The sequence below is a fragment of the Amycolatopsis sp. NPDC039088 genome (assembly GCF_055598845.1).
On record NZ_JBVKAE010000029.1, the window covers coordinates 1 to 113,013 of the forward strand.

General features: G+C 69.3%; 110 protein-coding genes and 2 pseudogenes (1 of these 112 only partly in view). 34 read left to right on the forward strand and 78 right to left on the reverse strand.

From position 1 onward, the window contains the following. Positions 1 to 158 precede the first annotated feature (158 nt). Positions 159 to 992 (reverse strand): NAD(P)H-binding protein, encoded by an 834-nt coding sequence (locus tag ACZ7KI_RS31035; protein ID WP_470276598.1) that lies wholly within the window; start codon positions 990 to 992, stop codon positions 159 to 161. Positions 993 to 1,088: 96 nt separating this feature from the next. On the opposite strand from ACZ7KI_RS31035, the gene ACZ7KI_RS31040 reads away from it, so the two are divergent. Then, positions 1,089 to 1,832: a TetR/AcrR family transcriptional regulator gene (locus ACZ7KI_RS31040; RefSeq protein WP_470276599.1), complete on the forward strand. Its 744-nt coding sequence runs from the start codon at positions 1,089 to 1,091 to the stop codon at positions 1,830 to 1,832. A 56-nt stretch (positions 1,833 to 1,888) separates the two neighbouring features. Here the strand turns inward: ACZ7KI_RS31040 and ACZ7KI_RS31045 are convergent, their stop codons facing one another. The 20 genes from ACZ7KI_RS31045 to ACZ7KI_RS31140 all read right to left on the reverse strand — a co-directional run bounded on the left by ACZ7KI_RS31045 (position 1,889) and on the right by ACZ7KI_RS31140 (position 22,582). Then, the gene (locus ACZ7KI_RS31045; protein WP_470276600.1) at positions 1,889 to 2,716 is read right to left on the reverse strand and encodes a cell division protein FtsQ/DivIB; all 828 of its coding nucleotides are present in this window, start codon (positions 2,714 to 2,716) and stop codon (positions 1,889 to 1,891) included. A gap of 2 nt (positions 2,717 to 2,718) precedes the next feature. Next, complete coding sequence (murC, locus tag ACZ7KI_RS31050) at positions 2,719 to 4,128, reverse strand: UDP-N-acetylmuramate--L-alanine ligase (RefSeq protein ID WP_470276601.1); 1,410 nt, start codon at positions 4,126 to 4,128, stop codon at positions 2,719 to 2,721. Next, positions 4,121 to 5,245: an undecaprenyldiphospho-muramoylpentapeptide beta-N-acetylglucosaminyltransferase gene (murG, locus tag ACZ7KI_RS31055; protein WP_470276602.1), complete on the reverse strand. Its 1,125-nt coding sequence runs from the start codon at positions 5,243 to 5,245 to the stop codon at positions 4,121 to 4,123. The genes murC and murG overlap by 8 nt, the downstream gene beginning before the upstream one ends. Further along, a complete protein-coding gene (gene ftsW / locus ACZ7KI_RS31060; protein ID WP_470276603.1) occupies positions 5,242 to 6,723 on the reverse strand; it encodes a putative lipid II flippase FtsW in 1,482 nt (493 codons plus the stop codon). The genes murG and ftsW overlap by 4 nt, the downstream gene beginning before the upstream one ends. After that, a complete protein-coding gene (gene murD, locus ACZ7KI_RS31065; RefSeq protein ID WP_470276604.1) occupies positions 6,710 to 8,113 on the reverse strand; it encodes a UDP-N-acetylmuramoyl-L-alanine--D-glutamate ligase in 1,404 nt (467 codons plus the stop codon). The genes ftsW and murD overlap by 14 nt, the downstream gene beginning before the upstream one ends. 3 nt (positions 8,114 to 8,116) lie before the next feature. Continuing rightward, positions 8,117 to 9,202, reverse strand: coding sequence for a phospho-N-acetylmuramoyl-pentapeptide-transferase (mraY, locus tag ACZ7KI_RS31070; RefSeq protein WP_037304276.1), 1,086 nt, complete (start codon positions 9,200 to 9,202; stop codon positions 8,117 to 8,119). Then, entirely contained in the window at positions 9,199 to 10,731 is a 1,533-nt protein-coding gene (locus tag ACZ7KI_RS31075; RefSeq protein ID WP_470276605.1) for a UDP-N-acetylmuramoyl-tripeptide--D-alanyl-D-alanine ligase, read from the reverse strand. The genes mraY and ACZ7KI_RS31075 overlap by 4 nt, the downstream gene beginning before the upstream one ends. Then, positions 10,728 to 12,233, reverse strand: coding sequence for a UDP-N-acetylmuramoyl-L-alanyl-D-glutamate--2,6-diaminopimelate ligase (locus tag ACZ7KI_RS31080; RefSeq protein ID WP_470276694.1), 1,506 nt, complete (start codon positions 12,231 to 12,233; stop codon positions 10,728 to 10,730). Before ACZ7KI_RS31080 ends, ACZ7KI_RS31075 begins: the two co-directional genes overlap by 4 nt. Positions 12,234 to 12,717: 484 nt before the next feature. Further along, the gene (locus tag ACZ7KI_RS31085; RefSeq protein WP_470276606.1) at positions 12,718 to 14,646 is read right to left on the reverse strand and encodes a peptidoglycan D,D-transpeptidase FtsI family protein; all 1,929 of its coding nucleotides are present in this window, start codon (positions 14,644 to 14,646) and stop codon (positions 12,718 to 12,720) included. Next, positions 14,646 to 15,359, reverse strand: coding sequence for a cell division protein FtsL (ftsL, locus tag ACZ7KI_RS31090; protein ID WP_470276607.1), 714 nt, complete (start codon positions 15,357 to 15,359; stop codon positions 14,646 to 14,648). The genes ACZ7KI_RS31085 and ftsL overlap by 1 nt, the downstream gene beginning before the upstream one ends. Continuing rightward, positions 15,356 to 16,315 (reverse strand): 16S rRNA (cytosine(1402)-N(4))-methyltransferase RsmH, encoded by a 960-nt coding sequence (gene rsmH, locus ACZ7KI_RS31095; RefSeq protein ID WP_470276608.1) that lies wholly within the window; start codon positions 16,313 to 16,315, stop codon positions 15,356 to 15,358. Before rsmH ends, ftsL begins: the two co-directional genes overlap by 4 nt. Positions 16,316 to 16,519: 204 nt before the next feature. Then, a complete protein-coding gene (mraZ, locus tag ACZ7KI_RS31100; protein ID WP_005156436.1) occupies positions 16,520 to 16,951 on the reverse strand; it encodes a division/cell wall cluster transcriptional repressor MraZ in 432 nt (143 codons plus the stop codon). A 786-nt stretch (positions 16,952 to 17,737) separates the two neighbouring features. Next, positions 17,738 to 18,331, reverse strand: coding sequence for a hypothetical protein (locus ACZ7KI_RS31105; protein WP_470276609.1), 594 nt, complete (start codon positions 18,329 to 18,331; stop codon positions 17,738 to 17,740). Further along, entirely contained in the window at positions 18,324 to 19,463 is a 1,140-nt protein-coding gene (locus tag ACZ7KI_RS31110) for a WXG100 family type VII secretion target (RefSeq protein ID WP_470276610.1), read from the reverse strand. Before ACZ7KI_RS31110 ends, ACZ7KI_RS31105 begins: the two co-directional genes overlap by 8 nt. Continuing rightward, positions 19,460 to 19,783, reverse strand: coding sequence for a type VII secretion target (locus ACZ7KI_RS31115; protein WP_470276611.1), 324 nt, complete (start codon positions 19,781 to 19,783; stop codon positions 19,460 to 19,462). The genes ACZ7KI_RS31110 and ACZ7KI_RS31115 overlap by 4 nt, the downstream gene beginning before the upstream one ends. Beyond that, positions 19,780 to 20,307 carry a YbaB/EbfC family nucleoid-associated protein gene (locus ACZ7KI_RS31120; protein ID WP_470276612.1) on the reverse strand — a complete coding sequence of 176 codons (528 nt, stop codon included), beginning with the start codon at positions 20,305 to 20,307 and terminating at the stop codon, positions 19,780 to 19,782. Before ACZ7KI_RS31120 ends, ACZ7KI_RS31115 begins: the two co-directional genes overlap by 4 nt. Positions 20,308 to 20,343: 36 nt before the next feature. Continuing rightward, on the reverse strand, positions 20,344 to 21,096 hold the full coding sequence (locus ACZ7KI_RS31125; protein WP_470276613.1) for an ESX secretion-associated protein EspG: 753 nt from the start codon (positions 21,094 to 21,096) through the stop codon (positions 20,344 to 20,346). Further along, positions 21,093 to 21,671, reverse strand: a complete 579-nt coding sequence (locus ACZ7KI_RS31130) for a PPE domain-containing protein (protein WP_470276614.1) — start codon at positions 21,669 to 21,671, stop codon at positions 21,093 to 21,095. Before ACZ7KI_RS31130 ends, ACZ7KI_RS31125 begins: the two co-directional genes overlap by 4 nt. 10 nt (positions 21,672 to 21,681) lie before the next feature. Further along, the gene (locus ACZ7KI_RS31135) at positions 21,682 to 22,251 is read right to left on the reverse strand and encodes a DUF3558 family protein (protein WP_470276695.1); all 570 of its coding nucleotides are present in this window, start codon (positions 22,249 to 22,251) and stop codon (positions 21,682 to 21,684) included. Continuing rightward, a complete protein-coding gene (locus ACZ7KI_RS31140; RefSeq protein WP_037304290.1) occupies positions 22,229 to 22,582 on the reverse strand; it encodes a hypothetical protein in 354 nt (117 codons plus the stop codon). Before ACZ7KI_RS31140 ends, ACZ7KI_RS31135 begins: the two co-directional genes overlap by 23 nt. Before the next feature lie 284 nt (positions 22,583 to 22,866). On the opposite strand from ACZ7KI_RS31140, the gene ACZ7KI_RS31145 reads away from it, so the two are divergent. Genes ACZ7KI_RS31145 through ACZ7KI_RS31155 form a run of 3 tightly spaced genes read left to right on the forward strand, consistent with a single transcriptional unit; the run spans position 22,867 to position 27,767 of the window. Further along, positions 22,867 to 23,961: an AAA family ATPase gene (locus tag ACZ7KI_RS31145; RefSeq protein WP_465504262.1), complete on the forward strand. Its 1,095-nt coding sequence runs from the start codon at positions 22,867 to 22,869 to the stop codon at positions 23,959 to 23,961. Between the two features lie 18 nt (positions 23,962 to 23,979). Then, positions 23,980 to 25,254, forward strand: coding sequence for a DUF58 domain-containing protein (locus tag ACZ7KI_RS31150; RefSeq protein WP_470276615.1), 1,275 nt, complete (start codon positions 23,980 to 23,982; stop codon positions 25,252 to 25,254). Next, complete coding sequence (locus ACZ7KI_RS31155; RefSeq protein WP_470276616.1) at positions 25,251 to 27,767, forward strand: transglutaminase TgpA family protein; 2,517 nt, start codon at positions 25,251 to 25,253, stop codon at positions 27,765 to 27,767. Before ACZ7KI_RS31150 ends, ACZ7KI_RS31155 begins: the two co-directional genes overlap by 4 nt. A gap of 615 nt (positions 27,768 to 28,382) precedes the next feature. On the opposite strand, the gene ACZ7KI_RS31160 is transcribed toward ACZ7KI_RS31155, so the two are convergent. The 3 genes from ACZ7KI_RS31160 to ACZ7KI_RS31170 form a co-directional block, all read right to left on the reverse strand. Next, a complete protein-coding gene (locus ACZ7KI_RS31160; RefSeq protein ID WP_470276617.1) occupies positions 28,383 to 28,799 on the reverse strand; it encodes a DUF3040 domain-containing protein in 417 nt (138 codons plus the stop codon). 197 nt (positions 28,800 to 28,996) lie between these two features. Further along, entirely contained in the window at positions 28,997 to 30,214 is a 1,218-nt protein-coding gene (gene dinB / locus ACZ7KI_RS31165) for a DNA polymerase IV (protein ID WP_470276696.1), read from the reverse strand. Between the two features lie 540 nt (positions 30,215 to 30,754). Then, positions 30,755 to 31,486 (reverse strand): methyltransferase domain-containing protein, encoded by a 732-nt coding sequence (locus tag ACZ7KI_RS31170; protein WP_470276618.1) that lies wholly within the window; start codon positions 31,484 to 31,486, stop codon positions 30,755 to 30,757. Between the two features lie 111 nt (positions 31,487 to 31,597). Here ACZ7KI_RS31170 and ACZ7KI_RS31175 point away from each other — a divergent pair, with 111 nt between their 5' ends. From ACZ7KI_RS31175 to ACZ7KI_RS31195, 5 genes are all read left to right on the forward strand, one after another. Further along, a complete protein-coding gene (locus ACZ7KI_RS31175) occupies positions 31,598 to 32,461 on the forward strand; it encodes a ParA family protein (RefSeq protein WP_465504257.1) in 864 nt (287 codons plus the stop codon). 5 nt (positions 32,462 to 32,466) lie between these two features. Further along, positions 32,467 to 33,270: a DNA-formamidopyrimidine glycosylase family protein gene (locus tag ACZ7KI_RS31180; RefSeq protein WP_470276619.1), complete on the forward strand. Its 804-nt coding sequence runs from the start codon at positions 32,467 to 32,469 to the stop codon at positions 33,268 to 33,270. A 127-nt stretch (positions 33,271 to 33,397) separates the two neighbouring features. Further along, positions 33,398 to 34,447 carry an adenosine deaminase gene (add, locus tag ACZ7KI_RS31185; protein ID WP_470276620.1) on the forward strand — a complete coding sequence of 350 codons (1,050 nt, stop codon included), beginning with the start codon at positions 33,398 to 33,400 and terminating at the stop codon, positions 34,445 to 34,447. 387 nt (positions 34,448 to 34,834) lie between these two features. Beyond that, on the forward strand, positions 34,835 to 35,395 hold the full coding sequence (locus tag ACZ7KI_RS31190) for a GNAT family N-acetyltransferase (RefSeq protein ID WP_470276621.1): 561 nt from the start codon (positions 34,835 to 34,837) through the stop codon (positions 35,393 to 35,395). 23 nt (positions 35,396 to 35,418) lie between these two features. Continuing rightward, positions 35,419 to 36,468 carry a quinone-dependent dihydroorotate dehydrogenase gene (locus ACZ7KI_RS31195; protein ID WP_470276622.1) on the forward strand — a complete coding sequence of 350 codons (1,050 nt, stop codon included), beginning with the start codon at positions 35,419 to 35,421 and terminating at the stop codon, positions 36,466 to 36,468. On the opposite strand, the gene ACZ7KI_RS31200 is transcribed toward ACZ7KI_RS31195, so the two are convergent. The 4 genes from ACZ7KI_RS31200 to ACZ7KI_RS31215 all read right to left on the reverse strand — a co-directional run bounded on the left by ACZ7KI_RS31200 (position 36,428) and on the right by ACZ7KI_RS31215 (position 41,332). Further along, positions 36,428 to 38,065, reverse strand: coding sequence for an amidase family protein (locus ACZ7KI_RS31200; protein WP_470276623.1), 1,638 nt, complete (start codon positions 38,063 to 38,065; stop codon positions 36,428 to 36,430). The genes ACZ7KI_RS31195 and ACZ7KI_RS31200 overlap by 41 nt on opposite strands. Before the next feature lie 374 nt (positions 38,066 to 38,439). After that, complete coding sequence (gene pspM / locus ACZ7KI_RS31205) at positions 38,440 to 39,447, reverse strand: phage shock envelope stress response protein PspM (protein ID WP_470276624.1); 1,008 nt, start codon at positions 39,445 to 39,447, stop codon at positions 38,440 to 38,442. 75 nt (positions 39,448 to 39,522) lie between these two features. Next, positions 39,523 to 40,368, reverse strand: coding sequence for a PspA/IM30 family protein (locus tag ACZ7KI_RS31210; protein ID WP_044854161.1), 846 nt, complete (start codon positions 40,366 to 40,368; stop codon positions 39,523 to 39,525). A 220-nt stretch (positions 40,369 to 40,588) separates the two neighbouring features. After that, on the reverse strand, positions 40,589 to 41,332 hold the full coding sequence (locus ACZ7KI_RS31215; protein WP_470276625.1) for a sigma-70 family RNA polymerase sigma factor: 744 nt from the start codon (positions 41,330 to 41,332) through the stop codon (positions 40,589 to 40,591). Positions 41,333 to 41,503: 171 nt separating this feature from the next. On the opposite strand from ACZ7KI_RS31215, the gene ACZ7KI_RS31220 reads away from it, so the two are divergent. Beyond that, on the forward strand, positions 41,504 to 41,989 hold the full coding sequence (locus tag ACZ7KI_RS31220; protein WP_470276626.1) for a carboxymuconolactone decarboxylase family protein: 486 nt from the start codon (positions 41,504 to 41,506) through the stop codon (positions 41,987 to 41,989). A gap of 52 nt (positions 41,990 to 42,041) precedes the next feature. Here the strand turns inward: ACZ7KI_RS31220 and ACZ7KI_RS31225 are convergent, their stop codons facing one another. The 4 genes from ACZ7KI_RS31225 to rimO all read right to left on the reverse strand — a co-directional run bounded on the left by ACZ7KI_RS31225 (position 42,042) and on the right by rimO (position 45,152). Continuing rightward, the gene (locus ACZ7KI_RS31225) at positions 42,042 to 42,497 is read right to left on the reverse strand and encodes a helix-turn-helix domain-containing protein (protein ID WP_470276627.1); all 456 of its coding nucleotides are present in this window, start codon (positions 42,495 to 42,497) and stop codon (positions 42,042 to 42,044) included. A gap of 101 nt (positions 42,498 to 42,598) precedes the next feature. Continuing rightward, positions 42,599 to 43,048: a CinA family protein gene (locus ACZ7KI_RS31230; protein WP_470276628.1), complete on the reverse strand. Its 450-nt coding sequence runs from the start codon at positions 43,046 to 43,048 to the stop codon at positions 42,599 to 42,601. 11 nt (positions 43,049 to 43,059) lie between these two features. Next, entirely contained in the window at positions 43,060 to 43,707 is a 648-nt protein-coding gene (gene pgsA, locus ACZ7KI_RS31235; RefSeq protein ID WP_470276629.1) for a CDP-diacylglycerol--glycerol-3-phosphate 3-phosphatidyltransferase, read from the reverse strand. Continuing rightward, on the reverse strand, positions 43,704 to 45,152 hold the full coding sequence (gene rimO, locus ACZ7KI_RS31240; RefSeq protein ID WP_470276630.1) for a 30S ribosomal protein S12 methylthiotransferase RimO: 1,449 nt from the start codon (positions 45,150 to 45,152) through the stop codon (positions 43,704 to 43,706). Before rimO ends, pgsA begins: the two co-directional genes overlap by 4 nt. 88 nt (positions 45,153 to 45,240) lie before the next feature. Between rimO and ACZ7KI_RS31245 the strand changes: the two genes are divergently transcribed. Next, complete coding sequence (locus ACZ7KI_RS31245) at positions 45,241 to 45,768, forward strand: amino-acid N-acetyltransferase (protein ID WP_470276631.1); 528 nt, start codon at positions 45,241 to 45,243, stop codon at positions 45,766 to 45,768. Between the two features lie 44 nt (positions 45,769 to 45,812). Then, the gene (locus tag ACZ7KI_RS31250; protein ID WP_470276632.1) at positions 45,813 to 46,454 is read left to right on the forward strand and encodes a nitroreductase family protein; all 642 of its coding nucleotides are present in this window, start codon (positions 45,813 to 45,815) and stop codon (positions 46,452 to 46,454) included. Positions 46,455 to 46,484: 30 nt separating this feature from the next. Here ACZ7KI_RS31250 and ACZ7KI_RS31255 read toward each other — a convergent pair whose 3' ends face one another. The 4 genes from ACZ7KI_RS31255 to ACZ7KI_RS31270 form a co-directional block, all read right to left on the reverse strand. Beyond that, complete coding sequence (locus ACZ7KI_RS31255) at positions 46,485 to 46,955, reverse strand: hypothetical protein (RefSeq protein WP_470276633.1); 471 nt, start codon at positions 46,953 to 46,955, stop codon at positions 46,485 to 46,487. Between the two features lie 43 nt (positions 46,956 to 46,998). Next, complete coding sequence (locus ACZ7KI_RS31260; protein WP_470276634.1) at positions 46,999 to 47,574, reverse strand: RloB family protein; 576 nt, start codon at positions 47,572 to 47,574, stop codon at positions 46,999 to 47,001. Further along, on the reverse strand, positions 47,571 to 48,749 hold the full coding sequence (locus tag ACZ7KI_RS31265) for an AAA family ATPase (protein WP_470276635.1): 1,179 nt from the start codon (positions 48,747 to 48,749) through the stop codon (positions 47,571 to 47,573). The genes ACZ7KI_RS31260 and ACZ7KI_RS31265 overlap by 4 nt, the downstream gene beginning before the upstream one ends. Before the next feature lie 85 nt (positions 48,750 to 48,834). Further along, complete coding sequence (locus tag ACZ7KI_RS31270) at positions 48,835 to 51,342, reverse strand: FtsK/SpoIIIE family DNA translocase (RefSeq protein ID WP_470276636.1); 2,508 nt, start codon at positions 51,340 to 51,342, stop codon at positions 48,835 to 48,837. 127 nt (positions 51,343 to 51,469) lie between these two features. Between ACZ7KI_RS31270 and ACZ7KI_RS31275 the strand changes: the two genes are divergently transcribed. The 6 genes from ACZ7KI_RS31275 to ACZ7KI_RS31300 all read left to right on the forward strand — a co-directional run bounded on the left by ACZ7KI_RS31275 (position 51,470) and on the right by ACZ7KI_RS31300 (position 56,416). Then, a complete protein-coding gene (locus ACZ7KI_RS31275; RefSeq protein WP_465504239.1) occupies positions 51,470 to 52,279 on the forward strand; it encodes a lysophospholipid acyltransferase family protein in 810 nt (269 codons plus the stop codon). A 48-nt stretch (positions 52,280 to 52,327) separates the two neighbouring features. Continuing rightward, on the forward strand, positions 52,328 to 52,942 hold the full coding sequence (gene wrbA, locus ACZ7KI_RS31280; protein WP_470276637.1) for an NAD(P)H:quinone oxidoreductase: 615 nt from the start codon (positions 52,328 to 52,330) through the stop codon (positions 52,940 to 52,942). 69 nt (positions 52,943 to 53,011) lie between these two features. Then, entirely contained in the window at positions 53,012 to 53,317 is a 306-nt protein-coding gene (locus ACZ7KI_RS31285) for a hypothetical protein (protein WP_470276638.1), read from the forward strand. Next, positions 53,317 to 54,855, forward strand: a complete 1,539-nt coding sequence (locus ACZ7KI_RS31290) for an alpha/beta hydrolase (RefSeq protein WP_470276639.1) — start codon at positions 53,317 to 53,319, stop codon at positions 54,853 to 54,855. Before ACZ7KI_RS31285 ends, ACZ7KI_RS31290 begins: the two co-directional genes overlap by 1 nt. Next, positions 54,852 to 55,385, forward strand: a complete 534-nt coding sequence (locus tag ACZ7KI_RS31295; protein WP_470276640.1) for a hypothetical protein — start codon at positions 54,852 to 54,854, stop codon at positions 55,383 to 55,385. Before ACZ7KI_RS31290 ends, ACZ7KI_RS31295 begins: the two co-directional genes overlap by 4 nt. Positions 55,386 to 55,447: 62 nt before the next feature. Then, complete coding sequence (locus ACZ7KI_RS31300; protein WP_470276641.1) at positions 55,448 to 56,416, forward strand: EamA family transporter; 969 nt, start codon at positions 55,448 to 55,450, stop codon at positions 56,414 to 56,416. Here the strand turns inward: ACZ7KI_RS31300 and ACZ7KI_RS31305 are convergent. Further along, positions 56,393 to 56,980 carry a DUF305 domain-containing protein gene (locus ACZ7KI_RS31305; protein WP_470276642.1) on the reverse strand — a complete coding sequence of 196 codons (588 nt, stop codon included), beginning with the start codon at positions 56,978 to 56,980 and terminating at the stop codon, positions 56,393 to 56,395. The two genes, ACZ7KI_RS31300 and ACZ7KI_RS31305, sit on opposite strands and share 24 nt — an antisense overlap. Positions 56,981 to 57,132: 152 nt before the next feature. Here ACZ7KI_RS31305 and ACZ7KI_RS31310 point away from each other — a divergent pair, with 152 nt between their 5' ends. Beyond that, positions 57,133 to 58,518 carry an amino acid permease gene (locus tag ACZ7KI_RS31310; RefSeq protein WP_470276643.1) on the forward strand — a complete coding sequence of 462 codons (1,386 nt, stop codon included), beginning with the start codon at positions 57,133 to 57,135 and terminating at the stop codon, positions 58,516 to 58,518. 979 nt (positions 58,519 to 59,497) lie between these two features. On the opposite strand, the gene ACZ7KI_RS31315 is transcribed toward ACZ7KI_RS31310, so the two are convergent. The 6 genes from ACZ7KI_RS31315 to thyX form a co-directional block, all read right to left on the reverse strand. Then, the gene (locus tag ACZ7KI_RS31315; protein ID WP_470276644.1) at positions 59,498 to 60,325 is read right to left on the reverse strand and encodes a pentapeptide repeat-containing protein; all 828 of its coding nucleotides are present in this window, start codon (positions 60,323 to 60,325) and stop codon (positions 59,498 to 59,500) included. Between the two features lie 66 nt (positions 60,326 to 60,391). Next, positions 60,392 to 62,080, reverse strand: coding sequence for a ribonuclease J (locus ACZ7KI_RS31320; protein WP_470276697.1), 1,689 nt, complete (start codon positions 62,078 to 62,080; stop codon positions 60,392 to 60,394). Positions 62,081 to 62,085: 5 nt separating this feature from the next. Continuing rightward, entirely contained in the window at positions 62,086 to 63,099 is a 1,014-nt protein-coding gene (gene dapA / locus ACZ7KI_RS31325) for a 4-hydroxy-tetrahydrodipicolinate synthase (RefSeq protein ID WP_470276645.1), read from the reverse strand. Between the two features lie 99 nt (positions 63,100 to 63,198). Beyond that, complete coding sequence (locus ACZ7KI_RS31330) at positions 63,199 to 64,704, reverse strand: serine/threonine-protein kinase (protein ID WP_470276646.1); 1,506 nt, start codon at positions 64,702 to 64,704, stop codon at positions 63,199 to 63,201. An 82-nt stretch (positions 64,705 to 64,786) separates the two neighbouring features. Beyond that, positions 64,787 to 65,179, reverse strand: a complete 393-nt coding sequence (locus tag ACZ7KI_RS31335; protein ID WP_465504228.1) for an ACT domain-containing protein — start codon at positions 65,177 to 65,179, stop codon at positions 64,787 to 64,789. Beyond that, complete coding sequence (thyX, locus tag ACZ7KI_RS31340) at positions 65,179 to 65,931, reverse strand: FAD-dependent thymidylate synthase (protein WP_005156312.1); 753 nt, start codon at positions 65,929 to 65,931, stop codon at positions 65,179 to 65,181. The genes ACZ7KI_RS31335 and thyX overlap by 1 nt, the downstream gene beginning before the upstream one ends. 133 nt (positions 65,932 to 66,064) lie before the next feature. Here thyX and ACZ7KI_RS31345 point away from each other — a divergent pair, with 133 nt between their 5' ends. Then, positions 66,065 to 66,589, forward strand: coding sequence for a toxin-antitoxin system HicB family antitoxin (locus ACZ7KI_RS31345; RefSeq protein ID WP_470276647.1), 525 nt, complete (start codon positions 66,065 to 66,067; stop codon positions 66,587 to 66,589). Between the two features lie 11 nt (positions 66,590 to 66,600). Beyond that, entirely contained in the window at positions 66,601 to 67,524 is a 924-nt protein-coding gene (locus ACZ7KI_RS31350; protein WP_470276648.1) for a DUF4097 family beta strand repeat-containing protein, read from the forward strand. Between the two features lie 79 nt (positions 67,525 to 67,603). Here ACZ7KI_RS31350 and ACZ7KI_RS31355 read toward each other — a convergent pair whose 3' ends face one another. Then, positions 67,604 to 67,960, reverse strand: a complete 357-nt coding sequence (locus ACZ7KI_RS31355; RefSeq protein WP_470276649.1) for an HAD domain-containing protein — start codon at positions 67,958 to 67,960, stop codon at positions 67,604 to 67,606. A 115-nt stretch (positions 67,961 to 68,075) separates the two neighbouring features. Beyond that, the gene (locus ACZ7KI_RS31360) at positions 68,076 to 69,296 is read right to left on the reverse strand and encodes a winged helix-turn-helix domain-containing protein (protein ID WP_470276650.1); all 1,221 of its coding nucleotides are present in this window, start codon (positions 69,294 to 69,296) and stop codon (positions 68,076 to 68,078) included. 59 nt (positions 69,297 to 69,355) lie between these two features. On the opposite strand from ACZ7KI_RS31360, the gene ACZ7KI_RS31365 reads away from it, so the two are divergent. Further along, complete coding sequence (locus ACZ7KI_RS31365) at positions 69,356 to 69,916, forward strand: GNAT family N-acetyltransferase (protein WP_465504223.1); 561 nt, start codon at positions 69,356 to 69,358, stop codon at positions 69,914 to 69,916. Positions 69,917 to 69,982: 66 nt separating this feature from the next. Here ACZ7KI_RS31365 and ACZ7KI_RS31370 read toward each other — a convergent pair. After that, positions 69,983 to 70,390 (reverse strand): annotated as a pseudogene (locus ACZ7KI_RS31370) (GtrA family protein); the annotation flags it as partial. A gap of 149 nt (positions 70,391 to 70,539) precedes the next feature. Here ACZ7KI_RS31370 and ACZ7KI_RS31375 point away from each other — a divergent pair. After that, a complete protein-coding gene (locus ACZ7KI_RS31375) occupies positions 70,540 to 71,061 on the forward strand; it encodes a YqaA family protein (protein ID WP_470276651.1) in 522 nt (173 codons plus the stop codon). Between the two features lie 768 nt (positions 71,062 to 71,829). Here the strand turns inward: ACZ7KI_RS31375 and ACZ7KI_RS31380 are convergent. From ACZ7KI_RS31380 to ACZ7KI_RS31440, 13 genes are all read right to left on the reverse strand, one after another. Then, entirely contained in the window at positions 71,830 to 72,279 is a 450-nt protein-coding gene (locus tag ACZ7KI_RS31380) for a tetratricopeptide repeat protein (RefSeq protein WP_470276652.1), read from the reverse strand. Continuing rightward, positions 72,276 to 73,022, reverse strand: coding sequence for a 4-hydroxy-tetrahydrodipicolinate reductase (dapB, locus tag ACZ7KI_RS31385; protein ID WP_470276653.1), 747 nt, complete (start codon positions 73,020 to 73,022; stop codon positions 72,276 to 72,278). Before dapB ends, ACZ7KI_RS31380 begins: the two co-directional genes overlap by 4 nt. Beyond that, positions 73,019 to 74,386, reverse strand: a complete 1,368-nt coding sequence (locus ACZ7KI_RS31390; protein WP_044854134.1) for a M16 family metallopeptidase — start codon at positions 74,384 to 74,386, stop codon at positions 73,019 to 73,021. Before ACZ7KI_RS31390 ends, dapB begins: the two co-directional genes overlap by 4 nt. 94 nt (positions 74,387 to 74,480) lie before the next feature. Continuing rightward, positions 74,481 to 76,736: a polyribonucleotide nucleotidyltransferase gene (locus ACZ7KI_RS31395; RefSeq protein WP_470276654.1), complete on the reverse strand. Its 2,256-nt coding sequence runs from the start codon at positions 76,734 to 76,736 to the stop codon at positions 74,481 to 74,483. A gap of 252 nt (positions 76,737 to 76,988) precedes the next feature. Continuing rightward, positions 76,989 to 77,258 (reverse strand): 30S ribosomal protein S15, encoded by a 270-nt coding sequence (rpsO, locus tag ACZ7KI_RS31400; RefSeq protein WP_003084034.1) that lies wholly within the window; start codon positions 77,256 to 77,258, stop codon positions 76,989 to 76,991. A gap of 128 nt (positions 77,259 to 77,386) precedes the next feature. After that, positions 77,387 to 77,896, reverse strand: coding sequence for an RNA 2',3'-cyclic phosphodiesterase (gene thpR, locus ACZ7KI_RS31405; RefSeq protein ID WP_470276655.1), 510 nt, complete (start codon positions 77,894 to 77,896; stop codon positions 77,387 to 77,389). Beyond that, positions 77,896 to 78,375 carry an XRE family transcriptional regulator gene (locus tag ACZ7KI_RS31410; RefSeq protein WP_470276656.1) on the reverse strand — a complete coding sequence of 160 codons (480 nt, stop codon included), beginning with the start codon at positions 78,373 to 78,375 and terminating at the stop codon, positions 77,896 to 77,898. Before ACZ7KI_RS31410 ends, thpR begins: the two co-directional genes overlap by 1 nt. Positions 78,376 to 78,489: 114 nt before the next feature. Further along, positions 78,490 to 79,452 (reverse strand): bifunctional riboflavin kinase/FAD synthetase, encoded by a 963-nt coding sequence (locus tag ACZ7KI_RS31415; RefSeq protein WP_470276657.1) that lies wholly within the window; start codon positions 79,450 to 79,452, stop codon positions 78,490 to 78,492. A 37-nt stretch (positions 79,453 to 79,489) separates the two neighbouring features. Then, the gene (truB, locus tag ACZ7KI_RS31420) at positions 79,490 to 80,413 is read right to left on the reverse strand and encodes a tRNA pseudouridine(55) synthase TruB (RefSeq protein ID WP_470276658.1); all 924 of its coding nucleotides are present in this window, start codon (positions 80,411 to 80,413) and stop codon (positions 79,490 to 79,492) included. Positions 80,414 to 80,442: 29 nt separating this feature from the next. Beyond that, positions 80,443 to 81,753 (reverse strand): MFS transporter, encoded by a 1,311-nt coding sequence (locus ACZ7KI_RS31425; RefSeq protein WP_470276659.1) that lies wholly within the window; start codon positions 81,751 to 81,753, stop codon positions 80,443 to 80,445. Between the two features lie 203 nt (positions 81,754 to 81,956). Further along, the gene (locus ACZ7KI_RS31430) at positions 81,957 to 83,279 is read right to left on the reverse strand and encodes an MATE family efflux transporter (protein WP_470276660.1); all 1,323 of its coding nucleotides are present in this window, start codon (positions 83,277 to 83,279) and stop codon (positions 81,957 to 81,959) included. Positions 83,280 to 83,328: 49 nt separating this feature from the next. Next, on the reverse strand, positions 83,329 to 84,525 hold the full coding sequence (locus tag ACZ7KI_RS31435) for a preprotein translocase subunit SecY (protein WP_470276661.1): 1,197 nt from the start codon (positions 84,523 to 84,525) through the stop codon (positions 83,329 to 83,331). 70 nt (positions 84,526 to 84,595) lie between these two features. Beyond that, positions 84,596 to 85,594, reverse strand: coding sequence for a DHH family phosphoesterase (locus ACZ7KI_RS31440; protein ID WP_470276698.1), 999 nt, complete (start codon positions 85,592 to 85,594; stop codon positions 84,596 to 84,598). A gap of 40 nt (positions 85,595 to 85,634) precedes the next feature. On the opposite strand from ACZ7KI_RS31440, the gene ACZ7KI_RS31445 reads away from it, so the two are divergent. Beyond that, positions 85,635 to 86,678, forward strand: a complete 1,044-nt coding sequence (locus ACZ7KI_RS31445; RefSeq protein ID WP_470276662.1) for a TRM11 family SAM-dependent methyltransferase — start codon at positions 85,635 to 85,637, stop codon at positions 86,676 to 86,678. 87 nt (positions 86,679 to 86,765) lie between these two features. Here ACZ7KI_RS31445 and ACZ7KI_RS31450 read toward each other — a convergent pair whose 3' ends face one another. The 8 genes from ACZ7KI_RS31450 to rimP all read right to left on the reverse strand — a co-directional run bounded on the left by ACZ7KI_RS31450 (position 86,766) and on the right by rimP (position 93,837). Continuing rightward, on the reverse strand, positions 86,766 to 87,020 hold the full coding sequence (locus ACZ7KI_RS31450; protein WP_465465625.1) for a hypothetical protein: 255 nt from the start codon (positions 87,018 to 87,020) through the stop codon (positions 86,766 to 86,768). Between the two features lie 19 nt (positions 87,021 to 87,039). Beyond that, a complete protein-coding gene (locus ACZ7KI_RS31455) occupies positions 87,040 to 87,906 on the reverse strand; it encodes an alpha/beta hydrolase (protein WP_470276663.1) in 867 nt (288 codons plus the stop codon). Then, positions 87,887 to 88,363 carry a 30S ribosome-binding factor RbfA gene (gene rbfA, locus ACZ7KI_RS31460; RefSeq protein ID WP_465465623.1) on the reverse strand — a complete coding sequence of 159 codons (477 nt, stop codon included), beginning with the start codon at positions 88,361 to 88,363 and terminating at the stop codon, positions 87,887 to 87,889. The genes ACZ7KI_RS31455 and rbfA overlap by 20 nt, the downstream gene beginning before the upstream one ends. 28 nt (positions 88,364 to 88,391) lie before the next feature. Then, positions 88,392 to 88,685 carry a DUF503 domain-containing protein gene (locus tag ACZ7KI_RS31465; RefSeq protein WP_465497744.1) on the reverse strand — a complete coding sequence of 98 codons (294 nt, stop codon included), beginning with the start codon at positions 88,683 to 88,685 and terminating at the stop codon, positions 88,392 to 88,394. 73 nt (positions 88,686 to 88,758) lie between these two features. After that, the gene (infB, locus tag ACZ7KI_RS31470; RefSeq protein ID WP_470276664.1) at positions 88,759 to 91,791 is read right to left on the reverse strand and encodes a translation initiation factor IF-2; all 3,033 of its coding nucleotides are present in this window, start codon (positions 91,789 to 91,791) and stop codon (positions 88,759 to 88,761) included. 86 nt (positions 91,792 to 91,877) lie between these two features. After that, on the reverse strand, positions 91,878 to 92,264 hold the full coding sequence (locus tag ACZ7KI_RS31475; protein WP_470276665.1) for a YlxR family protein: 387 nt from the start codon (positions 92,262 to 92,264) through the stop codon (positions 91,878 to 91,880). After that, entirely contained in the window at positions 92,261 to 93,301 is a 1,041-nt protein-coding gene (gene nusA, locus ACZ7KI_RS31480; protein ID WP_470276666.1) for a transcription termination factor NusA, read from the reverse strand. The genes ACZ7KI_RS31475 and nusA overlap by 4 nt, the downstream gene beginning before the upstream one ends. After that, a complete protein-coding gene (gene rimP, locus ACZ7KI_RS31485) occupies positions 93,298 to 93,837 on the reverse strand; it encodes a ribosome maturation factor RimP (protein ID WP_470276667.1) in 540 nt (179 codons plus the stop codon). The genes nusA and rimP overlap by 4 nt, the downstream gene beginning before the upstream one ends. A 135-nt stretch (positions 93,838 to 93,972) precedes the next feature. Here rimP and ACZ7KI_RS31490 point away from each other — a divergent pair, with 135 nt between their 5' ends. Continuing rightward, the gene (locus tag ACZ7KI_RS31490) at positions 93,973 to 94,911 is read left to right on the forward strand and encodes a ferritin-like domain-containing protein (RefSeq protein ID WP_470276668.1); all 939 of its coding nucleotides are present in this window, start codon (positions 93,973 to 93,975) and stop codon (positions 94,909 to 94,911) included. 6 nt (positions 94,912 to 94,917) lie between these two features. Here ACZ7KI_RS31490 and ACZ7KI_RS31495 read toward each other — a convergent pair whose 3' ends face one another. From ACZ7KI_RS31495 to ACZ7KI_RS31515, 5 genes are all read right to left on the reverse strand, one after another. Further along, a complete protein-coding gene (locus tag ACZ7KI_RS31495; protein ID WP_470276669.1) occupies positions 94,918 to 95,538 on the reverse strand; it encodes a hypothetical protein in 621 nt (206 codons plus the stop codon). A gap of 88 nt (positions 95,539 to 95,626) precedes the next feature. Further along, complete coding sequence (locus ACZ7KI_RS31500; protein WP_470276670.1) at positions 95,627 to 96,646, reverse strand: aminotransferase class V-fold PLP-dependent enzyme; 1,020 nt, start codon at positions 96,644 to 96,646, stop codon at positions 95,627 to 95,629. An 11-nt stretch (positions 96,647 to 96,657) separates the two neighbouring features. Further along, the gene (locus ACZ7KI_RS31505; protein ID WP_470276671.1) at positions 96,658 to 97,419 is read right to left on the reverse strand and encodes an isocitrate lyase/PEP mutase family protein; all 762 of its coding nucleotides are present in this window, start codon (positions 97,417 to 97,419) and stop codon (positions 96,658 to 96,660) included. Positions 97,420 to 98,214: 795 nt separating this feature from the next. Beyond that, positions 98,215 to 99,720, reverse strand: a complete 1,506-nt coding sequence (locus tag ACZ7KI_RS31510; RefSeq protein WP_470276672.1) for a PH domain-containing protein — start codon at positions 99,718 to 99,720, stop codon at positions 98,215 to 98,217. After that, positions 99,717 to 100,220, reverse strand: a complete 504-nt coding sequence (locus ACZ7KI_RS31515; protein WP_470276673.1) for a PH domain-containing protein — start codon at positions 100,218 to 100,220, stop codon at positions 99,717 to 99,719. Before ACZ7KI_RS31515 ends, ACZ7KI_RS31510 begins: the two co-directional genes overlap by 4 nt. A 110-nt stretch (positions 100,221 to 100,330) precedes the next feature. On the opposite strand from ACZ7KI_RS31515, the gene ACZ7KI_RS31520 reads away from it, so the two are divergent. Beyond that, positions 100,331 to 100,948 (forward strand): TetR/AcrR family transcriptional regulator, encoded by a 618-nt coding sequence (locus ACZ7KI_RS31520; RefSeq protein WP_470276674.1) that lies wholly within the window; start codon positions 100,331 to 100,333, stop codon positions 100,946 to 100,948. On the opposite strand, the gene ACZ7KI_RS31525 is transcribed toward ACZ7KI_RS31520, so the two are convergent. Further along, positions 100,931 to 101,575: a GOLPH3/VPS74 family protein gene (locus ACZ7KI_RS31525; protein WP_470276675.1), complete on the reverse strand. Its 645-nt coding sequence runs from the start codon at positions 101,573 to 101,575 to the stop codon at positions 100,931 to 100,933. The two genes, ACZ7KI_RS31520 and ACZ7KI_RS31525, sit on opposite strands and share 18 nt — an antisense overlap. Next, on the reverse strand, positions 101,575 to 103,038 hold the full coding sequence (locus ACZ7KI_RS31530) for an ArnT family glycosyltransferase (protein WP_470276676.1): 1,464 nt from the start codon (positions 103,036 to 103,038) through the stop codon (positions 101,575 to 101,577). The genes ACZ7KI_RS31525 and ACZ7KI_RS31530 overlap by 1 nt, the downstream gene beginning before the upstream one ends. Positions 103,039 to 103,173: 135 nt before the next feature. Here ACZ7KI_RS31530 and ACZ7KI_RS31535 point away from each other — a divergent pair. Both ACZ7KI_RS31535 and ACZ7KI_RS31540 read left to right on the forward strand, forming a co-directional pair. Further along, positions 103,174 to 104,404, forward strand: a pseudogene (locus ACZ7KI_RS31535) (sensor histidine kinase). 7 nt (positions 104,405 to 104,411) lie between these two features. Further along, complete coding sequence (locus ACZ7KI_RS31540; protein WP_470276699.1) at positions 104,412 to 105,029, forward strand: response regulator; 618 nt, start codon at positions 104,412 to 104,414, stop codon at positions 105,027 to 105,029. A 93-nt stretch (positions 105,030 to 105,122) separates the two neighbouring features. Here the strand turns inward: ACZ7KI_RS31540 and ACZ7KI_RS31545 are convergent, their stop codons facing one another. From ACZ7KI_RS31545 to ACZ7KI_RS31560, 4 genes are all read right to left on the reverse strand, one after another. Then, positions 105,123 to 105,542, reverse strand: a complete 420-nt coding sequence (locus ACZ7KI_RS31545) for a winged helix-turn-helix transcriptional regulator (protein WP_470276677.1) — start codon at positions 105,540 to 105,542, stop codon at positions 105,123 to 105,125. A 35-nt stretch (positions 105,543 to 105,577) separates the two neighbouring features. Beyond that, positions 105,578 to 106,159, reverse strand: coding sequence for a TetR/AcrR family transcriptional regulator (locus ACZ7KI_RS31550; RefSeq protein WP_470276700.1), 582 nt, complete (start codon positions 106,157 to 106,159; stop codon positions 105,578 to 105,580). Between the two features lie 51 nt (positions 106,160 to 106,210). Then, entirely contained in the window at positions 106,211 to 106,648 is a 438-nt protein-coding gene (locus tag ACZ7KI_RS31555; protein WP_470276678.1) for an SRPBCC family protein, read from the reverse strand. A gap of 378 nt (positions 106,649 to 107,026) precedes the next feature. Further along, complete coding sequence (locus ACZ7KI_RS31560) at positions 107,027 to 108,814, reverse strand: CocE/NonD family hydrolase (RefSeq protein WP_470276679.1); 1,788 nt, start codon at positions 108,812 to 108,814, stop codon at positions 107,027 to 107,029. Between the two features lie 73 nt (positions 108,815 to 108,887). Between ACZ7KI_RS31560 and ACZ7KI_RS31565 the strand changes: the two genes are divergently transcribed. The 6 genes from ACZ7KI_RS31565 to ACZ7KI_RS31590 form a co-directional block, all read left to right on the forward strand. Continuing rightward, positions 108,888 to 109,259 carry a hypothetical protein gene (locus ACZ7KI_RS31565; RefSeq protein ID WP_470276680.1) on the forward strand — a complete coding sequence of 124 codons (372 nt, stop codon included), beginning with the start codon at positions 108,888 to 108,890 and terminating at the stop codon, positions 109,257 to 109,259. Continuing rightward, positions 109,256 to 109,420 (forward strand): hypothetical protein, encoded by a 165-nt coding sequence (locus tag ACZ7KI_RS31570; RefSeq protein WP_470276681.1) that lies wholly within the window; start codon positions 109,256 to 109,258, stop codon positions 109,418 to 109,420. Before ACZ7KI_RS31565 ends, ACZ7KI_RS31570 begins: the two co-directional genes overlap by 4 nt. A 12-nt stretch (positions 109,421 to 109,432) precedes the next feature. Further along, the gene (locus ACZ7KI_RS31575) at positions 109,433 to 110,122 is read left to right on the forward strand and encodes a response regulator (protein ID WP_470276682.1); all 690 of its coding nucleotides are present in this window, start codon (positions 109,433 to 109,435) and stop codon (positions 110,120 to 110,122) included. Further along, entirely contained in the window at positions 110,119 to 111,474 is a 1,356-nt protein-coding gene (locus ACZ7KI_RS31580; protein ID WP_470276683.1) for a sensor histidine kinase, read from the forward strand. The genes ACZ7KI_RS31575 and ACZ7KI_RS31580 overlap by 4 nt, the downstream gene beginning before the upstream one ends. Before the next feature lie 4 nt (positions 111,475 to 111,478). Next, a complete protein-coding gene (locus tag ACZ7KI_RS31585) occupies positions 111,479 to 112,387 on the forward strand; it encodes a LysR family transcriptional regulator (RefSeq protein WP_470276684.1) in 909 nt (302 codons plus the stop codon). Positions 112,388 to 112,515: 128 nt separating this feature from the next. Continuing rightward, on the forward strand, positions 112,516 to 113,013 hold the beginning of the coding sequence (locus ACZ7KI_RS31590) for a CaiB/BaiF CoA transferase family protein (RefSeq protein WP_470276685.1). The gene runs 660 nt beyond the window's last position; the window shows 498 of its 1,158 coding nt (coding positions 1-498); its start codon is at positions 112,516 to 112,518; its stop codon lies off the right edge, out of view.

The following is a 113,013-nucleotide window of genomic DNA, read 5'->3' on the forward strand; positions in this document are numbered from 1 at the left end:
CGCTCACGCACCTCACGCGGATGCCTCGAAGACCGGCCCATAACTCCATCCTCACTCACACGATGGAGCCTCCATCAAACCCGGGGCGGTTCACTGAGGCCCGACACGACACTTATGCCTTACCCCTCAAATAGAACCCGAATCGCCACTCACGACCCTCAGCGGAACGCTTCGACGTTCGCCAAGGCCCACTGCTCGTAGGTGACACCAGGCCGTCCGGTGAGTTCCCCGACCACGCCCGTCGGTGTGTCGGGGTGCTCGGTGAAGTACGCGAAGCCGTCGAGCAGCCACTTCGCGACCGACGCCGGGATCCCGGCGGAGGTCCACTGCTTGTCCGCCTCCTCCCGGGTGAGCTCCTGGAAGGTGACCTCCTCGCCGAGGGCGGCCGAGATGGCGGCGACCTGTTCGCGCTGGCTGATCGCCTCCGGTCCGCTCAGGGTGTACTTCTTGCCGACGTGCCCCTCGGTCAGGATGACGTGCGCCGCGACGGCCGCGATGTCCCCGAGGTCGATCGGTGTCATCCGGGCTTCGGGGTAGGCCTCGCGGACGACCCGTTCGGCCTTGATCGTCGCCGCCCAGCCGAAGGTGTTGTTCATGAACGCGCCCGGCCGCAGGAACGTCCAGTCGAAACCGGCCTCCCGGACCGCCTTTTCGACGATGGCGAAAGCGACACCGCTCGAGTTCTCGGGCGGGTCGTCGGCGTTGCTGCCCGACAGCGCCACCACCCGGCGGACTCCGGCCTCCTTCGCCAGCTTCACGAAGTCGTCCACCGTGTCCGCCAGCGGCGCCAGGTACACGGTCTCGACGCCCTTCAGCGCCTCCGGCAGGGTCTCGGGCTTCCCCAGATAGCCCTTGGCGACCTCCACCTGCTCCGGCAGTGCCGCCTTCGTCGGATTCACGGTCAACGCCCGCACCGGCGCTCCGGCCTCCACCAGTTCGTCGACCACCAGCCTGCCGACGTTTCCGGTCGCACCGGTCACCAGGATCGTCACGATGCCCCACTCCTTATTCGTACGTCCTACGGGAATTGTTCAACCGTACCGCATACGAGAATGTAGAATCCAGCTTCACGGCCGAGTGGAGTGCGGATGGACTTCGAGCGCAGTCTCGAACTGTTGTGGCGTGACCGCGGCGATGCCCGGCAGCCGACCAGGGGTCGGAAACCGAAACTGACCCTCGACCAGGTGATCGCCACCGCCGTCGCCCTCGCCGACAGCGCGGGCGAGGCGACCGTGTCGATGAGCCAGATCGCCAAGGAACTCGGCGCCGGCACGATGACGCTCTACACCTACGTCCCCGGCAAGACGGAACTGCTCGACCTCATGGTGGACGCGGTCCTCGCCGAACGGGACCTTCCCGGCCCCGGCGCCCCCCGGCCGGACGGCTGGCGCGAGCAGATCCGGCTCTACGCCGAACGCACCGTGGCCGTGTTCCGGAAGCATCCGTGGCTGCGGTCGGCGTCGTCGGTGCGGCCGGTGCTCGGTCCGGGACTGATGGCCGGGCAGGAATACCTGATCGCGGCCGTCGCGGACATCGGGCTGCCGCCGCGCGAGGTGACCGCGGCGGCGCAGAGCATCGAGGTGTACGTCCAGGCGAACGCGGCACTCTCGGCCGAGAGTGCCCAGATCGAACAGCGGACCGGGGAATCGACCGACGCCTGGTGGGGGCGGCGGTCGGTGTTCTGGGAGAAGTACTTCGACGTCGAACGGCATCCGGCGATGACGCGGATGTGGGAGAGCGGCGGTTACGACGTGGACTCCTGCGAAGCCGCCGACGAGACCTTCACGTTCGGTCTGGAACGCCTGCTGGACGGCATCGAAGCCCGCGTTTAGTCCTCTAAACGCGGTAGTTCGTGCTGCCAACTACCGCATTTAGAGGACGAAACGCGTCAGGAGACGGTGGGCAGGTCCGGCGCCGAGACGTCGAAGACCTTGCCCTCGCGGGTGAGCAGCGCGGCGAGCACCTTCGCCTTGCGTTCGGTGTCGGCCGAGGTCCCCCAGCGGACGGTCTTCCCGTCGGCCAGCGCGAACTCGACGCTGCCGGGCGTCTTCGCCGTCGCGGTCGTGACCTGCTTCAGCAGCTGCTGCGGGATCACGCCGAGGACGCCGGTCACCGCACGGGTCACCGGGTCGTCGGCCGACACCGACGGCAGCTTCAATTCGGGCAGCCCGGCCGGCCGTTCCTTGAGCGTCTTGAACACCACTCCCCCGCCGTCGACGAGGTGCACCCCGTCGCCGCCGGGACCGCTGTCGAAGAACGCGATGGCCGCCCGTTCGGTCACGGTGATCTCGAGCGTGCTCGGCCAGGACCGCGAGACGTCGACCGTGGCGATGCCGGGCATCCGCGCCACCCGGTCGCGGATCTCTTCGGTGTCCAGGCGCAGCATCGGCTTCTGGTCCGGTACCGCCGCCGTGGCTCGGATCTGGTCCGCGGGGACGGAGTTCGCGCCGACGACGTCCACCTGCTGCACGCCCAGCATCGAGCTGAACCACAGCAGGTAGACGACCGCGACGACGGTCAGCACCGAGAGCAGCGCGACCCAGCGCCGCCGCAGCTCCTTGCGCCGGATCGGCCGGGTGGTCCGGCGACGATCCTGGACGGACCGCCTGCCGCGCCGGGCCTTCGCCCCCTGAACCCGCTTGACCCGCTTGTCTCGTTCGGTACGCGGACGCCGACCGGGTTCGGCCGGGCGGCGGCGTTCCCCGGTCTGCGTCATCGCTAGCCTGCCCGCCGGTCCAGTTCGGCCAGGATCTCCGGGCCGATCTGGGTGACGTCACCGGCGCCCATGGTCACCAGCAGGTCCCCGGGTTTGACCAGATCCGCGGCGAGCTTCGCCGCGACGTCGAACGCCGGCTGGTAGTGCACGGTGGCGCCGGAGATCTGGTCGGCGATGAGCGCACCGCTCACACCGGGCTCCGGTTCCTCGCGGGCACCGAACACGTCCAGCACGATGACCTCGTCGGCCAGCGACAAGGCCGCCGCGAACTCCTTCGAGAACGTCTTCGTGCGCGAGTACAGATGCGGCTGGAAGACCACGACGACCCGGCCCGAACCGGCCGCCGTCCGCACCGCGCGCAGCTGCGCGTCGACCTCGGTCGGGTGGTGCGCGTAGTCGTCGTACACCCGGACGTCGCCGGAGCGGCCCTTGAACTCGAACCGGCGCCGGACGCCGCCGAACGCGGCGAGCCCCTCGGCGAGGCCTTCGACCGGCGCGCCCAGCTCGATCCCGGCCAGCAGCGCGGCGATCGCGTTCAGCGCCATATGCTCGCCCGGCACCGCGACGCGGAGGTCGATTTCTTTGCCCTGCAAGGAAATACGAACGACACCGCCTTCCGGGGCAGGCGTGTAGTCCAGCACCTTCGCGTCGTCCGCGCCGGTGACCGAACGGCCGTAGCGGCGGACGCGGATGCCACGTTTCTCCGCCTGCGTGCCCAGCTTGTCCGCTCCCTCGTCGTCACCGCAGACGATGAGCAGCCCGCCCGGTTCGATGCGGCCGAGGAAATCGGTGAACACCGAGACGTACGCCTCGGCCGTCCCGTGGTGGTCCAGATGGTCCGGCTCGACGTTGGTCACCACGGCGACCGTCGGCGAGTAGGCCAGGAACGACCCGTCGCTCTCGTCGGCTTCGGCGACGAAGACACCACCCTCGCCGTGGTGGGCGTTCGCGCCCGACTCGTTGAGGTCGCCGCCGATGGCGAACGACGGGTCGAGGCGGCAGTGCTGCAGGGCCACGGTCAGCATCGACGTCGTCGACGTCTTGCCGTGCGTCCCGGCGATGCACGCGACACGGTGGCCCTCCATCAGCCCGGCCAGTGCCTGCGCGCGGTGCAGGACGGTGATCCCGCGTTCCCGCGCGGCCATCAGTTCCGGGTTACTCTCCTTGATGGCGGTCGACACGACCACCGAAGACGGGCCTTCGGCGAACGCGTCGAGGTTCTCGGCACGCTGGCCGATGGCGATTTCGGCGCCCTGTGCCCGCAGCGACAGGAACGCGCGCGACTCCTTGGCGTCGGATCCGGACACCTGGGCCCCGCGGGCCAGCAGGATGCGGGCGATGCCGCTCATCCCGGCGCCGCCGATCCCGATCAGGTGGGCACGCGTGAGCGTGTCCGGGAGGTTGTCAGGCACCGGCTACCTCCAGCACGATCTTGGCAAGGGTCTCGTCGGCCTGGCGGTGGCCGAGACCGACCGCGGCCGCACTCATCTTCGCGACCCGGTCGGCGTCGGCGACCAGCGGGATCACCAGTTCCGCGACCTTGGCGGCGCTGAGGTCGGCGTCGGCCAGCATCAACGCGGCCCCCGCGTCGACCGCGGGCTGGGCGTTGCTCGCCTGTTCGCCGTTGCCGTAGGGCAGCGGGACGAACACCGCGGGCAGGCCGACCGAGGTGACCTCGGCGACGGTCATGGCGCCGGAGCGGCACAGGACCGCGTCGGCGGCGGCGTAGGCCAGGTCCATCCGCTCCAGGTACGGCACCGGGACGTACGCGGGCCTGCCGGGGAATTCCTGGACGACCAGGGTGTTCTTCGGCCCGTGGGCGTGCAGCACGCCGACTCCGGCGTCCGCGAACTCCTTGGCCGCGGCGGAGACCGCGCCGTTGATCGACACCGCGCCCTGCGAGCCGCCGAAGACCAGCAGCGTCGGGGCGTCCGGGTCGAGCCCGAAGAACTCACGGGCTTCGGCACGCAGCGCGGCCCGGTCGAGCGAGGTGATGGAGCGCCGCAGCGGGATGCCGACGACCTCGGCCTTCGGCAGCGGCGTCCCCGGGACGGCGACGGCGACGCGGGCGGCGAACCGCGCGCCGACCCGGTTCGCCAGGCCTGCCGCCTTGTTCGCCTCGTGCACCACGATCGGCGTGCGGCCGCGCGCGGCGAGGTACGCCGGGAGCGCGACATAGCCGCCGAAGCCGACGACGACGTCCGCGCCGACCCGGTCCAGAACGGCACGGGTGCGCTTGACCGCGTCGCGGACCTTCAGCGGCATCTTCAGCAGTTCCGGTGTCGGTTTGCGCGGCATCGGCACCGGTGGGATCAGCTCCAGCGGGTAGCCGCGCGCGGGGACGAGTTTGGTCTCCAGTCCGCGCTCGGTCCCCAGCGCGATCACCGTCGCGTCGGGACGCAGGCGCATCACCGCGTCGGCGAGCGCGAGTGCTGGTTCGATATGTCCTGCGGTGCCGCCCCCGGCGACCACGACCACCGGCGCCTTGCCGGCGGCGGATCTCTCGGCTCCCTTAACGGGGTTACTCACCTATGACCTCTCCGATTTGCGGTACCCCGTTTCGCGGTACCGCGGTTCACCGCCGTACGTGCGGCCGTCCTCCTGCCGGGCTCCCGTACCGAGCGGCGCCGCTCCTGTGCGGGCGATGGCCTCGCCGTCCTCGGCGCGGGCCTCGCCGCCTTGGTGGCGCCTCCCCTGGCCGCGGCGCCCTTGCGCTTGGCTGGCGGGCGGTACGGATCGGGCGCGGGAAGCCTCAGCAGGCGTCCGAATTTACCCGGCCCCTGCGAACGCAGTGCGGCCACCGCCTCCGGTTCGTGCCGGGCGGCGTTGGCGAGGACCCCCATGATGAGCATGGTGATCACCAGCGACGTCCCGCCGTAGGAGATCAACGGCAGGGTGACCCCGGTGACCGGCAGCAGGCCGACGACGTAGCCGATGTTGATCCCCGCCTGCGCGACCAGGAAGACGGTCAGCGTGCCGGACACGATCCGGATCCACGGGTCGAGATTGCGGGCCGCGATGCGCAGGCCCACGATGGCGACCCCGGCGAACAGCGCCAGCACCACCACGCAGCCGATGAAGCCGAGTTCCTCGCCGATCAGGGCGAAGATGAAGTCGTTCTGCACGTTCGGCAGGTAGCCCCAGTTGGACTGGCCCTGTCCGAGCCCCTTGCCGAAGAGCCCGCCGTCGGCGAGCGCGAGTTTCGCCTGGTTGGCCTGGAAACCGTCCGCGCTGGTGTCCGGGTCACCGGAGACGAACGACATGACCCGCCGCAGCCGGTACGGGGCGATGATGGCGAGCACCAGCACCCCGACGAGCCCGCCGGCGAGGATCACGCCGAACAGCCGTTTCGGGGCCCCCGCGAACCACAGCAGGGCCAGCAGCACCACCGCGAGCGTGATCGTGCCGCCGAGGTCGGGCTGCATCATGACCAGCGCGAACATCAGCAGCGCGATCGGCACCACCGGGACGAGCAGATGGCGCCACTGGTTGATGATGTTGTACTTGATCACCAGGATGTGGGCGCCCCAGAAGGCGAGCGCGAGCTTGGCCGCCTCGACCGGCTGGAAGGCGAACCCGCCGAACATGAACCAGCCCTGCGAGCCGTTGACGGTGGACCCCAGCGGGGTCAGCACCAGCGTGAGCAGGCCGAGGCAGACGACGGTCATCGTCGCCGAAAGGCGCCGGACGCGTTCCAGCGGGAACCGCAGCCCCACCCAGAACACCACCGAGCCGATGGCGACGAACAGGATGTGCTTGCTGAACTGCGCGTAGACCCCGCTGCCGGTCTTCGGGTTGTACGAAGCGACGGACGACGCCGAAAGCACCATCACGATGCCGATCACGGTCAGCACGCCGGTGAGCGCCAGTACCAGGTGGAACGAGGCGAGTGGCCGCGAAAGCCACGCCGTCAGCGCGGTGCGGAACGTGACGAACGCGCTTTCCTTGCGTTCCCGTGGCTTACGTGGCTGGCCGGGCTGGCGCTTTCTTTCCTCAACCGCCGTCACTGGTCTCCCCCGCACCGTCGCGCAGGACACGGACCGCTCGCGCGAACGCGTCGCCGCGCGCGCCGTAGCTGGAGAACATGTCCAACGACGCCGCGGCGGGGGCCAGCAGCACCACATCTCCGGGCCGCGCCAGGGCGCGGGCCGCCTTCACCGCCGCAGTCATGGGGTCATCGTCACCCGGAAGGAGGCTGTGGACCGGGACATCCGGCGCGTGTCGCGCAACAGCGGCGGCGATCGCGGGTGAATCCACGCCGAGTAGCACGACTCCGCGGAGCCTGCCGGCGATCGAACCGACCAGTTCGTCCACCGACGCGCCCTTGAGCTGGCCACCGGCGATCCAGACGACGGACAGGTGCGCGCGCAGCGAACCGCTCGCGGCGTGCGGGTTGGTCGCCTTGGAGTCGTCGATGTACCGGACACCGTCGACCTCGGCGACCTCCTCGGCCCGGTGCGGGGCGGGGCGGTACTCGCGCAGGCCCTTGGCGACGTCCTCGCCGCTGACGCCGTAGGCGCGGGCCAGCGCCGCCGCGGCGAGCGCGTTCGACACGTTGTGCGGACCGGCGGGGCGGACATCGGCCAGCGTGCCGAGTTCGTCGGCGCTGGTCGCCGGGTCGGCGACGAAGGCACGGTCGACCAGCAGGTCTTCCACGATGCCGAGTTCGCCCGGACGCGGGGTGTCCATGCCGAAGGCGACGCGGCGGGCGTCGGCGGGCGCGTGCTCGTCGGCGAGCCGGATGGACCACTCTTCGTGCAGGTTGTGCACCACGTTCCGCGAGTGGGCGTGGATACGGCCCTTAGCGGCCGCGTACTCCTCCATCGAACCGTGCCAGTCGAGGTGATCCTCGGCCAGGTTCAGCACCACGGAGGCGTGCGGGGCCAGCGTGGACGACCAGTGCAGCTGGTAGCTCGACAGCTCCACGGCGAGCACCTCGTGCCCGGCCCGGACCGCGTCGAGTACCGCGAAACCGACGTTTCCGCAGGCCACGGCGTCGACACCGGCGACGCGCAGGATCGACTCCAGCATCCCGACCGTGGTGGTCTTGCCGTTGGTACCCGTGATCGCGAGCCACACCGGCGGCTTGTCGCGCAGCTGCCCGACGCGCCACGCCAGTTCGACGTCGCCGATCACCTCGATGCCCGCTTCGGCCGCCGCCACCAGCAACGGCGACGTCGGTTTCCAGCCGGGACTGGTCACGACCAGCTCGACGCCTTCGGGCGGCTCCGTCAGGCCCGGCAAGAGTTCCGCACCGAGCCCTTCGAGTTCCGCCAGCCGTTCGGCGTTGCCGTCGGTGACGGTGACCCGCGCCCCCTGCTCCCGCAGGACGGGGACGATGGATTTGCCGGTGACCCCGGCTCCGGCCACGAGGACGTGACGACCGGCCAGTTCCACCGCTTAACCCCCGAGACCGAGTTGCTCGCTGTAGAACAGCCCGAGACCGAACATGCAGCAGATGGCCGAAAGCAGCCAGAACCGGATGATGACCGTGGTCTCCGCCCAGCCCGCGAGTTCGAAGTGGTGATGGAACGGGGCCATCCGGAACAGCCGTCGCCTGGTCGTGCGGAACACCGCGATCTGCGCGACCACCGAGATCATCTCGACCATGAACAGACCGCCGATGACGATGGCGAGCAGTTCGGTGCGGGTGGTCATCGACAGCCCGGCGACGAGACCACCGAGCGCGAGCGAACCGGTGTCACCCATGAAGATCTTCGCCGGTGCCGCGTTCCACCAGAGGAAACCGACGCAGGCGCCGGTCGCCGCGGCGGCCACCACGGCCAGATCCAGCGGATCGCGGACGTCGTAGCAGGCGGCCTGCGGGGTGACCGCGCACGAGAGGCGGGTCTGCCAGAAGGCGATGACGACGTAGGTCGCCAGCACCATCGCCGCGGTGCCGCCGGCGAGCCCGTCGAGTCCGTCGGTGAAGTTCACCGCGTTCGACCAGCCCGAGATGACGACGTAGCAGAAGATCACGAAGAACACCGACGGGAAGGTGATCAGCGCGAGGTCACGCACGTAGGAAAGGCTCTCCGACGCCGGGGTCAGCCCGCGTTCGTCGGCGAACTGCAGCGCCAAGATCGCGAAGCCGATCGTGACCACCAGCTGGCCGACCAGTTTCGCGGTCTTGTTCAGCCCGAGGTTGCGCTGCTTGCGGATCTTGATGAAGTCGTCGAGGAAACCGACGATCCCGAGGCCGACGGCCAGCCCGAGGACCAGCAGGCCCGAAGCGGACGGGCCGCCGGTGCCGTTGCCGCCGCTGAGCGAGCTGATCAGATGGGCCACGAAATATCCGACGACCATCGCGACGATGATCGCGACACCACCCATCGTCGGGGTACCGCGCTTGGATTTGTGTCCCTGCGGTCCTTCCTCCCTGATCTCCTGGCCGAAGCCCTGCCGGGAGAAGACCCGGATCAGATAGGGAGTGAGGAGGATGGAGACCAGCAGGCCCGCCGCGGCCGCGATCAGGATGCTGATCACGCGTCACCACCGTTCGAGCGTTCTTGAGAGGGGGAAGGGGGTACTACAGGGGATTCAGCGTTCGTTTCGGGGGAGGCGAGCAGGGCATCGGCCACCCGCCACAGCGCGGCGGACTTGGACGCCTTCACCAGCACGATGTCGCCCGCGCGGAGCTGATCATGCAGCAGGGCGATGGCGGCCTCGACGTCGGGTACCAGTACCGACTCCTCGCCCCAGGAACCCTCCTGGTGCGCACCCTGGTGCATGGCCGCGGCGGCCTCTCCGACGACCACGAGCTTGTCGATGTTGAGCCGGACGACGAGCCTGCCGATGCCGTCGTGCGCCTCGACCGCGTCGTCGCCGAGGTCGGCCATCACGCCGAGCACGGCCCAGGAACGGCGCTCCGTGCTCATCGACGCGAGTGCCTTGAGCGCGGCACGCACCGACTCGGGGTTGGCGTTGAACGAGTCGTTGAGCACCGTGACGCCGTCGGGCCGGGTGGTGACCTCCATCCGGCGTCCCGAGCGCTGCTCGAGGCTCGACAGGCGGGCCGCGATCTCCTCGGTCGTCGAGCCCAGTTCCAGCGCCACAGCGGCCGCGCTGAGCACGTTGCCGACGTGATGCTCGCCGTACAGCGGGAGCTTCACCGGCGCTTCGCCGGACGGCGTGATCAGGCGGAACGACGCACGCGCTTCCGCGTCGAGGGTGACGTCCACGGCGCGGACGTGCGCGGAGGCGCTCTCGCCGATGTACACCACGCGCGCGTTCGTGCGGCTCGCCATGGCGGCGACCAGCGGGTCGTCGATGTTCAGGATCGCGACGCCGCCGTCTTCCGCGCTCGGCAGCGCCTCGACGAGCTCACCCTTGGCCTTGGCGATGCCTTCGCGGGAACCGAACTCGCCGACGTGCGCGGTGCCGACGTTGAGCACGGCCCCGATCCGCGGCGGCGCGATGGCCGCCAGCTCGGCGATGTGGCCAGGCCCGCGGGTGGACAGCTCCAGCACCAGGTGCCGGGTCGAGGCGTCGGCCCGCAGCGCCGTCCAGGGGTGGCCCAGCTCGTTGTTGAACGATCCCGGCGGCGCGACCGTCGGGCCGAGCGGCTCCAGCAGCTGGGCGATGACGTCCTTGGTGGAGGTCTTACCCGACGAACCGGTGACCCCGACGACGGTCAGCTGCTCGCCGGACAGCTTCTCGACCACGTGCCTGGCGAGTTTGGCCAGTGCGGCCAGTACCGCGGCACCGGCCCCGTCCTTGTCCGCGGCCAGCGCGAACGCGCGATCGTGCGCGGTACCGGCCGGCAGCGGCGGCACGATCACGGCCGGGGCGTCGACCTCACGCCCCGCGAGCACCGCGACAGCGCCGGCCTCGACGGCCTTCGCGGCGAGGTCATGACCGTCGACCCTCGCGCCGGGCAGCGCGACGAACAGTCCACCGGGGGTCAGCTCGCGGGTGTCGAATTCGACGCTTCCGGTGATCTCGGCGGTGCCGTCGGTCCGGTGCAGCCTGCCGCCGACGATGGCGGCGATTTCGGCCAGGCTGAGCACGATCACGGTGTCTCCAGACGTCTGCGGATGGCGGAGGCGAGCTCGTCCCGGTCGGAGAACGGGTGCACGACACCCTGGACCTCCTGGCCGGTCTCGTGGCCCTTGCCCGCGATGAGCACGATGTCGCCGGGCTTGGCGAGCTCGACGGCGTGGATGATCGCCTCGCGGCGGTCGGCGATCTCGAGGATCTCGCCGCCCAGCGCCGGTCCGGCGTTGCGGGCACCGGCCAGCATCGCCGCCCGGATCGCGGCCGGATCCTCCGAACGCGGGTTGTCGTCGGTCACGATCAGCACCTCACTGCGCCGGACCGCCGCCTCGCCCATCACCGGGCGTTTCGCGGTGTCACGGTCGCCGCCGCAGCCGAGGACGGTGATGATCCGGCCCTCGGTACGGGCACGCAGCGCGTCGAGCCCCTGCGCGACCGCGGCGGGCTTGTGCGCGTAGTCGACCACCGCGGTGAACGGCTGGCCGAGGTAGACCCGCTCCATCCGGCCCGGCACCTCGACCGAGGCGAGCCCGGCGACGATGGCCTCGAGCGGGACACCGGCGGTGTTGAGGATCGCGGCCGCGAGCACCGCGTTCGCCACGTTGAACTCACCCGGCAGCGGGATCTTCGCCGAAGCGGCGAGGCCGTCGGGGCCGTGGAGGGTGAACGTCTGCTCCCCCGCCGGGGTCGGCGTGAGGTCGGTGGCGCGCCAGTGCGCGTCCGTGCCCGGCTCGGTGGAGACGGTCACCGTGTGCGGGGTCAGGAGTGCGTGCCCCCACGCGCTGTCGACGACGACCACCTCGGCGGTGGAGCGGCCGTCGAACAGCAGCGACTTGGCGGCGAAGTACTCCTCCATGTCCTTGTGGAAGTCCAGGTGGTCCTGGGAGAGGTTCGTGAAGGCCCCGACCGCGAAGCGCGTGCCGTTGACCCGGCCCAGCGCCAGCGCGTGGCTGGAGACCTCCATCGGCACGTGCGTGACGCCGCGTTCCACCATGACGGCGAGGAGAGCCTGCAGATCCGGCGCCTCGGGGGTGGTGAACCCGCTGGCCAGCCGCTCGCCCGCGATCCGGGTCTCGACCGTGCCGATCAGCCCCGTGGTGAGCCCGGCCGCCTTGAGTCCGGCGTCGACCAGGTACGACGTCGTGGTCTTGCCGGACGTCCCGGTGATACCGAGTACCGACAGCTCCAGCGAGGGCTCGCCGTAGATCCAGGCCGCGATCTCGCCGAGGGCGGCCCGCGGATCCGGGTGCACGAGGATCGGCACGCCGGCGTCGCGGAGCACCGGGCGCTCGGCACCGGCCTCGTCGGTGAGCACGGCGGCCGCTCCGGCGGCGATGGCCTGGTCGCTGAAGTCCGCGCCGTGGGCGCGGGCGCCGGGAAGCGCGGCGAAGAGGTCACCGGGGAGGACGTGCTGGGCGCGCAGCGTGCTGCCCGTGACCGTCAGCTCGGCCGCGGCCGGGTAGTCGTCACCGCCCACCACGAGCCGCGCGCCCGCCCTGGCGAGCAGCGTGCCCAGCGGCATCGGCTCGATCCTGGCCGGACGAGGGGGTGCGGCGACGGCCTTGACCGGGCTGTCCGGGACCTGGGCAGCCGTCGCGCCGGACCCGCTTTCGACGGCGGGACCGCTGCGGGGATCTGAAGTAGGCACCGACACAGCAAAGGAGGTTACCGGCGTGGCATTCGGGTGACCGAAGCGGTGCGGGGTGTGAGCGCGGTGATCATGCTCGTGGTAATGGGTTTGACGAGCTCTCCTTGGCACGCAAGGGCTTCCGACTGTCGCTTGAGGACTTCGGAAAGGCGGCGGCCGGGTTTTTCGGGTGGCGCCTCAGGGCAGGTGCCCGTTCACGGACAGCTACGAGCGCCGTGGCGGTGGCCATGCGAAGGGAGCCTTCACGGTCCTGCGGCACCCTCGTCGAACGCCATGAAAGGTCCTTTCCTTGCAAAATTTGCGAGGAAAGGACCTTTCATGGCACGTGAACGGAGAGGAAGCGTCCCTTCGACAGGGCCTAGGAAAGGATCAGCGGCACCTGGGGCGCCGGACCGTCCGAAAGCGGGATCTGGAACCGCTGTGCCAGGTAGGCGGCGATCGAGTGGAACAGCGGCGCGGCCGAGCCCCCGCCCGGCAGCGAGGCTTCCGGCGCGTCGAGCCGGATGCCGACGACGAACCGCGGCTTGTCTGCGGGCAGGATCCCGGCGAAGGTGATGTTGTACAGGTGATTGCTGTACGTCTTCGTCTGCGGGTCGACCTGCTGGCCGGTGCCCGTCTTGCCCGAGACCTGGTAGCCCTCCAGCGCCGCCTTCGGGCCGGTGCCGCTCTGCAGCCCCCTGCCGCTCTGCACCACGGCCCGCATCATTTCGCGCACGGTCTTCGCCGCCTGCGGGCTGATGACTTGCACGGTCTTCGGCGCCGGTTCGGGGACGACGGTCCCGTCGGGGTTGACCTTCGCCTTGACGACCCGCGGTTCCACGCGCAGCCCGTCGTTCGCGATGGCCTGGTACATCCCGGCCATCTGCACGACGGTCATCGAAAGCCCCTGCCCGATCGGCAGGTTACCGAAGGTCGTGGCGTACCACTGGTTGCGCGGCGGTACGACGCCCGGGCTCTCACCGGGGAGACCGAGACCGGTGCGCTGGCCGAGACCGAACTTCTTGAGCAGGTCGGCGTAGCGGTCTTCGCCCAGTTTCTGCGCCAGCAACAGGGTCCCGACGTTCGACGACTTCGCGAAGATGCCGGTGGTGGTGAACTGCTGCGTGCCGTGGATCCAGGCGTCCTTGACGACCTTGTCCGCGACCTGCAGCGAACCCGGCACCGGGATCGACGCCTCCGGGGTGGTGATGCCGTCGTCGATCGCGCCGGCGGCGGTGACGATCTTGTTCACCGAACCGGGTTCGAACGGCGTGGTCACCGCGCGGTTGTTCAGGTTCTCGGTCTCGCTGCGCGAAGCCGGGTCGTTGAGGTTGACCGTCTTGTCGTTGGCCAGCGCGTAGACCTCACCGGTCTTCGAGTCCATGATGACCGCCTGGCCGCCCTTGGCGTGCGACTTGGCGACGTATTCGCTCAGCTGCCGCTGCAGCTCGTACTGCAGGTCGGTGTCGATGGTCAGCTGCAGATCCGAACCGGGGACGGCGTTCTGGATGTCCCGCTCGGTACCGGGGATGACCAGGTTGTCGTTGCCGTTCCGGGTGTTGACGATCTTGCGGCCCGGTGTTCCGGCGAGGTCGTTGTCCCGCGAGGCCTCGAGGCCGTAGCCGCCGTGCAGGTTGTGCTTGGAGACGTCCTTGTCGTCGGTACGCCAGTTCGCGTAGCCGATGATGTTCGCCCCCACCGAATCCCCGGGGTACTCCCGCTTTGAGCGCTTCTCGACGCTGATCCACGGGAATTCCTTGACGATCGACTCGGCGACCGACGGTTCGATGTCATGGACGAGGTAGGTGAACGCCTCCTGCTTGTGGAACTTGTCCAGCAGTTCCTGCTCGGTGATCACGCCCGGCAGTTTGGCCGCGATCAGCTTCGCCGCGCTCGCGACCTCGGTCTCGAAGTTCTTGCCCTTGGTCGGGTTCGCCGCGGCGTACTCGTCCATTTTCTTGTGCAGCCAGTTCAGGCTGACCGCGAGCGTCCGCACCTCGATGCTGAACGCGATCTTCGTCCCGTTGCGGTCCATGATGGATCCGCGCTGCGCGGGACTTTCGATCACCGATGTCCGTTGCCGTTCCGCGGCCTCGGACAGCGCACCGGCCTCGAACCACTGCACCTGCACCAGTTTGAGACCGGCGAGCACCATCACGACGATCAGCAGGATCCGCACACCGGTGAACCGGCTCGGATGTCCCCCGTTGCCCCGCCGGGCGGTGGCACGGCGGGTCCCGGCGGCGTAGGTCCGCCGCGCGCTGCCCGCCGACCGGGTCCTGGCCTGTGCCGGACGGCCGGGTGACATCACTGACCTCCTTGCGCCTGGGGTTCCGCGTTCTCCTGTGGGACAGCGGGCTGGTCGCCCTCGATCACGCCTTGCTGGGTGCCCTCGGCGGGGGGCGGCGGCGCGACCGAGACCGGGGGCGCCTCCCCCTGTGCCTTCTTCGGCTCACCGACCACAGTGGACTGTCCCTCCGGGCCGACCACGATGTGCGCGGGGTCGCCGCCGGGCACCATGCCCAGTTCCCTGGCCTTGGGCGCCAGCGAAGCGGGTGACTCGGCCTTCGCGACCTCGCGCTGCAGCCGTTCCTTCGCCTCGGCGAGTCCGGCGTTGGCCGTGCGCAGTTGTTCGAGCCGGTACGAATCGGCGATGGCCTGCGTGGTCAGCCACAGCGTGCACGCCACGCCGACGGCCAGCATGCCCATCATCATCAGCACGAACGACGCGCGCGAACGCGGCCACCGCAGCTTGAGCTTCTTCTGCGGCTCTTCCTTGCCCGCACCGCCTTCGGCGTCGGGACGGTTGCGCCGCTGGTCGCGCTGCAGCAGATCCGCGCGCTGGGCGCGGCGAGCGTAGGCGCGTTCGGCCGCCGACGTCCGGCCGCGGGAGGCGCGAGTGGGCGCGGTGGTGCCCGGTGCGGCGGTTTCCGGCGTCTCGTCGACCGTGCTGGTCGCGCGGGCACGCCGTTTGGGCGCCGGTGCACCCCGGCGGCCGCGGGACTTCGCGGGAGCGGTCATCGTGCTCGGTCTCCGATCCGTTCGGCGGCTCGCAGCCGCACGGAGGCGGCCCGTGGGTTCTGTTCGGTCTCCGCCTCGCCGGCCTTCTCGGCCCCTCTGGTGAGCAGTTTCAGTTCCGGGCCGTGGCCCGGTAGTTCCACCGGAAGCCCTTCGGGCGTCCGGGATTTCGCCAGTTCCGCGAAGGCCTGCTTGACCAGCCTGTCCTCGAGGGACTGATAAGCCTCCACGACGATGCGGCCGCCGACGGCGAGTGAGGACAGCGCCCGCGGCATCGCCCGCCGCAGCACTTCCAGTTCGCCGTTGACCTCGATCCGCAGCGCCTGGAAAGTGCGCTTCGCCGGATGGCCGCCGGTGCGCCTGCTCGCCGCGGGGACCGCGTCGTACAGCAGTTCCACCAGCCGCCCGCTCCGCGTGAAGGGTTCCTTCTCCCGTTCCGCCATAACGGCTTTGACGATCCGCTGGGCGAATCGTTCCTCGCCGTAGTCGCGCAGGATCCGGATCAGCTCGCCGGGGGCGTAGGTGTTGAGCACGTCGGCGGCGGTGATCCCGCTGGTCGGGTCCATCCGCATGTCGAGCGGGGAATCCTTGGAGTAGGCGAAACCGCGTTCGGCCCGGTCCAGCTGCATCGAGGAGACACCGAGGTCGAACAGGATTCCGTCCACTCTGGACAGTCCGAGCCCCTGCAGCGCGGACGGCATCTCGTCGTAGACGGCGTGTACGAAGTCCACGCGATCACCGTGCTTCGCGAGCCGTTTCGCGGAGAGTTCCAACGCGTTGGGGTCACGGTCGAGCGCGACCAGGCGCAGTGCGGGGAACTCGGTGAGGAGCGCGTCGGAATGACCGCCCAGTCCGACGGTCGCGTCGACCAGCACGGCCTCGCGGTCGGAGAAGACCGGCGCGAACAGTTCGACGATGCGCTTGAGCAGCACCGGAACGTGCTCGTGTTCGTCTGCCATGTCTTCCCCCCTTTCGTGTCGTGCCGGGGAAGATGCCGGATGCCGTCAGGTCCCTGTCCGCCCGCCTGCTGACCTGGTACCGGGGAAGGTGTACCAGGGCCACTGAGCGGACAGAGGCCTCACGGCATCCGTGTGGACGGTTTCCCGCGTTTCCGAAGCAGGAACCCGCGCCCCCCGACGGCGTGGGTGCTTCTTCGGTCACGTCTAGAAGACGCCCGGCAGAACTTCCTCTCGAGCCTTCGCGTAGCTGTCCTCGTGTTCGTCCAGGTAGCCCTGCCACGCCTGGGCATCCCAGATCTCCAACCTGGTGATCGCCCCGATCACCACGCACTCCTTGTTCAACCCGGCGTACCGCCTGAGCTCGGACGCGATCGCGATACGTCCTTGCCCGTCCGGGCGTTGTTCGTCCGTCCCGGCGAAGAGATAACGCTGATAGGCCCGGACCGCCTCGTTCGTGAACGGGGCGTCGGCGACCTTTCTCGCCATCTGCTCGAACTCGGCCCGGGGAAAGACGAAGAGACAGTGATCCTGTCCCTTGGTGACCATCAGCCCACCGGCGAGCGCGTCGCGGAACTTCGCGGGCAGCGTGAGCCGCCCCTTGTCATCCAGTTTCGGGGTGTGGGTGCCGAGGAACATCGGCTCCACCTCCCTACCGATCCCGGCTGCTGACAACCAGGGTCGGCCACGGGGCTCCCTTCTGCCCCACTGCGCACCACCGTACCCCACTTTTCACCACAGTCAACGCGACAAAAGCCGCCACCACTCCGTCGTGTCAGACGTTTTCGCTGGTCAGCCAGGTGGGGCCAGGTGGGGGCTCGGTGGGGGACGGTGGCCAAGATCCCCCTGGGCGGGTATCGAAGCAACCTCATCCATGCCTGATGCGTCCGGTTATCGGCAGCCGGAACCCTGCTGTGGGGCGGAGTGGGGTGAAAGTGGGGAATCCGGTGGAGCGTGGTGGGGGACATTGTGGAGGGTGACGTCGGTTCATCCGACGACATGTCGACAAAGGACAGCCGTCTTGGCTCCCGCGGCCCTGAGGTGTGCTGCGAAAGCCACTTTCGCAACGTTGAGTGTTGCGAAAGTGGCTTTCGCAACCCAATCACCTGCAGCGACCAGGTCAGCCGTGGTTGCGCTTCCGGCGGCGTCCGTTCATCCCGGGCACGGAAGATCCCCTCGCGAACTGTTTCTTCTTCGGGGTACTTGTACTCCTCCACCGGAACGCTGCCCGGAAGCGCGGAAACCACAGTGACCGCCGGCGTCGAGACCTGTTCTCCTCCTTAGGTAACGTTGTCCCGTCGGATTTCCACCTTGCACGAGCACGTCATGCACAAGGGGATCGCGTTTCTTTGGCACCGCCGACGGCGCCCATCACGGCCGAAGGCCCCCGGCGGGTGCGCGTCGGCAGCTCGGTCTGTTCGTTCATCAGCGGCGTCCGCGTTTCCGGCGGCGTCCGTTCATCCCCGGCGTGGCGCGACGGCTGACGCCACGCCAATCCTTGGGCTTCTCCGTTGGTTCAGGCAACAACCGGTCGATGCCCTTGCCCGCGAACCAGCCGATGATGTAGCTGGGGATCGTGCCCACGAGCACGAAGAAGAACCACCAGCCGGTGGAGAACGGCGGCCGCGGGCGGTCTACAGGGACGATGTTGTAGCGAAGAAGTCCGTAGCGGCCTACCGACTCATAGGACACGACGTTCACCTCACCCGACAGTTCCGCGACAGAACCGATCGTCGAAGACGTGACCTGTAGTCTGCCCAGCGTCTCCCGATCCCACTTCACCTCGGCCTCGCAAACATGGATCATCCAGAGTCGCATCGGACTGCGATGGCACTCCCGGATCTGCGCGACGCCGAACCGGTCCACTGTCCCCGCGGCGCCGATCCCCAGCGCGGCACCGAACGAGAACATCACCCATGCGCCCAGCACCACGAAGACGACGCCGGAGAGCACCCGCAGGCTTGAGCGCCCTCGACGCTTCCGAACCGCTCGCTCGTCCTGCCCGATCCGCTCAGTCATCGTCGTCGAGCGAACCGCTGATCCGGCCGGTCTTGGGAGGTACGACCCTGCCGCGCTCGGACGAACCGCCGTTGTACTGGTTGTAGTCCGCAGCGGCCGCCTTTCCGGCTTCCTTCCCGATCTTCAAGCCGGTGTTGTCCGCGACCTTGCCCCAGGTGGTGTTCTCCATCCGTTCCGCACCGCCACGAGCGTGCTTGAGCAGACGCTCGGCACCCGTCGCATCCGAATCCAGGGCCTTCCTCGCGAGCTTGAGATTGTCGGCCTTGAACGTGTCCAATGTCTTGTCGCTGGCTTTGATCGCCTGATTGGCCTCGTGTCCGAGGTCCGAAGCCTTACGCCCCAGCGCCCTCGCCGCCTCTCGGGCCCGATCGCTCGAACCTTCGAACCGCTTCACGAACTTCTGGATGGCGCTGAGCAGCTTGCCGAGCTTCTTCTGGATCTTCGCCATGACCTTGACCGCGTCGGCGAAGATGCTCGCGGTGAACGCCGCGACCGAGCCACCCAAGGTGAACCACGAGCTGGCGAGCGCCAGCAAGGCCCGGGTGATCACATCGCTGATGAAAGTGGCGATGATGTCGAAGACCAGCGCACGTGCGGTGGCCACCACCATGCCCCCGGTGGTGATCCAGTGCGCCGAGTCCTTCGCGTCGGCCGCTACATCGCGCAAGGACTGCGTGTACTGCAAAGCGACGCGGCGGTAGACGATGGCAGCGTCACCGTCCCATCCGGACGTCGTCGAGAGTGCTCCCTCGTAGTCCCCCGCCACGGCTTCGAGTTCCGCGGCGATGTTGTTCCAGGTCTGCGCCGCCTGCTGGACCAGCTCCGGATCCCCGGTGAGCAGTTCCAACGGCTCCCGAATGAAGTCGAGGTGCTCCATCAGCCAGCCGACACCGGCCTTGACCAGTTCTCCGAGCGGGTTCAGGATCATCGACAGCGCGTCCAGGCCGAACGAGACGCCGTCCATCGCGAACGCGAACGCATCGACATCGTCACCCTTGAAGGCCTTGTAGATGTCGCCGCCCAGACTCGAGCCACTTTCGAAGGCTCCACTGCCCTTGAATGGCTCGGACTTCTCTTCCTTCTGTGCGACCAGGTTCTGTTCGCTCGGCCGCGCGACCGGTCCTTCGCTCACAGCTTCTTCCCCAGGTCCCGGCTGAGCTGCGCCGCGTCGTCGTCGATCTTCGTGTAGTCCGTCGCCGCCTTCTTCAGCGCGTCGGACAACGCGTCGCCGAGGTTCGCCGCGCTGGTCATCAGCTCGTCCGCGTCGCCTTGGGCCAGCTGCAGGACGCCGCCGACGGGCACCGCGCAGAGCAGGCCGTAACCCTGGAAACCGCCCATGCCGACCTGGGTCGCCGCCGAGGCCGCGCCCCGGATGCGGTCGGCGAGATCGGAGACCTGGTCCGCGTGCGCCTTGAGGCGTTCCGGCGAGACGCCGTATCCCGGCCCGCTCACGAGCGGCCGGTCCAGTCGACGTGCTGGAAGTCTTCGCCGTCGTCCTCATCGGAGGCGGGACGGGACGGCCGGGGTTTCGCGGGCGGCTCGGAGGGTGGTTCGGGTGGGACGCCGAACCGCGCGGAGTCGTCCGCTTCCGGGGTGGCCGCGGGTTCTTCCCGAGGCGGCAGGGTGCTCTTGATGAAGTCCACCGCCTCGGAGTCCTCGCCGGTCAGCCCGGCCATGATCTCCAGGGTCCGGTCCGCGGCCCTCGTGGTGGCCTTGCGATAGGTGCTCATGATCAGCGACGCGAGCTGGGCCGGTGGCCGTTCCTGCGCCTGCGGGGAAAGCACGAGCGACGTCAGGCCGCCGCCGGGGTTGACCGTCAAGGTGACCAGCCGGTCCGGGCTGCTCATGGTGACGACATTGTTCTCCAGATCGGCCTTCGCCTGTTCCGCCTTGGCGAGCAGAGCCGCACTGCGTTGTTCCTGTTCGCGCATCCACTCCTGCGGATCGCGCACCTGGCCACCGAATGGCACGGTCATTCCGAAACCCCCCTCGGGTCGTCGACTCGTCACAACCTAGCGGTCGGGGTCCAGCAGCGAAGCCAATCGCGTCACCAGCCGCGGACCGTCCACAGGGGACACGTTCACCCACGCCTGTCCGCCGCGTCCCTCGGACCGCGCCGCGCAGTACGCGCCGACGTCGGTGTCGAACCAGGTCAGCCCGCCCGCTCGGTGTGTCCGGCCGTCACGGCCCCGGGTCCGCACGGTGAACTGGCCGGCGCTGTAGACCGGCCGTGCCTGGATGGCGAGCACCTCGCGCAGCTGAGTGTCCGAAGCCGACGATCGTTGGCCGTCGCCGAAAAGCGGGTCGTCCAGCTCACCGTCGAAGCGCGCCGCGGGCAGGCTGATCCCGTAGCCGGGGCCTGGCCGCAGCTCCGGCAGGACGTCGACGATCGCGGCGAACACCTCGCCGTCGCCGATCCCGGAGAGGGCGATGGTCTGCTCGGGCTGGGTGGCCAGCACGCCGTGCCGCCCGCGCGCGGCCGCGACCGCGCGGAACGGGGCTTCGGCCGTCATGTCGGCCAGGGCTTCACATTCGACGTAGACCTCGGCACGCGCGAGCAGGTCCAATCGCGCTTCCAGGGCGGCGTCGAGCCGATCCCCGTCGTAAAGGCCTCGTTCGGCGAGGTTTTCGTAGACCGCGCCACGGATCTCGGCGCGTTCCGCTTCTGTGCCGCCGACGCTGCGGACGGACAGCGGCCACGGCGGAGCCGCGTGGCCGAGGTCGGACCAGAGGACGTCGAACGCCGAAGCGGAAACGCGGATCAAGACCGCCCCAGCTCGGGCGGCTTCCCGAACGAGATTCGCGGGGTCAGCGAATGCAGTGAGACGTCGCGATTGTTCATCACGTCGACGGCCTTGCGCCTGGCCTCCTCGGCCTCCGCGCGGCGCGCCTCCATCTCGTCGGCGAGCGCCGCGAGCGCCAGCAGGTTCCCGCCGGCGGCGGCGCCGCGGATCATCGCGCCCGGATCGAAGTCCACCGGCGGCGGCATGTCCGCGCGGGCTCGCGCCGCGACCTCGGCCTGTCCGGAGATCGCCCGCCCGAGCGCGGACGAGAGATCGGCGGACCAGGTCAGCCAGCCGGACGCCGTGGCCAGCACACCGCGGAGCGCGTCGCCCGCTTCCCCGCGCCAGTTCTCCTCGCTGCTGCCGATCAGCCCGGCCAGCTCGGAGGTCGCGTCGTGCATACGCCGCGCGAGCGCGTCCCAAGCGGCGCCGATACCGCCCGCCGCTTCGGGATCGTTGCCTGCCTCGACCTCAGCGGCCAGCGCCTCGTGGCTGTAGGCCTCGTACCGCGTGGCCGCGACCGGGACCTCGCGTCCCGGCGTCTCTCCTTCAGGCACGACAGTTCTCCTAAGGCAGCTTGGGTTCGGCCAGTCCCGCCACCGTCACCGCGCGCTCGCAGGCGAGCGGGGTGTCGGTGAAGTTCGTGTTGCTCACGTCGATCTGGACGCTCGCCTTCTCCCCCATGCCGAGCAGGACCGCGCAGGTCCCGTCGGCGGCCTTCTTGTCGGCGACCTTGAGCGCGTCCCGGTCGCCGATCTTGGTCTTGGTGGCGGTCTTGCGCGCGATCTCGAGGTCGGCCAGCCCGTTCCGTTCGTCCACGGTGATGGTGACGCCGAAGGTCGCGGGGACGGTCCAGTCGCAGGCGCGGGCGCCGTTGATCTCCTTCGGGACGCCGAGCACGTTCACCCCGGCGCTCGACCGCTCCACGGGGCCGAGCAGCGCACAGGGATCCAGCTTGGCGGGCGGAATGATGGCGGCGGTCGAACCGCCGACGGCCACTTGCTCAGTAGTCGGAACCCGCGCCTGGCCTGCGGACCCTTGCCCACAAGCGGACACTGTGATGAGGACAAGCGCACCGAGGACGCCGAAACCGGGGAGGCGGGGGCTCATGGGGTCAGCCGCCGACACAGTCCACATCCGCCGCCGCTTGTTCATCCTGACGGGTGTAGCGCGCCAATGCCTTCTCGATCCGGTTCTTGAGCGCCTCGAGTTCCTTGCCGAACGCCGTGAGCGCTTCGACCGCCGAGCCGTCGGCGCCGATCCCGTACTGCGCCATGAACCGGCCGACCTCGTCCGCGTATCCCCCGCCGAGGGGAACCGTGCGGCCGAGCACCTTGGCCTCGCGGACCATCTGGCCGACCACGTCCTGCAGGGCGGAGATCTTCACGTGGGCGTCGGCCGCCAGCTCCGGGGCGACCGCGAACCCGCTCAGATCGAACCTGGGTTTGGCGGTACTCACCTCGCTCATATGCGGTTACGCCTCTCCGTAGTCGAGCGACCTCGCATCGGAGCATACGACAAAACCCGGTGTCAGCGGGAGCACCCAAAAACGCGCTCACCTCACCCGATCGAGGTAAGGTCTCTGGTTGCACAGAGTCATCGACTGGGGTTGGCGGGGTTCCCCCCACGAGTTCGCCCGAGTTTGACACACTTCGTGGGAGGCTGACCGCTGCTCGGGGGACTACTCGAGTGAGGAAAAGCTGCCTTCAGCAGACCCAGCGGACATCCAGCCACGTGGCATCAGGAGGTCGAGTGACGTCGAGAATCCAGTCTGCGACGCCCGGCGAACAGCAGGGCGCGCAGGCAACCGGGCACGAGCCGTACCCCACGGCCGCCGGCTCGGTGAGCGGCCGCCAGAACGGCCGTGAAGGCAGGGCTGGTGGAAACACCGCGTCGCTGGACGAACTGCACGAGACGGCGCGGCGGATCGCCGCCAACGTCGAGCGGGTACTGGTCGGCAAACCCGAAGTCATCCGCATCGCGCTCGTGACCCTGCTCGCCGAAGGCCACCTCCTCGTCGAGGACGTCCCCGGGGTCGGCAAGACCTCGTTGGCGAAGGCGCTGGCCCGCTCGATCGACTGCACCGTGAGCCGGATCCAGTTCACCCCCGACCTGTTGCCCAGTGACGTCACCGGGGTGTCCATCTACAACCGGCAGAGCGGCGGGTTCGAATTCCGGCCCGGCCCGGTGTTCGCGAACATCGTGGTCGGCGACGAGATCAACCGCGCCTCGCCGAAGACGCAGTCGGCGCTGCTCGAATGCATGGAAGAGCACCAGGTCACCGTCGACACCTCGACGTACCACCTCGAAGAGCCGTTCATGGTGATCGCCACCCAGAACCCGATCGAGATGGAGGGCACCTACGCTCTGCCCGAGGCTCAGCGGGACCGGTTCACCGCGCGGGTGTCCATCGGCTACCCCGACCAGCAGGCCGAACTGGCCATGGTCGACGAGCACGCCGGGCACAACCCGCTGGCCGATCTCGAGCCGGTCTCCGACCGCGACTCGGTGCAGCGGCTGATCGAGACGGTGCGGTCGGTGCACATGTCGCCGGAGGTCCGCCGGTACGCCGTCGAACTGGTGTCGGCGACCCGGCAGGTGCCGGAGATCCGTCTCGGCGCGTCGCCGAGGGCGACCCTGCAGCTGGTCCGCGCCGCCCGTGCGCAGGCCGCGCTTTCGGGCCGCGAGTTCGTCGTCCCGGACGACCTGCACACGGTCGCGGTCCCGGTGCTGGCGCACCGCCTGGTGCTCACCACCGAGGCACACGCCGCCCGCCGTTCGGCCACCGACGTGGTCCGCGCGATCCTGCACCGCGTTCCCGTCCCGCAGGGCTCGAACCACCGCTGAGTAAAGGAAAACGGGGCCATGCTGCGTGCTCTGTCCGGCCTGACCACACGCGGCCGCTGCCTCCTCGCCGCCGGCGTCGCCGCCGCGGTGTGCTCGTTCGTGCTCAACGAACGGGACCTGCTGCGGGTCGCGGTGTTCGTCGTCGCCCTGCCGCTCCTGGTCGCCTTCTTCATCTCGGCGACCCGGCTGCGGCTGGGCGCGGCGCGCGCGCTGCGTCCGGAGCGGGTCTCGGTCGGCTCGCCCGGCGAGGTCCAGCTCGAACTCTGGCGTGACGGCAGGCTTCCGGCGGGGGAAGTGCTCCTCGAAGACGGCGTGCCCTACGCGCTGGGTTCACGGCCGCGGTTCGTCGTCGAACGGCTTCCCCACGACCGGCGCGTCGCGCTGCGGTACCCGCTGCAGCCGGTGCTGCGCGGGATCCAGCAGGTCGGCCCGCTGCGGGCGACGATCACCGACCCGTTCGGGCTGTGCGAGTTCGAACGGGAGCTGATCGGGCATTCGCGGCTGGTCGTCGTGCCGAAGGTGGCGAGCCTGTGGGGTCTCCCCAGCGGGGCGGGCATCGGCGCCGGTGACGACGGCAGCATCCGCCTGCACGCCGGGCAGGGCGAGGCCGACGTGATCGTGCGGCAGTACCGCCAGGGCGACGACCTGCGGAAGGTCCACTGGCGCTCGACCGCCCGCCGCGACGAGATCATGGTCCGCGTCGAGGAACGGCCGTGGCGCGGCGGCACCACAGTGCTGCTGGACCACCGCGCGGCCGCGCACCACGGCACCGGACCCGCCGCGAGCCTCGAATGGGCCGTCTCGTTCGCCGCCTCCGTGGGGTTGCACCTGCGGCGCTCCGGTCACCGCGTCCGGCTGATCACCGAACACGGCCAGACCCTGGCCGACACCCCCGGCGAGGGTGGCGAGCACTACGACAACGTCGTGCTCGACGTCCTCGCCGCGCTCCAGCCCGCGCACCAGCGCGACATCACCCTCGGCCACGACCCGGCCGAAGGACAGGAACTCATCGCCGTGCTCGGCACCGTCAGCAACGAATCCGTGCACGAGCTGTCCCGGTACCGTCCACGCGGCATCCGGAGCCTCGCCGTGCTGCTCGACACCCCCAGCTGGTCCTCGGGCGTCAACCGGCCTGACGCTCGTGCCGCCGCCACCGAGGAATCGGCGGCGCTGCTGCGCGCCGCGGGCTGGGGCGTCGTCATCGCCGGGCCCGGATCGCCCATGCCGCAGGTCTGGGCCGAGCTGTGCCAGACCGCCGCCCGCCGGGGCACGCTGATCGGAGGTGGCCTGTGACCACGACCGCGCCACCCCGCCAGCACACGCCGAAGCCCCGCCCGGAGGCGCCGCCGCCGGTCTGGACGAGCAGCGTGCTCGCACCGGTCGCCGCCGGCCTCGCCACCCTGTTCGCCTCGACCTCGCTCACCGGCGTCGTCAGCGGCTGGGCGTGGTTCGGCTACCTGCTGGTCGCGGTAGTCCTGATCGCCTCCACCGGACTCGCTTTGCGCTCGCTGCGCGCGCCGACCATCGTCGTCGGGCTGGCGCAGCTGCTGGTGCTGTTGTTCCTGATCACCGGGGCGTTCACCACCAGCGGGATCCTGAAGATCATCCCCGGCCCGGACGCGCTCGAAGAACTGCGAGGCGTGCTCGCCGCGTCGGCCGAACAGATCCGCGTCGGCCTGCCACCGGTCGAGGGAACGCCGCCGATCCTCTGCCTGATCACCATCGCGATCGGCCTGGTCGCGGTGCTGGTCGACACCCTCGCGGTGGCCGCCGCCGCGCCCGCCGCGACCGGCCTGGTGCTGCTGTGCGTCTACGCCGTGCCCGCCGCGCTGGCCGAGGACATGCTGCCGTGGTGGACGTTCCTGCTCGGCGCGGCCGCGTTCGCCGCACTGCTCGCCGTCGACGGCAACCACCGGCATCGCCGATGGCGCAACCGGGACGCGCCAGGACTGGGCAACTCGGCGAGCACGCTGTCCGCCCCCGTCGGCGTGGTGGCCGCCGCGATCGCGATGGGCCTGGTCATCGGAACGGCGGTCACCGGCATCGGCACGGTCGGCAGCCTCCCCGGCGGGACCGGGTCGGGCCGCGGCGGAGCGGGCGGATTCGGCGTCGAGCCGTTCACCCAGCTGCGCGGTCTGCTCGACCAGGGCGAGAACGTGGAGCTGTTCAAGGTCTACGGGATGGGCGCGGACAAGCGGCTGCTGCGCGCGTTCACCCTCGACACGTTCACCCCGAACAAGGGCTGGGGGCTGGCGCAGAACGGCCGCGCCCAGCAGGGTGTGCAGGCCAACCAGGGGCTCCCGCCCGCGCCGGGCGACGACGGCGCCGGACCCGCGCGCGAAATCCGGATCGAGCCCACGAACTGGGTCGACAACTGGCTACCGATCTACGGTGCGCCCCGGACGCTCACCGGACTCGCCGACAACTGGCTGTACGACCCGGTCGGCGGCGCCGTGTTCACCACGACCAAGCAGAACGCGCCCGCCTACACCGAGACGGCGTCGATCAAGGAACCCTCGAAGGAGGAGCTCCGGCTCGACGACGCTCAGCTCACCGAAGTACCGCCGCAGTTCATGCAGATCGATCGGGTCGATCCCCGAGTCGCGGCGAAGGCCAAGCAGCTGACGGAGAACGAGTCCAACAACTTCGACAAGGCACAGGCGATCTGGTCGTTCTTCACCGCGCAGAACGGCTTCGTGTACGACACCAAGACCGCCGACGTCAAAGACCCCGACGCGCTCGCCGATTTCATCCTCAACGGCAAACGCGGGTTCTGTGAGCAGTTCGCGTCCGCGATGGCCGTGATGCTGCGGTCGGTCGGCATCCCTTCGCGGGTCGCCATCGGCTTCACCTCCGGCACACCGAAGGGCGATCACCTCTCGATCAGCTCCGAGGACGCCCACGCGTGGGTCGAGGTCTACTTCCAGCAGAAGGGCTGGGTCAGTTTCGACCCGACCCCGCTGGTCGACGGCCGCGCGGTCGTCCCGCCGTACCTGCAGACCGACACCAGCAGCTCCACCACCAACGACACCCAGGAAGTACCGACAGCTCCGGCGTCGAGCGCCCCCGCGACCGGCACCCCGCGCGACCCTGGCGCGGACCAGGGCGCGGGCGACACCGGCGCCCAGCAGGAGGAGGAGCCGCTGTGGCCCGCCATCATCGCCGGGCTGCTCGGCGGACTGGCGGCCGCGCTCACCGTGGTCGTGATCGTGCGCTCCCGCTTGCGATACCGGGCACTCATGCGCTCGACGCCGTCCCCCGACTCGCCCGCTCCGGTCCAGGAGAACGGCGGGTTCCTGGACAACCCGAACGTCGCGAACTGGCTGCCGCTGATCGCGATCGGGTTGTGGGTGGCGGCGTTCGCGTTCCTGGCGGCGTGGGTGTCGTGGTGGTTCGCGCTGGTCCTGGTGGTCGTCCTCGGCGGGCTGGGCACGCCGACGGCGATCCGGGAGATCAAACGACGGCTGCGGTTGCAGAAGATCGCGTCCCACTCCCCCGACGCGGCCGACGCGGCCTGGCGCGAACTGATGGACGAATGCGCGGACCGGGGCCTGCCGCTCTCGGACGGCGACACCGTGCGTGTGGCCGGCCGGAAGGTCGCCGAGAAACACCGTCTGGACGAGGAGGGCCGCTCCGGCCTGCGGACGCTCATCGGCGTCGTGGAGACGTCCTGGTACTCCGACCAGAAGGTGAGCGACGACGAACTGGGACCGGCCTTCGCCGAGGTTCGCAAGAGCCTGAAGCGGAACGCGCCCATGTCGTGGAAGGGCCGCCTGTTCCCGAGGTCCTTGAGGCGAGGCAAGTAAGACCTGGGCTCGCCCGCAAGGTCACCGGCACGGCCGCTTCCGTGAAGGCCTCCTTCCCTACCTTGAGAGCAGGGTCTCGGCAAAGTCGCATAACTGCTGGTCGGCTCCGCCGCTAGAGCGGGACAGGGCGAACGTGTCGTGGTGGCCCCGGCGGGAGCGGATTCACGCAAAAGGCCTCACCCGGCTTCTGACCGTCCACAAGGGACACCTTCCGAGTCAAATGTGCCCGGTTTGGGAGACTTGCACGGTTCCGAGAAGGGGTCGTGAGTGATCTGGGTCGTTCTAACCCTCATTATCACTCACGACCCCGCGTCGAAACGTACATAGCGGCATCAATCGGACATCCAATCGCCCAGTGGTGTCCCTTGTGGACAGTGAAACCTCTCCGGCGTCCAAAATCAGGCCTGCCCTACCTCGGCTCGCCCTTGATCCACCACCGATGCGTGCGGCCCGCGACAGTGCAGGAATAGTCGACCGACCAGCAAGATTTCGACTCCGCCGGGCCCTGCCCTGAAGGTAGGGAAGGAGGCCTTCACGGACAGGCCGAGCTGGGCCACGACAACGCGAACATGCCGACGAGGCAGCGCCCCGTCGGCATGTTCGCGTGTGTGAGAGCTATTGCTCCTCGAAGCGCTGGCGGAAGCGCTCTTCCATGCGCTGGGTGAACGAGCTTCGGCGCGGGGACGACTTGCCGCCGCCACCTCCGCCGGCACCCGGGCCACCGCTGTCCTTACCGCCTTCCGCTTCGGCTCCGTGCCGAATCGATGTGACGGCCATCATGACTCCGAAGAACATCACGAGGAACCCGAGCACGCTGATCACTGGGATCTCGGCGACCCGGATGTTGACCACCACGCCGAGCACCAACAGTGCGACGCCCACTACGAACAGGGCAACGCCCTGGATACGCCGTCGGCGGGCGGGGCGGCGCAACCGGGTGCCTCGCACCGTGGATGCGAACTTGGGGTCCTCGGCATAGAGCTCGCGCTCGATCTGATCGAGCAGCCGCTGCTCATGCTCGGAGAGTGGCATCTTTCCTCCTCCGGCACAGCTGTCGCGGGCGCCGGGCCGCGCAACGTCATGGACCCAACAGACAACCCCAGGCGGGGTGTCTCTGTCCAGGATACGAGCCCCGCGCTCGTCCGACTACCCGATCCCGTATCCAGAAGGGATCGAATTGGCCGAAACCACCCGACACGGCTCTCTCGAAGACACTTGAGCGGCCGATGTCACTGGTCACGAGGGGTAAGCAGTGACGCGGGCCGCACCGCGGCGGCACCGAACTTCGACCTCGCGACGTCGGCGGCCACTTCCGCGTCCCGCCAACGGGGTGCGGGTGAGTCGAAAAGCAGCTGCTCTCCATCACTCTCCGTGTGCAACCCCTCGACTCTTACGCCGATCAGGCGGACTGCGCCCGTCGGCGCGTGCTCGGTGAGGAGTTCGACGGCGGTGCGGTGGATATCGCGGGCCACATCCACTCCGACGGCGGTTGTCCTGGCCCGGGTGATCGTCTTGAAATCCGCGAACCGGACCTTGATCGACACCGTCCGCCCGCGCAGCCCCCGGCGGCGAAGGGTGGCGGCGACGCGTTCCGACAGCCGGAGCAGTTCCAGGCCGAGTGCCGAGCGGTCGTGGAGATCGACGTCGAAGGTCACTTCGGCACCGATCGACTTGTCGGGCGTCTCCGGCACGACCTCACGTTCGTCGTGCCCGTTCGCGAGCGCGTACAGATGGTCTCCCAGCGCCCGCCCGAGCGAGCGCCGCAGCCGGGACAGCGGCGCCGCGGCGACGTCGGCGATGGTGTCGAGGCCCTGCTGCCGCAACTGCTCCTCGGTGCGCTTCCCGACACCCCACAGCGCCGACACGGGCAACGGATGCAGGAACGCGAGCGTCTCGGCCGCCGGGACGACGACCATGCCGTCCGGTTTCGCCATCCCGGACGCCAGTTTCGCGACGAACTTGACCTTCGCGACGCCGACCGAGCAGCTGATGTCGAAATCGGCGGCCACCCGCTCCCGGATCCAGGCACCGAGCCGCGCGGGGGAGGAATCCAGCCGCTTGAGTGCCCCGCTGACATCGAGGAAGGCCTCGTCCAGGCTCAGCGGCTCCACCAGCGGCGTCAGTTCGCGAAAGATCCCCATGACCCCCTTCGACACCTCGCCGTAGAGCCCGGGTGTCGGGGTGATGCAGATCAGGTGCGGGCAGAGCCGCTTCGCGGTCGAGAACGGCATGGCCGACCGGACGCCGAACTCGCGCGCCGCGTAACTCGCGGCCGCCACGACCGACCTCGGACCGCCACCCGAGACCACCACCGGCTTGCCCGCCAATTCGGGACGCGTGCGCAGCTCACAGGACACGAAGAAGGCGTCCATGTCGACGTGCAGCAGGCCGCAACCGGTGTCGTCGGGCCAGGTGGTGGCCCCCGTCGTCACCCGGTAACGGGCCATCCCACCAGGCAGCTCGGCATTTCGTCCCACGGGCAGAACCTAGCCCGGACCACCGACAGTCTCGGGCCTTCATGTACTGGGGAAGATGTGAAGGTCGCCTTTCCTCGGCTGAGCCGAGGGAAGGGGGCCTTCACGCGCAGCCGCTGTGGCTGCTGGTGCTGGTGCTGGTGGGCCGCTTATGGCGATCATCAAGTCCGTGAAGGGCCCCTTCCCTACCCTGAAGGTAGTGAAGAAGGCCTTCACGGAACAGGCTTGGGCCTGACCTGGACGAGGGTGGTTCCGCGGGCATCGTCGCCCGGTCTCACACCTTGATCAACGGAAGATTCGGGACACTCAACGTCCCCGATCCTCCGTTGATCAAGCTCGCGCTCACTCACGACCGGTGGACCAGAGACCGAGCGGGCAAGTCCGGACGCTCAACGGCCGAAATCTTCCCCACCCGGACCGCCCCGGCAACCCGCCCAAGCTCCACACCAGTGGGTAAGCAAAATGCGAGCTCCGGCCTTGGGCCTGACCGGCATACCGCTCACGAGGCGAGGTTCAGGGGCGGCGGGCCAGGACGTGCAGCCGGCTGGAGATGTCCCGCAGCGGAGACACCGACGCGGCCGCCAGCTCGAACTCCGCCAGGTCCTCTTCCCGCACCCCTCCCGGCACGAAGTCCGCCACGACGCCGTCACCCTGCAGGGAGGTCACCTCGAGCCCCACCGCGACGAGCTGCGCCCGCAGCGCCTCGGCGTCGAAGCGCCGCAGCACGGTCTCCCGGCCGCCGCCCAGCACGCCGCTCTCGGACGCGAGCAGCTCGCGTGCCTCGCCGAGCCGTCCGGCCAGCGCGCGCTGCAGGATCGCGGCGTGGCGGTTCGCCACCAGCACCGAGACCGCGCCGCCGGGTTTGACCGCGGCGGCCAGCGCGGCGAGCACCGTCGCCGGATCGTCGACGACCTCGAGCAGGCCGTGCGCGAGCACCAGGTCGGCGGATCCGGCCGCGACGTGGGCGCCGAGCGCGTCGGAGTCGTCGGCGATCACCGTGATGCTGCCGGAGACGCCCTCCTCCTCGGCGCGGCGGCGCAGCGTCGCCAGCGCGTTGGGGTTCGGCTCGACGACGGTCACCAGGCAGCCCGCCGAAGCCAGCGGCACCGCCCAGCCGCCGCTGCCGCCGCCGACGTCGACGACGTTCGGCTGTTGCGCGCCTCGCGCCCGTGCGGCCTTGAGTTCTGCTTCGAGAACCCGGCGAACCGCGCCCGATCCCCGCGTGGCCACGGTGTCCGTCTTCATAAGCGCACAGGGTAATGCCCGCCTCCCGGCAGGCATTACCTGTGTAGTCCGATGCGGTCTTCGACACCTTGCCGGGGAGCCACCCCGCCGAAGGCCCGTAGGCTGTATCGAGTGCACACGGTCGCTGTACTCAGCCTGAAGGGTGGCGTCGGTAAAACGACGGTCGCCCTCGGTGTCGCGTCCGCCGCCCTGCGCCGGGGCGCGCGGACCCTCGTGGCCGACCTGGACCCGCAGGGCAACGCCACCACCTCGCTGGATCCGCCCCTCACCGACCGCACGCTGGCCGACGTCCTCGAGACACCGACGCGTCCGGTGCTCGAACGCGCGATCGCGCCCAGCGTGTGGAGCGACCGGATCGACGTCCTCGTCGGCGCCGAAGAGCTGGAGATGCTCAACGAGCCCGACGCCGACAGCCGGCGGCTGGAGAATCTGTCCCGCGCGCTCGACGAACTGCACACCAACCCGTTGCGCGAGGAACCCTACGAACTGGTGATCCTCGACTGCCCGCCGTCGCTCGGCAGGCTGACCCGCTCGGCGCTGGTGGCCGCGGACAGCGCCCTGATCGTCACCGAGCCGACGATGTACGCCGTCTCCGGTGCCCGCCGCGCGCTCGAAGCGATCGAGAAGATCCGCGAGGAGCAGAACCCGGGACTGCGGCCGATCGGCGTCGTGGTCAACAAGCTCCGCGTGCGCTCCTACGAGCACCAGTTCCGGGTGGCCGAACTGCGGGAGAACTTCGGGCCGCTGGTGATGCCGACGGCCATCCCGGACCGGCTCGCCGTGCAGCAGGCACAGGGCGCGTGCAGCCCGATCCACGAATGGCATTCCCCCGGCGCCCAGGAGATCGCGCTCACCTTCAACATGGTGCTGGCCAAGGTCCTCCGCTCGAACCGCGCCGGACGGCATCGCGTCCGCGGCGACGAGCCGGAGCCCACCGAAGAGCCCGCCAAGCTGAGCGACACCGGCACGGGTTAGCGCCGATGCCCGAAGGCGACACCGTCTTCCTCGCCGGCAAGGTCCTCGACAAGGCACTGGCCGGGAAGACACTGCGGCGAGGTGAGTTCAGGGTCCCTCGGCTGGCCACGGCGGATCTCGCCGGGCGGGAGGTGCTCGGCGTCGGCACGGTCGGCAAACACCTGCTGACGCGCTTCTCCGGCGACCTCACCCTGCACAGCCACCTGCGCATGGACGGCAAGTGGGCGGTCTATCCGGCGGGCGCTCGCTGGCGCCATCCGGCCCATCACGCGCGCGCCATCCTGGTGACCGAAGACGTCCAGGCGATCGGTTTCCGCGTGCACGACCTCGAACTCGTGCCCACCGGTGAAGAAGACCGCCTGGTCGGCCATCTCGGCCCGGATCTGCTCGATCCACAATGGACGGACGAGCTGGCGGAACGGGCGGCCGCCGCGCTGGCCGCGGATCCGGACCGCGAACTGGGTGACGCCCTGCTGGACCAGCGGATCATGGCCGGGATCGGGAACATGTACAAGGTCGAGATGTGTTTCCTGCTCGGCGTCACACCGTGGACCCCGGTTTCCGATGTCGACCCGGCGAAGACCGTCGCGCTCGGCCGCAAACTGCTGAAGGCGAACGCCTGGCACACCTCGCAGACCACCACCGGGGACCAGCGCCGCGGCCGCGAGCACTGGGTTTACGAGCGGACCAAGCAGGGCTGTTTCCGTTGCGGCGGACGGCTCCGGGTCGCCGCGCAGGGCACCGGCCACCAGGCGAGGCCGACCTGGTTTTGTCCCAAATGCCAGTCAGGGCCCGCTCCAGGCGGCTAAGCTGGCCTCGTGACGCTGTTCAAGCTCCCGCTCTACGGGGCCGACACCGAACGCGGCGACCTCGCTCCCTGAGCCGCCCGCTCCACTCACACGTCACCCTTCACCCACTTTTCAGGGAGCTTTCGTCATGCCCGGATTCCTCACGGGCGAGGCGCTGCGCGCGTTCGTGCACGCCCTGCCCAAGGTCGAACTCCACGTCCACCTCGTCGGTTCGGCGAGCCTGCCCACGGTGCTGGAACTGGCCAGGCGGCGCCCGTCCGCCGGGGTGCCGACAGAGCCCGACGCACTCGCCGAGTTCTTCACCTTCCGTGATTTCCCGCATTTCCTCCGCAACTACCTGGCGGTGACGTCGCTGGTGCGCGACGCCCGCGACGTCCACACGCTCGTCACCGGCCTGGCCGCCGATCTGGCCGCGCAGAACGCGCGCTACGCCGAGGTGACCGTGACGCCGTACAACCACCTCCTCGACGGGATGACGGGCGACGATCTGCTCACCGGTCTCGCCACCGGACGCGCCACGGCGAAGGCGGACCACGGGGTGGAACTGGCCTGGTGCTTCGACATCCCCGGCGAGAAGGGGGTGGTCGCCGGGCGCGAAACGGTCGTGTTCGCGCTCCGCGAACGCCCCGAAGGACTGGTGTCGTTCGGTCTCGGCGGACCGGAGGTCGGCGTCGGCCGCGCGCAGTTCGCGCCCTTCTTCACCCGGGCTCGCGAGGCGGGTTTGCGCAGCGTCCCGCACGCGGGCGAGACCACCGGGCCCGCCACCGTCTGGTCGGCGGTGCACGACCTCGGCGCCGAGCGGATCGGCCACGGCGTCAGCGCGTACACCGACCCGGCTCTTATGGAACACCTTGCTGCACAAGGGATTCCGCTGGAGGTCTGCCCGACCTCGAACATCCGGACAGGACAGTTCCCGTCGATCGCGGCCCATCCGATCCGCCGTCTGCTCGACCACGGCGTGGTGGTCACGCTCAACACCGACGACCCGCCGATGTTCGGTGCCACGCTCGACGGCGAGTACCTGGCCGTCGCCGAAACCCTCGGCCTCAACGCCACCGAAATCGCCCGGTTCGCGGAGAACGCCGTGCACGCGTCGTTCCTGGAACCGGCGGCCAAAGCCGTCCTGGTGACCGAGATCAAAGAAATCTTGTTGCAGGACCCCGAAGTCCTCGCCTAGCGTGGCGGTACACGAGAGAGGAGGTGGTCCAAAGTTGTATTCCAACAGGACTCGTGAGGTGACTGTCCGCTAGCGGACCGCACGCGTAGGACTTTTGAGCAGATACAACGCAAGTTGGAGCCACCTTCGGCTCGTCGTCTGCTTCGCGTGGTGCCTGATAGCGAATACCAGGCAGTCACCGGGCCCCCGAGGTTCCCGAGCACCGGTCCGGCTCGGGCCCGGCCGCCGATCCCGGCGTCCGGGAGACACCTCGGGGGTACCCTTATATCCGGGTTATGGCCCTTTTGCGGGCCCCGGAGGGACCACCCGTCGCGCTGGAGGACCGTCCGCCGCTGTTCTGTTCCCGTTCCGCCCCCGCGAACCCGGCAGACTGGATAGCCTGACGCCATGTTGAGGCCCGATTTCCCGATCATCACCCCGCGCCTTACCCTCCGTGCCTTCACCCCGGACGACCTCGACGGACTCAACTCCTTCCAGTCCCGCGCCGACGTCGCCCGTTATCTGTACTGGGGCCCGCGAAGCCGGGCCGAATCCGCCGCCGCGCTCGCGAAACGCGTCCACAGCAGCACCCTGTCCAAAGAAGGCCAGTTCCTGGCCGTGGCCGTCGAGCTGACCGAGACCGGGCAGCTGATCGGCGATCTGAACCTCGAATACCTCAGCAGCGAGCGACGGCAGGGCGAGGTCGGTTTCGTGTTCCATCCCGATCACCACGGCAAGGGGCTCGCCGCGGAGGCCGCGGTCGAACTGCTCCGGCTCGGCTTCGAAGACCTCGGACTGCACCGGATCATCGGCCGCTGTGACGGCCGCAACACCGCCTCCGCCGCGCTGATGGAACGCCTCGGGATGAAGAAGGAAGCTCATCTGCGGGAGAACGAGATCGTCAAGGGCGAGTGGTGTGACGAACTCGTCTTCGCGATGCTCGAAGACGAGTGGAAGGCGAGCCGCTAGCGGCGACCAGGCATGATGGGCGCGTGCTCTTCGACAAGATCGTCCGCCCCGCGCTGTACCGGGTCTCCGGCGGTGACCCCGAAACCGTGCACGAACGCACCATCGGCAGCCTCGCCAGGCTGAGCCGGGTCTCCCCCGCGCTCGCCGCGCTCGGCCGCGTCTACCGGACGGACGATCCGGTCACCTTCCTCGGGCTCCGCTTCCCGAACCGCGTCGGCCTCGCCGCCGGGATGGACAAGAACGGCCGCGCGCTGCACGCCTGGCCGTCACTCGGCTTCGGTTTCGTCGAAGTCGGCACGGTCACCCGGCATCCGCAGCCGGGCAACGACAAGCCACGGCTGTTCACCCTCGCCGAGACCGACGCGGTGATCAACCGGATGGGCTTCAACAACGAGGGCGCGGAAGCGCTCGCCGCCCGCCTCGCCGCGGGCGGGAAGCCGCCGGTGCCGCTCGGCGTCAGCATCGGCAAGTCCAAGGTGACCCCGCTCGACGAGGCCGTCGAGGACTACCGGTTCTCGCTGCGGGCGCTGTACCCGTACGCCGACTACTTCGCGATCAACGTCAGTTCGCCCAACACGCCGGGGCTGCGGGCGCTGCAGGACAAGACCGCGCTGGCCGAGCTGCTCGCCGAACTCCGGAAGACCTCGGCCGAGCTCGCGGGCGACGCCGCGCCGACGCCGGTGCTGGTGAAGGTCGCCCCCGACCTCACCGACGACGCACTCGCGGAACTGCTGGAGGTCTGCCTCGAACACGGTGTCGCCGGGCTGATCGCGACCAACACGACCCTGTCCCGCGAAGGGATCGCGCCGACCGAGGCCGCCATCGGCGAGCAGGCGGGCGGGCTTTCCGGCCGCCCGCTCACCGCGCGGGCGGTCGAGGTGGTGCGGTTCGTGCACGGCGAAACCGGCGGCGAGCTGCCGATCATCGGCGTCGGCGGTATCTTCGACGCCGGCGCCGCCGCCCGGATGCTCGACGCCGGCGCCGGTCTCGTCCAGCTCTACAGCGGTTTCGCCCTGCACGGCCCCGGTCTGGTCAAGCGGGTCGCCCGAGGTCTCGCGGCCCGGCCGTACTGACGAACCGCAGATAGGCCCGCCAGCACTGGTACCGCGTGAGCTCCGTCGCCGTCGCCGTGGCCGCCTGGTCACAGAGGACGGCCAGCGGCGTGTCCCCGTTCTCCAGCCGGATCCGGCCGAGAACGAACGGCGCGGGCAGGGCGGCGGCGAACGTGCCGAGGGCGGCGGGTGAGAGCCGCCAGCGCTCCCCCGACAGCATCGTGTGCTCGCCCGCGGCGCTCACCGGTACGACACCCGGCTGCGGCGGTTCGGTCGGCAGCAACAGCATCCGATAGCCCTCGCCGGTCTTGACCAGCCCGGAGAACCGCGCCCCCGCGGCGACCAGCCGCTCGTTCAGCGGCTGCCCGCGCAGATGCGCGCCGAACACCACGAGATCCGCTCCCGGTGCGGGATAAGGGAAATCGGCCTGTTCGTCGGTGAGGACGGCGGCGAGGTCGATGGCGACCTGGTCGTCGAACGGCCGCACCACCACCGACACCCCGTACGGCCCGAGATCCGACGGAGACGACGGCACCGTGACCGCGCCGAGGTCGAGCAGGTTGACGAACGCCGTGAACCGCTCCAGCCGTTTGGCGACCCCGTCCGGGTCGGACAGTGCCTCGGCGACCTCGGGATGGTCCGCGACGGTCGGCAGGACCAGGGCGTCGTACTCCGACAGTGTCCGGAGCGCGAGCATCCCGGCCTCGGCGACCCGCTGCTTGTCGGCGGTGAAGCCCTCGTCGTGGATCAGTTCGCCCACCGACAGCAGGGCCGACACCTCCACCGTCTCCACGATGGCGCCGGACGCGCGCAGCGCCGAAACCGCGCCGAGGAAGGCGGAACGGGACTGCAGCGAAAGGCAGGTGAGCGTTTCGGAACCGGGAATGGCTACCCGAGGCCGGTCCCCCGCGCCGAGCCGGACGTCGGACGGCCAGTCGCGCGCCAGCGGGTCGATCCCGTCGGGGCCGGTCATCAGGCCCAGCGCGCGCTGCCCCAGTGTCAGGCTGCGCGCGAACAAGGCCACGCTGTCACCGGAAGCGACGACGCCGGTCTTGGGCACCAGGCCTGCTGTCGGCTTCATCCCGACGATCCCGTTGAGCGACGCGGGTATCCGGCCCGCTCCCGCGGCGTCCGTGCCGACCGCCAGATCGACCAGGCCGAGTGCCACGGCCACCGCCGCGCCACTGCTCGCGCTGCCGGAGACCCGGGCGGTGTTCAGCGCGGCGCTCACCGCGCCGTACGGGCTGTGGGTGTTTTCGAGATCGCTGCCGAACCGGTCGCAGTTGGTCTTGCCGAGGACCACCGCTCCCGCGGCGGTCAGCCGGGACACCGAGGTGGCGCCGACACAGCAGACGTCCTCCCCCGCGGTGGGAAGACCGGCGACGTCGATGACGTCGGCGACCGCCAGCAGGGTTCCGGCGAGCGGGAGGTCTGCGCCGGCGCGGAGGCGTTCATCGACCGCCTTCGCGTCCACGAGGGCGTCTTCCAGGGGACGGAGGGTGATCCAGACGTCGGGCCGGTCGACCTCGGTGATCCGGTCGTAGGCCGCTTTGACGCGCTGGTAAGAGCTGGGAGGCGGGGTCGGGATCGGATCTGGTTCCGGGGGTAGCGTCGTCACTGGGCGTCCTTTCCTCGGTGGGGACGAGAAAGACCACTGCGCGAGATCCACTGTGTCCGGTCCGCCACCCTGGAACGCCCGCTCACGCGGGCTGGGTTCAGGCCCGAGCTGGGAAAAGCACTGCGTGCATGAGAGAAACGGTAGGCATCGCGCGTTTCCGCCACCAGCGGATTCGGGTTACGCGAGCGTTTCGGTATCGCACAGTGAGCGAGTCGTTACGCAATGGAGTATTAGCGACGACGAATGAGACGATTGTCCAGGAAAGCGCCTGCTCAGACGCTACCGACTCGCGGTGCACGACGTGATCAGACGGACATCACCGAGATCTCCGTTCAATCACGCGTGTCGTCCGTCTGATCACGCGTGTCGCGGGTTCAGGAGAGTTCGCGCAGCGCCATAGCCAGGCCGGCGAGCTTGTCGGTCGCGTCGGAGAGCGACTCCTTGGACGACGTCATGCCGTCCGAACTCGCGGCGACGGTGTGCCCGGCGGCCGCGACGAGACCGCCGTAGCCGTCGAGGCCGTCGTCGAGCTGCTCGCGCAGTTGCTTGATGGCGGCGTCGAGGGCGCCCCGTTCCCGCTCGGGCGCGGCGTCCCGGCCGCGTTCGATGGCCTGGATCCGGCTCGCCAGGCCACGCAGGGCCTGCGCGGCCTCCGCGGCGGTGGTCCGGGCGTCCGCCACGGCGATCTCCGAGACCGGCATGGTGCCGAGCGACGTCGGCTGCGAAAGCTGGCGAAGCAGCTCCGCCAGCGACGCCTCGCTCTCGACGAGGCGCTCCATCGGCTCCCGCGCGACGGAACGCGCCGGGGGCAGCGGAGGCGGAGCGGCGGGCGCGGCGGGCAGCACGGTGCGGTTGAGCGTCCGCAGCCGCAGTCCCGACCGGACGCCGAAAGTGCCGAAGACGATGGTGAACGCGCTGCCCGCGATGGCCTGGAAGACGTCGGCCTGGCCGTCCTTCAGCAGGCCGGTGCCCGCGACGACGGCGAACAGTCCACAAAGGATGGTGAGGAGGAACCAGAAGGTCATCGCGCGCGAGGTGCGGCGCTTGCGGCGCTCCAGTTTGGCGGCCGGTTCGTTCCAGCGGGCCCATTTGGCCTTCGCGTCGGCGACGACCGGGATCTGGCCCGCCGCCAGCGTTGTCAGCTGCTGCGAGATCTTCGGCATGGCGGGCATCGGCGGCATCTGCGGCCTGCTCCGCGGCGGCTGAACCGGCCGCGGGGGCTGGGCCGCCGTCGGCGCGGACGGCCGGGAGCCCTGCTCGGAGGGTGGGATGTAGCGCTGCAGCTTCTCCTGCGCGCGCTGGGCGTAGTCGGGCAGCTTTTCGATGTGCTTCTCAAGCTTGGCGGTGAACTCCCCGAAGTCCTTGCGCCTGCCCTGCCCCATTTGCCCTCGCCCCTGTCTTCGGTGAGTCCGGTCCCGCGTCCCCGCGAGGACGCGGGACCGGCTCTAGGTGGTGTGTCAGGCGGGGTTCTTGCCCTGTTCGGCCTGAACCCGTGCCTGGATCTCCCGCTGGATGTCCGCACCGCTCGACGCCTTCGGCGCGGCGGCCGCGGTCTTGCCGTCGGTCACCTGCGCGACGGAGTCACCCTTCATGGAAGCGCGAATCTGCTCCAACCGCGAGTGTCCCGCGAGCTGCGTCGTCGAGGCCTGGACTTCCATCATCCGGCCCTGAACGGAGTTCTGGGCGAGTTCGGCAGAGCCGAGCGCGGTGGTGTACCGCTTCTCGATCTTGTCGCGAACGTCTTCCAGCGACGGGGTGTTGCCCGGCGCGGCCAGCTGGCTCATCTGGTTCAGCGAAGCGGAAACCTGCTCCTGCATCTTCGCCTGCTCCAGCTGCGAAAGCAGCTTGGTGCGCTCGGCCAGCTTCTGCTGCAACATGGTCGCGTTGCGCTCGACGGCCTTCTTCGCCTGCTCCGCAGCCTGAAGCGACTGGTCGTGCAGGGTCTTCAGGTCCTCGATGCTCTGCTCGGCGGTGACGAGCTGCGCGGCGAAGCTCTCCGCCGCGTTCTCGAACTCGGTCGCCTTCTGCTCGTCGCCCTTGGCGCGCGCCTCGTCGGCGAGCACCAGCGCCTGGCGGGTCGAAGCCTGAAGCTTCTCCACGTCGCCGAGCTGGCGGTTCAGCTTCATCTCCAGCTGACGCTGGTTACCGATCACCGAGGCGGCCTGCTGGGTCAGCGCCTGGTGATTGCGCTGCGCCTCCTCGATGGCCTGCTGGATCTGTACCTTCGGGTCGGCGTGCTCGTCGATCTTCGACGAGAACGCCGCCATCATGTACTTCCAGAACTTCACGAACGGGTTGGCCATCTCCTCCGCCTGCCTTCTCGCATCCCACGGGCTGTTACCTCGAGGTGGGGCGTCCCCTCTGTGATGTTGCAACGTCCCGACCCCGGCGTTGAGTTCCATCGTGTCAGGTCGTCGTCCCGCGTTCCAGGTGACCCCGACGGAATTCAGGGATACCCCTGACTGTGATGTCCACGACCTTTCGGGTTCACCGGGTGGTGACCGTGGGTGAAAACGGGCGGGTTCAGTGCCGCAGGGCGGTCGCTTGTTCCATACGTGACAACTTCTCGGGGTTGCGCACGACGTAGAGCCCGCTGATGAGGCCGTCGTCGAAACGCATCGCCACGACGGTGTCGACCTCGCCGTCGAGGCGGAGGATCAGCGCGGGATGGCCGTTGACCTGCGCCGGGCGCAGCGTCGCCGCGCCGGCCTTGACCAGGGTGCTCGCGGCCAGCAGCGAGGCGACCCGTTCGGCACCCACGACAGGGGTCAGCACGGCCTGCGGGCGTCGCGCGGCGACGTGGGCCCGGGCCCGGTGGGCGATCTGGTGCACCGCGGCCGGGGTCTTGCCGACGGCTTCGGCGATCTCGTCGTAGGCCACGTCGAACACCTCACGCAGTATGAAGACCGCGCGTTCGGTCGGCCCGAGGGTCTCCAGCACCAGCAGCATCGCCATCGAGACGCTGTCGGCCAGTTCCACGTCTTCGGCGACGTCGGGAGTGGTGAGCAGCGGTTCGGGCAGCCCGGGGCAGACGTAGGACTCTTTTCGGCGACCGAGCGTGCGCAGCCTGCCGAGTGCCTGCCGGGTCGCGATGCGCACCAGGTAGGCCCGCGGGTTCTCCACGGTGCCGAGGTCGACGCCCGACCACCGCAGCCAGGTCTCCTGGAGGACGTCCTCCGCGTCGGCGGCCGAGCCGAGCATTTCGTAGGCGATGGTGAACAGCAGGTTCCGGTGGGCGACGAACGCCTCCGTGGCGGTGTCGGGCATGGACGGTTCCTGTTCTCGGCGACGCTGTCCCCACCAGACGCGGCGTCCCCTCGATTTCTGACACGTCGGGGCCGTGGCGCTCGTCACGTCCCGGTGCTGTCAGCGGCGCCGGGCCACCGGCGTCTGGTGGTCGTCCGGTTCAGCACACGACCACGAAAGCAGGACGAGATCATGGATCCCCGTTTCGATCTGAACAGCGACGAGCTCGGCGCCAAGCTCGGCAAGCGGTTCGCCGGCGTCAGCGTGGCCATCAAGGGTTCGACCCTGCCGAAGGCCACCCAGGAACTGGTGTCGCTGCGGGCCAGCCAGATCAACGGCTGCGGGTTCTGCGTCGACGCCCACGCCAAGGACCTGGCGGCCGCCGGTGAACCCGCGGTCCGGGTCAACCTGGTCGCCGCCTGGCGCGAGTCGACGGTGTTCACCGAGGCCGAGCAAGCCGCACTGGCGCTCGCGGAGGAAGGCAGCAGGCTCGCCGACGCGCACCAGGGCGTGTCCGACGAGACGTGGGCCCAGGTGCGGAAGCACTACGACGACGATCAGATCGCCGCGTTGATCTACCTGGTCGCGATGATCAACGCCGCCAACCGGCTGCTGGTGATCACGCACACCAAGGGTGGCGCCTACCAGGCGGGCACGTTCGACAACGCCGCGCAATGACGGGAAAGGCCCCAGGCGGACTGCCTGGGGCCTTTTTCCGTTCACAACCTCGCTAAGCGGCGACCATCTTCGGTGCGGCGATGGTCGTCCGCAGTGCGGGACTCATCCTCGGCGGCGGCGAGATCCGCAGATCGGCCAGATCGTTGCCGATCAGTTCGGATACCAGGCGGCCTCCTTCGAGCCCACCCGCCGCGGCTTCGGCGCCCTCGCGCTCCTGAGCGCGTCGCTTCCCTGCTTCGACCTTCTCGTCCACCGGGGCGACCTCGACGTTGTCCATCGCCGAGACGTCCGCCGCGACCTTGTGCAGGAGTTCGCCCAGCGGAAGGTCCAAGGCCTCGCAAATGGACGCCAGCAGCTCGCTGGACGCCTCCTTCTGCCCGCGCTCGACCTCCGAGAGGTAGCCGAGGCTCACCCTGGCGGCGCGGGAGATGTCCCGCAGGGTTCGACGCTGGTTCGTGCGGGCGTGTCGGAGCCGGTCGCCGATCGCCTCGCGCAACAGCACGGTCATCACGCGCCTCCCTTCCAGGACTGACTGTCCCCTACGTTACCCAGTGCGGTGCCCCGGGCGCAGGTGTTGACACGGCAATACGCCAAGGGCGAACGCGGAGATCACGTGAGATGTTCCCCCAGCAGGGCGAACGCCCCGCGGACGGCACCGGCCCTGACCGAGCCTCGATCACCGCTCAAGTCCAGCGTACGGACGGTGAGCACGCCCGGACCGGCGAGGCCGACGTGGACGGTGCCGGGTGCGACACCGTCCTGTCCCGCCGGGCCCGCGACCCCGGTGAGGCCGAGGCCCCAGGTGGCGCCGCAGCGCTCCATCGCCCCGGTGGCCAATTGCGCCGCGACCTCGGGATGAACAGCGCCGCGGGCGGCGAGGAGGTCCTCGTCCACCCCGGCGAGCGAAGCCTTGAGATCGGTGGCGTAGACGATCAGGCCGCCCCGGACGACGGCACTCGATCCGGGGATCTCGGTCAGCGTCGCGCAGACCAGCCCGGCGGTCAGCGACTCGGCGGTCGCCACCGTCTCCCCACGCTCGATCAGGTGAGTGACCAACATCTCACCGGTTGTCACGACGCGGTGCCCGTCGCACGCTGTCCGGCGGCCCGCAGCCGCACCGCGCGCACGACGTAGTCGAGGCCGGTCACGACGGTCAGGATCAGCGCCAGCCCCATCAGCACCCAGCGGACCGGTTCGGCGGTGGCAGGCAGGGGCAGCAGGTACGCGGTGATGGCCGCGACCTGGGTGAGTGTCTTGGCCTTGCCGCCCCGGCTGGCCGGGATGACGCCGTGGCGGATCACCCAGAACCGCAGCAGCGTCACGCCGATCTCGCGGATCGCGATGACGATGGTGACCCACCAGCCCAGTTCGCCCAGCACGCTCAGCCCGATCAGCGCGGCGCCGATCAGCGCCTTGTCCGCGATCGGGTCGGCGATCTTGCCGAAATCGGTGATCAGCCCGTACTTGCGCGCGACCCAGCCGTCGACCTGGTCGGTGAAGGACGCGATCGCGAACAGCGCGGTGGCCATCGAGCGCCAGAAGGTGTCGTCCCCGTCGCCCGCGAACAGCGCCATCACGAACAACGGCACCAGTACCAGCCGCGACATCGTGAGCAGGTTCGCCAGGTTCAGCGTCGGGACCGGAGTGACCTCGGGGACCCGGGCGTGCTCACCGCCCGTTCCCTCACCGGCTCCGGCGTCGCTCGGGGCGGCATTCACCGGTCGGCCTCGGGCGGGGCGGGCCGCACGATCAGGTCGACGCCCTCGGAGTCGACGACCTCGCAGCGCACGAAGTCACCGACCGCCAGCGAGGGCAGGTCGTCCGTCTCGATCAGGACGCATTCGCCGTCGACCTCGGGGGCCTGGTGCGCGGCGCGGCCGATCGGGTCCTCGCCGTCCTCGGCCTGCTCGATCAGCACGTCGACGAAGTCGCCGATCCGCTCCTCGGCCCGCTGCGAGGTCAGCTCCTCGACCAGCGCGGAGATCCGCGAAACCCGCTCGGCGACCACGGATTCGTCGAGTTTGCCGTCGAAGGTCTCGGCCTCGGTGCCGTCCTCGTCCGAGTAGCCGAAGACGCCGACCGCGTCCAGCCGCGCGCCGGTCAGGAAACGCTCCAGCTCGGCGACGTCCTCCTCGGTCTCGCCGGGGAACCCGACGATGACGTTGGTGCGGATACCGGCGGCGGGCGAGTACTCCCGGATCTGCTCGCACAGCGCGAGGAAGGAGTCCGTGGAGCCGAAGCGGCGCATACGGCGCAGCACGGTCTCGCTGGAGTGCTGGAAGGACAGGTCGAAGTAGTCGGCGACGCCCGGTGTGGTCGCGATGGCCTTGACCAGGCCGGGCCGCGTCTCGGCGGGCTGCAGGTACGAGACGCGGACGCGCTCGATACCGGGCACCGCGGCCAGGCGCGGGACCAGCAGCTCCAGCGCGCGGGCGCCGTCACGGCCGAAGTCCTTGCCGTAGGAGGTGGAGTTCTCCGAGACGAGGAAGACCTCTTTCACGCCGTTCTCCGCGAGCCACATCGCCTCGGCGACGATCTCGTCCGGCTGCCGGGACACGAAGGAACCCCGGAACGACGGGATCGCGCAGAACGAGCAGCGGCGGTCGCAGCCGGAGGCGATCTTCAGCGCGGCCACCGGGGAGTCGTCGAGCCGGGTCCGCAGCACCCGCGGGCCCCAGCCGTGCTGCGCGTGGCCCGGCACCTCGACCGACTCGGCGGCCGTCGGACGCTGGACCGGGCTGATCGGCAGCAGCTTGCGGCGGTCGGACGGGGTGTGGGACTCGACCTTGCGGCCCGCCACGACGTCGTCGAGCCGCTCGGAGAGGTCCGCGTAGTGGTCGAAGCCGAGGACCGCGTCGGCCTCGGGCAGGTTCTCGGCCAGCTCGTTGCCGTAGCGCTCGGCCATGCAGCCGACGGCGACGACCTTCTTGCCGGTGTCGGACGCGGCGAGCAGGGTGTCGACCGAATCCTTCTTGGCGGACTCGACGAAGCCGCAGGTGTTGACGACCACGACGTCGGAGTCTTCGGGCTCGGCGGTGAGCTCCCAGCCGCCCGCCGCCAGCCGTCCGGCGAGTTCCTCGGAATCGACCTCGTTGCGGGCACAACCGAGGGTCAGCAAGGACACGCGACGGGTGGCGACAGGATCAGTGGTGGGAGAAGGCACGTGCCTTAGGGTAGCTGGCCTGCTCTCGGGGTCGGCGATCGCTTGCTCGGGCGAGCCTCCGGCCGCGCGCGGCCTCGTGGATGGCTTAATGGTGGATGTGTCCTCAGACCCCCTACTTCGCCGCCGCCCCACCGTTCGCCGCGCGCGGATCGCGGACGTCCGCAAGATCAAGGCGCTGGTCGACTCCGACGCGGGGACGGTGCTGCTGGAGAAGGAACTCGTCACCCTCTACGAGAGCGTCCAGGAGTTCTGGGTGGTCGAAGACGGTGACGACGTGCTCGGCTGTGGCGCCCTCCACGTGCTGTGGGAGGACATCGGCGAGCTGCGCACCATCGCCGTCGACAAGGACTCCCGGGGCCGCGGCATCGGGCACGCGCTGGTGGGGCAGCTGATCGACTTCGCCAGGGAGATCGGGCTGAAGCGGCTGTTCGTGCTGACCTTCGAAACCCATTTCTTCGCCGGGCACGGCTTCGTCGAGATCGACGGCACCCCGGTGACCCAGGAGGTCTACGAGGAGATGCGGCGCTCGGCCGACCCGGGTGTCGCGGAGTTCCTCGACCTGCCGTACGTGAAGCCCAACACGCTGGGCAACAGCCGGATGCTGCTGGAGCTATAGCTTCGGGCGGCGAAGCGTTCTTCGGTATGAGGGAAAGGCGGGACATGGACACCTCGGTCACGGACCATCTGCTCAGCACGACGCGGGCGGTCCGGCGCAAACTCGACCTGGACCGGCCGGTCGAGCCGGAAGTGCTCGAAGAGTGCCTGCGGCTCGCGCTGCAGGCACCGACGCCGGGCAACCAGCAGGCGTGGCGCTGGCTCGTGGTGCGGGATCAGGGCGTCAAGGACCGGCTGTCGGACTTGTTCCGCCGGGTCGGGAAGGCGTACCTGGAAGCGAACGCGGCCGCGTTGGGGCAGGCGATCACCGAGCCGTCCGTGGCGCGGGCGTTCGCCTCGGGACAGCATCTGATCGACGTGATCGACCGGGTCCCGGTCTACGTCATCCCGTGTCTGACCGGCAGGCCGAGCGGGGACAACGCGGCCGACGCCGCGTTCTACGGCGGGATCTTCCCGGCGGTGTGGAACTTCCAGCTGGCGCTGCGCTCGCGCGGCCTCGGCTCGACGCTAACGACGTACCACGTGACCCACGAGGCGGAGGCGGCCGAGATCCTCGGCATCCCCTCCGACGTCACGCAGGTGGGGCTGCTGCCGGTGGCCTACACGACGGTGCCGGATTTCAAGCCCGCCGCGCGGGTGCCGCTGTCGGAGGTCGCGTACCTGGACGGGTGGGGCAACGCGCTCTAGGCGGTTTCAGGCGGATCAGCTGGTCTGTGTCTAAGCCTTCGACACCCGCAGGGTGACCTGGTCGCCCCCCGAACTCACGGCGACCAGGTCGACCCGGCAGGCGGCGAACTCGACGGACTGCCTGCCACCCCGTCCGGTGGAGGCGACTTCCGCCGTCGTCCGCTCGCCGCGTCCCGGTTCGGCCAGTGTCAACGCGACCACGGCCTCCCCTTCCCAGACGCAGACCATGCCCTGAGCGCACCGGGAGTCGGACACCAGCTGGGAGAACCGGATGCTGATGTCCTTCGACGCGACCTCGGCGGTTTCACCGGCCTTGAGGGTGATGGTCTCCCCCAGCTCTACGGTGCCCTTAGGTGGCCGAGCCTGCTCGGACGTCGGCGACGGCTGAGCGGCCGGTGCGGGCTGGGCCGCCGGCGGTTGTTCGCGCGCGACGGAGCTGCCGGCTCCGCAGGCGAGACCGGCCAGGGCGCAGAGGACGACGAGCAGCTTCTTGGGGTCCACACGTTCTGGACGTAACGGAGCCGCCGGTCCGTTGCATCGGGTTTCAGGTGATCTTTTCGACCAGGGCCCAGACGCCGGTGGACGGGTTGAGGTGGTGCTCGGAACCCGGCTCGACCTCGGATTTCTTCGCGCGCAGGACAGCGGCTTCGACCCCTTGTTCGTAGTCCGAGAACCTGAGCGCCGACTTGCTGAATCCCGGCACGTGTTTGACCAGGCGTTTCGCGACATCGCCGTAACACGGCAACGGCGCCGAGCAGTCCTCGAAATGCAGGAGCAGCCAGAACTCGAAACAAGGATTCGAGATCGCCAGAGTGACGCGGAGCCTGCGGGCCGCGGCCGCCGCCTTGCCGAGGTCGAACTCGTCGACATCGACCACACACCACACTTCGTCGTGCGTTCCCTCGGCACGGTCGCGCATGCCCGCCGCGTACCTGACCACCGCTTCCGGGTCACCTCGCTTCACCTTGATCTTGATCGTGACGGCAGGGTTCCGGCGAGCCCGCTTGAGGCCTTCGAAGTACGTGGGCTCAGTAGCCTCCGCACCGCAAACGACGAGGATCGACGTTCGCTGCTCCCGGAACGCCGGTCGTCTCCGTCCGCTGTTCTCCCTGCGGGTCATCTGCCGAGCACTGCCTCGGCGAAGTCACCCAGCACGGGAACAGCTCCATAGCTACCGGCGAGATAGCGACGTTCGGTGTTCTGGTCCTTGCGCGGCTTGAAGTCCGTGAGCGGATACAACTCGCTGGCGCCTTCGGCGTTCTTGTCGACGAACCAGATCTGGTCCCGCTCCAGCACGCTGTCGCCGAGCATGGTGCCGAGGAGGCTCGTGTCGTGCGTGGTGAAGATCAGCTGGGCGCCGCGTCGATTGATGTCGGGATCACGGAACAAACCGATCAGCTCGGCCACGAGTTTGGGGTGCAGGCTGGTGTCGATCTCGTCCACGACGAAGGTCCACCCGTTGTCCAGCACCGTCAACACGTTCGGCAGGAGCCCCAGCCAATTGTTCGTCCCGGCCGATTCCTCGAACAGGCTGAAGGGCTCGGCGCCCTTCCCGTGCTGGAGCCGCACCGAACGATAGGTACTGCCCTCTTCCTGCCGGACGACCATATCGGTGATCCCGGTGTCGGCGGCCCGCAGCAAAGCGATCAACCTCTCTTGGCTGTCCGGGTCCACGTCGAGGAAGTCGGTGACCCTGCGCTGCACTTCGAGCGGTTCCCACTGCCGGCGCCTGAGCGTGACCCACAGTCCTTGTTTGAACCAGCGATAGACCGGGTCCAGCGGGCCCAACTGCAGCCGGTCACAAACGCTGAGCAACAGGGCGTTCGGCTGGATCAACTCCTCCAGCACGGCGAATTTGCTCTTGAGGTCCGCCGTCGTACTCCCGAAACGCACGCCGCTTCCCTGCCGTTCGAAGACGACTCGCCGCCGCTTCTCCGGATAGGTATAGAGCCATTCCTCCGCCACCCGGCCGCCTGTCGTCTCGCCATTGATCCGAAATCCGTAGGTGTAGCGGACGGCGTCGAGCATCAACTCCACGACATAGGTCGACGGACGCCGGCCGTCGACGGAGCCCAGCCGAAAATGGCTGTTGTGGAAGGAAGTCCAGTAGCCCTCCACCAGATCCTTCATGCTGAAGAGCCCGTGGAGCAGGTTCGACTTGCCGGAAGCGTTCGCTCCGTAGATGGCGGCCACCGGGACGGCCGGACGGTCGTCCCCAGGCATGGCGGGCATCAAGAGCAGTTCCTGCTCGTCACGAAACGAGCGATGGTTGCCCAACCGGAAGCTGCGGAGCACTCTGGCCACCTCCCTGGCGAAGTCTCAGGCCATTCTGTACCAGTAAACCGCACAGAACGGCCCGAAGCATCATCCAGGGGCCAGGTCAGTCGTCGTCGGAGACGTCCCCGCCTCCTCCGTCCCCGCCGCCGCGGATCATGAACAGCACCGACTCCAGCTCCTCCGGCTTGATCAGCACGTCCCGCGCCTTGGACCCTTCCGACGGCCCGACGACGCCCCGGCTTTCCAGCAGGTCCATCAGGCGTCCGGCCTTGGCGAACCCGACCCGCAGCTTCCGCTGCAGCATCGACGTCGAGCCGAACTGCGAGGTGACGATCAGCTCGGCGGCCTGCAGCAGGACGTCGAGGTCGTCGCCGATGTCGGAGTCGATTTCCTTTTTCTCACCGGCCTTCGCCGCGGTGACGCCGTCCTGGTAGTCCGGCTGCGCCTGCTCCTTGGCGAAGTTCACCACCGCGGAGATCTCTTCGTCGCCGACGAAGGCGCCCTGGATGCGGACCGGTTTCCCGGCACCCATCGGCAGGTACAGGGCGTCACCCATACCGATGAGCTTCTCCGCGCCCGGCTGGTCGAGGATGACCCGCGAGTCGGTGAGCGACGAGGTCGCGAACGCCAGCCGCGAGGGCACGTTGGTCTTGATCAGGCCGGTCACGACGTCGACCGACGGGCGCTGGGTCGCCAGTACCAGGTGGATACCGGCGGCACGCGCCTTCTGGGTGATCCGGACGATCGCGTCCTCGACGTCGCGCGGGGCGGTCATCATCAGGTCGGCGAGCTCGTCGACGATCGCCATGATGTACGGGTACGGCTGGTAGACGCGCTCACTGCCCGGCGGCGCGGTGATCTCGCCCGAGCGCACCTTCTTGTTGTAGTCGTCGATGTGCCGGACCTTGTTGACCTGCATGTCCTGATATCGCTGCTCCATCTCCTCCACCAGCCAGGCCAGCGCCGCGGCGGCCTTCTTCGGCTGGGTGATGATGGGCGTGATCAGATGCGGGATGCCCTCGTACGGGGTCAGCTCGACCATCTTCGGGTCGATCAGGATCATCCGGCACTCGTCCGGCGTCGCCCGCGCGAGCAGCGACACCAGCATCGAGTTCACGAAGCTCGACTTACCGGAACCGGTGGACCCCGCCACCAGCAGGTGCGGCATCTTCGTCAGGTTCGCGGTGACGAAATGACCTTCGATGTCCTTGCCGAGGCCGATCACCATCGGATGGTTGTCCTTGACCGTCGACGGCGCGCGCAGCACGTCGCCGAGGCGCACCATCTCGCGGTCGGAGTTCGGCACCTCGATGCCGACCGCGGACTTGCCCGGGATCGGGGCGAGCAGCCGGACGTTGTCGGTCGCCACCGCGTAGGCGATGTTCTTGGTCAGCGCGGTGATCTTCTCGACCTTCACGCCGGGGCCGAGTTCGACCTCGTACCGGGTGACCGTCGGGCCCCGGGTGAACCCGGTGACCTGCGCGTCGACGTTGAACTGGTCCAGCACGCCGGTGATCGCCTCGATCATGGCGTCGTTGGCCTTACTGCGGGATTTCGGTGCGTCGCCGAGCTTCAGCAGGTCCGGCGGCGGGAGCTTGTAGTCGCCTTCCACGGTCCTGGTGACCGCCAGCGGCTGCTCGACCTTCTTGGGCTTCTTCTCCGGCACTTCGACCGGTTTGACAGCGGGCTTCGGCAGGCGCAGCGGCGTCGGCGGTTCGGCCAGCGCGGCTTCGATGTCGAGCTGCTCCCCCGTGTGGTCACCGGCGCCCTGGCGGCGCCGCGACGGCTTCCGCAGGCGGACCGACTTCGGATCGGCTTCGGTGACGGCGTCGCGTTCGTCGTGGATGGCTCGGCGTTCGGCCTCGGCCTCTTCGATCTCTTCGGGGTCGAGACCCCAGGTGCGCAGCCGGTGCGGGATCTCGCGGACCGGGGTCCCGGTGAACACCAGCGTGCCGAACAGCAACGCCAGCACCAGCAGCGGCACGGCGACCCAGGTGGTGACGCCCATGGTCAGCAGGCCGCCGGAGAACGCGCCGATCACGCCACCGGCGTACATCCGCCCGTCGTTGGTCTCCGGCAGCGCGGTGAAGATGTGCAGCAGGCCGAGCACGGACAGGATGACCAGGAGGGTGCCGATGACCATCCTCGGCCGGGCCTCCGGCATCGGTTCGGACCGCATCAGCGCGACGGCCACCACGATCAGGACCAGGGGCAGGGTCACCGCGCCCGCGCCGAGCAGCGAGCGGGTGGCGACCTCCACCCAGCCGCCGATCGGACCCGCGGCCCGCCACCAGACGCCGAACGCGATCACCAGCGCGAGCGCGATCAGCCCGAGCGCGAGACCATCGCGGCGGTGTTCGGGTTCGAGTTCACGGCTGCGGCCGACCGTCCTCGCCAGGGTGCCGAGCCCCTTGGCGAGCAGGTTCCAGGTGCCGCGGACGCCTTTGGCGAAGGTGCCGGAAGACTTCTTCCTGACCGCCGGACGCCGTGGAGCGGGCTTCCTCGCCGCCGTTGACCTGGGCTTCGCCGGGGTACGCGGCTTCCGCGCCGGCCCCTTGCTGCCGCCGCTTCGCGCCGTACTCCGTTTCCTGGTCGTCGACCCGCTAGCCATGCCTCCACGGTAACCGCACAGGCCCTTCAGCCCCGGGTGCCACTCGGAGCACATCCGGAACATTCGTCTCAGGTCACAGCTTGAGCGGCCATCCGGGTGAAAAGGGCTTCATGACATGCTCTGCCCCATGTTCGCGCTGCATCAGGATGAGAATTCGGCTCGCCGCGCCCCCGCCATCTGGCGCACGATGCTGAACATCGACCGGGGGCTGGTCAACGTCGTCGGCAAACTCACCGTGACCGGCGGTGTCCCGGCGGAACTGCGCCGGAAGCCGCTGCTCATGACGGCCAACCACATCGGCGTTTTCGACGCGTTCGTGCTGATGGCCGCGTGTAAACGAATCGGCATCAACCCGCGGTTCATGCTGGCGGGCGGCATCCTCGACGCACCCGTCATCGGCCCGGCATTGCGGGCCAGCGGCCACCTGCGGGTCGACCGCAAGCAGGCTACGACGGCCGTCGGCCAGTTCGCCGAAGCGACCGAGGCGTTGCGCACCACCCGCGATCCGCTCATCGTCTATCCCGAGGGCCGGATCAGCCACGATCCCGGCCTGTGGCCCGAACGCGGCAAGACCGGTGCCGCGCGGCTCGCGCTGGCGGCCGGGGTGCCGGTGATCCCGATCAGCCAGTGGGGCGCGCACGAGGCCGTCTATTGGGGGACGGAGACGGTCAACGGACCCGCCGACCTGGTGCCGCTCGCCAAGTCCGGGCTGAGCGCGCCGATGCGCCGCCCCCGCTTCCAGGTGCATTTCGGTGACCCCGTGGACCTGTCGGAGGTCGAGCCGGAGCGCCCGGGCGCCGGGGTGCGCGCGCACGCCAAGATCATGCAGGCGATCACCGACGGCCTGGTGCCGCTGCGGCGCGGCGAACTGGACAAGCCGCGCTTCCACGATCCGACGCGGCCGACCGACACGGTCAGTCCCTGGAAGAAGTACTGAGTTCCGGATCCTGAGACGGGTGCTCACCCTCGCCTAAGGTCGGCGGACGTGAGCACCCGCATCCTCGTCGTCTACTACAGCGCGACGGGCAACACCGCGAAACTGGCGTCGGCGCTGGCCGGCGGCGCACGCGAGGCCGACGCCGAAGTCCGTGTCCGCACGGTTCCCGAAACGGCCCCGCCCGGCGCCGTCGCGAGCAATCCGCGCTGGCAGGCGTGGGTGGACGCGGGCCCGCATCACGAGTTCGCGACCTTGGAAGACCTGGAATGGGCGGACGGTTTCGCGGCCGGCAGCCCGACCCGGTTCGGCGGCCCCGCCGCCCAGCTGAAGTCCTTTTTGGACAGCACCGGCGGCCTGTGGGCCAAGGGAAAGCTGGTGAACAAGGTCGCGACGTCGTTCACCACCGCGTCGACCGCGCACGGCGGGCTCGAATCGACGGTGCTGGCGACGAACAACATCTTCTACCACTGGGGCGCCATCGTCCTGCCGCTCGGCTACACCGACCCGCGGCTGCTCGAATCGGGCAACCCGTACGGCGGCTCGTTCGTCTCGCGCAAGTCCGCCGAACCCGACGGCCTCGCACTGGACGCCCTCCGCCTGCAGGGGCGCCGCCTCGCCACCGTCTCGCGCTATGTCGCCGACGGTCTTTTCAAGGACGGGTGAAGGGAACCGCGCGCCCGTCTCCCGCGTCGTAGTGCCGTCACACAGCGTCACGCTAGGGGAGGCGGCGGGATGACCGGCGGGTACGAGGTGGTCCTGGGGGCGATCGGAGCCGCGTCAGACGCGGCGAAACGGGCTTCGGACGACGTCGGGCAGGTGGATCTCGCGGCCGCGCTCGCGGGTGTCGCGACAGGCTTGCCCGGTGGCGTGTCCGGTGAAGCGGCCCGGCTGCTCGCGGACGCCTGGGGTCGCGCGGTTCCCGGCTGGGCGCAGAACGTCACCTCCTACGCGGCTCAGCTGGACGAAGCGGCCGGGCGGTACCGCTCGAACGAGCTGGAAGCGTCGCGGAATCTGCGCGCCACGGGAACTTCGGTCTGATGCTCACCTGGGGCGACGTGCGCCGGTGGGATCCGGCCGCGATCGGGAAGGTCTCCGACGCGCTCAACGACGGCTGCGGCCGGATCATCGCCGCCAACGACGACGTCGGGTCCATGGCCCGGTTTCCGGGCTGGTCCGGTAAGGCCGCTCTCGCCGCGTCGACGCGAGGCGAGTCGCTGGCGTCCACTTTGGAGCGACTGGTGGCCGAAGCGTCCGCGGTCCGGCGGGGTGCGCACGAGGTGCAGATCGCGCTGGACCGGATCGTGGCGTTCGTACGGGAGACCGACGAACTCGCGTCCCGGCACGGACTGACCATCGGCCAGGGCGGAGAGCTCACTTCTTCCGGTGGGCCTGCGGAACCGCGTGTGCTGACGGAACTCGCCGACCGGATCGAGCAGATCCTGCGCCGCGCCACCGACGTCGACGCCGACTTCGCGGCCATCATGCGGCGCGCCCTTCGAGGCGAGATCACCGAAGAGGGCGCCGGCACCCTCGCCCAGGCCGCCGACGTCGGAGCCGCGCAAAGCGGTCTGTCGATCATCGGCCCGCCGGAGCACGGGTCCCCCGGTGACAACAAGGCGTGGTGGGACAGCCTGTCGGACACCGCGAAAGTTGCTTTGCTGCAAGGAAACCCAGGGCTGGTCGGGAATCTCGACGGCATCCCGGCCGCCGACCGCGACGCCGCGAATCGCGCTGTCCTCGGCAGGGAGATCGAACGGCTCCAAGGCGATCCGAAGCTCAAGGGCCTGGAAGCCATCAGGGACCGGCTCGAGAACGCGGAACCCGGTAAACCGCGGGCGCTTCTGCTCGGGCTGGACACCAGCGGGGACGGCAAGGCGATCGTTTCGGCGGGAAATCCGGACACGGCGGCGAATGTGGCGACGTACGTACCCGGGACCGGGGCGGAGCTGAGGAAGCTCGGCGGCGATCTCAACCGCGCGGACAAGATGTGGGCCGTGGCGACGACCGCCGGCTCCCCTTCGACGGCCGTGATCACCTGGCTGGGTTACGACGCCCCGGACGGTCTCACCGACGCCGCGAGCGAGAAGTACGCCGATGGGGGCAAAGAAGCGTTGGCCGGATTCCAAGACGGCCTGCGGGAAACTCATCAAGGGGCGCCATCGCACAACACGGTGCTGGGACACAGCTACGGCACGACGGTCATCGGTCACGCCGCCCGCGATGGCGGCCTCGCCGCGGATGAACTCGTTTTCGTGGCGAGCCCGGGCGTCGGCGCGCACGACGTGAGCCAATTGCACCTCGATGGGGTGGATCCGGGCCGGATCGGCGGACATGTGCACGCGACGGTGGCCGAACACGACATGATCAATCTGGCCAATCTGGAGATCGCCGGGTACGACCTGGTACTCGGACAGGATCCGACCGACGCGGACTTCGGCGGGCGGGTGTTCACGTCGGCGCCGGGCACGGACGGGCTCGGCGGGTACAGCCAGGAGGCGCACAGTGAGTACTGGGAAGACAACAATCCCTCGCTACGGAACATCGGCCTGATCATCGCCGGAAAGCCGACGACATGAAATCGACGATCACCGAACAGCAGGCCCGCGACAAGGTCGAGCGCTACATCCAGGGCGCGTTCTCCGTGTTGCCCGCCCCTGCCGAGTTGAAGTTGTTCACCCGAAACCGCTCCGAGTGCACGGACCCCACCGACGACGGGCCGGAAGGCCGTTTCGAAATCTCCGCGACCTACGAGATCGTCGGCTTGGATTCCGCACAGTTCCCTGAACACTTCGCGGCGATCATCCACTGGTGGGAATCGAACGCCTTCAAGGTTCTGGCTGACGCTCGGCCGACAGATCAGTATCTTTTCGCGCGCCACACCGGCGATGCCTTCGACATGTCGGTTCAGGCGAACGATCTGGGCAAGTTCTACCTCGGCGCCACCTCACCGTGCGTCTGGCCGAACGGCACGCCCGAACCCCCAACACCCGAACAGCCGGCCGCCGCTCCCCCGGTACCGGAGCCGGTCCGCAAACCGCGCCGCGCCCCGGTGGACGACGAGGACTTCGCCCAGACCGACTGGACCGACGGCGGCACCTCCTTCTGACACCTGCCCAGCCGCTGGGAAAACCGTTCGCCCCGCTCCCACCCGGCCTCTACCCTCCGGCCGTGACCGCCGAACTCGCCGCCCCCGCCCGGCACGTCGCGCACCGCGGCCGGGGCATCCTGCTCATCCTGCTCGCCGCGCTCTTCTTCGGGACGTCGGGTGTGCTGGGCAAACCGGCGATGCAGGCGGGGCTGTCGCCGGAGCAGGTCGCGGCGATCCGCATCGGACTGTCGGCGATCGTGCTGCTCTGCCTGGTCGCGGTCTTCCGCCCGGCGCTACTGCGGGTGCGGAAACACGAGTGGCCGCTGCTGGTGGCGTACGGCTCGCTCGGGGTCGCCGGTGTCCAGCTCATGTACTTCCTCGCGGCGGGCCGGATCCCGGTCGGTATCGCGATCCTGCTCGAGTTCACCTCGCCGGTGCTGATCGCGTTGTGGGTGCGATTCGTGCGGCGGGTGCGGCTGCCGAGGGCGATGTGGACGGGTATCGCACTCGCGATGACCGGGCTGATCCTGGTCGCGCAGGTCTGGGAAGGCCTCAGCCTCGACGTCGTCGGGCTGCTCGCCGGACTGGGCGCGGCCGTCTGTTCGGCAGGCTATTTCCTGCTCGGCGAGCGCGGGGTCGCGAACCGGGATCCGCTCGGCATGGTCACCTGGGGGATGACGATCGGCGCGGTCCTGGTCTGCGCGGTCGCTCCACCGTGGACGATTCCGTGGGGTGTCGTCGCCGCGCCGACGGCTTTCGGGCCGTGGCATCCGCCGGTGTGGTCGCTGCTGGTCGCGCTCGTGCTGATCGCGACGGTGCTCGCCTACGCCACCGGAATGACGGCGCTGCGTCATCTCCCGGCGTCGGTGGCGAGCGTCGTGGGACTCGTGGAGCCGCTGATCGCGGCGGCCGCGGCATGGGTGCTGCTCGGCGAGGCACTCAGCTGGATCCAGGCCGTCGGCGCGGTGGTCCTGCTGACCGGCGCGTACATCGTCCAGTCGAACTCGAACGTGGTCCAGACGGACTCAACCCTGCTGGAAGCCCCGTAGATCGCTGATCTCCTGCTGCTGCGAACGCGCCGTCGTCGCGGCGAGGTCGCGGGCGTCTGGATTGCGGCCGTGCTGGGTTTCCGCCTCGGCGATACGGACACCCGCCTCCCGCTGCTTCTGCAGCCGCGAGACGAACTGGCGGTCGAAGTCCTTTCCGGACAGTCCGGCCAGTGCCGCCAGGTCGGCCGGGCTGATGTAGCCGTCGCGCTGGACGTGCTCGAGGTTCGGATCGTCCGGCGCGGGCTGGGCCCAGGACTCGATGAGCGCGGAAAGCCGCGCGATCTCCGGTTCGTGCGTGTCGATGATCCGCATCGCGAGCGCCTTCAGTTGCGCGTTCTCCGCGCGCGTTTCGGCCAGGGAAGCCAGATCCACGCCCTGCTGATGATGCGCGAGCGCCTGCCGGGCGAAGGCGACATCGGCGTCGTTGAACGGAACGGCCGCCTGCTGCGCCATCGGCGACGACGCCGGCGGCGCGGTCTGCGGCTGGGGTGCCTCGCCCGAGCAGCCGGTCAGCACGGCGGCCAGTGCGACGGCGGGCAGGAACCGGAGGACGGCGTGCGGCATCGAAGTGCTCCTCGGAACGCGCGGTGGAGGTGCCTAGGTTCGCAGAGTCCACATCGGTCCGTTCACCGGGGTTGCGCAAATACTTTTCCTCCGGGCTCCGCGGTGCGAGAATCCCGCGATCTGCCGCCACCCCGATAGGAGGCAACCCGCGAATGGACGCCGAAACCTCTCCAGAGCGGACCACCGAACGCGACGGTCTCCGCCCGGACCTGCGGCAACGCCACGTCCGGATGATCGCGCTCGGTGGCATCATCGGCGCGAGCCTGTTCATCGGCAGCGGCGCCGTCATCCACACCGTCGGCCCGGCGGCCGTCCTCTCCTACGCCATCGGCGGCCTGATCGTCGTACTGGTGATGCGGATGCTCGGTGAGATGGCGACGGCCGCGCCCTCCCAAGGCTCCTTCATGGAGTACGCGCGGACCTCGCTCGGTGGCTGGGCTGGTTTCACCGTCGGCTGGCTGTACTGGTACTTCTGGGTCGGCGTGGTCGCGTTCGAGGCCGTCGCCGGGGCGAAGATCCTGCAAGCCTGGATTCCCGTTGTGCCGCAATGGATCTTCTCGCTGGTGCTGATGCTGCTGCTGACCGCGACCAACCTCGCCTCGGCGCGTTCGTTCGGGGAGACGGAGTTCTGGCTCGCGTCGGTCAAAATCGCCACGATCGTGGTGTTCCTGGTCGTCGGCATCCTGTTCGTGCTCGGCCTCTGGCCAGGCGGTTCGTTCTCGGTCGGCAACATCGCGCAGGACGGTTTCCTCGCCAACGGCCCGTTCTCGGTGGTGCACGGTGTGGTGATCGTGATCTTCTCCTATTTCGGCGCGGAGATCGTCACCATCGCCGCCGCCGAATCCCGCGAACCCGAAGCGGCCGTACGCAAGGCGACGTCGTCGATCGTGTGGCGCGTGATCGTGTTCTACGTCGGTTCGGTGACGCTGCTGGTGATGATCACCGGCTGGCGCGACATCCCGACCACGACGAGCCCGTTCGCCGCCGCGTTCGGCCGGTTCGGCATCCCCGCGGCCGAGACCGTGGTCAGCGCGGTGGTGCTGACCGCCGTGCTGTCGGTGCTGAATTCCGGGCTGTACACCGCTTCCCGCATGCTGTTCGCGTTGCGCGGCAACGGCTGGGCGCCGAAATGGATCGCCGACACGAACCGGCGCGGGGTGCCGTGGAAGGCGATCCTGGTGTCCACTTCGGTCGGTTACGTCGCCGTGGTGATGAACTTCGTGTCCCCCGACAAGATCTTCTACTTCATCATCAACTCCGCCGGCGCGGTCGCGTTGTTCGTCTACGCGATCATCGCCGGGTCACAGCTGCGGATGCGGCGCCGCCTGGAAGCCGAGGCACCGGAACGGCTGAAGCTGCGCATGTGGGGCTACCCGTGGCTGAGCTGGCTCACTTTGGCCGGCACGCTGGCCGTGGTCGCGTCGATGCTGTTCGTGGACGCGGACACGCGGGCCCAGCTGTACCTGAGCTTGATCAGCCTCGCGGTGATCCTCGGCGTCTACTTCCTCCAGCGACGGCGATCCGGCTCGGCATCGTGAGTGGCGTGTCCTGAAGGCTCCCTATCCTTGCGTCTAGCGCCAGGGTCGCGGCAAAGTCGCGACCCTGGCCTGTGGGAGGAAGACGGTTCAGCCGTTGACGGGACCTCACCGCACCCCGGCCTGGATCAGCCCACTCTTGATTGTCCTTAAGGGACACTTCCCGGACTTTCCTGACTTGAGGCTTCCGGTGAGGGGTGGGCTGGGTTGGTCGTGAGTGGCGATTCGGGTTCTATTGAGGGGTAAGTCAAACGTGTCGTGGCGTGCGGCCGGTCGTGAAGTACATGAAGGTCCCCTTCCTTGCGCTAGGCGTCAGGGTCCCGGCAAAGTCGAGGTAGAGCTTGATCGAGCCGAGGTAGGGCAGGCCTGATTCTGGATGCCGCGGGGCTGCAGGTGTGGTTTCGGAGGAATGGTGTGAGTGGCGATTCGGGTGAGGGCTACTTGTGTCTTAGGTACCTGCCATCGGGCGGCACGCGTGATCCGACGGAGGGCACGCGTGAGTGAACGGAGAACACGCGACGAAATCTGCCGCTTCCGCCGTGTCATCCATCCAGTCACACGTGTCCTCCGTCTGATCACACGCGCCATCCATCCAGCCACGCGAAACCGTGCAAGATGTCCAAATCGGGCATTTTCGTCTCGAAAAGTGTCCCTTATGGACAGTCCGGACCCGGGTGAGGCCCCTTGTGTGGGCCCGCTCCCGCCGTGTCCACCACGACACGTTCGCCTTGACCCGCGCTAGCGATGCAGCCGACCAGCACTTATGCGACTTCGCCGGAACCCTGCGCTAGGCGCAAGGAAGGGGACCTTCATGTACTCCGGGAGGGCGTGACTCGCGTGCCTGGCCGCCGCACTCGGTGGTGCGGAGCACGCGAGTGCGGTGTCGCGTCACCCAGCCTGCCGGCTCGCCCACACCACGACATGTTTGCCTTACCCCTCAATAACCCGAATCGCCACTCACGACCCCATGTGGACAGTCGGGTCAGGCTGGTGGTCGCGGGTCGGTCGCCGTCGGGATGAGCCGCGCCTGAGCGACCGGCGAGGTCGCCCAAGCTCGCCACGACGACGGCCACGAGTGCGCGGCGTCGGGCTGTTCCACCCGCGCGCCGGTGAAGTCGGCGTCTTGGGCGAACTCGGCGTCGGCGAACGTGGTCGTCCCGCTGAACAGCGCGTCGGCGAAGGTCGCATGTGTGGGAAATGACGCGCCGCGGAAGTCGGTGTCGCCGGTGAAGTGCGCCCTTTCGAAGTTCACGGAGGGCGAGAACCGGGTCTGGCGGAAGTTTCCGCGGACGATCAGGCTGTCCTCGAGTTCGGCGCGCACGAGGAGGGTGTCCGCGAAGTCGGGTTCGACGAGCACCGCGTCCCGCAGTCCCAGCTCCTCGACCTCCCAGAACTCGAAGGGTCTGGCCTCCCCGGCAGGCCACCTGAAGTGCTGCGTAAGAAGCCTCTGCGCGGCGAGCCGGACTTCGAGTTCCTCCTCGTCTTCGACCGGGTACGCGAAAGGTTTGCGCAAGTAGGTGCAGATCAGCTCGACAACGTCTTGCCTGCCGTCGGGTTCTTCGCGCCCGTAACGGTCTAGGGCCGCGAAGCATTCGAGGCGCTCCGCGGCGTCCTCGCTGTCCATCAGCTCAAGGGCGTGTTCCCAACGGTCCAGCCTGAGTCCTTGATCCACCAACGCGGGCTGGATCCGCCGGTCGCGGCGGACGCCCTCGATGACCATCCGCACGAGATAGACCGCGCCGATCCCGAGTGCCACCCCCGCCAGCGCGCCTATGACGTGTACCCCCACCATGACCATCGTCGTCGCCATCCGGCGATTATGCGCGAGAAGGCCCCTTCACTCGACTGAGTAAAGGGGCCTTCTCGCGGATTACCGCTAAACGGGGATGACCGTCGGCACGATCATCGGACGGCGCCGGTAGGTGTCGGCGACCCAGCGGCCGACGACGCGGCGCACGGCCTGCGCGATGCGATGCGTGTCGGTGATGCCTTCGGCTTCGGTCCGCGCGAGCTCCATCTCCACCATCGGGAGCACGGCGTCGAGCGCCTTCGGATCGTCGGAGAACCCGCGACCGGACACGGTCGGCTTGGTCACCGCGCGACCGGTGCTGGTGTCCACGGCGACCGTGATCGCGATGAAGCCACCCTCACCGAGCACGAGCCTGTCGGACAGGGTCGACTCGCCGACGTCGCCGACCGACAGGCCGTCGACGTACACGTGCCCGACCTCGACCCGGCCGGTCCGCGAGGCCTTGCCGTCGACGAGGTCGACCACGACCCCGTCTTCGGCGATGACCACGTTCTCCGGCGCGACACCGGTGCGCACGGCCAGTTCACCGTTGGCGCGCAGGTGCTTCCACTCGCCGTGCACCGGCATGACGTTGCTGGGGCGCACCGCGTTGTACAGGTACAGCAGTTCGCCCGCCGACGCGTGGCCGGAGACGTGCACCTTGGCGTTGCCCTGGTGGACGACGTTCGCGCCGAGGCGGGTGAGGCCGTTGACGACGCCGAAGACTGCGGTCTCGTTGCCCGGGATCATCGAGCTGGCCAGCACGACGGTGTCACCCGCGCGGATCGAGATCTGCCGGTGCTCACCACGCGCCATGCGCGACAGCGCCGACAGCGGCTCGCCCTGCGAACCGGTCGACACGAACAGCACCTTGCTCTCGGGCAGGTCGCTGGCCTGGTCGAGGTTGACCAGGAGGCCGTCCGGCACGTTCAGCAGGCCGAGGTCGGCGGCGATGCCCATGTTCCGGACCATCGACCGGCCGACGAAGGCGACGCGGCGGCCGTGCCGCACGGCGGCGTCGAGCACCTGCTGGACGCGGTGCACGTGGCTCGCGAAACAGGCGACGATCACGCGCTGGCCGACCTTGCGGACGACGTCGTCGAGCACCGGGCCGATGTCGCGCTCCGGCATGACGAACCCGGGGACCTCGGCGTTGGTCGAGTCGACGCAGAACAGGTCCACGCCCTCGTCGCCGAGCCGGGAGAAGCCGGCGAGGTCGGTCAGCCGCCCGTCGAGCGGGAGCTGGTCGAGCTTGATGTCGCCGGTGTGCAGCACGACACCCGCCGGCGTGCGGATGGCGACCGCGAGCGCGTCCGGGATCGAGTGGTTGACCGCGAAGAACTCCAGGTCGAAGTCGCCGACCTTGCGTCGCTCGCCCTCGCGGACCTCGATCAGGTTCGGCCGCTGGCGGTGCTCCTTGGCCTTGGCCGCGAGCAGCGCGTTCGTGAACCGCGAACCGTAGATCTTGAGGTCCGGGACGAGCCGCAGGAGGAACGGGACGGCGCCGATGTGATCCTCGTGCCCGTGGGTGAGGACGAGGCCGTCGATGTCCTCCAAGCGGTCTTCGATCGCGCGGAAGTCGGGCAGGATCAGGTCGACGCCCGGCTGGTCGTCTTCGGGGAAGAGGACCCCGCAGTCGACGATCAGCAGACGGCCGCCGAATTCGAAGACGGTCATGTTGCGGCCGACTTCGCCGATTCCCCCGAGCGCCACCACGCGCAGGGCGCCTTCGGGCAGCGCGGGCGGCGGGTTGGTCGGTCCGGGTCCGGTTGACAATGAACTCACCGAGGCATGGTCCCTACGCTGGTATGTGAGGTCGGCGCCGTATAGGCCGCCGCTGAATCTGCTTGTGCCACCCGAGCACCATGCCAGTCGCTGACGGCACTGTCGCCGAGCGGCACGCCACCCTGGGCGAGATCCGCGGAAATCGCCTGGAGCTGCTCGTCGTTCGCGGCCACGATGGGCAGCCGCGGGTCGCCGATGTCGAAGCCGCGCAACCGCAGGGCCGCCTTCGAGAACGCGACGCCGCCGACCCGGGACATCGCCCGCAGGACGGGCAGCATGCCGCGGTGGTTGGTGCGCGCGGTGGAGGTGTCGCCGGATTCGTAGGCGTCCATCATGCCGCGGATCCGGCCCGCGACGACGTGCCCGATCACGCTGACCACGCCGGTGCCGCCGACGGAGACCCAGGGGAGATTGAGGCCGTCGTCACCGGAGTAGTAGGCGAGCTGGGTGTTCGCGATGACTTCGGAGCCGGCGATCAGGTCGCCCTTGGCGTCCTTGACCGCGAGGATACGCGGGTGCTCGGCGAGCCTCAGCAGCGTGTCGACCTCGATGGGGACGATCGAACGCGGCGGGATGTCGTAGAGCATCACCGGCAGTTCGGTGGCGTCCGCGACCGTGGTGAAGTGCGCGTAGAGCCCGGCCTGGCTGGGTCGCGAGTAGTACGGCGTGACGACGAGGATGCCGTGGGCACCGGCCGCTTCGGCCTGCTTCGCCTGCTCGACGCTGTGCGCGGTGTTGTTCGTGCCCGCCCCGGCGACGATCGTCGCGCGATCACCGACGGCCTCGACTACGGCGCGGATCAGCTCGGTCTTCTCGGCGTCGGTCGTGGTGGGGCTTTCCCCGGTCGTGCCGTTCACGACGAGACCGTCGTTGCCCAGTTCCACGAGGTGTTCGGCCAGCTCCTGCGCCCGCTTCAGGTCCAGCGCGCCGTCGGCGTCGAAGGGGGTGGCCATCGCGGTGAGCACGCGCCCGAACGGTCTTCCCGGCGCTGCGGTAGGTGGAGTGGACATGGTGTGAAGGTACCTCCTGCGGACGCCGAACCCCTTGCCGACGTGGTCATTCCCGCCGATGCGGGAGATTTTCCGGGGCGAAGCCGACCTCGGCGCAAACTATTTGACCTTGGTGGTGATCTGCGAGGTGAGCTGCCCGCCATCGGCCTTGGCGAGCAAGCACAGGTACTCGCGCGAGTAGTCGGTGTTCTCCTCGCTCAGCGGCCGGTTCCACTCCGCCTCGGTCGGGACGACGGCCCGCCAGTAGAGCCCGCTCCGCTGTTGCGACGGCACCACACCCGAGTTGAACGTCGCCGAACAGACCGCCTCGGCGATGCGGTTCACCACCTCGGCGCCGGGGTAGGCGGCGACCGCGGCCTGCTTGTCGCTCGCCGACTCGACGGCGAGCAGGTCACCCTTCGCGTAGACCTCGACCAGGTGATTCTTGGCGCAGTTCCCGCTGGTCTCGCTGTTCATCGTGACGTTGTCCGCGAGCGGGACGTTGTAGCAGTCCCCGGAGAGGTCGATCTTGAGCTGGCCGTTGATGCCGTAGGTCAGGGTGGGCTGGGCCTGCGCGTTCCCGGCGGGCGCGGCCATCCAGCGGCCGAGGAAGATCCCGCCGACCAGCGCGCCGATCACCGCGACCGCGGCAAGGCTGAGCCACAGTGGACGCAGATTGCGCTTCGGCGGGGTGGGCGCGAGCCGGGTCATCGGCTGGCCGGGGTGCAGCATCGCCGTCCCACCCGAAGGCGGGGTCGGCTGGGCCGGTACGCCCTGCGCGGCCGAAAGCAGGCTGCGTACCTGGTCGTACGACATCCGCGCCTCGGGTTTGGTGACCAGCAGGCCGAGGATCGCGGCGGCCAGCGGGCCCTGAACCCTGGTCAGGTACGGCGCCTCGGTCATGATCGCGTGCAGCGTGGCCGCGGTGGTCGACCGTTCGAACGCGACGATGCCCTCGGCGGCGAAGAACAACGTCGTGCCCAGCGACCAGAGGTCGGATTCGGGCATCGCGTCGCGGCCTTCGACCCGTTCCGGCGCCATGAACGCCGGCGAGCCGACGATCATGCCGCTGGTGGTCAGACGTGGGTCGTCGGCGGCGTGCGCGATGCCGAAGTCGGTGAGCTTCACCCGGCCGTCCGGCGAGACCATGATGTTCGCGGGTTTCACGTCGCGGTGCACGATCCCGGCGGCGTGCGCGGCCCGCAGCGCGGACAGTACCCGCTCCCCCACCAGCGCGATCTGCTGGGCGGGCAGCGGACCGCGGTCACGCACCAGGTCGGCCAGCGTCGGTGCCTCGACCAGCTCCATCACGATGTAGGTGGCGCTGTTCTCGGTGACGACGTCGTACACGGTGACGACGGCCGGGTCGTTGAGGCGCCCGGCGGAGCGGACCTCGCGCAGCATCCGCTCCGTCAGCACCGAAGCTTCCTCGGGCGCGTTCGGGAACTTCAGCTCCTTGATCGCCACCTGGCGGCCGATCACCTGGTCCTGTGCGCGCCAGACGATGCCCATCCCGCCGCGGCCGAGCTCGCCCAGCAGGGCGTATCGGCCGGCGATGATCCGCGCGCCGGAAGCCTGCTGCGTCTGCTGTGGCGGCCCGTACGGACGGGTCTGTTCGTCGGTCAAGGTTCGGTGCTCCTTCGGTTCGCGCAGGATGCCAACTCGGACCCGTTCGCGCTCCGAAAGGTTCCTTCGCCGAGCTCGTGAATCAGACTGTGACCTCGTGGCCGGATTCGCGGAGCGCCTTCACCGCGCGCTCCAGCTCGGCCGCCCGGACCAGCACGTGGTCGGTGTCGAAGGTGGATATCGAGAACAGCGCCACCCCGGCGGCGGCCAATTCACTCGACAGCGCCGCGATGACGCCGGTCAGCGTGAACGCCAGCGGCCCGCGGACCGACAGCAGCCGCCAGCCGTCCTCGACCGTGACCCCGGCCGGTGCGAGACCGGCCGGGCAGATCACCGACAGCTCTTCGGGCGTCCGCGTGATGGAGATCAGCACGGGCTCGCCGGGGTCGAGCAGATTCGCCGGAACCGGCGCGTCCGGGGCGAGGCGGGCGACCGCGTACTCGCCTGGCCGGACGTCGATCGCGAGTCGTCGCATCAGCCCTCGAGAACCTTCGGGCTGGAGGCGACCTCGGTGCCGTCGGGCAGCGCGGAGATGGTGAAGTCCGCGAACACGTTGCCCGAAGCCTTCTGCAGCTCGCGCAGGCAGTCGATGGCCAGGGCACGGATCTCGACGTCGGCGTGCTCGGTGGCGCGCATCGCGATGAAGTGCCGCCAGGCGCGGTAGTTGCCGGTGACCACGATGCGGGTCTCGGTCGCGTTCGGCAGCACGGCGCGGGCGGCCTGGCGGGCCTGCTTGCGGCGCAGGGTCGCGCTCGGCACGTCGGCGAACTTCTCCTCCAGCCCGGCGAGCAGCTCGGTGTAGGCGTCGACGGCGGCCTGGGAGGCGGCGAGGAACTTCGCGTGCAGCTCCGGGTCCTGCGCGATGACGTCGGGCTCGACGAAGGCGGCGTCGCGCTCCGGGACGTAGCGCTGGGAGAGCTGCGAGTAGGAGAAGTGCCGGTGGCGGATCAGCTCGTGCGTCAGCGACCGGGAGATGCCGGTGATGTAGAAGCTGACGGACCCGTGCTCCAGCACCGAGAGGTGGCCCACGTCGATGATGTGCTCGAGGTAGCCGGCGTTGGTGGCCGTCTTCGGGTTCGGCTTCTTCCAGGACTGGTAGCAGGCCCGGCCCGCGAATTCGGCCAGCGCCTCACCACCGTCGGCATCGGTCGACCACGGTACGTCCGACGGAGGGAAGAACTCCGTCTTCGCGATCAGTTGAACCTTGGGTGACACGGTCTCGGCCACGTTCGCACTCCTTTTCGACCCCTGCTCCACGACTCCGGGCAGCGTAACCGCAACCTTGTTTGACGGCGGGGCGACATCACAGTGACGTCATCGGCTCCTTGACTGACATCACAAGTGACGTCATAGTGGTGTCATGGATCTGACGCCGTACATCACAAGCCTTCGCGAGGACCTCGCGAACACGGCTTCGGCCGGCGACGAGCAGACGCGGCGCGCTGCCGCGCTGCTGTCGTCGGCGCTGGAGCCCGCCGCCCGGCTGACCATCATGAACGCCCTCGCGGACCTGGCCGCCGAAGTGACCTCGGCGCTGCCGGGGCACGTCGTCGACGTCCGGCTCGACGGCCGCGACGTGCGCGTCGTCGTCACCGGCTCCGCCGAGAACACCGAGCAGCCCCCGCCCCGCCAGGAAGCGCCACGGGAGACCCCGCGCGCGCCCAAGGTGGACACGGGCGACATCACACGCATCACGCTACGCCTGTTCGAGCAGGTCAAGGGCCAGGCGGAAGCCGCGGCCGCCTCTCAAGGCGTTTCGCTGAACACGTTCGTCTCGCAGGCCGTCCAGGGAGCACTGGGCAAGGGCGGCGGCGAGCACTGGCACCACAAGCAGAAGCCGGGCGGCGGTGCCGGTTCCCACCTGCACGGCTGGGTCCAGGGCTGAGGGGACGGAACATGACCGAGGAAAGCACTCCCGCCGCTGAAGAGACCGTGCGCGTCGAGGAATTCGAGGCCGAGGGCCCGATCGAAATCGACGTGAGCGTGACCATCGGCCGGGTGACCATCGAACTGACCGACGAAACCGGCGTCCACGCCGAGGTCCGCCGCGACGGCGGCGAGCAGCAGCCATGGGTGGACGGCATGACGAGCCTGCTCAGCTGGGTCGGGGAACGCTTCGGTGACCAGCTCGGCGGCTCGCCGGGGTCGTCCGGGTCGTCGGCGGAGGACGCCGTGGCGCAGACGCGGGTCGAGAAGGTCGGCAACCGGCTCGTCGTCCAGGCGCCGAAGGCCTGGCAACTGAAGAACGTCCCGCTCGCGGTGACCGTCCGGGCACCCGCCGGTTCGCATCTGGAGGTGCGGGCCGGGGCGGCCGACGTCACCGTGTCCGGTGTCGCCGGGCGGGCCGACGTCATGACCGGGGCGGGGAAGGTCGGCCTGGAGCAGGCCGACGGTTCGGCGATCGTCCGCACCGGCACGGGCGACATCAAGCTCGGAGCGACGCTCTCCGGTCTGCAACTACGTACCGGCAGCGGCTCCGTCGAGGCGTCCTCGCTGGGCGGTTCGGCCACGATCGCGACCGGTACGGGCGACGTCTGGCTCGGCGAGGTCACGGGCGAGGTACTGGCGCGCACCGGCAGCGGTGACCTCTCGGTGGCGGACGCCGCCTTCGGGGCGCTGGAACTGACCACCGGGTCGGGCGCGGTCCGGGTCGCGATCCGCGGCGGCGTGCGCGCCGAGGTCGACCTTTCGTCGACGACCGGTTCGGTGTCGAGTGAGCTGGATGTCGCGGAAAGCGCCCCTTCCGAGGGCGAAGTCGTGCTGAAGGTCCGGGCGCGGACCGGCACCGGCGACGCGGTGGTGACCAGCGCGGCCCGGTGAGGCCGCTGACCGCAGGGGGATCGAGGGACCTTTGCTCTCACTTTTCCACGGGGGTGGGAGCGAAGGTCCCTCGCTCGGTTCAAGTGCGCGCGGACGACCGCCAGATGGACGTCGGTCCGGCGTAACGGACCACGGACTCGAACTTCCAGCAGCTGTCGGCGTTCGAGCAGTCGACGGCGGCAAGCTTGGGCAGGCCGATGGCCGGGCCCACCATGGTGTTCGCCTGATGGCCCCAGGTCGTCGCCCAGACCAGCTCCGCGTCCCCGGCCACGTCGAGCAGGGCCGACCCGTGAGCTGGGTTGAGCCACATCCGCAGCGGATGCCGTCGGCTCCAGCCCCGGAGCCGGAACTTGTGCTCGACGAATCCCGGGGGCTTGGGCTTGGCGGCGAAGGGGTTCAGCGGGCCGTCGACATCGAGGAACAGGATCGGCCGCATGCAGCCATGATGTCGCGGCGAGCGGTGAGGACGGTATGGCTGACGATGGAGGATTTGGGACGTTGAGTGTCCCAAATCCTCCATCGTCGCGAAGGCGCCCCGCTCCGCGAGCGGCTCAGCGCACCAGCCGCGAAAGCACCGGAGCGAGATCGCCCCGCTCTCCCACCGCGACCCCGTCCAGCCCCTGCCAGTCCGCCATCAGCCGCAGCTCGCCCGCCAGCTCGCTCGCGACCCGCGCGACGTCCACCCCGGGTTCGGCGAAGGCGCCCTGGACGCGAAGCAGCCCAGCGGCGCGATCGGCCTTGAGGTCGACCCGGCCGACGAGCTCACCGTCGAGCAGGAACGGGAACACGTAGTAACCGTAGATCCGCTTCGGCTCGGGAACGTAGATCTCGATGCGGTAGAAGAAGTCGAAGACGCGCTCGGTACGGGCGCGTTCCCAGATCAGCGGGTCGAACGGCGACAGCAGCGCGCGGCCGGTGACCGACCGCGGTGCCTTCGCCGCGAAGTGCCGGTACGCCACCGCCGGCCAGCCCTCCACGTTCACCGGCTCCAGCACGCCCGCCTCGACCAGTTCGGCCACCGCCCGTTTGCTGACGTCGGGGCCGAGCCGGTAGTAGTCCCGCAGGTCCGGTTCGGTGCCGATGCCCAGCGCGACGGCCGAGCGGGTGATCAGTTCGCGCGCGCCCTCCTCTGGGGTCACCTGCCGCGACAGGATCTCCGGCGGCACCACGCGTTCGGTCAGGTCGTACAGCCGCTCGAACGACCGGCGCGTGCCGGTCGTCAGCTGCCCCACGCCGAACAGCCATTCGCAGGCCTTCTTGACCTCGGAACGCTCCCACCACGAGCCGGGTTTACGGCGCGCGCCATCGCTTTCCAGCGCCCGCTCGATGCCGCCCGCGCCGATCGGTCCCTGTTCCTTGACCACGGCGAGGATGTCGTCCACCAGACCGGGCGTCTGCTCCAGCACGCGCGCGTAGTTCGTCCACCAGCCCATGCGTTTCGCCCCGGACTGCAGCAGCGGCCAGTCCGCCACCGGCAGCAGGCTCGCCTCGTGCGCCCAGGATTCGACCAGCATCCGGGGTTTGCGCGCGGAGTGGGACCAGGCCGCGTCGTCCACCAGCGTGGGCTCGTACGCACCGAGCCGGGAAAACAGCGGCATGTAGTGCGCGCGGACCGCGACGTTCACCGAATCCAGCTGCAGCAACTGGATCCGCGACAGCACGCGCTGAAGATGTCGTCTGGTCGCCGTTCCGCTCGGACGCGCGTCGGCGAACCCCTGTGCGGCCAGGGCGATCCGGCGCGCGACCGGCCCGCTGATGGTCGGAGTGTTCATCATCCGCATGGTGCCATCCGCCACCGACAGTTTTCCGCGGCACCGATAACCTGCGCACCATGGCCGTCGCCGAAGTCCGTCCCGCCGTCGTTTCCGACGCCGCCGAGATCGCCCGCATCCAACGCGATACCTGGCGAAGCGCCTACACGGAGCTGCTCGGCGAAGCGGCCGTCGCCGAACTCGACGCCGTGGAGCTCGAAAAGACCTGGGCCGAAACGATCGAGTACCCGGGCACGCGTGTCTTCCTCGCCGTCGAAGGCGAGTTCACCGTCGGTTTCTGCGTCGCCGGCCGGGCGCCGGAGAGCGAGGTGGCCGCCGCGGACGGTTCGCTGCCCGACGACGCCTCGACGACGGCGCTCATCGCCTCGCTCCTGGTCGAGCCGCGCTGGGGACGGCGCGGGCACGCGGGACGGCTGCTGGCGAACGCGTCCGCGTGGCTGCGCGAGGACGGCGCCACCCGCGGGATCAGCTGGGTGGCCCAGACCGATCATCCGTCACTGGGATTCTTCCGTCGCGCCGGCTGGTCCCCCGACGGGACCGTCCGCATCCTCGACACCGGAAGCACGAGCGTGCGCGAAGTCCGGCTCACCGGCGGCCTCGACCTCGAGCTCGCTCCCTGACTTCGCGAACACGACCCAGCGCATCACCGAGTACATGAAGACGCCTTCGCACGCCCCGGCGATGAGCCGGGACAGGCGGTAGTCGACGCCCAGCGCGGCCAGTCCCGCGCCGACGCCGAGCAGGAACGCCACGTAGTTGACGATGATCGCGACGACGTACAGCACCGCCTGCCTGCCCACGGGCGCGTGCGAACGGAAATTCATGCTGCGGTTCAGCACGAAGCTCAGCCCGAACGCGGTCGCGTACGCGAGCGTGATCGCCAGCCACACCGGCAGGCCGAGCCGGCCCCGGAGCAGGGTCAGCAGAATCAGGTCGACCCCGAAGGTGAACCCGTTGATGAGCGCGAAACCGAGGAAACTCGGTGCCACCAGCCGGGAAAGCCCGAAGGGGAGGCACCGGACCACGGCCGCGCAGAAATCGGCGAAGCGATCCGCGAAACCCTTGCCGCGGACCGCGTCGTGCACGTCGGCCACGGATTCAGCATGACAGCGGCAGGTGGCCGCGAGCCGACGAACAGGTGATCTTCTGGTGCGCCCCGGAAGCCGGGAACGGGGGTTATCCCCAGTGCGTCGTGATTTTCAGCTGATAGCTTGGAGAGAACGAAGATAACGGGGAGGCAACGATGGTGGGCTGGTTGCTCCTGTCGTTCGGTATCGCCTTCGGCTCCGCGATCCTTCCCATCGTCAGCGTCGAAATGTTCCTCATCGGCCTCTGCGCGAGCGAACCGACCTTGCCGTGGCTGCTGCTCGGCGCCGTCGTCGCCGCAGGTCAGGTTGGCGGGAAGACGCTCTACTACCTCGCCGCGCGGGGCAAGATCAAGCTGCCGAAACCGCTGCACGACCGGCTGCACCGGGAACGCCCGCCCACCCCTCGTCGCGAACGATGGCGGGCACGGACCAAGAAGATGCGCGCCCGGCTCGACGCCCTTCGCGAACGTTGTCACCGGCATCCGCATTGGATGGCGGGCACCTACGGCGTCAGTTCGGTCATCGGCCTGCCGCCGTACATGGCCACGAGCGTGCTCGCGGGCCTGGTGAACATGCCGCTGGCGAGCTTCCTGGCCACCGGGTTCGTGGGCCGCTGGCTGCGGTTCAGCCTGCTGGCCGCGTCACCGGCGTTGTTCGCGGGCTGGTTCCACTACTGACCTCGTGAGTGGTAGTGACGGTTAGAACCAACCGTGTCTTAGGTACCTACGTGGTCGGCGGTTGATCCCAAGCTCGGGTCCGTGAAGGCCTCCTTCCCTACCCTGAAAGTCAGGGCCCCGGCAAAGTCGCGGTCTTGCAGGTCGGGCGACTATTCCTGCACTGTCGCGGGCCGCATGTGCCGGTCGTGGAGCTTGATCAACGGAGGATCAGGGACACTCAACGTCCCTGATCCTCCGTTGATCAAGGTCGAGCCGAGGTGGGGCAGGGCCTGATTCTGGACGCCAGTCGGGCTTCAGTGTCCACAAGGGATACCGCCAGCCGATCGAGTGTCCGATTGATGCCGCTCTATACGTTTCCGTGCGGGGTCGTGAGTGTTAATGAGGGTTAGAACGACCCACATCACTCACGACCCCCTCGCCAAACCCCACAACTCGCCCAAATCGGGCACATTTGCCCCGAGAAGTGTCCCTTATGGACAGTCGGGAGCCAGGTGAGGCCCCTTTTACGTGAACCCGCTCCCGCCGGGTCCGCCACGACACGTTCGCCTTGACCCGCGCTAGTAATGGAGCCGACCAGCAGTTATGCGACTTTGCCGGGGCCCTGCCCTGAAAGTAGTGAAGGAGGCCTTCACGGACACGATGGTCGCCACATAGGGCACACCAGCACCGGTAGTCACAACAGCTGCGTGTGAAGGACCTTGTCCGAGACACCGGCATCGAGTCGGTCAAGCCTCGTGAGTGGCGATTGGCCCTAGCCGTCATCACCACTCACGAGCGGGAAGCGGCTTCGAGGTCCACCGCGCGGCGCATGGTCGCCCTGGCCCGCTTCCGGTCACCGGCGATCTCGTACGCGTAAGCCAGCCGGTACCAGACGCGCCAGTTGTCCTGGTCCGCCTCGACCTCGGCGCGGCGTTCGTCGAACCAGGCGTCCGCGGCGTCGCGATCCACCCGGCCGGAAGGCCGCCGGGGCAGGTCGGACACGTCGGGCAGGCCGCCTTCTTCGTCCAGCCGCCGTGAAAGCCGCTGGATCTGGACGCCGGAACGCCAGGTGGTGACGATGATCCAGATCCCGAGCAACGGCAGCAGCAGCACGCCGACACCGAAGAGCACCGGCACCGTCTCGCCGGTGCGCACCAACGCGATGCCCCGGCCCGCCAGCAGGACGACGTAGACGGCGAGCGCCGCCGTCATCACCAGCGCGAAGTTGCGGGCCCTCACAGGTCGAGGATGTTCTCGAGACCGACCGTCAGGCCGGGCCGCGTGCGCACCGAGCGCACGCCGAGCAGCACACCCGGCATGAACGACGTGCGGTGCAGCGAGTCGTGCCGGATGGTCAGGGTCTCCCCTTCGCCGCCGAACAGGATCTCCTCGTGCGCCACCAACCCGGGCAGCCGGACGGAGTGCACGCGGACGTCCTCGACGAGCGCGCCGCGGGCACCGTCCAGTTCGGACGTCGTCGCGTCGTCGCCCGGTTCGAGTCCGGCCGCCGCGCGGGCCTCGCCGATCAGCCGCGCGGTGTGCGCCGCGGTCCCGGAGGGTGCGTCGGCCTTGCGGTTGTGGTGTAGTTCGATGACCTCGGCCGAGTTGTAGAACCGCGCCGCCTGCTGGGCGAAGCGCATGGCCAGCACCGCGCCGAGGGCGAAGTTCGGCGCGATGAGCACACCGATCGACGGGTCGGCGGCGAGCCACGAACGCAGCTTCTCCAGCCGCTCCTCGCTGAAGCCGGTGGTGCCGACGACGGCGTGGATCCCGTTGCCCGTCAGGAATTCCAGGTTGCCCATCACCGCGTCGGGATGGGTGAAGTCGACGACGACCTCTGCCTGCTTGAGCGCCGAGAAGTCGTCACCGGCGTCGAGCGCGGCGACGAGTTCCATGTCTTCGGCGCCGTTCACGGCCCCGACCACTTCCTGGCCCATCCGGCCGCGTGCGCCCAGCACGCCGACGCGAATCCCAGCGGTCATGATGCGATCACCTCGTGCAGATCGTCCGGCAGGTCGTCGGCGTGAGCGTACGGCCCGACCACCGCCGCCGCCGACACGCCACCAGGGCGGTGCAGCAGAGTGCGAGCGAGCGCACAGACCTCTTCGGTGGTGACGGCGTCGATCCGCGCCACCGTGTCGTCGACGCCGAGATACCGGCCGTAGTTCAGTTCGTTCTTGCCGATCCGCGACATCCGCGACGAGGTGTCCTCCAAGCCGAGCACTAGCCCGCCCCGCAACTGCCCCTTCGCGCGCGCGACCTCGGCTTCGCTCAGTCCGTCCTTGCCGACGAGTTCGAGCACCTCGCGGATCACGCCGGCGACCTCGCCGAGCTTCTCGGGCTGGCAGCCCGCGTACACGGCCATGTGCCCGGCGTCGGCGTAGCTCGCGACGGACGAGTACACCTGGTACGCCAGCCCGCGCTTTTCGCGAACTTCCTGGAACAGGCGTGAACTCATCCCGCCACCGAGCGCGGCGTTGAGCACCGACTGCGCGAACCGCCGGTCGTCGTGCCGTGACAGCGACCGCAGGCCGAGCATGACGTGGGCCTGCTCGGTGTCATCGGTGTGCAGGGCGAGCTTCGGCACCATCGCGATCCGCGCGCGGCCCGACCGCGGCGGCACCGGGGTGGCCGTACCGGTCAGGCGGTTCCGCAAAGCCTTGCGCACCAAGCGAAGCACCTGGCCGTGCTCGATGTTCCCGGCGACGGCGAGCACCATCCGCGGCAGCGTGTAGCGGCGCCGGTAGAACCCGCGCAACGCCGACGCGGACATCTCCACGATGGACTTCTCGCTGCCGAGCACGGGACGGCCGAGCGGATGCTCGCCGAGGATCGCGCCGACGAACGTCTCGTGCAGCAGGTCCTCGGGGTCGTCGTCGCGCATCGAGATCTCTTCGAGCACGACACTGCGCTCGGTCTCGACGTCCTTGTCCGTGCACAGCGCCTCGAACACCACGTCGGTCACGAGGTCCATCGCCAGCGGCAGGTCCTCGTCGAGCACCTGCGCGTAGTAGCAGGTGTGCTCCTTCGCGGTGAAGGCGTTGAACTCGCCGCCGACCGCGTCGATCTCCTCGGCGATCTGGGTGGCGTCGCGGTTCGTGGTGCCCTTGAACAGCAGGTGTTCGAGGTAGTGCGCGGCGCCTTCGACCGACGACGGCTCGTCACGCGATCCGACGCCGACCCACAGCCCGACCGTCACCGACCGGGACGCGGGCACATGCTCGGTGATCACCCGGAGGCCACCGGCCAGCACGCTGCGCTTGACCACCGCACCGTCCGAAGTGGACTCGAGCGTACGGGTGCTGCCGACGGGCTGCTCGTGCCCGGCTGTGCTTGATCGCGCCAACGGATCCCTTACTCACATGTCAGGAAAGGGTCGTCCAGGACGACTCGCGTCCCGAACGACCCTTTCCCGGCGGTTCACATCGATCTGGCCGGACCTACTGGGCGTCGGCCTTCGGAGCGTCGGCCTTCTCGCCTTCGGCGGCCTTGGCGTCCGCCGTGTCCTCTTCCTGGACCACGATCAGGCTGATCTTGCCGCGGTTGTCGATGTCGGCGATCTCGACGCGGAGCTTGTCGCCCACGTTGACCACGTCCTCGACCTTGGCGATCCGCTTGCCGTTACCCAGCTTCGAGATGTGCACCAGGCCGTCCTTGCCCGGCAGCAGCGAGACGAACGCGCCGAACGCGGCCGTCTTCACCACGGTGCCGAGGAAGCGCTCGCCGACCTTGGGCAGCTGCGGGTTGGCGATGGCGTTGATCTTGTCGATCGCCGCCTCCGCCGACGGGCCGTCGGCCGCGCCCACGTAGATCGTGCCGTCGTCCTCGATGGAGATGTCGGCGCCGGTCTCCTCGGTGATCGAGTTGATCATCTTGCCCTTCGGGCCGATGACCTCGCCGATCTTGTCCACCGGGATCTTCACGCTGGTGACGCGCGGGGCGAACGGGCTCATCTCGTCCGGAGCGTCGATCGCCTCGGCGATGACCTCGAGGATGGTGAGGCGAGCGTCCTTTGCCTGCTTCAGCGCGGCGCCGAGGACCTCCGACGGGATGCCGTCGAGCTTCGTGTCGAGCTGCAGCGCGGTGATGATGTCCTTGGTGCCGGCGACCTTGAAGTCCATGTCGCCCATGGCGTCCTCGGCACCGAGGATGTCGGTCAGCGCGACGTAGCGGGTCTCACCGTCGACCTCGTCGGAGATGAGGCCCATGGCGATACCGGCGACCGGCGCCTTCAGCGGGACACCCGCGTTCAGCAGCGCCATCGTCGAGGCACAGACCGAGCCCATCGAGGTGGAGCCGTTGGAGCCCAGCGCCTCGGAGACCTGACGGATCGCGTACGGGAACTCGTCCCGCTTCGGCAGGACCGGGACCAGGGCGCGCTCGGCGAGCATGCCGTGGCCGATCTCGCGCCGCTTCGGCGAACCGACGCGGCCGGTCTCGCCGGTGGAGAACGGCGGGAAGTTGTAGTGGTGCAGGTACCGCTTCGTGGTCTCCGGGGAGAGCGAGTCGATCTGCTGCTCCATGCGGAGCATGTTCAGCGTGGTGACGCCCAGGATCTGGGTCTCACCGCGCTCGAACAGCGCGGAACCGTGCGCCCGCGGGATCACGGCGACCTCGGCGGCGAGCGACCGGATGTCGGTCAGGCCGCGGCCGTCCATGCGGATCTTGTCCGTGAGGACGCGCTTGCGCATGATCTTCTTCGACAGGGCCTTGAACGCCGCGCCGATCTCCTTCTCACGGCCCTGGAAGGCTTCGCCCTCGCCGAGGCCGATCTTCTCCAGCACCGCGGCCTTGACCTCGTCGGTGGCGTTGTCGCGATCCTGCTTGCCCGCGATGGTCAGCGCGTTCGCGAGGTCGTCGGTCGCGATCGCGGCGACGGCGTCGAAGGCGTCCTGCTCGTAGGCGAGGAAGACCGGGAACTCGCCGGTCGGCTTGGCGGCGACGTCGGCCAGCTGCTGCTGGGCCTCGCACAGCACCTTGATGAACGGCTTCGAGGCCTCGAGGCCCTCGGCGACGGCGATCTCGTCCGGCGACTTGCCGCCGTCGGCGATCAGGTCGAGCGTCTTCTCGGTGGCCTCGGCCTCGACCATCATGATGGCGACGTCGTCACCGACGATACGGCCGGCGACCACCATGTTGAAGGTGGCCTCTTCCAGCTGCTTCCAGGTCGGGAACGCGACCCACTGGCCCTCGATCAGCGCGACGCGGACGCCGCCGACCGGACCGGAGAACGGCAGGCCGGCGATCTGGGTCGAGGCCGAAGCCGCGTTGATCGCGAGCACGTCGTACGGGTCGTCCGGGTTGAGGCTCTGGACGGTGATGACGACCTGGATCTCGTTGCGGAGACCGTCGGTGAACGACGGGCGCAGCGGCCGGTCGATCAGGCGGCAGGTGAGGATCGCGTCGGTCGACGGGCGGCCCTCGCGGCGGAAGAACGCGCCGGGGATGCGTCCGGCGGCGTACATCCGCTCCTCGACGTCCACGGTCAGCGGGAAGAAGTCGAAGTGGTCCTTCGGGTGCTTCGACGCGGTGGTCGCCGAAAGCAGCATGGTCTCTTCGTCGAGGTAGGCGACGACGGAACCGGCGGCCTGACGGGCCAGACGGCCGGTCTCGAAGCGGACGGTGCGAGTGCCGAAACGGCCGTTGTCGATCACGGCTTCGGTTTCGTGCACGGTGACTCCGGTGGAGTCGGTCATAGGGTGTATCTCCTCTTTTGTTCCTCTGTAATGACGCGAGTCTCCCACCCTGGGACCTGTTTCGCCTGCGGACGCTCGAGGAGTGATGCCGGTCTTCGATCGAAGCCCCCGGGCCGTTACCCGGGAACCACTACCGAGGACCGGCGGACGGATCCTCGTGCGCGCTCGCGCCATGCCCCTCACGTGGAGAGGACGTTCTGTTCTTAAGCCGAGGGGGAGCGGCCGATGTGGCCACTCCCCCTCGGGGTCAAGCTATCGGCGGAGGCCGAGACGCTGGATCAGCGCACGGTATCGCTCGATGTCCACCTTCATCACGTAGTTCAGCAGCCGGCGGCGGCGGCCGACCAGCAGCAGAAGCCCGCGACGGGAGTGGTGGTCGTGCTTGTGAGCCTTGAGGTGCTCGGTGAGGCCGACGATGCGCTTGGTCAGCAGCGCGACCTGGGCCTCGGGGGATCCGGTGTCCGAGTCGTGCACGCCGTACTCGGCAAGGATCGACTTCTTTTCTTCGGTGGACAACGCCACTGTGGTGCTCCTAGATACTCTGTGCCGTGCGGCCCGGACGCTGCTTCACGCCGGGTGAGACGGTCGCGGCCGCCACGGACTGCAGCCGGACCCAATCATCGAGGTTACCAGCCTCGTGATCAGCGGCTTCAGGCGCGGGCGCGCTTCAGCTCGTACGACCGGATCACCCGGTAGTGCGACGCGCCCTGCTCACGGGCACTGCGAATCAAGACGGCTTCGGTGGCCGTCCAAGTTCTGCTGGTGAACCCGGCCAGCCGCTCCACCCACGCGCTCGCGGCCATCGGCCGGTCGCGGGGGAAGCGGGCCAGTGTCAGGTGGGCCGTGTACGGCCTGCCCTCGTTCTCCGCGCCTGCCTCGACGGCCAGCTCGTGGAGCCCGGTTCCGGTGACACTCAACCACAGCACCCCGGGGAATGTCGCGGCCTTTTCCAGCCGGACGTCGATCGCGGATGCCTCCGCCAGCCGTCCGGCGAGCCATCCGCCGCGTTCCGCAGGGTCGTCCTCACCGTAGAAACCGAGGGTGACATGCCAGTGTTCCCGCCGCGACCAGCGGAGATCACCGTCTTCGGGTGCCCCCAGCGCCGTCGCGATCTCGTCGAGGACGTCGTCAGGCGGGATCAAGGCACTGAAGAGGTTCATCAGGCGTTCTTCGCCGCCCGGCGCAGCAGGTCCGCCAGAGCGGGGAAGTCGTCGTCGAGCAGCTTCGCGGCTTCGGTGAGGTCTTCGTCCTCGCCGATGTCCCGCAGCGCCACGAGCACACCCTGGTCGTCGGCGACGGCGCCGACCGGGATGCTGTCCCTGCCCACCGTCGGCCGCGAATCGCGGACGTCCTCCAGTGCCTCCTGCATGGCCTTGCGGTCCCCCGCGGCGACCGCCGGGACCAGCACCTTGCGCTCCAGCATGATCATCTTCGCCAGTACGACCGGGTTGCCGATCTTCGCGCGGCGCCCGCTCATCACCTGGCTGAGCATGGGCGCGCTGATCCCGAGTACCTCGGCGAGGAAGGCCTGGGAGATGTCGAACGCGACGACCAGTCTCCGCACGCGATCGCCGAGCGGCTCCCCGTACCACTCCCTCTGCAGCGCGATGTTCCGCTGGACGATCTTGTGGTCCTCCACCTGGCCCGCTCCCCTAACCCCATCCAACGCCACCTGCGGTCTGTGACATCTTGCCACCGGGACGCACCGTGACGGGTGTGTTCGTACATTCTCACCGGCCCCGGCCGGCTTCGGTCAGTCCTGCCCGCCCAGCAGTTCCCTGGTACGGAGGACGTCGTCGTCGATCTGCTTCACCAGACCTTCCGACGTCGGGAACCGGACCTGATCCCGCAGCTTGGCGACGAAATCGAGCGAAACGTGCTGCCCGTAGAAGTCCTCGTCGATGTCGAGGACGAAGGCCTCGACAGTGCGCTCCCGCCCCGAGAACGTCGGATTGGTCCCGACCGACACCGCGGCGCGCAGCCGTCGGCCAGGATCCGACGAACGGGTGAACCAGGCGCCGTAGACCCCGTCGGCGGGCACCGCGGCGAAGCGCGGCGTCGACAGGTTCGCCGTCGGGTAGCCGAGGTCGTGTCCCCGCCCGTCGCCCCGGACGACGATGCCCTCCAGCCGGTGCGGCCTGCCGAGCGCCTCGGCCGCCGCGACGACGTCGCCCGCGTCGATGCACGAGCGGACGTAGGTCGAGGAGAAGGTGATCTCGTTCTCCGTCTGCTGTTGCGCGAGCAGTCCTTGCAGTTCCGCGCCGTGCGCCACGAACCCGAACCGCTTCCCCAGTGTGCGCAGGAGGGTGACGTCACCGGCGGCCTTGGCGCCGAAGGTGAAGTTCTCCCCGACGATCACCGCCGCCGCGTGCAGCTTGTCCACCAGCACCTCGTGCACGAACTCGTGCGCGGTCAGGCGCGACAGTTCCAGCGTGAACGGCAGTACGCAGAAGACGTCCACGCCGAGGCCCTCGACCAGTTCCGCCTTGCGGCGCAACGTGGTCAGCTGCGCGGGATGGCTGCCCGGCCGGATCACCTCCGACGGATGCGGGTCGAAGGTCAGCACCACGCTCGGCACGCCGCGTTCGGCGGCGGCACGGACCGTCCTCGAGATCAGCTCCTGATGCCCGCGGTGCACGCCGTCGAAGACGCCGATCGTCACCACGCACCGTCCCCAGCTCCCGGGAAGGTCACCCAAACCACGCCAACGCTGCACTTGTGCCCCGTCTCCTCCGGCTGTTTCGTGCACCACCCTAAGCGGGCAGCAACACGACCACCGAGCGGGCCAGCTCGCCTTCGTCCGCGGCGAGCGCGAGCACCCGGCCGTCCGGTCCGAACATGCCGTACGTGCCCTCGATCCCGGCCGCGGGCACCCTCTGTCCATATCGGACCGCCTGGGCCGCGCGGGCGTCCAGATCGCGGCGCGGGAACGCGGCGGCGACGGCGGCGTCGAGGTCCAGTGACAGCTCCGGTTCGTCCTCGAGCTGGTCGAGGGTGCGCGCCTTGGCGAGGGTGAACGGCCCGACCGTGGTGCGCCGCAACGCGAGCAGATGCCCGCCGACGCCGAGTCCGGCGCCGAGATCGCGGGCCAGCGCCCGCACGTAGGTCCCGGACGAACACTCGACGATGGCGTCGAGTTCGATCCGGCCCGCCTCGCGGCGGGTGGCGAGCAGATCGAACCGGTGCACGGTGACCGGACGCGGCGGGATGACGACCTCTTCGCCGGCGCGGACCCTGGCGTAGGCACGCTTTCCGTCGATCTTGACCGCGCTGACCGCGCTCGGCACCTGCTGGATGTCGCCGGACAACGCGGCGATTCCGGCGGCGATCGCGTCGTCGGTGATCTTCTCGACGGCTTCCGGGGCGGCTTCGGCGATCGGCTCGCCCTCGGCGTCGTCGGTCGTGGTGGACAGTCCCAAGGAGAGGGTCGCGAGATAGGTCTTGCGGTCGAGCGCCAGATGGCCGAGGAGTTTCGTCGCGCGTTCGATGCCGAGCACCAGGACGCCGGTGGCCATCGGGTCCAGGGTGCCGGCGTGCCCGACCTTGCGGGTGCCCATGAAGCGCCGCGCCCTGGCGACGACGTCGTGGGAGGTCATCCCGGACGGCTTGTCGACGATGACGAGACCGGGCGGCGGAGCGGGACGTTTCTTGGCTTGAGCCTGATTGGGGCGCGACACGCGCCGAACCCTATCTTTCGGGTCCTCGCCTAGGACGAGACGGGCACTGAGGCTTCGGCGTCCCAACGCCGTCGCCGGATCTGCACCGGGATCTCCTCACCGCGGGCTTCGGCCTCGAAGAGGGTGGCGCGGGTGCGCCGCCACCACACGAGCATCCGGAAGGTGCCCAGCGCGAGCACCGCGACGACCGACAGCAGCGCGAGCCGGAACGCGCCGCCGGTCCACTCCAGCAGTACCCCGACCGCGAGCGCCGAGACCGTCGTCGCCACGAACCCGCCGACGTTCACGACACCGGTCGCGGTGCCGACGCGCGCGAGCGGGTTGTAGTCCCGCGCCAGCGCGAAACCGATCATCGACGCGGGGCCGCCGAGGGAGAGGAACGCGAACACGGGGACCAGGACCGCGACCGGGATCGTGCCACTCCAGCCGAGCAGGATCGCCCACATCACCGCGGCACCGGCGATGTACCCGCCGACCAGCGGCATCCGCAGCGACGGGCGGCGTCCGATCAGACCGCCGACGACCGGGCCGCCGATCATCGAGCCGAAGACGAACACGATCAGCAGCGAACTCGCGGTGGCCTTCGGAACACCCTGTCCCTGCACCAGGAACGGGACGCCCCACAGCATGGTCAGCACGTTGGGCGCGAACATCGTGCTGAAGTGGACCCAGAAGCCCAGCCGGGTCCCCGGCGTGCGCCATGCCTCGGCGACCTGGCGGCCGAGCACCTTCGGATGCACCTTTTCGCGCACGGGTTCCGGCTCGCCGCGCGGGTTGTCTTCGACACGGAGCGCGACGACGGTGGTGTACAGCACGGTCACGACACCGACGACGAGGAACGTCGGGGTCCAGCCTGCCCCGTCGAGCAGCAGGCTGAGCGGGAGGGTCGCGGCGAGGTTGCCGACGTACCCGATGGCCGAGGTCAGCGTGGCGATCAGGGCGTAGTGGCGACCGGGGAAATGCGCGGCGATCAGCCGCAGCACGCTCACGAAGGTCAGCGCGTCACCGAAGCCGAGGACACCGCGGGCGAGCAGGCCGAGCGGATAGGAATCGGCGACCGCGAGCAGGATCTGGCCGAGACCGAGGAAGAACACGGCGCCGGTGAGCACGCGGCGCGGGCCGTAGCGGTCGACCAGGACGCCGGTGGGGATCTGCATCGCGGCGTACACGCCGACCTGCAGGACGGTGAAGGTGCCGAGCGCGGCCGCGCCGACGCCGAAGCGGTCGGCGGCCTGCAGCCCGGCGACGCCGAACGACGTCCGGTGGAAGACGGCGAGCAGGTAGACGGTGACGGCGGCCAGCCAGATGAACCAGGACCGGCGGGTGGCTCGGCCTGTCACGGTGTTTCCTCCTAGGGAAGGGCTTTCGGGCAAGAACAGGCGCCCGCGCTGCCGCCTCACTAGTTGTATCGCCTAAGCAACGGCGAAACATACCCGTTACCCAGGTGGTTTTCGCCACAGCTCCCGCGTGCTTCGCCCTCCCCTCCGTCGCGTTTAGTCCTCTAAATGCGGTAGTTGCACGCGCAAGGACCGCATTCAGAGGACTAAACGCGGACGGCGCCCTCCACGGCCCAGCGTCCCGAGCGCCACCGCACCAGCAAGGTCGCCAGCCGCAGCACCATGAACAGCGAGAGCCCCGTCCAGATCCCGGTCAATCCCCACCCGAAGGCGAGGGAAAGCCAGATCAGCGGGAGGAACCCGACCGCCGCGCTCAGCAGTGTCGCGTTGCGCAGGAACGCGGCGTCGCCCGCGCCGAGCAGAACGCCGTCCAGCGCGAACACCACCCCGGCTATCGGTTGCAGCGCGACGAAGAACCACCACGCGTGCGGGATCTCGCCGAGCACGGTCGCGTCCGAGGTGAACACCCGCGGCAGCACCCCGGCCAGCGACGCGAACACGACACCGAGGAAGCAGCCGAAAATCAGGCCGTAGACGGTGATTTGACTCGACACGCCCCGCGCCCGCTTGCTCGCCCCGGCGCCGAGGGCGGCTCCCACGAGCGACTGCGCGGCGATCGCCAGCGAGTCCAGCACGAGCGCCAGGAACGTCCACAGCTGCAGCACGACCTGGTGCGCGCCGACCGCTCCGGTGGAGGTCCGGGCGGCGACCGCGGCGGCGGAGACGAAACACGCCTGGAAGGCGAGACTGCGCAGGACCAGATCCCGGCCGAGGCCGAGCTGGGCGCGCATCACCTTCGGCTCCGGCCGCAGCGGGACCCGCTCCCGCATCAGGGCCGCCAGGAACAGCGACGCCGAGATCACCTGCGCGACGACGTTCGCGATCGCCGAACCTTCCAGCCCCCAGTCCGCCCCGTACACCAGCACCGGGCACAGCACGGCGGAGATCCCGTTGCCCGCCAGGACATAACGCAACGGTTTCGCGGAATCCTGCACCCCGCGCATCCAGCCGTTGCCCGCCATCGTGATCAGGATGAACGGCGTGCCGAACAGCGCGATCCGCAACCACGAGACGGCGGCGTCGGTGATCGCGGCGTCCCCCGAGAGGACCCGGGCGATCGGCGCGGCCAGCAACTGCCCGGCGACGATCACGACCAGCCCGACGATCACCGCCAGCCAGGTCGCCTGGACACCTTCGCTGACCGCCTCGCCGCGACGTCCCGCGCCGTGCAGCCGCGCCGTCCGTGACGTGGTGCCGTAGGAGAGGAACGTCAGCTGGCTCGAAACCTGCGACAGCACGACCCCGCCGACGGCGAGCCCGGCCAGCGGCAGCGCGCCGAGATGCCCCACGACGGCCGTGTCCACCAGGACGTACAACGGCTCGGCCGCGAGCACACCGAGCGCGGGTACGGCGAGCCCGAGAACGCGTTTCGGCGGGACGCGCTCATCGACTTCGGAAGCTTCAGACACCCCTGGAGACTAAAGGTCTGGTACGACAGTCCCAGCCGCCGGGAACGGCTCAGCGGAGGAACGGTTCGTAGCGCCGTTGCATGCGCAGTGATTGGGCCTGCCGCGTGGTGTCGAGGGTGACGCTGACGAGGAAGACGAGGACCACCTGGAGGGTCACGCCGGCGACGGGGACCCTCGGGCTCACGTCCAGCAGGGCCAGGCCGGTGACCGGGATCAGCGCGACCACTCCCGAGCAGAACGCGCCGAAGCCGATGATCCGGCGGTTCACGAAGTCGAGGTATTCGGCGGTCCAGTTCCCCGGCCGGATCCCGGGAACGAAGCCACCCGCCCGCACCAGCTCGCCCGCCACCTTGTCCATGTCCTGCGTCACGGCCGCTCTGCTGAAGGCGAAGAGACAAACGAGCACGAAGTAGACCGCGATCCGCCCGGGATTTCCTTCGTCGCGCAGCCACGCCAGCCAGCCGGCGCCAGGCCAGAGGACCGGCAAGGACAGCAGGACCGCGGCGAGGACGGCCGGGCTGTTCGCTTGGGGGAACCGGAGCGGAAGGTAGGTCGAGGTCCCGCCGTAGGCACGCACGCCGATCATCCGCTTGGCGTACTGCACCGGGACGCGGCGTTGTCCCTGCGCGACGACGATCGTGATCACCGTGACCGACAGCGTCATCACGGCCATGACGGCGATGGCGGCCCAGCCCGTCCTTTCGTACAGCCGCAGGAACTCCGGCGGCAGTACCGCCAGGATCTGCACGAGCAGCAGGATCCGGACGCCGTCACCGAATCCCCGGTCGGTGATCACCTCGCTCAGCCGCAGGACCAGCGCGGTGCCCGCCGTCAGGCACACCACGGCGACGGCTCCGCGGCCGTCCAGGATCTCCTGCCCGCGGAACCCGAGCACCCCGATGGCGCCCAGCAGACCGAGTCCGACGGTGAGCCGTCGTCGGTATCGCGTCAGCACCCGGGCGCCGGCTTCACCTTCGGCCCGCAGCGCCGCCAGCCGCGGGATCAGGACGATCAGCCCCCGCAACACCGGCGGCGCGGCCAGGCAGGGAAGGACACCGAACGCGAACACCGGCAGCGTGGACAGGCCGCCAGCGGTGAGGAGGTCGAGGAGCCAGCACAGCGGGTGATCGGCTCCTGGCGCGCGGACGGTCACGGAGGGGGTAGGCAGGCTTTGGCCCAGCCGGAACAGCACGATCACGCCCAGCGTGACCAGGATCCGGCGGCGAAAGGAGGAGTGGGCGTTCATCGTGAAAATCACGGTAGGGACGACGGATGAAATTCCGATGACACCGCTTTTCGATGACCGCCCGCCCGGATCAGAGCAGAGGTGCCCGCGAGAGCGCCTCCTTCAGCCTGTCGAGGACTTCGCCCGCCGTGCCTTCCGCCGTGCACCCGGCCGCCTGCCGATGTCCACCGCCGCCGAGTTCCCCGGCCGCGGCCGAGACGTCGACACCGCCCGTGGAGCGGAGCGAGATCTGCCACCGCTGCTTAGGCCCGATCGGTTCGGCCTCCTTCAGCACCACCGCGACCCCGGCCTCACGCGTGGACCGGACGACGTCGATGACCGCTTCGACCTCCTCCGCGCGCACGCTCCGCGCGACATCGCGTGTCACGACCGCGGAGGCGAGCCCGAAGCCGCGGGCCTCGTCCGGTTCGAGCCGGGCACCCGCGAGGACCTCCGAGAGCATCGGCAACCATGCGAAGGGGTGATCGTCGACGATCTCGCGGACCACCCTGTCCGGGTCGACGCCGGCTTCGAGCAACTGCGCGGCCATCAGGTGGGTGGACGGCCGGGCCCGGCGGAACCCGCTCGTGTCGGTGACCAGCCCCGCGTACAGGCAGCGCGCGATCGGCTCGTCGATCTCGGTGCCGAGTTCCTGGAGCAACGCGAAAACGAGGACCGCGGTGGCTTCGGCGGTGTCGTCGACGACATGCTTCGTGCCGTAGAAGACGTTGGACGCGTGGTGGTCGATCACCAGGACCTCGCCCCCGGCCTCGCGGACGGCGTCCACCCGCGGCGCGAGTTTCCCGAGCCTGCCCGGCGTCGGCGTGTCGAGCGCGACCAGCAGCTGTTCACTCTCCGGAAGCTCGCTCGCGGGGACGTAAAGCCCGCCGACGTCCAAGCCTCGCAGGGTTTCGGGCATGTCCTCGGGTTCGCCGACCGAGACGCGGACCTTGACGCCGCCGCGCAGCTGCAGCGCCCGGCCCAGCGCCAGCGCGCTGCCGAGCGCGTCGGCGTCCGGGCGGACATGGCCGAGCAGGGTCACGTCGCTCGCGCGCGCCAGCAGGGCGGCGGCTTCCTTCAGGTTCGGGATGGGAGTCGCTGTCACAATCAGTCAAGCTACGCTCTGCGGGATGTCCGAGTACGCGATCCTGGTCTACCCGTCAGCCAACCGGGTCTACACCGACTCCGCTCCGGCCCTGCTGCGCGCCGAGCTGGCGGTGTTCGGTCTGTCCGCTCTCGAGACCGAGGTCTCCGAGATCAGTGAGACGGAACTCGGCGGCGTCGGCTACGTCACCTTCACCACGCCCGCGCCGTTGAGCGAACGCGACCTGGCGCTCCTGTCGAACCTTTCCGCGCTGTACGCGCTGTTCGAGCTCGGCGACGGTGTCTTGAAGCCGGTCACGATCAGCCCGCTGGCGAACTTCGACTCGGATCTGCTGACCATCCAGAAGTATCCGGGCAAGACGAACGAGCTGTTCACCAAACTGCTCGTCAACGTCACGCTGCTGTCGACGGCGGATCCGGCCGCGATGCTGGAGAAGCCGCTGCACCTGCTGGACCCGCTGTGCGGCCGCGGTACCACGCTGAACCAGGCGATGATGTACGGCTTCGACGCGACCGGTCTCGACGTCGACGGCAAGGATTTCGACTCCTACGAGCTGTTCATCAAGACCTGGCTGAAGCAGAAGCGGATCAAGCACAGCGCCGAATCCGGGCAGGTGCGCCGCAACAGGGTCCGGCTCGGCAGGCGGCTCGACATCGGTTTCGGGATCACGAAGGAGCAGTACAAGGCGGGCGAGGTCCGCAAGCTGAGCTACCTCAACTGCGACACGCTCACCACGGACGAACTGCTGCGACCGAACTCGGTCGACCTCATCGTCACCGACGCCCCGTACGGCGTGCAGCACGGCAGCCACCGCACTCAGGACGCGTCGCTCGCGCGCAGCCCGCGTGACCTGCTCGCGGCCGCGGTCCCGGTGTGGACCAGGGTGCTGCGGCCCGGCGGCGCACTCGGGATCTCGTGGAACACCAACGTCGCGCCGCGTGAGGAACTCGCCGCGATCCTGGACAAGGCGGGACTGGAAGTCCGCGAGGACGGTCCGTTCGCGGACTTCTCGCACCGGGTGGACCAGGCGATCGTGCGGGACCTGATCGTCGCCGCCAAACCCGCCTGACTCCCACCCCACCCCCGCGTTTAGTCCTCTGAATGCGGTGGTTGGCGATGCGAACTACCGCATTTAGAGGACGAAATGCGGCAGGGGTCAGCCGGCGAGGTGGTGCTGGGCCACGTCGCGCAGCTGGATCTTGACGTTCTCCAGTGCCGCCGTCAGGTCGTCGATCAACCCGACGGCGTTCTGGATGGCGCCTTGGAGGGTGTCCGCGGTGGCGGTGTGCCCCAGCAGCGCCACCACCTGGTTCTGGATCGCCTCGAGTTCGGCCTTGGTCGCCAGCGCGACGCCGGTGGGGACCTGGTCGGCGAGCGCGTCCACCTGCTGGGCCTGTTCCTGGATGCTCATGTCTCCAGGATGGCCCCGATCAGGCGATGCGTTCCCCCACGAACTTCATCGCTTCGGGCATGACGCCTCGCCAGAAGTCGTCGTTGTGCTCACCGGGCGCCATCTTCCCGACGGCGGGATCGAGCGCTTTGATCAGTTTCCGGTCGGCGCCGGCGAAGGGATCCGAGTTACCGCACCACACCCCGGTCTCGATGCCTTTGAGCTCGTCGGTGTGCAGCAGCGGTTCATGCGATTCCCACTGCGCACGGTCGGCGAAGACCTTGCGGGACTTGGCGTCGGGCCAGCTGACGAACAGCGCGGCGCCCGCCACCGCGAGGGCCTTGAGGTCCTTGTGCTCGCGGGCGTAGCGCAGCGCGCCGAAGCCGCCCATCGAGATGCCGAACATCGCCGACGGCGGCCGCAATTGCCGTTGGGCGAGCCAGCCGGGCAGTTCCTCGGACAGCATCCGCTGCGGGTCGTCGCCCTTGCCGACGTCCACCCAGTAGTTGTCGCCGTCGACGGCGGCCACCGCGAAACCGGGCAGACCGGCCGCGACGACCTGGTTCAGCGCGTCTTGCACGCCGAGGTCCAGGAAGGTCCTGGCGTCCGCGCCACGCCCGTGCAGGGCGACGCAGACCGGCAGCCCGACCCGGGACGCGCTCTCGGGCGTGATGATGACGAGGTTGACTTCCCGGTTCCTGGCCGCGGAGCGCATCCGCTGCACGGTGACCGCCGTGGTCAGCGGTGTCGGGTTGGTCGGTGGGGACACCGGGGGTGGCCCCACCAGGGGCCGCTTTTCCCCGTCGCAGCCGGAAAGCAGCGCCGTGCCCCCGAGCGCCGCGGCTCCCAGCAGGAGGCCGCGCCTGCTGACGGCGTGGCCCCCTCCGTCAGCTCCGGCTCTCCTCATCGGCGAACTCATCGTCTTCGGCCTCTTCCCGTGGCGCCTTGTACGGGTCGGGTTCGCCGGCGTGCTGCGCCCCCGTCGCACGGCGGGCGACCTCCGCGTCGGCTTCCCTGGCCTTCGCGAGGAGATCCTCGATCCGCTTCGCGTCCTCAGGAATGCTGTCGGCCACGAAGGTCAGCGTCGGAGTGTAACGAACCCCGGTGCCCTGTCCGACCTTTGACCGCAGGACACCGCGGGCGGATTCCAGCGCCGCCGCGGCACCCGTGTGGTCAGGAGCGGACTCGAGGTTTTCGCCCAGCACCGTGTAATAGACCGTGGCGTCGTGCAGGTCGGCCGTGATCTTCGTGTCGGTGATCGTCACGTAGTTGAGCCGCGGATCCTTGATGTCGTGCTCGATCGCGTGGGCGACGATCTGTGAGATCCGCTTGGCGAGCTTACGAGCCCGAGCGGGGTCGGCCATGGGATTCGTCTCCTCGAAAATCTGTCTGTCAGTCGTCCGGGCCGAGTAGCCGGCGGTGGGCGGAGAGCAGTTCGAACTCCGGCCTGCCCGCCACCAACCGCTCACACGAGTCGAGCACGTCCCGGACGTGCTCGCCAGTCGCGGCGACCACGGCCACACCGATCAGTGCCCGCCGATGCAGCTCTTGGTGACCCGCTTCGGCGACGGAGACGTCGAAACGCCTGCGTACCTCGGCCAGCACCGGCTTGATCACGGATCGCTTCTGCTTGAGCGAATGGACGTCGCCCAGCAGGATGTCGAGCTCCAAGGCTCCGATGAACATGTGGGGTTCTGGGTTGAGTGGAAGGTGAAGCGGCGCTCCCCCGCCCAGCTGCGGGGGAGCGCCGCCGTGTCACTTACACACGCGGCTTTTCGCGCTGTTCGTACGTCTCGATGACGTCGCCGAGCTTCAAATCGCTGTAGTTACCCAAGGTGAGACCACACTCGAAGCCCTCGCGGACCTCGGTGACGTCGTCCTTTTCGCGCTTCAGCGAGTTGATCGGCAGGTTCTCGACGATGACGTTGCCGTCACGGAGGAGACGACCCTTGGCGTTACGCCGGATCTCGCCCGAGATGACCATGCAACCGGCGATCGTACCGACCTTCGACGACTTGAAGATCCCGCGGATCTCGGCCTTGCCCAGCTCGACCTCTTCGAAGATCGGCTTGAGCATGCCCTTGAGCGCGGCTTCGATCTCGTCGATCGCCTGGTAGATGACCGTGTAGTACCGGACGTCGACGCCCTCGCGGGTGGCCCGCTCGGTCGCCTTGCCCTGTGCCCGCACGTTGAAGCCCAGGACGATCGCGTTGGACGCGGTCGCCAGGTCGATGTCGGACTCCGTGACGCCACCGACACCGCGGTGGACCACGTTGAGCTCGACCTCTTCTTCGCCGACATCCAGCTGCATCAGCGAGGCTTCGAGGGCCTCGACCGTACCGGAGTTGTCACCCTTGATGATCAGGTTAAGGGTGCTCGTCTCCTTCAAGGCCTCATCGAGGTCTTCCAGGCTGACCCGCTTGCGACGCGACGCGTTGAGCGCGTTGCGGGTACGGGCCGAACGACGCTCGGCGATCTGCCGGGCGACCCTGTCCTCGTCGACGACGAGGAACGTGTCACCGGCGCCGGGCACCGAGGTGAACCCGATGACCTGGACCGGACGCGACGGGGTCGCCTCCGTGACGTTGACGTTGTGCTCGTCGACCATCTTCCGCACGCGGCCGTACGCGTCACCGGCGACGACGGAGTCACCGACACGCAGCGTTCCGCGCTGGACCAGCACCGTGGCGACCGGACCGCGGCCGCGGTCGAGGTGCGCCTCGATCGCGACACCCTGTGCCTCCATGTCCGGGTTGGCCCGGAGGTCGAGTGCGGCATCCGCGGTCAGCAGGATCGCCTCGAGGAGACCATCGATGTTGATGTTCTCCCGCGCCGAGATCTCGACGAACATCGTGTCGCCGCCGTACTCCTCGGCCACGAGGTTGTACTCGGTGAGCTGCTGCCGGATCTTGTCCGGGTTCGCGCCCTCCTTGTCGATCTTGTTGATCGCGACCACGATCGGGGCCTTGGCGGCCTGCGCGTGGTTGATCGCCTCGACCGTCTGCGGCATGACGCCGTCGTCGGCCGCCACCACGATGACCGCGATGTCGGTCGAGTTCGCACCACGGGCACGCATGGCGGTGAACGCCTCGTGACCGGGGGTGTCGATGAAGGTGATCAGCCGCGGGGTGCCTTCGAGCTCGGTCTCGATCTGGTAGGCGCCGATGTGCTGGGTGATGCCACCGGCTTCACCTTCGCGCACCTTCGTCTTGCGGATCGTGTCGAGCAGTCGGGTCTTACCGTGGTCGACGTGACCCATGATGGTCACGACCGGCGGCCTGACCTGCAGGTCTTCTTCCTCACCCGAGTCTTCGCCGTAGGTGATGTCGAAGGTCTCCAGCAGCTCGCGGTCTTCTTCCTCCGGGCTGACGACCTGGACGACGTAGTTCATCTCGCCGCCGAGCAGCTCGAGGATGTCGTCCGACACGGACTGCGTCGCCGTGACCATCTCACCGAGGTGGAAGAGCACCTGCACCAGCGAAGCCGGGTTGGCGTCGATCTTCTCGGCGAAGTCGGTCAGCGAAGCGCCACGCGGCAGGCGGATCGTTTCGCCGCTGCCCTTGGGCAGACGAACGCCACCGACGCTGGGCGCCTGCATGTTGTCCATGTACTCCATGCGCTTCTGGCGCTTGGACTTCCGGCCCTTGCGAGCGGGACCACCGGGACGCCCGAAGGCACCCGCGGTACCGCCACGGCCGCCGGGGCCACCACGGCCACCGCCGCCACGGAAACCGCCGCCACCGGCCGGGGCACCGCCGCCGCCACCGGGGCCACCGCCACCGGGACGGAAACCGCCGCCACCGCCGCCGCCGGGACGGAAACCGCCACCGCCGCCAGCACCACCGGGACCGCCGCGGAAACCTCCGCCGCCGCCACCGGGACCGCCACGGGCGCCGCCACCGGGGCCACCACGGGCTCCGCCGCCGGGGCCACCGCGGCCGCCGCCGGGACCACCGGCCGGACGGGCCGGACGGCCCGGCATCATGCCGGGGTTCGGGCGCGGGGGCATGTTGCCCGGGTTCGGCCGGTTACCACCGGGAGCGCCGCCACCGGGACGCGGCGGACGGTTGTCGCCGCCCTGCTGGCCGCCACCGGGACGCGGCGGACGAGTGTCGCCGCCCTGCTGGTTTCCGCCGGGACGCGGACCCGACGGACGCGGGGCCGGGGAACCGGAACCCACACCGAACGGGTTGTTGCCGACGCGCGGGGTACGCGGGCCGGGCTTCGGACCGCCGGGCTTGGGGCCCTGCGGCTTCGGCGGCACGACCGAACCCTGCGACGGCGTCGAGGACGCCGGCGGGGTGGCCGGTGCTGCCGGGGTTTCCTTGGTTTCGGACTGCTTCGGCTCGGCCGGAGCGGCCTTCGCGGCCGGAGCCACCTCTTCCTTGGGCGCCGGCGGCTTGGGGCCGGGGCGCGGACCCGGGCGGACACCCGGGGTGGAGGGGCGGGACGGCTGCTGAGCCGGGGCCGACGGAGCGGACGCCGCGGGGGCGGACGCCGCCGGAGCCTCGGTCTGAGCCGCGGGCGCGGGCTGAGCCTGCTTCGCGGCCGGAGCCGGAGCGGCGGGCTTCGCGGGCGGTGCGGGCGAAGGACGCGGGCCGGGGGTCGGAACAGACTTCTTCTTGCCGTCCTTGGACGGGTACGCGTCACGGAGACGGCGGGCGACCGGCGCCTCGACGGTGGACGACGCGGACTTCACGAACTCGCCCTGTTCCTTCAACTTGGCGAGAACTTCCTTGCTGGTGATGCCGAGCTCTTTCGCGAGCTCATGTACTCGGGCCTTGCCTGGCACAGCTCTCCTCATCTGGGGAGGCCGGCGGCAGACCCGCAGACCTCGTCCTATTGTCGCGCGTTCATTGATTCAGCTTCACGGCTGACTCATGACGGGTCGACCTGCTTCCTGATTCCATCCGGCACCGGGGATGTCCCGGCGCCCTTAGCCTTCGGCGAGCGCTCCAGGCGTTCGTGGACACCCTGGGCGTCGAGCGACCCCGGAACACGAAGTGCTCGGGGAAACGCCCTGCGCCGCTCGGCCTTGGCCAGACAGTCCGGCACGGGGTGCAACCAAGCACCCCGGCCCGGCAACCGCCGACCTTCGTCGACGATCAGCCGCCCGTCCGCCGCGACCACTCGCAGCAACTCGCCGATCAAGGCCCGCCGTCGGCATCCCACACAGGTGCGAACCGGAGTTTTCCGGTCATCCTGGGTGTCGGTCGCCGTCCGCGGGCTCTGAACCACTCGTAAGTCTAGCGCTTCGACCTTCACTCAGCCGAACCGGTTGCCGCGGCGGGCCGCGCCTGCCCGGCGTGTGCTTCGTCACCCTGCTCAGGAGCGGCGTCGCTGCGGATGTCGATACGCCATCCGGTCAGGCGGGCGGCGAGGCGGGCGTTCTGCCCTTCCTTGCCGATCGCGAGTGAAAGCTGGAAGTCCGGGACGACGACGCGAGCGGTCTTGGCCCGCTCGTCGACGACCCGTACGGACACAACCTTCGCGGGCGACAGCGCATTCCCGACGAACCTGGCCGGGTCGTCGGAGAAGTCGATGATGTCGATCTTCTCACCCGCGAGTTCGCTCATCACGTTGCGCACGCGCGCGCCGACCGGGCCGATGCACGCGCCCTTGGCGTTGACGCCGGGCACCGTCGAGCGGACCGCGATCTTGGTCCGGTGTCCCGGTTCGCGCGCGATGGCCGAGATCTCGACCGTGCCGTCGGCGATTTCGGGGACCTCGAGGGCGAACAGCTTGCGCACCAGGTTCGGATGCGACCGCGACAGCGTGATCTGCGGGCCCCGGTTGCCCCGCGAAACGGTGACGACGAAGGCCTTGATCCGGCTGCCGTGTTCGTAGGACTCGCCGGGCACCTGCTCGACCGAAGGCAGCACGCCTTCGATGTCGCCGACCTGGATGACGACCATGCCGCGGGCGTTGGCGCGCGCGTCACGCTGCACCACCCCGGCGACGATCTCGCCCTCCTTGGCGGAGAACTCGCCGAAGGTCTTCTCGTGCTCGGCGTCGCGCAGGCGCTGCAGGATGACCTGGCGCGCGGTGGTCGCGGCGATCCGCCCGAAGCCCTCGGGGGTGTCGTCCCACTCCTCGTCGACCTGGCCGTCCGGGGTGAGGGTGTGCGCGAGGACGCGCACCAGGCCGCTCTTGTGGTCGATGTCGATCCGGGCGTGCGGCTGGTGGCCCTCGGTGTGCTTGTACGCGGTGAGCAGCGCGGTTTCGATGGCCTCGATGACCGTTTCGAAGGGGATGTCCTTGTCCCGTTCGATCGCGCGCAGCGCGGCGATGTCGACGTTCACTTCGGCTCCTCCTTCGGTTCGGTAGCGGCGGCGGTGTGGGCCGCGGCGTCGGTTTCCAACAGTTTCAGGTCCTCGGCAGGTGGTTGCTTGAACTCGATCTCGATGACCGCCTTGGCCACCGAGGCGTACCCGACGTCCCGGAGCTCGCCGTCGACGAGCACGCGCGCGGACTTCTCCCCCGCGTGGCCGACGCGGCCGATGAACGGAGCGCCCTCGACGGGGGTGACCTTGACCAGGCGGAACTTCGCGCGCCGCCAGTGCCTTCGCTGGGTCAGCGGCCGGTCCAGCCCCGGTGAGGTCACTTCGAGGGTGTACGCGCTGGCGAGCACGTGCTCGTTCTCGTCGAGCACGGCGGAGACGGCGCGGCTGACGCTCGCCACCTCGTCCAGCCCGACGCCGTCGTCCCCGTCGACCACGACCTTCACCAGCTGACGGCGGCCTGCTTGCTGGACCTCGAAGGAATCGAGGTCGAAACCCGCGGCCTTGACGGCTTCGGCCACGATGGGCTCCAGCCTGCTGGCGAGGTCGTTGGGCACGGTGGAGCGCTCCTGTTCGGCTGTGGGCGACCCGGCGGTGTGGATCCGGGTTCGGTAGTGGACCAGCTTATCTGGTGACCCCGGTGCGACGCGCGAGCGGCGGCCCCGCGCGGGGTACTGGCAGGATGGGGCGGCGTGACCGGAAGACCGACCGAGCCCACCTTGCCGAGCCGTCGCACTTTCCTGCGCGTGGGAGCGCTGGCCGCGTTGGCCGTGCCGTTGGCGGCCGCCTGCTCCCCAGGGTACGACGAAAGCCCGGATCCACTGGCCCCGCTGCTGAGCGCCGCGGAGTCCGACGTGGCGGGCGCGAAAGCGCTGACCGGCGCCGAAGCCGAAGCGGTCGCGACGGCACGGGCGGCGCACGCGGCGGCGCTCAAGACCGAGGTGGACCGGCTCAACCGGCCGAAGCCGACGCAGTCCGGCCCGGCCGAGAACGCGCCTTCGTCCTTGGAGGGGCTCAAGGAACGGATCGCGCAGGCCCGCAAGCAGGCCGAGGGCCTCGTGCCTTCGCTGCCCCGCTACCGCGCGGGGATGGTCGCCTCCATCGCGGCGGGCTGCGCGGCGCTGCAGCAGAGTTCGGACCAGCTCGGCCGGGGCGACGACGCCGGCCCCGTCACGGTGCCCGCCGGTCCCCCGCTGAACCAGGAGGCGACGGAGGCCGTGCAACAGGCGCTGGCCGCCGAGCACGCCGCGATCTGGGTGTACGGCCTGGTGAGCGCGTACCTTCCGGCGGCCTTCAGCGGCGCGGTGGCGCGGGGCTCGGCCGAGCACGTCAAACGGCGGGACGTCTGCGAACGGATGCTTTCCGCGGCCGGCCAGCCCCCCGCGGGCCCGGAGGCCGCGTACGTGCCGCCGAAACCGGTGACCGACGCCAACTCGGCGATGGAACTGGTGGCGACGGCCGAATCGGACGCGACGGCGGCTTGGCTCGGCGTGATCGACCGGACCGACGACACGACCTTGCGGGCGACGGCCTTGAACGCGCTGATCGGTTCGGCGCGGCGAGGGACGGCTTGGCGGGCGGAGTTCGGTGCGAAGCCGGTGGCGATCGCCATGCCGGGTCAGACCGCGTAAGCCTGCTCAGCGGCGCAGGTCCCCCGAAAGCCGCAAAGCGTCGGTCGCGATCCGCTCCAGCACCGGCTTGTCCTTGTGCTTGTTGTAGAAGCCCGCCAGCACGATGGCCACCTCCGGCCCGGTGACGTGGGAGTCGTAGGCCGCGTCCTGTCCCGAGATCTTCGGGGCACCCTGTCCCTTGAAGGTGCCGTCGCGCACCAGGTCGGACACGTTGCCCGTGCCGTCCTTGTCGGTGAGCGCCTTGAGCTGGGTCGCGGTGACCTCGCCGGGCATGGTGACCAGGACGACCGACACCAGCGCCTTCTGCCCGCCGGTCTCGGTCGTGTACAGCGCCCGCGACAGCCGCGTGCAGGGCGTCTGGGTGAAGAAATCCTTGGTGTCGCCGTAGGACTTGCTCGCGCAGTCGGAGGTGACCTGCGGGCCCTCGATCAGCGTGTACTGGAACTGGCCGCTCTTCTCCGGGGTGTCCGCGACCGGGGTCGTCTCCGGCTCGTGCCGGATCAGCCACCAGAGCAGGGACGACACGACCGCGATCGCGACCAGCGCGGCGCCTTTCAGCGCCAGGGTCTTGGTGTCCCTCGACGGCTTCGGCGCGAGCGGCGGCCCACCCGGCCCTGCCGGTCGCACCGGCTGAAGCCGGGCCGTTTCCGTCGCTCCCGGGGTAAATTGCGCACCAACCACGGGGTCATACGGTAGTTCACCGGCCCCGGGCGGTTCACCTGAACGTGCTTATCACCCGTTCCACGTCGTCAGCGGTGTTGTAGAGATGGAACCCGAATCGCTGCCGTCCGGCCCGGGTACCGGCCACGATGCCGGCTTCCTTGACCCGGTCGGCCGCCGCGTCGAGCGAGACGATCGCACTCCCCTGACCGGGTGAGCCGAGCGCTTCGAGGAGCGAGTCGGCGAGCCCCACGCAGTGCGCGCGGACGGCTTCGAGGTCCAGGGAGCCGAGGTAGTCCAGCGAGACGGCGGCGCCGACGAACGCGAGCCAGGCCGGGGACAGGTCGAGTGACCGGGTGCCCTCGGCGAGCCTCAGCGGGAGGCCGTAGACGGTCTGCCAGCGGTCTTCCCCGGCGTACCAGTTCGCGGCGACCGGCAATGCCCGCTCCAGCACCCGCGGATGCGCGGCGAGCCACGCCGCCCCGCGCGGCGCGAGCAGCCATTTGTACCCGGCGGCGACGACCCAGTCGGCCCAGCCCAGGTCGAGCGGCTGCCACCCGGCGGCCTGCGTGGCGTCGAGCAGCACCGCCGTGTCCGCGGCCTCGGCGGCGGCGCGGAGCCTGTCGAGGTCGATCTGGGCGCCGTCCGCGGACTGGACGATGCTGACCGCGACGAGGTCATGCCCCTCGACGCGGTCGGTCAGCTCGGCCAACGGGACTTCGGTGACCTTCACCCCGCGATGTGCTTGAGCCGCGAACGGGAAGGTGACGCTGGTGAAATCGTTCGCGGCGACCAGCACACTGGCGCCGTCGGGCAGCCCGGCCGCCACGTTCGCGATCAGCTGCGAGACGGTCGCCCCGATCGCGACCCGGTCCGCCGGGACCCCGATCAGCGCGCCGAACCCCGCCCGGGTGCGCGCGACGGGCTCGTCGAAATCCGGCGGGCGAGCCTCGCCGCGCCGCCACCGTTCGACCGCTTCAGCCACCGCGTCGGCCGCGTGCGACGGCGGGATGCCGATGCTGGGGGTGTTCAGATATCCGGGCGGACAGGCGAATTCGGCGCCGAAGCTCTGCATGTCCGGAGAGATTAGTGATTTTCGGGGAGCAGCCGCACGACATCGTCGTAGGACGGCGGCGTCAGCGGGAGTTCGCCGCCATCGCGGACGGCTTCCACCGCGCGCAGCGTGGCGGCCAACGCCATCCGATACGGCAGGGACCCGAGGCTGACCCGCGCGACACCCAGCCCGGCCAGGCCCGCGACGGTCACCCTGCCGGGCAGGAACAGCAGGTTCACCGGTACGCCGACGGCCTCGACCAGCCGCTCGACGTCGGCGGGTCCGGCGAGACCGGGTACGAACACCCCGTCGGCACCTGCGTCCACATAGGACTGACAGCGGCCGATCGCGGCCTCGATGTCGGGCCGCCCCAGCCAATGGGTGTCGGTGCGCGCGTTGACGAAAATCCCGGGCGCACGCTCCTTCGCCGCCGTGATCTTGGCCGCTTGCCGCACGGGGTCGCCCAGGGCGTCTTCGAGGTTGATGCCCGCGACGCCCGCTTCGGCGAGTTCCGCGGCGAGCGCCCCCACTTCGCCCGGGTCGTCACTGAAGCCTTCGGCGACGTCGACGCTGATGAGCGTGTCCAGCGCGGTCAGCCGCCGCGCCAGCCGGACGGTCGCGTCCTTGGAGGACGGGGCACCGTCCGGCTCGCCCTCGGCGGCCGAGACCCCGAGGCTCGTCGTCCCGAGTGCCGGGAAGCCTTGCGCGGCCAGGAAGGCGGCCGCGCCGAACTCCCAGACGTTCGGCAGGAGCAGCGGGGAACCGGGGACGTGCAGTGCGGCGAAGGCTGTCATGTCTTGAAGGTAGCCAGCGGACGCTTCGGTGACGGCCGAAGTGTCAGGTCCGTGAAGGACTCCTTGAGGGACTCGGGGATCGTCGCCCGGTCTCACACCTTGATCAACGGAAGATCCGGGACACTCAACGTCCCCGATCCTCCGTTGATCAAGCTCGTGCCGATCACCGGCAACCCGCACAAGCTCCACACCAGTAGGTAAACAAATACGAGTCCCTCAAGGAGTCCTTCACGGAATCCCGGTGTTCGCCACGTTCGTCCCACCTGCACCAGTAGCCACAGCAACTGCGCGTGAAGGACTCCTTCACGCGGCTGAGCCCAGGGTCCCGGCAAAGTCGGGACCGTGCAGGTCGGTGACCTCTTCGTCATGGCGCAGGCCGACGTCTATGAAGGAATTGGGACGTTGAGTGTCCCAATTCCTTCATGGACACGGGGTCGCACCCGGTTGCGAAGCTTGATCAACAGAACTTCAGGGGGCATGCCCCTGAACCCGGTGCACCTCGAGTGTGGAGGATTTGGGACGTTCACCGTCCCAAATCCTCCACACTCGGACCCCGCAGGCATCAGCGATGCCACATCCGGACCACCAAGAGCCGCACTGACCAGCAACTCTGCGACTTTGCCGGAACCCTGCGGCTGAGCCGAGGGAAGGGGCCTTCACGCGCATCAGATCCGGGCAGCGGGGTGCGGATCCGACCCGCTGTTTCGGCACAAGCGCGCGGTCGAGGTCGCGAGGCTGAGGGAGCTACCCGAGACATGACGGTCGTCGGAAGACCCGAATCGCCACTCACGACCGTCAGGCCCGCTCCAAGAACGGCGTCAGCAGCTCCGGCACCGATTCCTCCGCGAAAAGCAGCCCCTGCTCCTCCCCCGCGTCATACACCGAGTACGCCCCGGCACCGGCGGCCGTGGTCGCGACGACGGTCAGCAATCCCTTGCGCCGCTGGAAGATCGACTGCTTGACCGTCCAGCCGATCACCCCTTCGCGGTCCAGGGCGAACGTGCTGCGCCGCACGGTCCCGTGCCGCCCGACGAGATAGCGCCCGGTGATCCCGTGCCCGAGGTTGCGGTAGGCGTCCAGTGCCAGCAGCACCGACACCGGCAGCAACACGACGCCGAGCGCCACACCGATCACCAGCAGGACGTCGGTCAGCAGGAAGCCGAGGATCGCGAAGATCGCCAGCAGCACCACCACCGAACCGGCCCACCAGCGCAGCAGTCGTCCCCGCGCGGCGCGCGGATGGCCGGTGAGCCGGACGGCTTCGGTCGGCGAGACCGGCTCGCGCAGCACGTCCGCGGCGATCCGGTTGGCCGTCGCGACCGGCGCGGCCGGCAGGAGCGTGTGGTAGTCGGTCTTGTCGTTGTCGTCGCCGCGCCGCATGCCGGTGGCGATCGCGTCGACGCGCGCCGCGCCGGCGATCCGGTTCCCGAGCGGCTCGACGAGGTCGATGCCCCGCAGACGGCGTTCCTCGATCGAGATCGAACGGGTGGTGAACAGCCCGCGACGTACCCGCAGCGTGCCGCCGGATTCGCGGTCGAGCCGGAAGTTCCACCACATCTCGACCCACAGGCCCAGCGCCCCGACCAGGCCGACGACCATCGCGATCGCCAGCAGGATCAGGATCGCCACCACCAGCGGGATCCCGCGGAACAGCCCGAACACCCAGTCGATCAGCCCCTTCTGCAGCCCGGCCCAGTCCGAGATCTGCATGAGGCCACCGCCCGCGGCGAGACCCAGCGCCGGGGTCAGGAACGACATCGGCGCGTAGCGGATCCACCGGGGGTCCAGCGTGGCGAGCGGCGCGTTCTCGTCGGTCTCCGCGATTTCGTCGCGGCGCAGGAGTTCCGCGCGCAACCGTTCGGCTTCGGCGCGGGAGACCGGGTTGAGTTTGAGCCTGCCCTGGCCGCCCGATTCGGGCGAGCCGGTGCCGATGGTCACCACCGCGATGCCGAACAGCCGGTGCAGCGGGTTGGCCGTCAGGTCGACGTTGCGGATCCGGTCGCGCTGCAGGGATTTCCTCGACCGGACCACCAACGTGAACGCCGTCTCCAGCCGTTCCGGCGTGACCCGGTACCGCATCGCCTTCCAATAGAACAGGTCGACCAGCACGCTGCCGCCGACGAGCAGCAGGCCGCCTGCCATGACCCAGGCGAGCGCGACCCAGAACCGCACGCCGCCGCCGACGATCGCGGCCATGGTGGGGATCGCGGCTCCGACGGCCACCCCCGCCATCGTCAGCGCGGTGACGGGCAGCGTCCGCTTGTCGAGTGCGCTCCACCCCTCGGATTCGCCCGAAGTCATGTCGCGTCCCCCGGCGTCGCCTGCGTCGTCTCGGTGAGCTGCTCGGACAGGCTCGCGGCCAGTTCGTGGTCGAGCCCCCGGATCTTGACCGCACCCCGCGCCGACGCCGTCGTGACCGTGACGGTCGCGAGCTTGAACACCTGCTGCAGCGGTCCGCGCAGGGTGTCCACGGTCTGGATCCGGGACATCGGCGCGACCCGCCACTCCTGCCAGAAGAACCCCGAACGCGTGTACACCGCGGTCTCGGTGACCTCCCAGCGGTGGACCTTGAACCACCACACCGGCATCGCGATCACCCAGGCCAGTCCCAGCACCGCGAGCACCGCCGCCGGTGTCAGCAGCCAGGTCCGCGCGGGTGCGACGATCAGCCCGAGCAGCACCAGCACCAGCACCGGCGCCCCGAAGATCAACGCCCCCTGCGACCGCCACCAGCCGAGCACGCGCCGGTCCAGCGCGTTCCGCGGCGGCCTCAGCCGCACCTTCCCCCGATCGGCTTCCACCGATGTTCACCCCCGACGATCGTTTACAATGCGATCGCATCGTAATAGCGTGGGACAGTAGTGGCAATGCGATCGCATTGCAAACGGCCTCGGCGGAACGGACGGTGAAGGTGCCGAAGCAGGTGGATCACGCCGCGAGGCGGGCGGAGATCGCCGAGGCGCTGACGCGGCTGACGGCCACACGCGGCCTCGAAGGCGTCAGTCTCCGGCACGTCGCGGCGGAGGCGGGCATGTCGATGGGCCTGGTGCAGCACTACTTCAAGACCAAGGACGAGATGCTGCTGTTCGCCGTCGAGCGGCGCTCCCAGGTGTACGAAGAGCGCCTCAAGGCCCGGCTGGCGGCCGGCGAACTGCCGTCGACCCCCAAGGCCATCCTGCGCGCCATCATGACCGAGATCCTTCCCCTCGACGAACGCAGCCGAGGTGACTGGCTGATGGGTGTCGCGTTCTTCATCCGCACGATCTCCGACCCGTCGTTCGCGGCCGCGTATTCCGAAGGCGTGCCGCAGTTGTTCGAACTGTTCGCCGTGCTGATCCGGCAGGGACAGGAGGCGGGCGATGTCGACAAGTCGGCCGACCCGGAGCACGAAGCGGCGATCCTCTGGGCGCTCGCCGATTCACAGGGCACCAACATCGTGATGAAGCACCGCACCCCGGACGAGGCGGTGTCCACTGTGGACTACTACCTCGACCGGCTGTTCGGTGCCGGTTCAGCTCCCGCCGGATGAGGCCGCGGCCGAGGCCCGTACCGCGCGCAGCTCCCGGAACAGCTTCCGCAGCGCGGGAACCGCGTCCCCGCCCCGTTCCGTCAGCTCCTCGATCCGCTCCTTGTACCGGCGCCTGTCCCCGCCCGAAACGACGCCGCGGAGCTCGACGGCCGCCACCAGCGCGGTGAGCGCGGCGTCCACATCGGACACCGGCCCGGAACCCCGCAGCGCCTGATCGACCATGGCCCGCAAGCGTTCGACGACGGCGGGCTCCCGCACGATCGGCCGCCGCGACGGGAACAGGCCCAGTATCCGCCCCGTCCGCAGTTCGATCACGCCCGCCGCGTCGAGCTGGGATTCCAGCGCCTCCAAGGTGCCGCGGGCGTCCTTGCGCACCCACCACTTCCACTTGCGCGGGCTCTCCCCCGCCACCTCGGCGAGCAACTCGTCGAGGACGAGATCCCCGGTCGGTCCGGCACCGGACACCGTGACCAGGCCGTCCGCGTCGGCGGCCCGGCCGCGCAGGACGAGGTCGGTCAACGCGGCGCCGCGGATCAACAGTCTCGTGCGGTCCCGGTCCCGCAGCCTGTCGTTCGTGACGTCGCAAGCGAGCAGATATGCCTTGGCGGGTAAAGAAAGTTCGGTCATCAGTGCCTCTCCAGCTTCGGCCAGATCTCATTCCATGAACCCCGCCTGCCGTCATACCGCCACAACAGCCCTTCCACCACCGGGGTCACCTCGGCGAAGTACGGCTTGAGCAGTTCCGGATCGAATCCGGCGAACAGCACGCTGCCCGCGGACTCCGGCGGGCGGTCGAAATACCAGTAGCCGCGATGGCCACTGTAGACACGTTCGATGCCGTACTGCCGACCGTAGAACTCGGTCGCGGCGGCGAACGGATAGATCTCGGCGTAGACGGCGGTGTGCGCCTTCTTCTCCGGCGGCAGGGCGGCGTAGGTCTCCCCGATCACCTTGACCAGCTCCTGTTGCGGCAGTTCGCCGCCCGCGAAGGAGGTGCCGAGCGCGATCGGGCCGACGCTCGTCCTGGTCATGGTCGCCGGGAAGATCGGCAGGCCGGCGAGGGTGATCACCGCCGAAAGCACCATCGCGGGCCACGCCACCAGCCGCCACCGGGGAACGTGGTTCACGAAGCCGGTCGCCGCGGCGGCGAACGGCAGCGCGAAAACGCTCATCAGGTAGTAGGAACGGCCGTGCAGTACCAGGAAAGCCACGATGAGCGCGGCTATCGCTACCCCCAAGAAGCGATAGCCGCGAAGTTCCCGTGAACAGATCAGCCGGACGAGGCCGTAGACGAACGCGAGCACGCCCGCGCCGACACCCGCCATCAGGAACCCGTCGCGCAGGAAAACCCAGGTGCCGGGGAATTCCGCGGCCACGACGTCGTTCATGAGCAGATACGGCCAGCCGTGCGACGCCTGCCAGACCAGCGTCGGCACCGTCGCGACGAGGGCGATTCCCGCGCCCAGCCACAATTTCGGGCGCCGCACGAGTTCCCGTGGCCCGAGCACGAGCGCGCTGACGAGCGCGAGCACCCAGAAAGCGGGGATGAGGAACTTCGTCTGCAAGGAGATCGCGGTCACCACCCCCGCCCAGACCAGGAGCCCGTCGCGGCGGGTGCGCGTCCAGCGGACGACCAGCCAGACGATCACCGTCCAGAGGAACGGATCGAAGACGTAAGTTCCGATCCAATGGCTGACGATGATCACCCCGGACGTCGCGTAGAGCCCGGCCGCGAGGACCTGCGCGCCGCGTCCACCACCCAGTTCCCTGGCGATCAGGGCGGTGACCACCACGCCGGCCACCGCGGCCAGCGTCATCGGCAGGCGCAGCAACACCAGTGAACCGGGGAACAGCCAGTCCATCGCCCCGGCCAGCGCCGGGATCAACGGCGGCTGGTCGAAATAGCCCCACGCCAGGTGTTCCCGGCCGGCCATCAGGAAGTACAACTCGTCGAAACCGTGCGCGTACCGGCCACTGGTGGCCAGCAGCGCGGCTCCGGCCAGCGCGGCGACGACGAACACCGGCAGGCGGGCGAAAACCTGTTCCTGTCCTGTTCGGACCGTTCCGGCCGTCTGGGTCGTGTTGCTCATGATCTCCAGTCCACCGGAGACTGCGCCGGGGAGAAACCGGGTAAAGAGGATCACCGCATAGACGAAAGTTGCGGGTCCCCAGCCGTTGGTCGCCGGTCACAGGCGATACCGGTCCCGGCTGGCTACCGTGATCCGGTGGAGAAAAGCAGGCCGTTCCGGCCCGGTCCGGCCGACACCTTCTGGCTCACGGTGGCGGCGCTCGCGTTCGCGGGCCTGGACATCACGCTGTACGTCTTCGGCGAGCCGACGACAGGCTGGGCGGGTCCCGCGGCGGGGGTCACCCTGCAGGTGCTGCTCGATTTGTCGTTACTCCTGTTGTTCCGCTTCCCGCGGCTGGTCGCCGGCCTGGTCCTGGCGGGCGCGCTGCTGATGCTCGCCTCCGACCTGCTTTCACCCGGGCTGCTGGTGCCGGAGCGGCAGTTGACGTTGATGACCGTCCCGTCGATCACCCCGGTCGTGCTGAGCCAGCTGGCGCGCCTGATCGACCGGCGGACCCTCCTGTGGCTGACCGCGATCCTGGTGGTCTGCGCGTCCCGACCGTGGGACGCGCACTGGAACACCACCCCGTTCGGCCTGCTGAACACGGCGCTGCCCACCACGATCTCGCTGTACTTCGAGGCGCGGCGCCAGTTGCTGCGCTCACTGCGGGACCGGGCCGAACGCGCCGAACGCGAGCAGCATCTGCTCGCCGAACGGGCCCGCGCCGAGGAGCGCCGGAAACTGGCCGAAGAGATGCACGACGTCGTCACCCACCGGCTGAGCCTGATGGTGCTGCACGCCGGGGCGCTCGGCGTCGTCTCGGCCGACGAGGCGGTGCGGACCTCCGCCGAGGACATCCGGCGTGAAGGCGCGCTGGCGCTGGACGAACTGCGTGACCTCGTCGGGGTGCTGCGCAACGGCGCGAACGCCGGGCCGCGCACCCTCACCGACGGTACGGCGGGCGATCCGGCGACGCTGGTCGCGGAATCGACGTCGGTGGGTATTCCGACCGAGCTGACCGTGCACGGCGATCCCGGGCGGATCTCCCCCACCGTCGCGCGTACGGCGTACCGCGTCGTGCAGGAGGCGCTGACGAACATCCGCAAGCACGCCCCGGGCTCGACGGCGACCGTCGAGCTCCGCTACCACGCGGACGGTCTGGATATCGCCGTGGAGAACACGCGGGCGGGGGCACCGGCCGATCCCGCGCTGGCGGACAGCGGATCCGGCGCCGGGCTGGCCGGGCTACGGCAACGCGTCGAGCTGATCGGCGGCCGGTTCGACGCCGGCCCGATCGCGAGCGGCGGGTACCGCGTCGATGCGATACTGCCCGCCTACGTCCCGACGGCGGAGGGAGATGCGTGATCCGGGTGGTCGTCGTCGATGACGAACCGATGGTCTGCGCGCATCTGCGGACGATCCTCGGTTCCGCGGCCGACATCGAGGTGGTGGCGCAGGCCCAGGATGGCGCCGAGGCCGTCGAAGCCGTCGTCCGGCACCGGCCGCGGGTGGTGCTGATGGACCTGCGGATGCCCGGCGTCGACGGGCTGACCGCCATCGAACGGATCGCGAAACTGCCGGAACCGCCCGCGGTCGTCGCGCTGACGACGTTCGACGCGGACACCTACGTCATCCGCGCGCTGCGGGCGGGCGCGGCCGGGTTCCTGATGAAGTCGACGCCGCCGGAGGATCTCATCGGGCTGGTCCGCGTCGCCGCCGACGGGCACACCGTGCTGTCTCCCGAGGCCGCGCGGCGGCTGGTGGCGATGTCCGCCGACGGACGGCGTCGCGGCGACGACGCGCGGCGCAAGACCGAGGGACTGACCGAGCGGGAAACGGACGTCCTCGCCTGCCTCGGCGAAGGACTGTCCAATGCGGACATCGCGGCGCGGCTGCATCTGGCGGAGGCGACGGTGAAGAGTTACGTGTCGCGGATGCTGGTCAAACTGGACTGCGCGAACCGGACCCAGGCGGGGCTGCTCGCGCACGAGGCCGGTCTGGTCAAGCGCTGAGCTGTCTCCCCAAGGACGCCCTGCGCCCGACGGAGACTTCACCGTCGCGCGCCTCTCTTGGCCGAAGGCCACGGAAACGTTTTGTAGGGCGCCTTAAACGGCTGCGCGAGGTGCCTGCGTTCCTGCGCCCTGCGAAACGTTTCCGTCAGCGCGCGACAGACTGGCGCCGTCGTAGTTTTTGCGGGCGTCGAGGACCTCGCCCATGTGCACGCGGGCCCACTTGTCGAGCATGTCGAGCGGTTCGGCCAGATTACGGCCGAGTGCGGTCAGCTCGTACTCGACGTGCGGCGGGATCTCCGGATACGCGGTGCGGGTCAGGATGCCGTCGCGGACGAGGCTGCGCAGCGTCTGGGTGAGGACCTTCTGCGAGATGCCGCGCACACGTTTGCCGATTTCGGTGAACCTGAGCGGGCCGTCGCCGAGCACGCCGACGATCAGCACGGTCCACTGGTCGCCGATGCGGTCGAGCAGCGCGCGGGTGGGGCAGTCGGGATCGTACGGGTTTCCGAGCACGTGACCTCCTCACTCTCCCGGGGAGAGTAACACGCCTAGCGAGAGGGAGCGGGCTGCATCAACGCCTCGAACAACAGGATGAGGTGACGGCGGCCGCGGTCCCAGCGCGCCTCCAGTTCGTCCTGGTCACGGGTCGCCCAGCTGGCGATGAGGATGCCGCGGACGACGTCCATCGCCGTGTACACCGCGTGCAGGAACTCCGGATGCGCGGAATGATCCGGGAGCAACGCCTTGCCGAACTCGACCAGGCTGCTCGTCGCGATCGGCTCGACCACCGCCATCTGCGCGCGCAGTTCCGGGTCCGTGCGCGAAGCCACCCACAGCTCGACGGTCGCCGAGAAGACCGGCCCCTGATGCATCTCCCACATCAGCTGCAGCGCGTCCCCGACCGGGTCGGCCGACGCCTTGAGCCGGTCGATCTCCGCCATCGCGACCTCGGTGCGTTTGGCCGCGAGATGCCGGATCGCGGAGGTGACGAGGTCCGCCTTGGTCGGGAAGTGGTGCACCTGCGCGCCACGGGTCACCCCGGCACGGTCCGCGACGCGGGTGGTCGTGGTGCCCGCGTAGCCGTACTCGACGAGACAGTCGATCGTGGCGTCGAGCAGCCTCACGCGCATCGCGGCGCTGCGTTCCTCCTGCGTGCGTCGTGGGGCTGCCATGCGCCTACTTTATGGGGCGCCTCGCGAGGCGCGCGCCACGAGGCTCTCGACCATCCGCCCGATGAAGCGGCCGAGGAACCGGCGATAGAACCAGCCGGTGCCGGGGATCTTGGCGGTGAACGTCGAATGCCAGTGGACGTCGGTGCCGTTTCGCTCGGGAGTGAGGTCGACGTACGCGCGGTAGTCGCGCAGCGGCAAGCCCTTGCGCAAGGTGTAGCCGAAGCGTCTGCCGGGTTCGAGCGCGATGACCTCTTCGCAGGCGTTGACGCCGTTGGTGCGGAAGACGCCGACAGCGCCGAGGCCGTTCTGGTCGCCCTTCTCGAGGAGGCGGAACTCGCCCAGCGGGGACCAGTCGGTCCAGTGCTCACGGTCTTGGAGGAGGGCGTAGACGGCTTCGGGGCTCGCGCTCGTGTGGCCGTGGACTGAGATGCGCTGGATCTTCGCCATGCGGGCTCCTTCTTCCTCTCCTCCAGACCTACCACCACAGCCGAGGGCTCTGCATTTATTGAGGGGTAAGTCAAACGTGTCGTGTCGCGGGCTGTGGTCGCTGCTGCCTACGCGTTTCCCTGGTGGTGAAGGCTTCCTTGCCTACGCTGACGGTAGTGAAGGAGCCCTTCACTACCGTCAGGCGTGATCCCTGATGACAGTGGGACGGCTGTGACATCAACGTCCCGTCTTGAAGTCCGTGAAGGCCTCCTTGAGGGACCCAGAGTCCCTCAAGGAGGCCTTCACGGACTTACCACCCACCACGCCACCTTTGCCTTACCGCTCAATAGTTCTCTGAATGCGGTAGTTCACGTGCCACCCAAAGCCGCATTTAGAGGACTAAATGCGAGGAGTGACGGGCACCGAGAGCGAAGTCCCGGCCAGGTCGAAGGTCACCTGGGCGCCGGGCGCGGGCAGTGCCGGGTCGAACATGTCCGCGTCGGTCCCGCCCAGGACGAGCGCCAGCCGGTGCCCGGCCGGGACGACGTGGTCGAGGCTGCTCAGCCGGAACGTCATCGCGTACGCCTTCCCGGGCTCCAGCGGCTCACCCCGCCACAGCGACCGGTGGTGACCGAGGTCCGCCCAGCCGGTCGCCACGATCCGGGTGTCGGTCGTGGTCAGGTCCGCGACGGTGTCGAGGAAACATCCGGTGTCCGCGGCCGTGCCCGCACCCCAGCAGGACCGGCTCGTCAGGTTCTTGGTGCCCAGCGCGGGGAACCGCGTGTTCCGCACGGTCGCCGGGCCGTAGTCGACCAGCACCGCCCCGAGCCGCGCGCTGGGTTTGTCGGAACGGGCGGTCACCGTCACCGTGGGGGTCCCGGCGACGCGGGTGTCCGCGCGCACGGGCTCCTCCGCGAAGACAGCACGGTCCGGGCTGGGCTCTGCCGGGTTCTCCACCCACCGGGACGCCCCGCGCGCCGGATCCTCGGTCACCGAAACCGCGCCCGGCGAAGGGTGCTTCCCCAGCCCGCCCGCCACCGAAGGCCACAACGTGCGCGACCGCGAGACAGGCGGCCAGCGGCGTTCGTCGGTCCACCGGTCCGGGGTGTGCTCGATCCGGATCGCGGGTTCGGTCTCGACGCCGTTGCGGATCCCGAGCAGCCACCGGTCGAACCAGCGGTGCAGCGTCCGCACGAACAGCGACCGGTCGAGATCGAACGGGTCGACGTGCGCCGCCTGGTGCAGCCACGCCTTGCGCGGCACGCCGGCGGAGTTCAGCGCCTCCCACCACGGTCCGAACTGGATCGGGTCGACGTTGAGATCGTGGAAGCCCATCGACGCGAAAACACTCGCGCGGACCTTCCCGGTCTTCGCGACGTAGTCGAGCCCGCGCCAGTATTCGTTGAAGTTCCCGTCCGTACCCGCACGCCGCGCGTTGTCCTCCTCGAACGGCTCGCACAGCTTCGCGGCCCGCTCGTTGTAGAAGCCCGGTCCGCCAGCCCAGCCGAAGTACGCGCCGTTCCCGTTGTGCACCTCGTAGTACGAGCTGACCCCGGCGATCGGCACGATGGTCTTCAGGCCGTCGATCCCGGACGCCGCCATCCCGATCGCCGTCGCCCCGTCCTGCGACTTCCCGATCGCGCCGACCGACCCGCTCGCCCAGTCCGCGCGGACCCGCTCCGGCCCGAACGGCGTCCGGAACGCGCTCGCGCGACCGTTGAGCCAGTTCACGACCGCGTTGCCGGACGCGACATCGTCGAAACAGCCGGACGAGCGGTTGGTGCCCCCGACGTCGACCAGCACGACGGCGTAGCCGCGGGGCACGAAGTAGTTGTCGTAGAAGAGCGGGAACCCCGACGGCGTGCCGTCGGGCAGGTAGGTCTTGGGCTGGCGCTCGTTGCCGCGGCCGACCTTCTCGAAGTACGGGCTCACGTCCATGATCACCGGGATCCGCGCGAGGAGTTCCGACGGCCGGATGATGTCGGCGGCGACCCGGTCGGTCAGCCCGTCACGGTCGAGATCCTGGCCGGTCTCCACCCAGGCCGTCTCCCGGATGGCCTTCTCGTAGGAGAACACCGACTCACTGACCCCGTCCCGCAGGACGAACGCGGGTGGTGACGCGATGGCCGGTGCGGCGGTGAGCAGCAGCGCCGCCACCACGGCGGCGGTCAAGGTCTTCAGCCCCATCGGCCGAGTATCGCTTACAAAACCCGAACATGACCCCCACATTCCCCGTATCCGCCCGCGCGACGCTCTTCCCATGCTGAAACACACCATCGCCGCCTGCCTCACCGCGGCAGGCCTCATCGCCCTCGCCCCCGCCGCCTCGGCACAGACGAATCCGATCACCCTCAGCCCGGAAGAGTCCCAGCAGCTGTGCGCCGACTGGCTGCCCAAACTCACCCAACGCACCGCGAAGCTCACCGACCGCATCAACGGCGGGCCCGAGATCCGCGGTTCCGTAGCGAACCTCAAGGCCAGGGCGGAGGACCAGCGCAAGAAGGGGCACAACGACGCGGCCGACAAGCTCCAGAAGCGCGCTGACAAACGCAGTGGACGGCTTCCCGAACTCACCGCGGCGAAGCAGAAGCTGGACGCCTTCACGGGCGCGCATTGCAAGGCGGGCAAGTGAGGCGCCTCCTGGCCGCGGCCCTCACCGCGATGGCGCTGACCGGCGTGGCCGCGTGCACCGATCAAGAGCCGGTTTCGAGCCCGTCACCCGGTGAACTGAGCGACGTCCAGCGCACCCTCGACGCGATCGACCAGGACATGGCCGGCGATCCGGCCCCGTGACAGGATCGGGCGGTGACGACACAACCGGGACGCGGGCTGGTGCTGGTCGTCGAGGACGACCCCGCGATCGCCGAACTCGCCTCGCTGTACCTGCGGCGGGACGGGTTCGGCGTCCAGGTCGAGGCGGACGGCGGCAAGGCGCTCGCCACGATCCGGCGGCTCCGGCCGGTCGCGATCGTGCTCGACATCGGACTGTCCGGAATGGACGGTATCGAGATCTGCCGCACGCTGCGCGCGGACGGCGACTGGACACCGGTGCTGTTCGTGACCGCCCGCGACGACGAACTGGATCGCCTGCTCGGGTTGGAGATCGGCGCGGACGACTACCTGACGAAACCGTTCAGCCCGCGTGAGCTCTCCGCCAGGGTCCGGACAGTACTGCGTCGCGCCGCCGGGTCCGCGCCGCCCGCCGAGACGTACGCCGCGGGCGAGGTCCGTGTCGACGTCACCCAGCGCCGGGTCTGGGCCGCCGACACCGAGATAGCGCTGACGTCGACCGAGTTCGACCTGCTGACCCATCTGGTGCGGCGGCCAGGTCAGGTGTTCAGCCGCGAGCAGCTGCTCAGTTCCGTGTGGGGATACGCGGCGTCGGCGGGGACACGGACCGTCGACGTCCATATCGCCCAGTTGCGCGGGAAACTGGGCGGTCACAGTCCGATCAGGACGGTCCGGGGCATCGGTTACGCGGCGGACGCCGGATGAGGCGGACCTCGCTCGCGCTGCGGATCACCGTGGTATGCCTGGCGATCGCCGCGGTCGCGGTGGTGGTGGCCGGGCTGGTCGCGGCCCGGCTGATCCGCACCGCCGGGACCGACGTGCTCCGGCAGTCGCTCTCGGCGCAGGCCGACGTGGTCGCGAGCCAGCTCGACGAGACCGGCATCGGCAACCGGCTCGGTGTGGGCAAGGTCGCGGAGGTCGTGCGGGGGCAAGGAATCGACGTCGTCGTCCGCCGTCCGAACGGGACACTCGACGGCGGCGGGACGGTCGCCGCGATCGCCGCGGCCAAGGCGGGTCTCACCCGCTCGGGCTCGGACACGGTGTTCGTCGACGGACAGCAGTACCTCGTCGAGGTCCGCACGGTCGGCGCGAAGGGTGCCGCGTTCGCGCTCGTCCAGTCCACCAAGACCGGCGAGGCCCGGGGACGGCCGCTGGTGCGGAACATCGTGCTCGCTCTCGGCGCCGGGCTGGCGGTCGCCGCGATCGCGGGCCTCGTGCTGAGCCGGATGCTGTCGCGACCGCTGCGCCGGGCCGCCTCGGTGGCGAACGGGATGCGCGCCGGGCGCCGTGACCTGCGCGTCCCGGTCGAGGGGCCGTCCGAGGTCGCGGACGTGGCGAAGTCGGTCAACGAACTGGCCGACGCGCTCCAGTACAGCGAGGCGCGGCAACGCGAGTTCCTGCTTTCGGTGTCGCACGAGCTGCGGACGCCGCTGACCGCCGTCACCGGATTCGCCGAGGCCATCGAGGACGGCGTGGCCGAGGGCGAGGACGCGCGACGCGCAGGGCAGACCATCCACCGTGAGGCTGTCCGGCTGGAACGCCTGGTCAGCGACCTGCTGGAGCTGGCGAGGCTCGGCGCCGACGAGTTCCGGCTCGATCCGGCGAGGCTCGATCTCGCCGCGCTGGTCGACGAATGCGCCGAAGTCTGGCGGCTGCGGTGCGCTCGGCAGAACGTCACGCTGCTGGTCGAGCGGCCATCCGGCGAAGTCCCCGTCATCGCCGATCCGCGACGGCTTCGCCAGGTCGTGGACGGCCTGGCCGAGAACGCCCTGCGGGTGACCCCGGCGGGTGCGCCGATCGTGTTCTCGCTGGTGACCGACGCGGGCCAGGCACGGCTGGCGGTGCGCGACGGCGGGCCGGGGCTGGCGCCGGAGGACTATCCGGTCGCGTTCGACCGCGGTGTGCTGAACAAGCGGTACCGCGACCGCCGCCCGGTCGGTTCTGGGATCGGGCTCGCGCTGGCCCATGGCCTGGTCACGCGTATGGGCGGGACGCTGACCGCCGGTCCGGCGCCCGAGGGCGGGGCCGCGTTCACCGTCGCTTTCCGGCTAGGGTGAGCACGTGGAGATGTTGCACCTGCGGTATTTCGTGGCCGTCGCCGAGGAACTGAACTTCTCCCAGGCGGCCAGAAAGCTGCATATGGCCGCCTCCCCGCTGAGCCAGCGCATCAAGGATCTCGAACACGAACTCGGCCACAAACTGTTCGACCGCAGCACGCATCACGTCACGCTCACCGCGGCGGGGTCCGCGCTGCTCCCGATCGCCCGGGACGTCCTCGAACAGGTCAACGCGATTCCCTGGCGACTGCAGGAGGCGGTGAAACCGCGGCGGAGCACCGTATTCGTCGGAATGCCCGGCGGGGTGCACCCGGCCCTGCGTGAACGGGTCAAACAACTCGAAGAACGCTGTCACGACCGGTTCGAAATCAAACGCTGGCCTGGGACGACACCCGATCTCGTCGCCGCGGTCCACGAGGGCAAACTCGCGTTGTCGCTGGTGCGGATGCCGGTGACCGATCCCGCGCTGGAGATGATCCCGGTGCAGGTCGAGCGGCTCGGCGCGGTCGTGCCGGCCGACCGGTTCGCCGGCCGGAAGACGGTGAACATCGCCGAACTGAGTGACCTGTCCTACATTCCGTCCGCGTCGGAAAGCATTCCCGCCTATTCCGAAGACATGGATCGCAAATTGTCGAACGCGGGAATCAAGAAAAGGCTCAAGGTCGACGGCGCCGAATATTCGGGCATCTCCGAATTGGTCGCGAACGGCTCGTCGTTCTCGATCACGATGCTCGATCCGGCCAGCCCGATGCATCTGTTTCTCGTCGACGGCGCCACCATCCTGCCGTTCGCGGATTTCCAGCCCCAGCTGGAGACCGCCCTGGTGTGGCGCCGGGACCGCGGCGAAGAAGGCGACCTCGCCGAACTCGTCGACGGGCTCCGCGAGGTCTTCGCCGAACCGCTTTCGACATAACCCGCAATCCGGACAAAAGAATGGTATGACCGCTGCGGTCATACCATTCTGCTTTTCTTGATCATTCCCTTTCCCGGTATTCGCGCCTAACTTCGGTTGTAGAGCGAACAACGGCGAAGGGAAGCAAAATGACACAGACCGCTACCGGCCCGCTGGACGGCGTTCGCGTGATCGACCTCTCGACGGTGGTCATGGGCCCGTACGCGGCGCAGATCCTCGGCGACCTCGGCGCCGACGTGATCAAGATCGAGTCCCCGGCCGACACCGTACGGGTCGGCAAGTTCCGGACGACGCCGGGCATGACGGCGCTCAACCTGAACGTGAACCGCAACAAGCGCAGCGTCGCCCTCAACCTGAAGGACGAGGAGCAGCGCGAGCAGGCGCTCAAGCTGATCGACACCGCCGACGTGCTGATCACGAACATGCGCCCGGGTGCACTGAGCAGGCTCGGCATGAACTACGCCGACGTCGCCGCGCGCAACCCCCGCCTCGTCTACGCCCACGCCCAGGGTTTCCGCAGCGACTCCGACCGCGCGGGCAACGCCGCCTACGACGAGACCGTGCAGGCCGCCTCCGGCCTGGTCGACGTCGCGAACCGCGCGCTGGGCAAGCCGGTCTACCTGCCG

Bases quoted from the DNA above. Each gene is read 5' to 3' on its own strand.
- pspM (WP_470276624.1), bottom strand. From the start codon at position 39,447: ATGGGGCAGGGCAGGCGCAAGGACTTCGGGGAGTTCACCGCCAAGCTT.
- ACZ7KI_RS31230 (WP_470276628.1), bottom strand. From the start codon at position 43,048: ATGTTGGTCACTCACCTGATCGAGCGTGGGGAGACGGTGGCGACCGCC.
- ACZ7KI_RS31530 (WP_470276676.1), bottom strand. From the start codon at position 103,038: ATGAGCAACACGACCCAGACGGCCGGAACGGTCCGAACAGGACAGGAA.
- ACZ7KI_RS31215 (WP_470276625.1), bottom strand. From the start codon at position 41,332: ATGCCCGACACCGCCACGGAGGCGTTCGTCGCCCACCGGAACCTGCTG.
- ACZ7KI_RS31450 (WP_465465625.1), bottom strand. From the start codon at position 87,020: ATGAGCATCCAGGAACAGGCCCAGCAGGTGGACGCGCTCGCCGACCAG.
- ACZ7KI_RS31505 (WP_470276671.1), bottom strand. From the start codon at position 97,419: ATGACAGCCTTCGCCGCACTGCACGTCCCCGGTTCCCCGCTGCTCCTG.
- ACZ7KI_RS31305 (WP_470276642.1), bottom strand. From the start codon at position 56,980: ATGCCGCACGCCGTCCTCCGGTTCCTGCCCGCCGTCGCACTGGCCGCC.
- ACZ7KI_RS31275 (WP_465504239.1), top strand. From the start codon at position 51,470: ATGTTCGCGCTGCATCAGGATGAGAATTCGGCTCGCCGCGCCCCCGCC.
- ACZ7KI_RS31435 (WP_470276661.1), bottom strand. From the start codon at position 84,525: ATGAACGCCCACTCCTCCTTTCGCCGCCGGATCCTGGTCACGCTGGGC.
- ACZ7KI_RS31500 (WP_470276670.1), bottom strand. From the start codon at position 96,646: ATGCAGAGCTTCGGCGCCGAATTCGCCTGTCCGCCCGGATATCTGAAC.
- ACZ7KI_RS31190 (WP_470276621.1), top strand. From the start codon at position 34,835: ATGTTGAGGCCCGATTTCCCGATCATCACCCCGCGCCTTACCCTCCGT.
- ACZ7KI_RS31160 (WP_470276617.1), bottom strand. From the start codon at position 28,799: ATGCCACTCTCCGAGCATGAGCAGCGGCTGCTCGATCAGATCGAGCGC.
- ACZ7KI_RS31510 (WP_470276672.1), bottom strand. From the start codon at position 99,720: ATGACTTCGGGCGAATCCGAGGGGTGGAGCGCACTCGACAAGCGGACG.
- ACZ7KI_RS31550 (WP_470276700.1), bottom strand. From the start codon at position 106,159: ATGCGCGTGAGGCTGCTCGACGCCACGATCGACTGTCTCGTCGAGTAC.
- ACZ7KI_RS31465 (WP_465497744.1), bottom strand. From the start codon at position 88,685: ATGTTCATCGGAGCCTTGGAGCTCGACATCCTGCTGGGCGACGTCCAT.
- ACZ7KI_RS31555 (WP_470276678.1), bottom strand. From the start codon at position 106,648: ATGGCGAAGATCCAGCGCATCTCAGTCCACGGCCACACGAGCGCGAGC.
- ACZ7KI_RS31565 (WP_470276680.1), top strand. From the start codon at position 108,888: ATGCTGAAACACACCATCGCCGCCTGCCTCACCGCGGCAGGCCTCATC.
- rsmH (WP_470276608.1), bottom strand. From the start codon at position 16,315: ATGGCAGACGAACACGAGCACGTTCCGGTGCTGCTCAAGCGCATCGTC.
- thpR (WP_470276655.1), bottom strand. From the start codon at position 77,896: ATGAACCTCTTCAGTGCCTTGATCCCGCCTGACGACGTCCTCGACGAG.
- ACZ7KI_RS31360 (WP_470276650.1), bottom strand. From the start codon at position 69,296: ATGAACACTCCGACCATCAGCGGGCCGGTCGCGCGCCGGATCGCCCTG.
- ACZ7KI_RS31350 (WP_470276648.1), top strand. From the start codon at position 66,601: ATGACCGAGGAAAGCACTCCCGCCGCTGAAGAGACCGTGCGCGTCGAG.
- ACZ7KI_RS31140 (WP_037304290.1), bottom strand. From the start codon at position 22,582: ATGAGCGAGGTGAGTACCGCCAAACCCAGGTTCGATCTGAGCGGGTTC.
- ACZ7KI_RS31345 (WP_470276647.1), top strand. From the start codon at position 66,065: ATGGATCTGACGCCGTACATCACAAGCCTTCGCGAGGACCTCGCGAAC.
- dinB (WP_470276696.1), bottom strand. From the start codon at position 30,214: ATGGCCCGTTACCGGGTGACGACGGGGGCCACCACCTGGCCCGACGAC.
- ACZ7KI_RS31045 (WP_470276600.1), bottom strand. From the start codon at position 2,716: ATGACGCAGACCGGGGAACGCCGCCGCCCGGCCGAACCCGGTCGGCGT.
- mraZ (WP_005156436.1), bottom strand. From the start codon at position 16,951: ATGTTCCTCGGCACCCACACCCCGAAACTGGATGACAAGGGGCGGCTC.
- ACZ7KI_RS31180 (WP_470276619.1), top strand. From the start codon at position 32,467: ATGCCCGAAGGCGACACCGTCTTCCTCGCCGGCAAGGTCCTCGACAAG.
- ACZ7KI_RS31250 (WP_470276632.1), top strand. From the start codon at position 45,813: ATGGACACCTCGGTCACGGACCATCTGCTCAGCACGACGCGGGCGGTC.
- ACZ7KI_RS31295 (WP_470276640.1), top strand. From the start codon at position 54,852: ATGAAATCGACGATCACCGAACAGCAGGCCCGCGACAAGGTCGAGCGC.
- ACZ7KI_RS31455 (WP_470276663.1), bottom strand. From the start codon at position 87,906: ATGAGGAGAGCCGGAGCTGACGGAGGGGGCCACGCCGTCAGCAGGCGC.
- ACZ7KI_RS31085 (WP_470276606.1), bottom strand. From the start codon at position 14,646: ATGTCACCCGGCCGTCCGGCACAGGCCAGGACCCGGTCGGCGGGCAGC.
- ACZ7KI_RS31105 (WP_470276609.1), bottom strand. From the start codon at position 18,331: ATGACTGAGCGGATCGGGCAGGACGAGCGAGCGGTTCGGAAGCGTCGA.
- ACZ7KI_RS31375 (WP_470276651.1), top strand. From the start codon at position 70,540: ATGGTGGGCTGGTTGCTCCTGTCGTTCGGTATCGCCTTCGGCTCCGCG.
- ACZ7KI_RS31040 (WP_470276599.1), top strand. From the start codon at position 1,089: ATGGACTTCGAGCGCAGTCTCGAACTGTTGTGGCGTGACCGCGGCGAT.
- ACZ7KI_RS31150 (WP_470276615.1), top strand. From the start codon at position 23,980: ATGCTGCGTGCTCTGTCCGGCCTGACCACACGCGGCCGCTGCCTCCTC.
- ACZ7KI_RS31270 (WP_470276636.1), bottom strand. From the start codon at position 51,342: ATGGCTAGCGGGTCGACGACCAGGAAACGGAGTACGGCGCGAAGCGGC.
- dapB (WP_470276653.1), bottom strand. From the start codon at position 73,022: ATGACCGCTGGGATTCGCGTCGGCGTGCTGGGCGCACGCGGCCGGATG.
- ACZ7KI_RS31335 (WP_465504228.1), bottom strand. From the start codon at position 65,179: ATGCGACGACTCGCGATCGACGTCCGGCCAGGCGAGTACGCGGTCGCC.
- ACZ7KI_RS31355 (WP_470276649.1), bottom strand. From the start codon at position 67,960: ATGCGGCCGATCCTGTTCCTCGATGTCGACGGCCCGCTGAACCCCTTC.
- ACZ7KI_RS31540 (WP_470276699.1), top strand. From the start codon at position 104,412: ATGGTCTGCGCGCATCTGCGGACGATCCTCGGTTCCGCGGCCGACATC.
- ACZ7KI_RS31560 (WP_470276679.1), bottom strand. From the start codon at position 108,814: ATGGGGCTGAAGACCTTGACCGCCGCCGTGGTGGCGGCGCTGCTGCTC.
- ACZ7KI_RS31225 (WP_470276627.1), bottom strand. From the start codon at position 42,497: ATGACCGTGCTGTTGCGCGAGGCGATCGGCGACCGGCTCCGACACGCC.
- ACZ7KI_RS31285 (WP_470276638.1), top strand. From the start codon at position 53,012: ATGACCGGCGGGTACGAGGTGGTCCTGGGGGCGATCGGAGCCGCGTCA.
- ACZ7KI_RS31210 (WP_044854161.1), bottom strand. From the start codon at position 40,368: ATGGCCAACCCGTTCGTGAAGTTCTGGAAGTACATGATGGCGGCGTTC.
- ACZ7KI_RS31220 (WP_470276626.1), top strand. From the start codon at position 41,504: ATGGATCCCCGTTTCGATCTGAACAGCGACGAGCTCGGCGCCAAGCTC.
- ACZ7KI_RS31260 (WP_470276634.1), bottom strand. From the start codon at position 47,574: ATGACCCGCAGGGAGAACAGCGGACGGAGACGACCGGCGTTCCGGGAG.
- rbfA (WP_465465623.1), bottom strand. From the start codon at position 88,363: ATGGCCGACCCCGCTCGGGCTCGTAAGCTCGCCAAGCGGATCTCACAG.
- ftsL (WP_470276607.1), bottom strand. From the start codon at position 15,359: ATGACCGCTCCCGCGAAGTCCCGCGGCCGCCGGGGTGCACCGGCGCCC.
- ACZ7KI_RS31580 (WP_470276683.1), top strand. From the start codon at position 110,119: ATGAGGCGGACCTCGCTCGCGCTGCGGATCACCGTGGTATGCCTGGCG.
- ACZ7KI_RS31310 (WP_470276643.1), top strand. From the start codon at position 57,133: ATGGACGCCGAAACCTCTCCAGAGCGGACCACCGAACGCGACGGTCTC.
- ACZ7KI_RS31135 (WP_470276695.1), bottom strand. From the start codon at position 22,251: ATGTGGACTGTGTCGGCGGCTGACCCCATGAGCCCCCGCCTCCCCGGT.
- ACZ7KI_RS31395 (WP_470276654.1), bottom strand. From the start codon at position 76,736: ATGACCGACTCCACCGGAGTCACCGTGCACGAAACCGAAGCCGTGATC.
- ACZ7KI_RS31445 (WP_470276662.1), top strand. From the start codon at position 85,635: ATGTCCGAGTACGCGATCCTGGTCTACCCGTCAGCCAACCGGGTCTAC.
- ACZ7KI_RS31290 (WP_470276639.1), top strand. From the start codon at position 53,317: ATGCTCACCTGGGGCGACGTGCGCCGGTGGGATCCGGCCGCGATCGGG.
- ACZ7KI_RS31170 (WP_470276618.1), bottom strand. From the start codon at position 31,486: ATGAAGACGGACACCGTGGCCACGCGGGGATCGGGCGCGGTTCGCCGG.
- ACZ7KI_RS31525 (WP_470276675.1), bottom strand. From the start codon at position 101,575: ATGACCGAACTTTCTTTACCCGCCAAGGCATATCTGCTCGCTTGCGAC.
- ACZ7KI_RS31080 (WP_470276694.1), bottom strand. From the start codon at position 12,233: ATGCCGCTGGGCACGCTGCTCGCCAGGGCGGGCGCGCGGCTCGTGGTG.
- ACZ7KI_RS31120 (WP_470276612.1), bottom strand. From the start codon at position 20,307: ATGACCGTGCCATTCGGTGGCCAGGTGCGCGATCCGCAGGAGTGGATG.
- add (WP_470276620.1), top strand. From the start codon at position 33,398: ATGCCCGGATTCCTCACGGGCGAGGCGCTGCGCGCGTTCGTGCACGCC.
- ACZ7KI_RS31315 (WP_470276644.1), bottom strand. From the start codon at position 60,325: ATGGCGACGACGATGGTCATGGTGGGGGTACACGTCATAGGCGCGCTG.
- dapA (WP_470276645.1), bottom strand. From the start codon at position 63,099: ATGTCCACTCCACCTACCGCAGCGCCGGGAAGACCGTTCGGGCGCGTG.
- ACZ7KI_RS31365 (WP_465504223.1), top strand. From the start codon at position 69,356: ATGGCCGTCGCCGAAGTCCGTCCCGCCGTCGTTTCCGACGCCGCCGAG.
- ACZ7KI_RS31245 (WP_470276631.1), top strand. From the start codon at position 45,241: ATGGTGGATGTGTCCTCAGACCCCCTACTTCGCCGCCGCCCCACCGTT.